Origin of the sequence: Arthrobacter sp. U41 (assembly GCF_007679325.1) — a bacterium.
Lineage (GTDB): Bacteria > Actinomycetota > Actinomycetes > Actinomycetales > Micrococcaceae > Arthrobacter.
The window spans coordinates 169,992-282,492 of record NZ_VEGI01000001.1 but is presented as its reverse complement, the minus strand read 5'-3'; the positions used below and the strand labels follow the sequence as shown (position 1 = coordinate 282,492).

At 67.9% G+C, this 112,501-nt stretch carries 107 protein-coding genes and 1 tRNA gene (2 of these 108 only partly in view); 44 read left to right on the top strand and 64 right to left on the bottom strand.

What is annotated here, in order from left to right:
- Positions 1-1,095, top strand: the 3' portion of a protein-coding gene (locus FS787_RS01310; RefSeq protein WP_144670359.1) for an NAD(P)/FAD-dependent oxidoreductase. 39 nt of this gene lie to the left of the window's left edge; 1,095 of the gene's 1,134 nt are visible here — the last part of the coding sequence; the start codon falls outside the window, past its left edge; the stop codon is at positions 1,093-1,095.
- 65 nt (positions 1,096-1,160) lie between these two features.
- Here FS787_RS01310 and FS787_RS01305 read toward each other — a convergent pair whose 3' ends face one another.
- Entirely contained in the window at positions 1,161-1,565 is a 405-nt protein-coding gene (locus FS787_RS01305; protein WP_144670357.1) for a nuclear transport factor 2 family protein, read from the bottom strand.
- Between the two features lie 71 nt (positions 1,566-1,636).
- Here FS787_RS01305 and FS787_RS01300 point away from each other — a divergent pair, with 71 nt between their 5' ends.
- Both FS787_RS01300 and FS787_RS01295 read left to right on the top strand, forming a co-directional pair.
- A complete protein-coding gene (locus tag FS787_RS01300) occupies positions 1,637-2,620 on the top strand; it encodes a hypothetical protein (protein ID WP_260982343.1) in 984 nt (327 codons plus the stop codon).
- Positions 2,621-2,629: 9 nt separating this feature from the next.
- Positions 2,630-3,292: a peptide deformylase gene (locus tag FS787_RS01295; RefSeq protein ID WP_144670355.1), complete on the top strand. Its 663-nt coding sequence runs from the start codon at positions 2,630-2,632 to the stop codon at positions 3,290-3,292.
- Positions 3,293-3,350: 58 nt separating this feature from the next.
- Here FS787_RS01295 and FS787_RS01290 read toward each other — a convergent pair whose 3' ends face one another.
- The gene (locus tag FS787_RS01290; protein WP_144670353.1) at positions 3,351-5,432 is read right to left on the bottom strand and encodes a S9 family peptidase; all 2,082 of its coding nucleotides are present in this window, start codon (positions 5,430-5,432) and stop codon (positions 3,351-3,353) included.
- A gap of 145 nt (positions 5,433-5,577) precedes the next feature.
- Here FS787_RS01290 and FS787_RS01285 point away from each other — a divergent pair, with 145 nt between their 5' ends.
- From FS787_RS01285 to FS787_RS01270, 4 genes are all read left to right on the top strand, one after another.
- Entirely contained in the window at positions 5,578-6,453 is an 876-nt protein-coding gene (locus FS787_RS01285; protein WP_144670351.1) for a methyltransferase domain-containing protein, read from the top strand.
- Positions 6,454-6,597: 144 nt separating this feature from the next.
- Positions 6,598-7,059: an NfeD family protein gene (locus FS787_RS01280; protein ID WP_144670349.1), complete on the top strand. Its 462-nt coding sequence runs from the start codon at positions 6,598-6,600 to the stop codon at positions 7,057-7,059.
- Positions 7,060-7,154: 95 nt separating this feature from the next.
- Entirely contained in the window at positions 7,155-8,168 is a 1,014-nt protein-coding gene (locus FS787_RS01275) for an SPFH domain-containing protein (RefSeq protein ID WP_260982342.1), read from the top strand.
- Positions 8,169-8,485: 317 nt separating this feature from the next.
- A complete protein-coding gene (locus FS787_RS01270) occupies positions 8,486-8,833 on the top strand; it encodes an RNA polymerase-binding protein RbpA (protein WP_056429445.1) in 348 nt (115 codons plus the stop codon).
- 86 nt (positions 8,834-8,919) lie between these two features.
- Here FS787_RS01270 and FS787_RS01265 read toward each other — a convergent pair whose 3' ends face one another.
- The 18 genes from FS787_RS01265 to FS787_RS01180 all read right to left on the bottom strand — a co-directional run bounded on the left by FS787_RS01265 (position 8,920) and on the right by FS787_RS01180 (position 30,002).
- Positions 8,920-9,702, bottom strand: coding sequence for a polyprenol monophosphomannose synthase (locus FS787_RS01265; protein WP_144670346.1), 783 nt, complete (start codon positions 9,700-9,702; stop codon positions 8,920-8,922).
- Between the two features lie 440 nt (positions 9,703-10,142).
- The gene (locus FS787_RS01260) at positions 10,143-11,795 is read right to left on the bottom strand and encodes an amidohydrolase (protein WP_144670344.1); all 1,653 of its coding nucleotides are present in this window, start codon (positions 11,793-11,795) and stop codon (positions 10,143-10,145) included.
- A 96-nt stretch (positions 11,796-11,891) separates the two neighbouring features.
- The gene (locus FS787_RS01255; protein WP_144670342.1) at positions 11,892-14,795 is read right to left on the bottom strand and encodes an RNA helicase; all 2,904 of its coding nucleotides are present in this window, start codon (positions 14,793-14,795) and stop codon (positions 11,892-11,894) included.
- A 24-nt stretch (positions 14,796-14,819) separates the two neighbouring features.
- Positions 14,820-15,614 (bottom strand): twin-arginine translocase subunit TatC, encoded by a 795-nt coding sequence (gene tatC, locus FS787_RS01250; protein WP_186329124.1) that lies wholly within the window; start codon positions 15,612-15,614, stop codon positions 14,820-14,822.
- A gap of 48 nt (positions 15,615-15,662) precedes the next feature.
- A complete protein-coding gene (gene tatA, locus FS787_RS01245) occupies positions 15,663-15,932 on the bottom strand; it encodes a Sec-independent protein translocase subunit TatA (RefSeq protein WP_144670338.1) in 270 nt (89 codons plus the stop codon).
- 41 nt (positions 15,933-15,973) lie between these two features.
- On the bottom strand, positions 15,974-16,351 hold the full coding sequence (locus FS787_RS01240; RefSeq protein ID WP_144670335.1) for a hypothetical protein: 378 nt from the start codon (positions 16,349-16,351) through the stop codon (positions 15,974-15,976).
- A 26-nt stretch (positions 16,352-16,377) separates the two neighbouring features.
- The gene (locus FS787_RS01235; RefSeq protein ID WP_144670333.1) at positions 16,378-18,396 is read right to left on the bottom strand and encodes a YafY family protein; all 2,019 of its coding nucleotides are present in this window, start codon (positions 18,394-18,396) and stop codon (positions 16,378-16,380) included.
- 138 nt (positions 18,397-18,534) lie between these two features.
- Positions 18,535-18,930 (bottom strand): FKBP-type peptidyl-prolyl cis-trans isomerase, encoded by a 396-nt coding sequence (locus FS787_RS01230; RefSeq protein ID WP_056429429.1) that lies wholly within the window; start codon positions 18,928-18,930, stop codon positions 18,535-18,537.
- A 39-nt stretch (positions 18,931-18,969) separates the two neighbouring features.
- The gene (locus FS787_RS01225) at positions 18,970-19,902 is read right to left on the bottom strand and encodes an FKBP-type peptidyl-prolyl cis-trans isomerase (RefSeq protein ID WP_144670331.1); all 933 of its coding nucleotides are present in this window, start codon (positions 19,900-19,902) and stop codon (positions 18,970-18,972) included.
- Positions 19,903-20,011: 109 nt separating this feature from the next.
- Positions 20,012-21,376, bottom strand: a complete 1,365-nt coding sequence (pafA, locus tag FS787_RS01220; RefSeq protein ID WP_144670329.1) for a Pup--protein ligase — start codon at positions 21,374-21,376, stop codon at positions 20,012-20,014.
- A gap of 1 nt (position 21,377) precedes the next feature.
- A complete protein-coding gene (gene prcA / locus FS787_RS01215) occupies positions 21,378-22,085 on the bottom strand; it encodes a proteasome subunit alpha (protein ID WP_144670327.1) in 708 nt (235 codons plus the stop codon).
- A gap of 1 nt (position 22,086) precedes the next feature.
- Positions 22,087-22,917 carry a proteasome subunit beta gene (prcB, locus tag FS787_RS01210; protein WP_144670325.1) on the bottom strand — a complete coding sequence of 277 codons (831 nt, stop codon included), beginning with the start codon at positions 22,915-22,917 and terminating at the stop codon, positions 22,087-22,089.
- A gap of 89 nt (positions 22,918-23,006) precedes the next feature.
- Positions 23,007-23,210: a ubiquitin-like protein Pup gene (locus FS787_RS01205; RefSeq protein ID WP_056429993.1), complete on the bottom strand. Its 204-nt coding sequence runs from the start codon at positions 23,208-23,210 to the stop codon at positions 23,007-23,009.
- A gap of 88 nt (positions 23,211-23,298) precedes the next feature.
- Positions 23,299-24,972, bottom strand: a complete 1,674-nt coding sequence (gene dop, locus FS787_RS01200) for a depupylase/deamidase Dop (RefSeq protein ID WP_144670323.1) — start codon at positions 24,970-24,972, stop codon at positions 23,299-23,301.
- A complete protein-coding gene (gene arc, locus FS787_RS01195) occupies positions 24,969-26,753 on the bottom strand; it encodes a proteasome ATPase (RefSeq protein WP_144670321.1) in 1,785 nt (594 codons plus the stop codon). Before arc ends, dop begins: the two co-directional genes overlap by 4 nt.
- Before the next feature lie 82 nt (positions 26,754-26,835).
- The gene (locus FS787_RS01190; RefSeq protein WP_144670319.1) at positions 26,836-27,933 is read right to left on the bottom strand and encodes a tRNA (adenine-N1)-methyltransferase; all 1,098 of its coding nucleotides are present in this window, start codon (positions 27,931-27,933) and stop codon (positions 26,836-26,838) included.
- A gap of 121 nt (positions 27,934-28,054) precedes the next feature.
- A complete protein-coding gene (locus tag FS787_RS01185) occupies positions 28,055-29,263 on the bottom strand; it encodes a site-2 protease family protein (RefSeq protein ID WP_144670317.1) in 1,209 nt (402 codons plus the stop codon).
- Complete coding sequence (locus FS787_RS01180) at positions 29,256-30,002, bottom strand: HAD family phosphatase (RefSeq protein ID WP_144670315.1); 747 nt, start codon at positions 30,000-30,002, stop codon at positions 29,256-29,258. The genes FS787_RS01185 and FS787_RS01180 overlap by 8 nt, the downstream gene beginning before the upstream one ends.
- Before the next feature lie 130 nt (positions 30,003-30,132).
- Between FS787_RS01180 and FS787_RS01175 the strand changes: the two genes are divergently transcribed.
- Complete coding sequence (locus tag FS787_RS01175; protein WP_144670313.1) at positions 30,133-31,038, top strand: PAC2 family protein; 906 nt, start codon at positions 30,133-30,135, stop codon at positions 31,036-31,038.
- 41 nt (positions 31,039-31,079) lie between these two features.
- Here FS787_RS01175 and mshC read toward each other — a convergent pair whose 3' ends face one another.
- On the bottom strand, positions 31,080-32,366 hold the full coding sequence (mshC, locus tag FS787_RS01170; RefSeq protein ID WP_144670311.1) for a cysteine--1-D-myo-inosityl 2-amino-2-deoxy-alpha-D-glucopyranoside ligase: 1,287 nt from the start codon (positions 32,364-32,366) through the stop codon (positions 31,080-31,082).
- Between the two features lie 15 nt (positions 32,367-32,381).
- A complete protein-coding gene (locus FS787_RS01165; protein WP_144670309.1) occupies positions 32,382-33,215 on the bottom strand; it encodes an undecaprenyl-diphosphate phosphatase in 834 nt (277 codons plus the stop codon).
- Between the two features lie 52 nt (positions 33,216-33,267).
- Here FS787_RS01165 and FS787_RS01160 point away from each other — a divergent pair, with 52 nt between their 5' ends.
- Positions 33,268-34,203, top strand: a complete 936-nt coding sequence (locus tag FS787_RS01160; protein WP_144670306.1) for an aldo/keto reductase — start codon at positions 33,268-33,270, stop codon at positions 34,201-34,203.
- Between the two features lie 31 nt (positions 34,204-34,234).
- On the opposite strand, the gene FS787_RS01155 is transcribed toward FS787_RS01160, so the two are convergent.
- Positions 34,235-34,501 (bottom strand): hypothetical protein, encoded by a 267-nt coding sequence (locus tag FS787_RS01155; protein ID WP_056429402.1) that lies wholly within the window; start codon positions 34,499-34,501, stop codon positions 34,235-34,237.
- 39 nt (positions 34,502-34,540) lie between these two features.
- Here FS787_RS01155 and FS787_RS01150 point away from each other — a divergent pair, with 39 nt between their 5' ends.
- Positions 34,541-34,774, top strand: coding sequence for a DUF5703 family protein (locus FS787_RS01150; RefSeq protein ID WP_024366712.1), 234 nt, complete (start codon positions 34,541-34,543; stop codon positions 34,772-34,774).
- A gap of 77 nt (positions 34,775-34,851) precedes the next feature.
- Here FS787_RS01150 and FS787_RS01145 read toward each other — a convergent pair whose 3' ends face one another.
- Positions 34,852-36,039, bottom strand: coding sequence for an acyl-CoA dehydrogenase family protein (locus FS787_RS01145; RefSeq protein WP_144670304.1), 1,188 nt, complete (start codon positions 36,037-36,039; stop codon positions 34,852-34,854).
- Between the two features lie 19 nt (positions 36,040-36,058).
- Positions 36,059-37,363 carry a M20/M25/M40 family metallo-hydrolase gene (locus tag FS787_RS01140; protein WP_056429397.1) on the bottom strand — a complete coding sequence of 435 codons (1,305 nt, stop codon included), beginning with the start codon at positions 37,361-37,363 and terminating at the stop codon, positions 36,059-36,061.
- 164 nt (positions 37,364-37,527) lie between these two features.
- Here FS787_RS01140 and FS787_RS01135 point away from each other — a divergent pair.
- Positions 37,528-37,610, top strand: a tRNA-Leu gene (locus tag FS787_RS01135).
- Between the two features lie 197 nt (positions 37,611-37,807).
- On the opposite strand, the gene malQ is transcribed toward FS787_RS01135, so the two are convergent.
- Both malQ and FS787_RS01125 read right to left on the bottom strand, forming a co-directional pair.
- Positions 37,808-39,979, bottom strand: coding sequence for a 4-alpha-glucanotransferase (gene malQ / locus FS787_RS01130; protein WP_186329061.1), 2,172 nt, complete (start codon positions 39,977-39,979; stop codon positions 37,808-37,810).
- A gap of 9 nt (positions 39,980-39,988) precedes the next feature.
- Entirely contained in the window at positions 39,989-40,528 is a 540-nt protein-coding gene (locus FS787_RS01125; RefSeq protein ID WP_144670302.1) for a hemerythrin domain-containing protein, read from the bottom strand.
- A gap of 195 nt (positions 40,529-40,723) precedes the next feature.
- Here FS787_RS01125 and FS787_RS01120 point away from each other — a divergent pair, with 195 nt between their 5' ends.
- The 4 genes from FS787_RS01120 (at position 40,724) to FS787_RS01105 (ending at position 44,204) form a co-directional block, all read left to right on the top strand.
- Positions 40,724-41,101, top strand: coding sequence for a TraR/DksA C4-type zinc finger protein (locus FS787_RS01120; protein ID WP_144670300.1), 378 nt, complete (start codon positions 40,724-40,726; stop codon positions 41,099-41,101).
- The gene (locus tag FS787_RS01115; RefSeq protein WP_144670298.1) at positions 41,098-41,892 is read left to right on the top strand and encodes a M50 family metallopeptidase; all 795 of its coding nucleotides are present in this window, start codon (positions 41,098-41,100) and stop codon (positions 41,890-41,892) included. The genes FS787_RS01120 and FS787_RS01115 overlap by 4 nt, the downstream gene beginning before the upstream one ends.
- 9 nt (positions 41,893-41,901) lie before the next feature.
- A complete protein-coding gene (locus FS787_RS01110; protein WP_144670296.1) occupies positions 41,902-42,966 on the top strand; it encodes a glutathione S-transferase family protein in 1,065 nt (354 codons plus the stop codon).
- 161 nt (positions 42,967-43,127) lie between these two features.
- Positions 43,128-44,204, top strand: coding sequence for an aromatic acid exporter family protein (locus FS787_RS01105; protein ID WP_144671814.1), 1,077 nt, complete (start codon positions 43,128-43,130; stop codon positions 44,202-44,204).
- Between the two features lie 102 nt (positions 44,205-44,306).
- Here FS787_RS01105 and FS787_RS01100 read toward each other — a convergent pair whose 3' ends face one another.
- Genes FS787_RS01100 through FS787_RS01090 form a run of 3 tightly spaced genes read right to left on the bottom strand, consistent with a single transcriptional unit; the run spans position 44,307 to position 48,013 of the window.
- Positions 44,307-45,218, bottom strand: a complete 912-nt coding sequence (locus tag FS787_RS01100; RefSeq protein ID WP_144670294.1) for a MaoC/PaaZ C-terminal domain-containing protein — start codon at positions 45,216-45,218, stop codon at positions 44,307-44,309.
- Positions 45,215-46,555, bottom strand: a complete 1,341-nt coding sequence (locus FS787_RS01095) for a 3-oxoacyl-ACP reductase (RefSeq protein ID WP_144670292.1) — start codon at positions 46,553-46,555, stop codon at positions 45,215-45,217. The genes FS787_RS01100 and FS787_RS01095 overlap by 4 nt, the downstream gene beginning before the upstream one ends.
- Before the next feature lie 9 nt (positions 46,556-46,564).
- Positions 46,565-48,013, bottom strand: coding sequence for an acetyl-CoA C-acetyltransferase (locus FS787_RS01090; RefSeq protein WP_144670290.1), 1,449 nt, complete (start codon positions 48,011-48,013; stop codon positions 46,565-46,567).
- A gap of 62 nt (positions 48,014-48,075) precedes the next feature.
- On the opposite strand from FS787_RS01090, the gene FS787_RS01085 reads away from it, so the two are divergent.
- Together FS787_RS01085 and FS787_RS01080 are read left to right on the top strand one after the other, a co-directional pair.
- Positions 48,076-48,849 (top strand): TetR/AcrR family transcriptional regulator, encoded by a 774-nt coding sequence (locus tag FS787_RS01085; RefSeq protein WP_186329060.1) that lies wholly within the window; start codon positions 48,076-48,078, stop codon positions 48,847-48,849.
- Positions 48,846-51,029, top strand: a complete 2,184-nt coding sequence (locus FS787_RS01080; protein ID WP_144670288.1) for an acyl-CoA dehydrogenase — start codon at positions 48,846-48,848, stop codon at positions 51,027-51,029. Before FS787_RS01085 ends, FS787_RS01080 begins: the two co-directional genes overlap by 4 nt.
- Before the next feature lie 77 nt (positions 51,030-51,106).
- Here the strand turns inward: FS787_RS01080 and glgA are convergent, their stop codons facing one another.
- Positions 51,107-52,312 carry a glycogen synthase gene (gene glgA / locus FS787_RS01075; RefSeq protein ID WP_144670286.1) on the bottom strand — a complete coding sequence of 402 codons (1,206 nt, stop codon included), beginning with the start codon at positions 52,310-52,312 and terminating at the stop codon, positions 51,107-51,109.
- A gap of 96 nt (positions 52,313-52,408) precedes the next feature.
- Here glgA and glgC point away from each other — a divergent pair, with 96 nt between their 5' ends.
- From glgC to FS787_RS01060, 3 genes are all read left to right on the top strand, one after another.
- Entirely contained in the window at positions 52,409-53,824 is a 1,416-nt protein-coding gene (gene glgC / locus FS787_RS01070; protein WP_186329121.1) for a glucose-1-phosphate adenylyltransferase, read from the top strand.
- Positions 53,825-53,909: 85 nt separating this feature from the next.
- Entirely contained in the window at positions 53,910-55,373 is a 1,464-nt protein-coding gene (locus tag FS787_RS01065; protein ID WP_144670282.1) for an SDR family NAD(P)-dependent oxidoreductase, read from the top strand.
- Positions 55,374-55,484: 111 nt separating this feature from the next.
- Positions 55,485-55,955 carry a pyridoxamine 5'-phosphate oxidase family protein gene (locus FS787_RS01060; protein ID WP_144670280.1) on the top strand — a complete coding sequence of 157 codons (471 nt, stop codon included), beginning with the start codon at positions 55,485-55,487 and terminating at the stop codon, positions 55,953-55,955.
- Positions 55,956-56,018: 63 nt separating this feature from the next.
- Here the strand turns inward: FS787_RS01060 and FS787_RS01055 are convergent, their stop codons facing one another.
- Complete coding sequence (locus FS787_RS01055) at positions 56,019-56,480, bottom strand: universal stress protein (RefSeq protein ID WP_144670278.1); 462 nt, start codon at positions 56,478-56,480, stop codon at positions 56,019-56,021.
- 347 nt (positions 56,481-56,827) lie between these two features.
- Between FS787_RS01055 and FS787_RS01050 the strand changes: the two genes are divergently transcribed.
- A complete protein-coding gene (locus tag FS787_RS01050; protein WP_144670276.1) occupies positions 56,828-57,559 on the top strand; it encodes a response regulator transcription factor in 732 nt (243 codons plus the stop codon).
- A gap of 92 nt (positions 57,560-57,651) precedes the next feature.
- Here FS787_RS01050 and FS787_RS01045 read toward each other — a convergent pair whose 3' ends face one another.
- On the bottom strand, positions 57,652-59,352 hold the full coding sequence (locus FS787_RS01045) for a GAF domain-containing protein (protein WP_260982462.1): 1,701 nt from the start codon (positions 59,350-59,352) through the stop codon (positions 57,652-57,654).
- A gap of 170 nt (positions 59,353-59,522) precedes the next feature.
- Between FS787_RS01045 and FS787_RS01040 the strand changes: the two genes are divergently transcribed.
- Together FS787_RS01040 and FS787_RS01035 are read left to right on the top strand one after the other, a co-directional pair.
- On the top strand, positions 59,523-60,011 hold the full coding sequence (locus FS787_RS01040; RefSeq protein ID WP_144670274.1) for a pyridoxamine 5'-phosphate oxidase family protein: 489 nt from the start codon (positions 59,523-59,525) through the stop codon (positions 60,009-60,011).
- 11 nt (positions 60,012-60,022) lie between these two features.
- On the top strand, positions 60,023-60,724 hold the full coding sequence (locus FS787_RS01035) for a hypothetical protein (RefSeq protein WP_144670272.1): 702 nt from the start codon (positions 60,023-60,025) through the stop codon (positions 60,722-60,724).
- A gap of 84 nt (positions 60,725-60,808) precedes the next feature.
- Here the strand turns inward: FS787_RS01035 and FS787_RS01030 are convergent, their stop codons facing one another.
- From FS787_RS01030 to FS787_RS01010, 5 genes are all read right to left on the bottom strand, one after another.
- Positions 60,809-61,759: a DUF1254 domain-containing protein gene (locus FS787_RS01030; RefSeq protein WP_260982341.1), complete on the bottom strand. Its 951-nt coding sequence runs from the start codon at positions 61,757-61,759 to the stop codon at positions 60,809-60,811.
- 5 nt (positions 61,760-61,764) lie between these two features.
- Complete coding sequence (locus FS787_RS01025) at positions 61,765-62,430, bottom strand: hypothetical protein (RefSeq protein WP_144670270.1); 666 nt, start codon at positions 62,428-62,430, stop codon at positions 61,765-61,767.
- 123 nt (positions 62,431-62,553) lie between these two features.
- Positions 62,554-63,405: a transglutaminase family protein gene (locus FS787_RS01020; RefSeq protein ID WP_144670267.1), complete on the bottom strand. Its 852-nt coding sequence runs from the start codon at positions 63,403-63,405 to the stop codon at positions 62,554-62,556.
- Positions 63,402-64,328 (bottom strand): alpha-E domain-containing protein, encoded by a 927-nt coding sequence (locus FS787_RS01015; protein WP_024366688.1) that lies wholly within the window; start codon positions 64,326-64,328, stop codon positions 63,402-63,404. The genes FS787_RS01020 and FS787_RS01015 overlap by 4 nt, the downstream gene beginning before the upstream one ends.
- Before the next feature lie 75 nt (positions 64,329-64,403).
- A complete protein-coding gene (locus FS787_RS01010) occupies positions 64,404-65,960 on the bottom strand; it encodes a circularly permuted type 2 ATP-grasp protein (RefSeq protein ID WP_144670265.1) in 1,557 nt (518 codons plus the stop codon).
- Between the two features lie 177 nt (positions 65,961-66,137).
- Between FS787_RS01010 and FS787_RS01005 the strand changes: the two genes are divergently transcribed.
- Positions 66,138-67,169, top strand: coding sequence for a YeiH family protein (locus tag FS787_RS01005; RefSeq protein ID WP_260982340.1), 1,032 nt, complete (start codon positions 66,138-66,140; stop codon positions 67,167-67,169).
- A gap of 4 nt (positions 67,170-67,173) precedes the next feature.
- Positions 67,174-69,777: an aminopeptidase N gene (pepN, locus tag FS787_RS01000; protein WP_144670263.1), complete on the top strand. Its 2,604-nt coding sequence runs from the start codon at positions 67,174-67,176 to the stop codon at positions 69,775-69,777.
- Between the two features lie 82 nt (positions 69,778-69,859).
- Here pepN and FS787_RS00995 read toward each other — a convergent pair whose 3' ends face one another.
- From FS787_RS00995 to FS787_RS00975, 5 genes are all read right to left on the bottom strand, one after another.
- Positions 69,860-70,966, bottom strand: a complete 1,107-nt coding sequence (locus tag FS787_RS00995) for a biotin/lipoate A/B protein ligase family protein (protein WP_144670260.1) — start codon at positions 70,964-70,966, stop codon at positions 69,860-69,862.
- Between the two features lie 109 nt (positions 70,967-71,075).
- Positions 71,076-71,333: a type B 50S ribosomal protein L31 gene (locus FS787_RS00990; RefSeq protein WP_011691973.1), complete on the bottom strand. Its 258-nt coding sequence runs from the start codon at positions 71,331-71,333 to the stop codon at positions 71,076-71,078.
- Positions 71,334-71,542: 209 nt separating this feature from the next.
- Complete coding sequence (locus tag FS787_RS00985; RefSeq protein WP_144670258.1) at positions 71,543-72,352, bottom strand: RNA methyltransferase; 810 nt, start codon at positions 72,350-72,352, stop codon at positions 71,543-71,545.
- 67 nt (positions 72,353-72,419) lie between these two features.
- A complete protein-coding gene (locus FS787_RS00980; protein WP_144670256.1) occupies positions 72,420-73,205 on the bottom strand; it encodes a sulfite exporter TauE/SafE family protein in 786 nt (261 codons plus the stop codon).
- An 18-nt stretch (positions 73,206-73,223) separates the two neighbouring features.
- Positions 73,224-74,009, bottom strand: coding sequence for an ABC transporter ATP-binding protein (locus FS787_RS00975; RefSeq protein ID WP_144670254.1), 786 nt, complete (start codon positions 74,007-74,009; stop codon positions 73,224-73,226).
- Positions 74,010-74,164: 155 nt separating this feature from the next.
- Here FS787_RS00975 and serB point away from each other — a divergent pair, with 155 nt between their 5' ends.
- Positions 74,165-75,073, top strand: coding sequence for a phosphoserine phosphatase SerB (gene serB, locus FS787_RS00970; RefSeq protein WP_144670251.1), 909 nt, complete (start codon positions 74,165-74,167; stop codon positions 75,071-75,073).
- Positions 75,074-75,174: 101 nt separating this feature from the next.
- Here the strand turns inward: serB and FS787_RS00965 are convergent, their stop codons facing one another.
- Positions 75,175-75,927, bottom strand: a complete 753-nt coding sequence (locus FS787_RS00965) for an SDR family oxidoreductase (protein WP_144670249.1) — start codon at positions 75,925-75,927, stop codon at positions 75,175-75,177.
- A gap of 179 nt (positions 75,928-76,106) precedes the next feature.
- Here FS787_RS00965 and FS787_RS00960 point away from each other — a divergent pair, with 179 nt between their 5' ends.
- Complete coding sequence (locus tag FS787_RS00960) at positions 76,107-76,484, top strand: DUF5655 domain-containing protein (protein ID WP_260982339.1); 378 nt, start codon at positions 76,107-76,109, stop codon at positions 76,482-76,484.
- Here the strand turns inward: FS787_RS00960 and FS787_RS00955 are convergent.
- Together FS787_RS00955 and FS787_RS00950 are read right to left on the bottom strand one after the other, a co-directional pair.
- Positions 76,481-76,900, bottom strand: coding sequence for an Hsp20/alpha crystallin family protein (locus tag FS787_RS00955; protein ID WP_144670247.1), 420 nt, complete (start codon positions 76,898-76,900; stop codon positions 76,481-76,483). The genes FS787_RS00960 and FS787_RS00955 overlap by 4 nt on opposite strands.
- A gap of 140 nt (positions 76,901-77,040) precedes the next feature.
- On the bottom strand, positions 77,041-77,766 hold the full coding sequence (locus FS787_RS00950) for a beta-ketoacyl-ACP reductase (protein WP_144670245.1): 726 nt from the start codon (positions 77,764-77,766) through the stop codon (positions 77,041-77,043).
- 151 nt (positions 77,767-77,917) lie between these two features.
- Between FS787_RS00950 and FS787_RS00945 the strand changes: the two genes are divergently transcribed.
- From FS787_RS00945 to FS787_RS00930, 4 genes are read left to right on the top strand one after another with little or no spacing between them, the layout of a single operon-like run.
- Positions 77,918-78,403, top strand: a complete 486-nt coding sequence (locus tag FS787_RS00945) for a DUF3099 domain-containing protein (RefSeq protein WP_144670243.1) — start codon at positions 77,918-77,920, stop codon at positions 78,401-78,403.
- On the top strand, positions 78,400-78,648 hold the full coding sequence (locus FS787_RS00940; protein WP_144670241.1) for a hypothetical protein: 249 nt from the start codon (positions 78,400-78,402) through the stop codon (positions 78,646-78,648). Before FS787_RS00945 ends, FS787_RS00940 begins: the two co-directional genes overlap by 4 nt.
- The gene (locus FS787_RS00935) at positions 78,649-79,539 is read left to right on the top strand and encodes an SURF1 family protein (protein ID WP_144670239.1); all 891 of its coding nucleotides are present in this window, start codon (positions 78,649-78,651) and stop codon (positions 79,537-79,539) included.
- Positions 79,540-79,542: 3 nt separating this feature from the next.
- On the top strand, positions 79,543-80,019 hold the full coding sequence (locus tag FS787_RS00930) for a YbaK/EbsC family protein (protein ID WP_144670237.1): 477 nt from the start codon (positions 79,543-79,545) through the stop codon (positions 80,017-80,019).
- A gap of 176 nt (positions 80,020-80,195) precedes the next feature.
- On the opposite strand, the gene FS787_RS00925 is transcribed toward FS787_RS00930, so the two are convergent.
- Positions 80,196-81,794: an ABC-F family ATP-binding cassette domain-containing protein gene (locus FS787_RS00925; protein WP_056429341.1), complete on the bottom strand. Its 1,599-nt coding sequence runs from the start codon at positions 81,792-81,794 to the stop codon at positions 80,196-80,198.
- 279 nt (positions 81,795-82,073) lie between these two features.
- Here FS787_RS00925 and FS787_RS00920 point away from each other — a divergent pair, with 279 nt between their 5' ends.
- From FS787_RS00920 to FS787_RS00910, 3 genes are read left to right on the top strand one after another with little or no spacing between them, the layout of a single operon-like run.
- Positions 82,074-82,769 (top strand): biotin transporter BioY, encoded by a 696-nt coding sequence (locus tag FS787_RS00920; RefSeq protein WP_144670235.1) that lies wholly within the window; start codon positions 82,074-82,076, stop codon positions 82,767-82,769.
- On the top strand, positions 82,766-83,548 hold the full coding sequence (locus tag FS787_RS00915; protein WP_144670233.1) for an energy-coupling factor ABC transporter ATP-binding protein: 783 nt from the start codon (positions 82,766-82,768) through the stop codon (positions 83,546-83,548). Before FS787_RS00920 ends, FS787_RS00915 begins: the two co-directional genes overlap by 4 nt.
- Complete coding sequence (locus FS787_RS00910) at positions 83,545-84,180, top strand: energy-coupling factor transporter transmembrane protein EcfT (protein ID WP_144670231.1); 636 nt, start codon at positions 83,545-83,547, stop codon at positions 84,178-84,180. Before FS787_RS00915 ends, FS787_RS00910 begins: the two co-directional genes overlap by 4 nt.
- A 149-nt stretch (positions 84,181-84,329) precedes the next feature.
- On the opposite strand, the gene FS787_RS00905 is transcribed toward FS787_RS00910, so the two are convergent.
- Both FS787_RS00905 and FS787_RS00900 read right to left on the bottom strand, forming a co-directional pair.
- Positions 84,330-85,577, bottom strand: a complete 1,248-nt coding sequence (locus FS787_RS00905) for a thiolase family protein (RefSeq protein WP_260982337.1) — start codon at positions 85,575-85,577, stop codon at positions 84,330-84,332.
- Positions 85,570-86,985 (bottom strand): class I adenylate-forming enzyme family protein, encoded by a 1,416-nt coding sequence (locus tag FS787_RS00900; RefSeq protein WP_144670229.1) that lies wholly within the window; start codon positions 86,983-86,985, stop codon positions 85,570-85,572. The genes FS787_RS00905 and FS787_RS00900 overlap by 8 nt, the downstream gene beginning before the upstream one ends.
- 58 nt (positions 86,986-87,043) lie before the next feature.
- On the opposite strand from FS787_RS00900, the gene FS787_RS00895 reads away from it, so the two are divergent.
- A complete protein-coding gene (locus FS787_RS00895; RefSeq protein ID WP_144670228.1) occupies positions 87,044-87,931 on the top strand; it encodes a neutral zinc metallopeptidase in 888 nt (295 codons plus the stop codon).
- A 181-nt stretch (positions 87,932-88,112) separates the two neighbouring features.
- Here FS787_RS00895 and FS787_RS00890 read toward each other — a convergent pair whose 3' ends face one another.
- The 6 genes from FS787_RS00890 to FS787_RS00865 form a co-directional block, all read right to left on the bottom strand.
- Positions 88,113-88,445, bottom strand: coding sequence for a metal-sulfur cluster assembly factor (locus tag FS787_RS00890; RefSeq protein ID WP_056434018.1), 333 nt, complete (start codon positions 88,443-88,445; stop codon positions 88,113-88,115).
- Positions 88,446-88,458: 13 nt separating this feature from the next.
- The gene (gene sufC, locus FS787_RS00885; RefSeq protein ID WP_144670226.1) at positions 88,459-89,256 is read right to left on the bottom strand and encodes a Fe-S cluster assembly ATPase SufC; all 798 of its coding nucleotides are present in this window, start codon (positions 89,254-89,256) and stop codon (positions 88,459-88,461) included.
- Positions 89,257-89,347: 91 nt separating this feature from the next.
- Complete coding sequence (locus FS787_RS00880) at positions 89,348-89,707, bottom strand: non-heme iron oxygenase ferredoxin subunit (protein WP_056434013.1); 360 nt, start codon at positions 89,705-89,707, stop codon at positions 89,348-89,350.
- Positions 89,708-89,753: 46 nt separating this feature from the next.
- Positions 89,754-91,040, bottom strand: coding sequence for a Fe-S cluster assembly protein SufD (gene sufD, locus FS787_RS00875; protein WP_144670224.1), 1,287 nt, complete (start codon positions 91,038-91,040; stop codon positions 89,754-89,756).
- Complete coding sequence (sufB, locus tag FS787_RS00870) at positions 91,040-92,503, bottom strand: Fe-S cluster assembly protein SufB (RefSeq protein WP_144670222.1); 1,464 nt, start codon at positions 92,501-92,503, stop codon at positions 91,040-91,042. Before sufB ends, sufD begins: the two co-directional genes overlap by 1 nt.
- On the bottom strand, positions 92,503-93,402 hold the full coding sequence (locus FS787_RS00865) for a helix-turn-helix transcriptional regulator (protein ID WP_395940303.1): 900 nt from the start codon (positions 93,400-93,402) through the stop codon (positions 92,503-92,505). The genes sufB and FS787_RS00865 overlap by 1 nt, the downstream gene beginning before the upstream one ends.
- 140 nt (positions 93,403-93,542) lie before the next feature.
- Between FS787_RS00865 and FS787_RS00860 the strand changes: the two genes are divergently transcribed.
- From FS787_RS00860 to FS787_RS00850, 3 genes are all read left to right on the top strand, one after another.
- Complete coding sequence (locus FS787_RS00860) at positions 93,543-94,511, top strand: ABC transporter ATP-binding protein (RefSeq protein ID WP_144670218.1); 969 nt, start codon at positions 93,543-93,545, stop codon at positions 94,509-94,511.
- A 95-nt stretch (positions 94,512-94,606) separates the two neighbouring features.
- Positions 94,607-95,317: an ABC transporter permease gene (locus FS787_RS00855; RefSeq protein ID WP_260982461.1), complete on the top strand. Its 711-nt coding sequence runs from the start codon at positions 94,607-94,609 to the stop codon at positions 95,315-95,317.
- 7 nt (positions 95,318-95,324) lie between these two features.
- Positions 95,325-96,269 carry a heme A synthase gene (locus tag FS787_RS00850; protein WP_144670214.1) on the top strand — a complete coding sequence of 315 codons (945 nt, stop codon included), beginning with the start codon at positions 95,325-95,327 and terminating at the stop codon, positions 96,267-96,269.
- A gap of 163 nt (positions 96,270-96,432) precedes the next feature.
- On the opposite strand, the gene FS787_RS00845 is transcribed toward FS787_RS00850, so the two are convergent.
- Positions 96,433-97,395, bottom strand: coding sequence for a heme o synthase (locus FS787_RS00845; RefSeq protein ID WP_144670212.1), 963 nt, complete (start codon positions 97,393-97,395; stop codon positions 96,433-96,435).
- A gap of 502 nt (positions 97,396-97,897) precedes the next feature.
- Between FS787_RS00845 and tkt the strand changes: the two genes are divergently transcribed.
- The 6 genes from tkt (at position 97,898) to pgl (ending at position 106,163) form a co-directional block, all read left to right on the top strand.
- A complete protein-coding gene (gene tkt / locus FS787_RS00840; protein WP_144670210.1) occupies positions 97,898-100,015 on the top strand; it encodes a transketolase in 2,118 nt (705 codons plus the stop codon).
- 65 nt (positions 100,016-100,080) lie between these two features.
- On the top strand, positions 100,081-101,211 hold the full coding sequence (gene tal / locus FS787_RS00835) for a transaldolase (protein WP_144670208.1): 1,131 nt from the start codon (positions 100,081-100,083) through the stop codon (positions 101,209-101,211).
- 5 nt (positions 101,212-101,216) lie between these two features.
- Positions 101,217-102,851, top strand: a complete 1,635-nt coding sequence (locus tag FS787_RS00830) for a glucose-6-phosphate isomerase (RefSeq protein ID WP_144670206.1) — start codon at positions 101,217-101,219, stop codon at positions 102,849-102,851.
- A 15-nt stretch (positions 102,852-102,866) separates the two neighbouring features.
- Positions 102,867-104,429, top strand: a complete 1,563-nt coding sequence (zwf, locus tag FS787_RS00825) for a glucose-6-phosphate dehydrogenase (RefSeq protein WP_144670204.1) — start codon at positions 102,867-102,869, stop codon at positions 104,427-104,429.
- On the top strand, positions 104,426-105,367 hold the full coding sequence (locus tag FS787_RS00820; protein ID WP_144670202.1) for a glucose-6-phosphate dehydrogenase assembly protein OpcA: 942 nt from the start codon (positions 104,426-104,428) through the stop codon (positions 105,365-105,367). Before zwf ends, FS787_RS00820 begins: the two co-directional genes overlap by 4 nt.
- Positions 105,357-106,163, top strand: coding sequence for a 6-phosphogluconolactonase (pgl, locus tag FS787_RS00815; protein WP_144670200.1), 807 nt, complete (start codon positions 105,357-105,359; stop codon positions 106,161-106,163). The genes FS787_RS00820 and pgl overlap by 11 nt, the downstream gene beginning before the upstream one ends.
- A gap of 82 nt (positions 106,164-106,245) precedes the next feature.
- On the opposite strand, the gene FS787_RS00810 is transcribed toward pgl, so the two are convergent.
- The 8 genes from FS787_RS00810 to yvcK form a co-directional block, all read right to left on the bottom strand.
- Positions 106,246-106,626, bottom strand: a complete 381-nt coding sequence (locus FS787_RS00810; protein ID WP_144670198.1) for an RNA polymerase-binding protein RbpA — start codon at positions 106,624-106,626, stop codon at positions 106,246-106,248.
- A 121-nt stretch (positions 106,627-106,747) separates the two neighbouring features.
- Positions 106,748-107,005 (bottom strand): preprotein translocase subunit SecG, encoded by a 258-nt coding sequence (secG, locus tag FS787_RS00805; protein ID WP_144670196.1) that lies wholly within the window; start codon positions 107,003-107,005, stop codon positions 106,748-106,750.
- Between the two features lie 49 nt (positions 107,006-107,054).
- Positions 107,055-107,870, bottom strand: coding sequence for a triose-phosphate isomerase (gene tpiA / locus FS787_RS00800; RefSeq protein WP_144670194.1), 816 nt, complete (start codon positions 107,868-107,870; stop codon positions 107,055-107,057).
- An 82-nt stretch (positions 107,871-107,952) separates the two neighbouring features.
- Positions 107,953-109,179: a phosphoglycerate kinase gene (locus FS787_RS00795; protein ID WP_144670192.1), complete on the bottom strand. Its 1,227-nt coding sequence runs from the start codon at positions 109,177-109,179 to the stop codon at positions 107,953-107,955.
- Positions 109,180-109,189: 10 nt separating this feature from the next.
- Positions 109,190-110,200 (bottom strand): type I glyceraldehyde-3-phosphate dehydrogenase, encoded by a 1,011-nt coding sequence (gene gap / locus FS787_RS00790; RefSeq protein WP_144670190.1) that lies wholly within the window; start codon positions 110,198-110,200, stop codon positions 109,190-109,192.
- Positions 110,201-110,488: 288 nt separating this feature from the next.
- Complete coding sequence (locus tag FS787_RS00785) at positions 110,489-111,112, bottom strand: superoxide dismutase (protein ID WP_144670182.1); 624 nt, start codon at positions 111,110-111,112, stop codon at positions 110,489-110,491.
- A 172-nt stretch (positions 111,113-111,284) separates the two neighbouring features.
- On the bottom strand, positions 111,285-112,265 hold the full coding sequence (whiA, locus tag FS787_RS00780; RefSeq protein ID WP_066438143.1) for a DNA-binding protein WhiA: 981 nt from the start codon (positions 112,263-112,265) through the stop codon (positions 111,285-111,287).
- A 10-nt stretch (positions 112,266-112,275) separates the two neighbouring features.
- Positions 112,276-112,501, bottom strand: partial view of a uridine diphosphate-N-acetylglucosamine-binding protein YvcK gene (yvcK, locus tag FS787_RS00775; RefSeq protein WP_144670180.1) — the 3' end only. It continues 794 nt past the right edge of the window; 226 of the gene's 1,020 nt are visible here — the last part of the coding sequence; the start codon falls outside the window, past its right edge; the stop codon is at positions 112,276-112,278.

The window sequence follows — 112,501 nt, the reverse complement described above, 5'->3', positions numbered from 1 at the left end:
CTGTTCATGGCTGCGTTACTGCTCCAACAAGGTGTGAGCGTCCGGATCCTGGAGCAGCGGACCGGCGCCGAACCGCACTCCCGGGCGATCGGCATCCATCCCCCGTCGCTGGATGCGCTCCAGGGAATCGGCGTGGCGCCGGCGCTGGTGGCGGAGGGGGTCCCGATCAGGCGAGGCCTCGCCGTCGGCGGCGGCAGGACGCTCGCGGAGATGTCCTTTGCAGGCGTCTCCGACAGGTTCCCGTATGTCCTGTCGCTGCCGCAGGCACGGACGGCGGCCATTCTGGAAGACCGTGTCCGGCAGCTTGACCCCGCAGCCCTGCACCGCGGTGTCCGGGTCACACGGCTGCACGACGACGGCGGCCAGGTCATCGTGGACGCCACGACGGGAGGCGGGGAGGTCCGGTACACGGCGGCCTTCGCCGTCGCCGCCGACGGAGTCCGCTCCACCATCCGCCCGCAGCTGGGTGTTCCGGTCCGCGCGAAGGACTATCCGGACCGCTACCTGATGGGCGACTTCGCCGACACCACCGGGTACGGTCCCGACGCAGCCCTGTTCCTGGAATCCGAGGGGATCGTAGAGTCCTTTCCGCTGCCGGGAAACTTGCGCCGCTGGGTGGTCCGCCTCGCGGCGTCCGACGGTGCCGGAGACGCCCGCTGGCTCGGGCACAGAATCCGGGAACGGACCCGGATCGACGTCGACCCCGCCAGCAACAGCATGCTGAGCAGCTTCGGCGTACGCTCACGGCTGGCCGGCCGGATGGTGACCGGCCGCACGGTCCTGATCGGGGACGCCGCCCACGAGATCAGCCCCATCGGAGGCCAGGGCATGAACCTGGGCTGGCTCGACGCCGCCGCCCTGGCCCCGGTGGTGGTCGCCTCGCTGCACGGGGCGCACGTGGGGACGGCACTCCGGGCCGTTGAAGGCGACCGGATGATTGCGGCCGCCCGGGCGGCCCGGCAGGCCGAAATCAACATGGCGCTGGGGCGGCCCCTGCCGGCCGGACCATTGTCAGTGCGGAACCGGGCCCTGGCTGCGGCAGCTTCGGTACCTGCTGTCAACGGATTCGTGGCCCGCCGGTTCACCATGCAGTGACAGGCCATGCAGCGACAGGACATGCAGTGACAGGCCCGGGCAGTGACGGGCCCGGGCACGAAGGCTCAGGCGGGCGTGAAGTAGCAGTCGTAGCTGTCCTGGCTGACGATCTGCCCGTCCCGGACCTCGAAGACGGACGCGATCCGGGCGCGGATGACCTCTCCGGCGTCCCAGTGCGGCAGGTCCATCAGCACGGTGGCCGTCCACTCGGCTTCCACCACCACCCGGGTGCCTTCACATGTGGTGCGCCGTACGTCGAAGCGCTGCCCCGAGATCACGTCGTGCGCCGCAGCCGCGCCGGCGAGGGCCTCGTCGCGGTTCCGTGTCGCACCGGCCGGGGCCAGCAGGTGGGGCGCCTCGGTCAGGGTGTAGTCCGCGGCCAGGAACGGAGCGATGTCCTGTGCCCCGCTGCCGCGTTCAAGAGCGTGCAACAGGCCGAGGACGCATGCCAAGGGGGTGGGTGACGTCATGGCTCGAGACTAACGGAATTCCCCCGTCCGGGGCCGGACGCACGGCTCCGCGCCGGGAATACACTGACCCCATGGGCTGTATACCTACACCCCGGGTCCACCCGCTCCGACGTCCGGCCGGCGGATCCGGAGTCTTCAGGTTGTTCATCGCTGCGGCGGCCGCGGCGGCCATCGCAGCGACTGTGTCGTGCAGCGCGGGGACATCCGTTCCCGGAGAACCTTCCGCGACGCCCCCCGCAGCGGCAGGCCCGGCGGGAACAGACGTCCCGGTCACAGCCGAGATCAACCAGCTGCGCGACAACTACAGCCGCCGGATCATCTCCATCCGGCTGACCAACACCACCGCCCGCCCCGTGACCGTGCTCGGCGCACGTGCATCCAGCCCGCTGTTCTCCGGCACCCTCGACTGGCCGGCGTCACCCGGCGGAATCGAACTGCCCCCGGGCCAGACGAAGATCCTGCCCGCACCATTGAGCGCCCCCGACTGCGGGCCTCCCGCGACCGGACCGAATGGGGACGCCACGGTGACACTGCAGCTGGCCGAAACCAACGCAACCCGGCCCGCAGCGACGGTGCCGGCCACCGACCCCCATGGCGTGCTGAGCCGGAACAACGCGGAAATGTGCCTCGCCCTGGCGGTCTCCGCCGTCGCCGGGATCCGGCTGGATCCGGAACTGGAAGTGTCGGCTGACGGGCAACGTGCCGTGCTGGGGCTCGCCATCACCCCGCGGAGCACCCCCGGTTCCGCGCATCCCGGTCTGTCGGGAACCCTGACACTTCACCGGGTGGGCGGGACCACCCTGATTGGGGAAGACCCGGCGGTTCCCTGGCCGCGTTCCGTCGCGATCCGCGCAGGCGGGTCCACCCAGCACTTCCGGCTGGGGATCCGGCCCGCACGCTGCGATCCGCACGCCATTGCGGAGGACAAGGTGGGGACCCTGCTGCCACTCAGGGTGTCCGCCGGCGGACGCGACGGTGTTGTGAAGCTCGACGCTGGTGCGATGCTCCGTGCACGGATCCATGACTTTGTTTCAACCGCTTGCGGACGCCAGTAGTCTGTTGGCATGTCACCTGACGCCAAGCCGACTGACTACAGCGCCGCCCGCATCCATGAAACCGTCCAGCAGATCCTGACCGCCGGGCTACTCCCCACCATTGTCCAGGCGGGACATCCGGTGCTCCGGCAGCTCGCAGCGCCGTTTGACGGCCAACTGAACGACGCCGAACTCGGCCAGCTGATCGACCTCATGCGCAGCGTCATGCACAAGGCTCCCGGCGTCGGCCTTGCGGCACCACAGCTCGGCATTCCGTTGCAGATCGCGGTCCTGGAGGACCAGTTCGACGTCGATCCCGAGGTCGCCGCTGCCCGCGGCCGGGAGCCGCTGCCGTTCTTCGCCATGCTCAACCCGTCCTTTGCGCCGCAAGGCGCTTCCGCCGTGGCGTTCTACGAAGGGTGCCTGTCCGTGAACGGACTTCAGGCCGCCGTGGTCCGGCCCGAGGCGGTGGGGCTCGACTTCACGGCCCCGGACGGAAGCGCGCAGCAGCGGGAATTCAGCGGCTGGCAGGCGCGGATTGTCCAGCACGAGACCGACCACCTGCACGGCATCCTGTATCTGGACCGGGCCGAGCTGCGGTCCATCAGCAACAACGCCGAGTACTCCGCACGCTGGTCCCAGCCCGATATCAGCCTCGCCCGGGAAGAACTGGGGTTCCTCCCGGGCGCCTGATCCGCCGGATGGGCCCGGGCAGGTGCCGACCGCCGCCGCCTCTGGGTTGTGTGTTGCCTTAGGGCCGCGCCGCAGGCGCCGGGTTCTCCGCCGTCGGAAGGTAACGGGCCCACCACTGCAGGATGTGGTCGAAACGCTGCTTGCGGTGGTGCGGCGTCCCGGAGCGGGAAAGTTCGTGGTTCTCCCCCGGGAAGACCAGGAACGCGGCCTCCACGCCCAGCTGTTTGAGCGCGGTGAAATACCGCTGGCCCTGCTCCACCGGGCACCGGAGGTCCTCTTCGCTGTGGATGACCAGGGCCGGCGTGCGGACCTGTTCCACCCGGGCCATCGGGCTTTGCGCGGCCATCTGTTCGGCGGTGCGGCCGGTGTACTCCCCGCCGAAGAACCAGCCGATGTCGGAGGAACCGGTGAAACTTACGGGATCCAGGAAACCACGTTCCACAATGGCAGCCTTGAAACGGTGGTCGTGGCTGATGGTCCAGGCGGTGAGGTAGCCGCCGTAGGAGCCTCCCATGATGCCGAGCGAACCCTCGTCAAGATCCTCGAATTTTCCGAGCGCACCGTCGAGGAAGGCCAGGACGTCCTGCATGTCCAAGGTGCCCATCTTCTCCTTGATGGCCCGCCCGTGGGCCTGGCCGTAGCCGGCGGAACCGCGCGGGTTGCACATCAGGACGGCGTAGCCGGCCGCGGCGTAGACCTGGGCCTCGTCGAAGAGGGCCCCGGTGAACTGGGCAAACGGGCCGCCGTGGATGTTCAGCAGGACCGGGTGGGGTCCCCGGCCCGGCGGCCGCACCAGCCAGCCGTGGACGGGGTAGCCGTCGGCTGAAGGGAACGTCAGCTCCACCGGCTCAACGATTCCGGCGTCCGAGCGGAGCTGTGCGGAGAAATCCGTCAGCACGCGGAGCTGCCCGCCGTCGAACACCGCCACGTCCCCGGAGGTTCCCGCGTCGGCGAAACTGACCACAAGCGATCCGCCGCGGGCCGCGGCGCCGCTGACGGTACGTTCGCCCTGGACCAGGGCCTGGTGGTTCCCGGAGGCCCGGAACTCGTGCAGCTCCACCGTGCCGCGGGCATTGTTCAGCAAAAGCACGGAATCGGGCCCGCGCAGTTCGATCTTGCCGTTGCAGCCGAGGTCCATGGTCTCGACGTCGCTGAGGCGTGTGGCGTCCCCACCGCCTGACGGCATCACGTAGAGCGCGGTGTTGCGCGCCACGAAGTCCTGCCCCGACTCGCCGAGGTCCTGGGCGAGGAAGAAGATCCACTGCCCGTCCTCCGACTGGCGGACGGCGTGGATGGACTGCCGGCCGGTATTGTCCGCGACGACGGGCTCCGGCTCCGCTCCCCCGGCGCCGTCGCCTACCGTGAGGCGGTAGATGCCGGTGGCGAGATCGGCGTCGCTGCCTTCATGCAGGGCGGCCGTGAAGTAAATGGTTTGTCCGTCGGCGCCGAAGCATGCGCCGTTGTGGTCTGTTGCGGCAGAGGTCAGCTGCTGCGCGACCGGCAGCAGCCCGGCTGATTCGGCGTTGCCGCGGCCGGGTGATCCCCCGCCCTCTGCGGCGGCCTTCAACGCCCGGCCCTTGGGTGCCACCTTGGGTTCGGCCCCGGGGTCCGGAACCTCCACGAGGAACAGCTGAACCGGTTTGTCCGCGGTGTACCCGACGCCGTTCATCCGGTACTGGTAGTCCGTGATCAGCCGGGCATCCTCACCGCCGGCGGAGATCCCGTCGGTGCTGCCGTAGCGGCCGTCGTCCGGCACCCGGGCACCATAGACAATGCGCCGGGAATCGGGTGACCATGCGAACGCCGACACGCCCAGCGGTGCGTCGGTGACGGGCTGCGGCTCGCCGCCGTCGGCCTCCACGATGTGGAGCTGGGGCTTGCCGGCCTCGGCGGCCCGCAGGAACGCCAGCACGCGGCCGTCCGGCGAGAAGTCCGGCGCGGTGTCGCGGAATCCGCGGGTCAGGCGGCGCGGGGCGCGGCCGGGGTTCGGTGGGGAGTCCAGCGGCACCGTCCACAACTGGCCGACGTAAGCGTCGGCGTCGAAGTCGGGCCGCAGCACCGACACGACGGCGCGGCCGCCGTCCGGATGCACGGCGGGGGCGGAGACGGACTTGAGCAGCGGCAGATGTTCGGATTTCACGTGAGCGAGCCTAGCCGCAGTTTTCCCGGTAGTGAAATAGCTCACGTCGGCGGGTCCGGACCTGTGGCGGCGCGGCGGCATCCGCCCGCTGTGCAGGTCCGGCCGGAGGCCCCGCCCGGACGTTACCGCCCCTAGGATGGACAGTATGCCCGCCGATCCCGCCACGTCCTTGCTGTGCCCGGTCTGCCGGGACCCCCTGGGATTCAGCGACGCCGCGGGCCGTTCACTGGTGTGCCCGGCCGGGCACAGCTTCGACGCGGCCAAACAGGGATACTTCAACTTCCTCGTCGGCAAAGGCACCGTTTTCGAGGCGGACGCCGCCGACATGGTGGCGGCACGCTTCGACTTCCTCTCCGCCGGCCACTACCGGCCGCTTGCCGATGCCGTGGCGGAGCGGGCGGCCGCGGCCCTCGCCGGCGACGCGGCGGGAAGCCCGGGGACGGTCCTGGACGCCGGAACCGGGACCGGTCACTACCTCCGGGCGGTCCTGGACCGGCTGGCGCACGACGGCGTAAGCGCCGGAGCCATCGGCCTGGACATTTCAAAGTTCGCGCTCCGCCGGGCGGCCCGGCTGAACCCGGACGCCGTCAACGTCGTCGGCGACGTGTGGCAGCCGCTGCCGCTGGCCGACCACGCCGTCGACGTCGTCACCGTGGTGTTCGCTCCGCGCAACGCCCCGGAGTTCGCCCGCGTGCTGCGCCCGGGCGGGAGGCTCATTGTCGTGACACCGCGGCCGGGCCACCTTGCGGAGGTTGCCGGCCAGGCCGGCATGCTCGGCATCGACCCGGCCAAGGACGAACGGCTTGCTGCCTCGCTCGGAGGACACTTCGCCGCGCTCTCCACCGACCACCTGGACGTACCCCTCTCGCTGTCCCCCGACGACGTCGCCCGGCTGGCCCTCATGGGCCCGGCCGGGCATCACCTGGACCGCGGCGCCCTGGCGTCCCTCGCGGCGACGCTCCCCCCTCTTACGGCCGTGTCCGCCCGGTTCCGGATCAGCGTTTTCGAGCCCCGCCACTGACTCCCGGCATACCCGGAGGTAACGACTTGGCCACGTTCGCCACCTGATTTCCGCTGCCCTCCGCTGGCGTTGCCGTTCGGCTTAGTATGGAAAGACAGTTACTGAGGGTCTGCGCCTGCAGCCCCCGTGGCGAAGGGGGAAACGATGTTCGAATGGCTACCCGAAAACTGGTGGGCCCTGTGGCTCACGGTCTTCCTGGTTTTTGCCGTGGTTGAAATGATCACCCTGGACCTGTTCTTCATCATGCTCGGCGGCGGCGCCCTCGCCGGGCTGGTCGCTTCGCTGGCCGGAGCCGACCTTGGCCTGCAGATCGTGGCTTTCTGCGTGGTTTCGCTGCTGATGATCGGCTTCGTGCGGCCCGTCGCCCTCAAACACCTCCACAAGGGCCCGGCCGACCGCCGGAGCAATGTGGAACGCCTCATCGGCGAATCCGCCCTGGTGATGGAGCCGGTCAGCGCCAGCGGAGGCCTGGTCAAGATCGGCGGCGACGTCTGGAGCGCCCGCTCGGAAACCGGAGTCCTGGCGCCCGGACAGCATGCGGTCGTCAGTGCGATCGACGGCGCCACAGCGGTCGTCGCGCCGCAGCCGGAAACCGCAACTCAATAGCGCCACAAGTATTCCGGCGGCCGACACCGGCGCCGGGCATGCGGCGGCACACCGCCGCAGACCATAGCAAGACCAATCTGGGGAATAGGTGATGTATGGATATCGCAGTCGCAATCGTGCTGCTGGTTCTCGTTGCGTTCGTAATAATCGTGCTGGTCCGGTCGGTGCGGATCGTTCCGCAGGCCCGGGCCGGCGTCGTCGAACGGCTGGGCAAGTACCAGCGCACGCTGAACCCCGGCCTCACGATCCTGATCCCGTTCGTGGACCGGCTGCTGCCGCTGCTTGACCTGCGTGAACAGGTGGTCTCCTTCCCGCCGCAGCCCGTGATCACCGAGGACAACCTGGTCGTCTCGATCGACACGGTGGTCTACTTCCAGGTGACCGACGCGCGTGCGGCCACGTACGAGATCGCCAACTATATCCAGGCGGTGGAGCAGCTCACCACCACAACGCTGCGAAACGTCGTCGGCGGCCTGAACCTCGAAGAGGCCCTGACCTCGCGTGACCAGATCAACGGGCAGCTGCGCGGCGTGCTGGACGAAGCAACCGGCCGCTGGGGCATCCGTGTCTCCAGGGTGGAGCTCAAGGCGATCGATCCGCCCCACTCCATCCAGGACTCCATGGAGAAGCAGATGCGCGCCGAACGTGACCGCCGCGCCGCCATCCTTACAGCGGAAGGTACCAAGCAGTCCGCCATCCTGACCGCCGAGGGCCAGCGTCAGTCATCCATCCTGAAAGCCGAGGGCGACGCGAAGGCGGCGATCCTCCGTGCCGACGGCGAGGCACAAGCCATCCAGAAGGTGTTCGACGCCATCCACAAGGGCAACCCGGATCAGAAGCTCCTGGCCTACCAGTACCTGCAGACCCTCCCGAAAATCGCCGAGGGCTCCGCGAACAAGCTGTGGATCATCCCCAGCGAGGTCGGCGAAGCCCTCAAGGGCATCGGCAGCGCGCTGGGCGGCAGCAAGGACGGCCAGCCCAACGACAGCCTGTTCGGTCCGGATTCCGACGCCGCGGCGGAACCCGCGCCGGCCCGGGCGGCTTCGCCGGCACCGGCAGTAGGATCCGCCACCGGCACCGCTGGCATCCCGGCCACGCCGGAGGCATAAGTAACGCGCAGGAACGGGGTGGCATCCGCACGGCGGGTGCCTCCCCGTTCTGCTGCCCAAAACATCCGACGCCGGGGCGCAGGCTTTACCGGGGGTGTCTTCTACCCGTATAGTTGAGTATTTGTCCGGCTGGTTCACTCCGGTGGAACAATTTAGCTTCTCTAAGCGTTGAATCCTGTGACGACTTTTCACGTGCGGGTCTGTGGTATCCGGTGATATCCGGTGATTCAGCGCAATGCAAACAGCAGTCCGGTGCGGCCTCGCGGCCCCCGGCGAACGCAGGGCATGACCCTGCGAACCGAATAGAGGGAGAAAAGATGAGCGATCGCAGCCTGCGGGGTATGCGCCTTGGCGCACAGAGCATGGAAACCGAATCCGGTGTCGAGCCGGCTCCGCGCCAGCGCGTTGAGTACCGTTGCGAGGACGGCGAACAGGTGTTCGTGACCTTCTCTTCCGAAGCGGAAATCCCCCCGGTCTGGGTATCGAAGACAGGCAAGGAAGCCCTGCTCGTCGACGGCGAACGCCCCGTCAACCTCAACGAGAAGGCAGTCCGCACACACTGGGACATGCTCCTGGAACGCCGCTCATTGCCTGAACTCGAGCAGATCCTTGAGGACCGCCTCACGATCCTGCGCGAACGGCGCGGCGAACGCCGCTCCGCCTAGGCAGCCCGCGCACCAGCCACAAGGGCCGGGCCCGCACCGTCATGACTGACGGTGCGGGCCCGGCCCTTGGTTTATGCCGGCAGCGCCTAGGCTTTGGTGCTGGTGGACTTGCCCGTGAACCTGTCGGTCACCTTGTTGCGGGGCAGCTTCCCGGTAAGGGTGTTCCAGCGGGCCGTCAGGCCCCACTTGGTGACATTGATCATGGCCTCGACCACGATGTTTCCGCTCATCTTCGAGGCGCCCAGCTCCCGCTCGACGAAGGTGATGGGGCGTTCGACGATGGTCAGCCCGAGCTTGGCCACTCGCCAGGCCAGGTCCACCTGGAACCCATACCCCACCGAGTCGACGGTGTCCAGGTTCAGTTTCTCCAGCGTGCTCCGGCGGAACGCACGGAAACCGCCGGTGACGTCCTTGATCTTTACGCCCAGCATGATCCGCGCGTAGGTGCTGCCCACCCGCGAAATCGCCTGCCGGTACAGCGGCCAGTTGACCACGCTTCCGCCCGGGACCCAGCGGGAGCCCATGGCGAGGTCCGCGCCCTGTTCCACGGCTTCGAGCAGCTGGGGAAGTTGCTCCGGCTGGTGCGAACCGTCGGCGTCCATTTCGACGAGGATGTCGTAACCGGCGTCAAGGCCCCATTTGAACCCGGCGATGTAGGCGGCACCCAGGCCGGCCTTGCCGGCGCGGTGCAGGACATGGACCTGGCTGTCCTCTGCGGCCAAGCGGTCCGCCAGCTGCCCGGTACCGTCGGGGCTGTTGTCGTCGACAACCAGGACGTCGGAGCCCGGCACGGCAGTGCGGAGGCGCCCGAGCGTCTTGGGCAACGATTCCAGCTCGTTGTAGGTCGGGATGATGGTGAGGACACGCACAGCGGGCCTTTCCTTGAAGGGAGCGGTCAAGCGCCGGGCGGTCTGCGGATAGCGGACACACGGCGCAACTTTCCATTATAGGGAGTCGCCGGGCCCGCGCGGGCCGAAGCCGGATTCCGGGGCAGGTCCACCCGCTTCGGGCCAGTACCGGCGGGACGCGAAACACGCCGCCGAACCGTTTTCTGCTGCGAAGTGGACCCGCCCCCTGGGAATACCCATGGCCACAACCAGGGAAGCTACCGCGCGGGCGGCAACCTGGAACTGACCGGGGGACGTCCGGAGGCTGCGGCCTGCACAACCCTCCGTTGCCCCTCAATGCTACGGGGACGCCCGGATCTGTCAACCGCTCCGTGACCTGCCGTTTCATCCATCGCCGCAGGTCAGGGGTGTATTGCGGCGGGCCAAGTTTCGGTGCCGGCCCCTAGGTCCGGCGCCGGGCGTCAGCTCCGGAGCGAGCCGGCGGAGTACAGTTCCAGGCCGTCCCTCACGGTCTGCAGGCACACCGGTTCGGTGCCCGTGTCCAGCGCCGGCAGCAGCGGTGTCCGCGCGCGGGGATCCGTGCTCCAGGACTGGACCCTGCCGTCCGCCACCTGGACCATCAGTTCCTCGACCTCCCACACAGCGAAACTGGCCGGAGCGCCTGGAACCAGCTGGCCGGCCATCGGGTTCCGGTACCGGGCCGCCCGCCAGCCGGCCCGGGTGTGTCCGAGGAAGGCGGCGCGGGCGGAGATCTGTTCGGCGGGGTTGTTGTGCTGCAGGCAGGCCCGCACGCTGGCCCAGGGCCGCAACGGGGTCACCGGGCTGTCACTGCCGAAGCAGACCGGCACGCCGGCGGCGTAGAGCGAGGCAAAGGGGTTCATGCCGTGCCGCCGGGGTCCGAGTCGCTGCCCGTAGAGACCGGCGTCTCCGCCCCAGGCCGCATCGAAGCCGGGCTGTGCGCTGACCGTCACGGAGTATTTGGCCAGCCGGCTGATGGATTCCGCGTCGGCGAGCTCGACGTGTTCGAGGCGGTGGCCCGCCGCCCGGACTTTTTGTTCGCCGACTTCCGCGGCCGCCAGATCCAGTGCCTCCAGGGCGGCGTCGAGGCCTGCGTCCCCGATGACGTGGAACCCGGCCTGGATGCCCAGCAGCGAGCACGCCGCGAGGTGGGCTCCGGCCTCGGCGGCGGAGAGGTACAGGCTGCCGCGCTCCCCCGGCGCGTCGCTGTAGTCCGCGCGCAGCGCCGCGGTCCGCGACCCGATGGAACCGTCGATGTTCAGGTCCCCCGCCAGCCCGAGCACCGGCACGCCCAGTCCGTCGAGGATGGACCGGGCATGGTCGGCCGAGTCGGCCAGCTGGCCCCAGTAGGGCAGGATCTCCGGAACGGCGTCCGGCCCGGCGTTCCATCCGGCGGCGAGCTGCAAGTCCTCGATGCTGCCGATGTGCGGGGCCGCCATCTCGGCCAGTGCCACGTAGCCGTTGGCCGCTGCCTCGGCGAGGGCCTGCTGCTGGTAGCCGCGGAGTGCCTCGGCGGGCAGCCGGCGTGCCTCCAGCCGGGCGGCCGTGTGCGCGGCGCGCTTGACCTGGCCGCCGGGGCCGGAGCCGTCCATCCCGTCGAGGCCGGCGGCCGCCGCCAGCGTGGACGAGACGAGCGCTGAGTGCACATCAACGCGGGAGAGGTAGACGGTCCGCCCGCCGGCGGCGCGTTCGAGTTCTTCCCGGGAGGGCAGGGCCGGGTCCGCCCACTGCGTCTCGTCCCAGCCATGCCCCAGCACGGCGCCGCCCGCGCCGGACGCGGTGAACCCGGCGACGGCGTCGAGCAGTTCCCGGGCGGAGCGGACATCACCGAGCTGGAGCGAGTCCAGGGCGATGCCCGTCTCGGTGAGATGGACGTGGGAATCGACGAAGCCGGGTGCCAGCAGGGCGCCGCGCAGATCAATGACCTCCATGGCCGAATCTGCAATCGAGGCTGCTGCCTGCTCGGAGCCGACCCAGGCAACCGTGTCGCCGTCGACCAGCATCGCCGTCGCGAAGGGATCGGCGGCGGTGTAGACGGAACCGTTGCGGTACATCGTCAGCTTGCGCGGTGCGGCGGTGGCCGGTGACTCGGTCATGGGTCGGGGACTCCTTAATAACGGGCGGCAGTACTTGGCGGCCCGTGCGGGCCGGGTATCGACGTCGTGGGGCGGCCGGCGGAACGGCCGCGGTGGTCAGGCCACGGAGGAATACGCGACGACGCCGCGTTTGATGAGCTTGATCGCTTCCCCGCACAGCCGGGCGACCCGCGGGTCCAGGGACGGGATTTTCGCCAGCTGGTCCAACAGGTCGATGACCTGCTTCACCCAGCGGACGAAGTCGCCGGCGGCCAGGTCCGTCCCGCTGAGGACGTCCTGCAGGTGCCGGCCCTTGGCCCACTTGAATATCGGCCAGACCAGGCCCAGTTCGGGTTCACCGGTCAGGGGGAGCTTGTTCGCTTCCTCGATGTCCTCCAGGGCGGACCATTCATGCACCACAACGTCGACGGCGGACTCCAGGGAGATGCTGGGCATCTTGGGCCGGAGCCCGCGGTCCTCGCGTTTGGCCTGGTAGACCAGGACGCTGGCCAGCGCGGCGACTTCGACGGCGTCGAGGTCGTTAAAGGCGCCCAGCCGCAGGGACTGGGATATCAGCAGGTCCTTCTCGCCGTAGATCCGGCGCAGCCGTTGCCCGTCGGGGCTGATGGTGAGCACACCGGCGTCCGAGGTTTCCAGGTAACCGTAGGTGGACAACACACCGCACACCCGGTCGAAAGTCTTGGCGATGGTGTTGGTGCGCCCCTGGATCTGGCGGACCAGCCCGTCGGTCTCCTGGCGGAGCTTCCAGTAGCGCTCCGACCAGCGCGCGTGATCCTCGCGTTCACTGCAGCCATGGCACGGGTGCGCGCGGAGCTCCCGGCGCAGTTCCGTGATTTTCCGCTCCTGGTCCGGGAGCGCCGCGGCGCGGCCGAAGTCGTCGTTCCGGTTCGGCGGGGCGGGCGGCCGGTTCTCCCGCAGGGCGTTGCGGACCGAGGATGCAAGGTCCCGCCGCGACTTGGGCACCTTGGCGTTGAAGGATTTAGGGATCCGGACCCTGGTGATCGGGGCCAGGGGGCCTTCGACGTCCTGCGTACTGATCCGCCGCAGCTGGTTGTCCAGGGTCATAACCGCGGGCCGCGGTTCGCGGGAGTGGTGGTCTGAGCTGAGGACCACGGCGAGCCCGGGCGCCCGGCCGGTGGGGACATCCACCACGTCGCCGGGGAGCAGCCGGCTCAGGGAGTCCTCGGTGACGGACTTCCGGGCCCGGGAGCTGGTCTTGGACGCGTTCTTCTCCGTGTCTGAAAGGGCCCGCCGGATCCGGGAGTACTCGGTGAAGTCGCCGAGATGGCACGTCATGGCCTTGCTGAAGCCAGCCAGGGACTCCTCGCGGCTGCGCACCTGCTTCGCCAGCCCAACGACCGAGCGGTCGGCCTGGAACTGGGCGAAGGAGGACTCCAGGATCTCCCGCGCCCGGGGCCGGCCGAACTGTGCCAGTAGGTTGATGGACATGTTGTACGTGGGCCGGAAGCTGGAATTGAGCGGGTAGGTGCGCCGCGAAGCGAGGCCGGCCACCGCGGCAGGGTCCGTACCGGGCTGCCAGAGAACCACCGCGTGGCCCTCGACGTCGATCCCCCGCCGTCCGGCGCGGCCGGTCAGCTGGGTGTATTCCCCCGCGGTGATGTTGACGTGCGCCTCGCCGTTGAACTTGTCAAGCTTCTCCAGCACAACGGAGCGGGCCGGCATGTTCACGCCGAGCGCCAGGGTCTCGGTCGCGAAGACGGCCTTGACCAGCCCGTCAACAAAGAGTTTCTCGACGACTTCCTTGAAGGTGGGCAGCATGCCGGCGTGGTGGGCGGCCAGTCCGCGGAGCAGCCCGTCGCGCCAGCTCCAGAAGCCCAGGACGTCCAGGTCGTCGGAGGGAATGTCCTGCGCCGCCTCGTCGACGCGGCGGGCAATGATGAGCTGTTCCTGCTCGGTGGTCAGCCACAGCCCGGCGGCGACGCACTGGGCCACGGCGGCGTCGCAGCCCGCGCGGGAGAAGATGAAGGTGATGGCGGGCAGCAGGTCCTGCCGGTCGAGGCTGGCGATGACCTGGGGGCGGCTGGCCTTCCGGACCGGGCTGCGCTGGCCGGCCTGCTGGGCGTCGTCGCGCTGGTTCCGCTGGCGCCGCTGGTTGCGGCCGCCGTGCCCGAACCGTCCGCGGAAGTTCATCTGGCTCTCGGCGCGTGCCATCGACAGCAGCTCAGGATTGACCTCAAAGCCGGGCCGGTCGCTGAGGTCCGCTGTCTTCACGGTGGCTGAAACGGTGGCTGATGTTCCGGCCCCGGTCCCGGCGGCCGGGGCGATTTCGTCGAACGTGGTGTCGCCGGCGAAAAGGTCCACGATTTTCCGGCCCACCATCACGTGCTGCCAGAGCGGCACCGGCCGGTGCTCGGACACGATGACGTCGGTCTGGCCGCGCACTGTGTCCAGCCACGCGCCGAACTCCTCGGCGTTGGAGACGGTGGCGCTGAGCGAGGCCACCTGGACTTCGCTGGGCAGATGGATGATGACCTCTTCCCAGACGGCGCCGCGGAAGCGGTCCGCCAGGTAGTGGACCTCATCCATGACCACAAAGCCGAGGTCGGCCAGCGTGCTGGAATCGGCGTAGAGCATGTTGCGGAGCACCTCGGTGGTCATCACCACCACCGGGGCGTCGCCGTTGATGCTGGTATCGCCGGTCAGGAGACCCACCCGGTCCGCGCCGTACTTGTCCGCCAGTTCAGAGTACTTCTGGTTGCTCAGGGCCTTGATGGGGGTGGTGTAGAACGCCTTGAGGCCGCGCTGCAGGGCCAGGTAGATGGCGAACTCCCCCACGATCGTCTTGCCGGCCCCCGTGGGGGCGGCCACCAGGACACCCCGGCCGGCCTGCAATGACAGGCAGGCCTCGCGCTGGAAGTCGTCGAGTTCGAAGGCGAGCGAACGGATGAAACCGCCCAGATAGGTTTTGGCTTCAGCGGCCCGCTCGGCACTGGCTCGGTAGCGTTCAGACGGCGATTCCGGCCCGGTTATAGAGGACATGGTTCCAGCCTAGTGCGCCGCGGGCTACAGATTCTCCAGCTCGGAGCTGGGAGTCGCCTGGCCCGCGGTCGCTTCGGTCTCGGCGGCGCGTTTGACGGCGCGCCGTTCGCGGCGGCGGTCGTTGAGCAAGCAGAGGCCGATGGCGGCGAAGAAGAGAAGCAGCATGGGCCCGGCGAGGTAGAACATGCTCATCGCATCGGCTCCGGGGGCGGCCATGGCCGCGAAGAGGCAGACCAGGAAGACGGTGATGCGCCAGCTCTTGACGAGCTGCTTGCCTTTGATGATGCCCGCGAGGTTGAGCCCCACGAGGACCACCGGCAGCAGGAAGGCGATGCCGAAGGCCAGCAGGAGCCGCAGCACGAAGGAGAGGTACACCTGGGCGCTGATGAAGTTGGAGCCGCCTGAAGGCGTGAAGTCGGTCAGTACCCGGACAGCGTTTGGAAGCACCAGCCAGGCCAGCAGGACGCCGCCCACAAACAACGGGACGGCGGCAGCCACGAAGGACAGCGCGAGGCGCCGTTCCTTTTTGTGCAGGCCGGGGACGATGAAAGCCCACAGCTGATACAGCCAGACCGGACTGGCGATGATCAGGCCAAGAAAGACCGAGACCTGGATCATCAGGTCAAAGGAGCTCGCCACGCCGTCGAAGTTGAGCGTTGCCTGACGGCCCTCGTGTTCGTTGAGGTCCCTGATCGGCTTGATCAGCGCCTCAAGCATCGGCTGGTAGACAAGGAACCCGACGACGGTACCGAGGACGACGGCGATCGCGGACTTGAAGAGGCGGTTCCGCAGTTCCTTCAGGTGGTCGAGGAGCGCCATCCTCCCCTCGGGGTTCGACCGGCGGCTCATGGTTACTGCCACGCGGTGTTAGGCGCGGTTCGGCGGCGGAACGTCGGTTCCGTCTCCGGCGCGGTGTTCCGTGCCGGCGGACTTCGGGTGGTTCACGACTCTGCCTTCGACCGGCTCGGAACCGTCAGTGGCGTCCGCGGCGCCGTCCTTCTTCATTTCCCGGACCTCTGACTTGAAAATGCGCATCGACTGGCCAAGGCTCCGGGCCATGCCGGGCAGCTTCGGTGCAGCAAAAAGCACCAATGCCAGAACGATGATGATGATGAGATGCCAGCCTTCAAGCCTCATAACAAGAGGTCCTTTCGTTGAAATACATCCTACGTCTATGTCTATCTGAATTCGATGTCGCGCAGCCGCTGGGGCTGGCCGCGGTCCGCCTTGCGCTGGATGCGCCGCTGGCGGCGGGCTTCCTGACGGGCGTGCTTGGATGCGCGATAATCATGCCCCATCTGGACCGGCGAGGCGAAAACGGCGGATCCGGGTTCCGGCAGCGAACCGCTGTCCGCAGGTCCGTCGCTGCCGCCGGTTCCCGGGTTTTCGGCGTGGCCGGGTGCCGACGGGAAAGCGGAGAACCGCTCCCCCGCAGCATCAAGTTCCTTGACCGTGGCCATGAACTGCCGGAACAACCGGGCTCCGAGCACAACGAAGAACAACAGCGATAGCGCGACGAGCGCTATCCAGATCACGATCCAGGACCACCAAGGCATGCTGAGTAGTCTAGCCGCCGTCGCGGCTAGTCTTCATATTGGGCCAGGGCGGCGGACAGCCATTCGCGGGAGGCTTCCGCCAGCTCTTCGGGGTGCAGGATCCGCGCCGCCCCACCGTGCTGGGCCACGAACATGGGCAGCCAGTCGGTGCTGCCGAAGCGGATTTCGGCCAGCAGCCCGCCGTCAGGCAGCGGGGCCGTCCGCTCCGCGTAGTACTCATCGGCGAGGCCCGCTCCGCGCCGGGTGAGTTCAACCACCACCACCGCGTCGTCGTCGTTGGGGGTGAAGAGCTTCACGGGGAAACTGTCACCGGGCTTCGCCGATTCCGAGACGGGCAGCCCCGTGGATTCCAAGGCCTCGATCCGGTCCAACCGGAAGTTGCGCAGGCCCTGCGCGGAATGGCAGTACGCCTCGAGGTACCACGTGTTGTCCAGCGAATAGAGCCGCAGCGGGTCAATGTTCCGTTCGGAGACGGAATCCCGGAGCGGAGAGAAGTAGCGCAGCCGCAGCCGGGTGCCGCTCCGGATGGCTTCCCGCGCGGTTTCCAGGGCCGCGGCGTTGCCCGGCCCCACCTCCGGTGCGGAAAGGGCCGCCGCCTTGAGTCCTTCCTCCCCCGCGGCCGCCATGAGCTTGAGCGTGACGGATTCCAGCGTGCCTCCTTCTGCCAGTTCCGGCAGGCCGTTGAGGGTCTCCAGCCCGGTCAGCAGGGCGCAGGCCTCCTCGACCGTGAAGCGGACCGGCCGCTTCAGGTCGAGATCCTCGGTGATGGTGACGTGGTCGTCGTCCCACTGGATGTCCAGCAGGTCGTCCGGGTAGCCCTCGGGCAGCCCGGAACAGATCAGGATCCGCAGGTCCGCTTCCAGCTCCTGGCGGGTGATGCCGAATTTCGCCGCCACTTCGCTGATGTGGAGGCCCTGGTTGTGGACCAGGAACGGTACCAGCTGCAGCATCCGGGCCAGCTGGTCCTCCGAGGTGCGTTTGCGGCCACGCCGGGGTGCGGCCCCGGCAGGCAACGACGGCTGCGGGGAGCCCGCGGTGAAAGCGACCGGCGGGGCGGGTGCCGAGGCGAAGTCTGCGGCGGCCGCCAGGCGGCGGCGCACGGAGGTGAGGAGTTCAGGCGGGGACACTACGCGGACCCGGGGTCCGTAGGAGGCGAGTTCCTCGGCGAGGGTCTCGGCGTCGCGGTACGGCACGCTGAGGCGGTCGCGGCCGGCTTCGGGTAGCCCGGCGCCCGCTTCCGGTACGGGGTCGGGCAGGGCGCGTCTGCGGAGCCCGTGCAGCCTGCCGGACTGGACGTCGACGACGGCGGTCCTGACCGGCAGCTCTGCCAGTCCGGCCAGCTCGGCGCGCATGTTGAAGTCCACCGGCGGGGTGAAGCTCTCCTTCTCGAGGACGGTCACGGCGGACGTGAGGCGGGAGAGGCGGAAGAAGCGCTTGTCCCCGCGGTTCCTGTCCCTGGCCACGAGGTACCACTGGCCGAAGCGGCTGCCGAGGCCCCACGGTTCCACCAGCCGCTCCTCTTCCTTGCCGGTACTGCCGGCGAGGTAGGAGAAAGTAACGGGGTGCTGCGCGTGCATGGCGGCCACAAGGTCCTCGAAGGCCTGGCCGGCGGGACGGATCCGCGGCTGGACTCCGGGAGGGAGTTCGGCGTCGACGAGTTCCCCGGAGGCCTGCAGCTTGCGGACAGCATTGACGGCCGCCGATCCGAGCGCCGCGTGCTCCCACAGTTGGGCCGCGAGGATGAGCACGGTGCATTCGGCCGGGGTGAGGCTCACGTCCGGAAGCCGGTTGGATTCCTTGCCGATGCGGTAGCGCGTGGTTGCGGGGTCATCCGATCCCCAGCCTTTGTCCGTGACGGTCTCGACGTCGAAGCCGAAGTGCCGCAGTTCGCCCTTGTCGCGTTCGAACATCCGGCCGAAGGCCACGTCCGTGCTGGTGGTGTCGTGGTAGACCTTGTCCCGCAGCTCGCTGCGGCGCAGGCCGTAGGTGGTGTTGAGCAGGGCGATGAGCAGGTTCAGGAGGCGTTCTGTACGTGAGGCTGACACCCCGCAAGGGTACTAAAGTCCCTGCCCCAAACTGACAAAAGCGCGGTAACAGCCGGAAGAACTTTTCCGATTGTTACCGCGCTTGCGCATGTCAGCAGCTTATTCAGCCTGCTGATTCAGTCGACCGATGCCAACTGTTTAGCGGACGGCGACGAGGTCGACGACGAAGATCAGGGCCTCGTTGGGGCCGATTGCCCCGCCCGCGCCGCGGGAGCCGTAGGCGAGCTCGGACGGGATTTCGAGCCGGCGGCGGCCGCCGACCTTCATGCCCAGCAGGCCCTGGTCCCAGCCCTGGATGACCTGGCCGACGCCGACCCGGAAGTCGAGCGGTGCGCCGCGGCCCCAGGAGGCGTCGAACTCTTCGCCGGTGGACCAGGCCACGCCGACGTAGTGGGTGGAGACGGTGTCGCCTGCCTTGGCTTCGGCGCCGTCGCCCTCGATGAGGTCGGTGATGACCAGTTCGGTGGGCACGTCGCCTTCGGGGAAATCGATTTCCGGCTTCTGGCGGTCCAGGTTGCGCTGTCCAAATGACATGGTTACTCCTTCTAGCGTGGCTTGTGGTGAGGTGTGGTGTTACTTGACGCCGAGGATGTCGACGACGAAGACGAGGTCGCCCTTAGCCTCGCCCTGGCCCTTCGCGCCGTAGGCGAGGTCCTGGGGAATGACCAGGAGGACGCGGGAGCCGACCGTCTTTCCGGTCAGGCCCTGGGTCCAGCCCTTGATGACGCCGGTGAGCGGGAATGAGGTCTTCTCGCCGCGGTCGAAGCTGGAGTCGAAGACCTTGCCGCTGGACAGTGCCACACCGACGTAGTTCACGGTGAGGGTGTCGGTCGCCTTGACCTCAGGGCCGGTGCCCTTGATGAGGTCCTGGGAGACCAGGGCCTTCGGGGCGGCTACGCCCTTGACGGAGATCTCCGGGACGCCCTTGTCGTTTTCCTTGACGGTCGGCAGGCCTGCCGGCGGCGTCACGGTTTCGCCCTCGGGCTTGTCCAGCACCTTGGGAGCGTCCTTGGCCGAGATGACCTTGACGACGAGGAGCTGCGTGGGCTGGGTCTCGGCGCCCTCAGCCGCTGCCTGGCCGGGAACGGCCAGGGCGAGGTGGGAACCGATCTTCGAGCCGACGAAGGCGTTGTAGATGACGGGGCTCTCGGTCTTGAGTGCCTCGTTGAGTTCGAGATCCTGCGGGTCCTCAGGGAACGTGTCCTCCAGGGTGGAGCCGTCCTTGCCGCTCAGGGCGACAATGGAAATCCCGGCGATCTGGTTGGCCTTGACCCGGTCTCCGTCGCCCTCGGTGACCACCTTGACGGTGGGTTCCTTGACGTCGAGGGGCTTGGTGAATTCAACACCGGGGGCCTTCTTGTCGCCGTTCTCCGTCAGCTTGAGGGAGTCCAGCTTGGCGGTCTCGCCGGCGGACTGGCTGGTGGGTTCCGGGGCGGCTGGTTCGCCGCCGCCGCAGGCGGTCAGCAGCAGCAGTCCGGGAAGAAGAATTGCTAGTAGTCGGCGCACTTAAGAACTTTCGTCGGGGCAGGATGGACGCCTCGCCGGGCATGTGCCAGCGGCAAAGCAAGCGTGGCCGCGAACGGCACCCTTTCAGAATAACGCGGAAAGCTGGGTATCAGCCCATAGAGTTCAGCAGGGCATCCACACGATCGTCGACGCTGCGGAACGGATCCTTGCACAACAGGGTCTGGTGGGCGCGGTCGTTGAGCTTCAGATGCACCCAGTCCACGGTGTAGTCCCGCCCGAGTTCCTGCGCCCGGCGGACGAAGTCGCCGCGGAGCTTGGCCCGGGTGGTCTGCGGCGGGGCGTCCACCGCGTCCTTGACCGCGGTGTCGTCCACCACGCGGCGCACGGCACCGCGGGACTGCAGCAGGTAGTACAGGCCTCGGGTCCGCGAGATGTCGTGGTACGTCAGGTCCAGTTGCGCGATCCGGGGCGCGTCGAGGCCAAGGTTGTGCCGGGCGCGGTAGTTGTCCATGAGCTTCTTCTTGATGGCCCAGTCCACTTCGGTGTCGATCTTGCTGGTGTCACCGCTTTCGATCGCGTCGAGCGTGCGTTCCCACAGGTCCAGGATGAGCGGCACGTGGGCGTTGTGGGCGCCCTGCTCCGCGACGAAGGCCGTGACCTTGCCCAGGTATTCGCGCTGGATTTCCAGGGCGGTGAGCTGCCGGCCGTTGGCGAGCCGCACCAGGGCGCGTCCGCTGAGGTCATGGGAGATTTCGCGGATGCTGCGGATGGGGTTCTCCATCCGCATGTCGCGCATGATGACCCCGGCCTCAATCATCCGCAGGATCAGGTCAACGGTCCCCACCTTGAGCAGCGCCGTGGTCTCGGACATGTTGGAGTCGCCCACGATCACGTGCAGCCGACGGTAGAACTCGGCGTCGGCGTGCGGCTCGTCACGGGTGTTGATGATCGGGCGGGACCTCGTCGTGGCGGACGAGACGCCTTCCCAGATGTGGTCGGCGCGCTGGGAGAACGCGAACGTGGCCCCGTGGGGGGTCTTGAGGATCTTGCCGGCGCCCGCGATCAGCTGCCGCGTCACGAGGAACGGGATCAGGATCTCGGCAAGCCGGGAGAATTCCCCGCGCCGCGGGATGAGGTAGTTCTCATGGCTGCCGTAGGAGTTCCCGGCGGAGTCGGTGTTGTTCTTGAACAGGTAGACGGTGCCGTTGAAGCCCTCCGCCGCGAGCCGTTCCTGCGCCTCGTCGACGAGGTCGTCCAGGATCAGCTCCCCGGCACGGTCGTGCGCGATCAGCTGGGCCAGGTCGTCACACTCCGCGGTGGCGTACTCCGGGTGGGACCCGACGTCGAGGTACAGCCTCGACCCGTTGGTCAGGAACACGTTCGAGGACCTCCCCCAGCTCACCACCTTGCGGAACAGGTAGCGGGCCACCTCTTCGGGGGCCAGCGGACGGGACTCCGGGCTTGAATAGGAAATCCCGAACTCGGTCTCGATGCCGAAAATGCGCTTGTCCATCTCAGTTCTCCTCAGCCAGCAATGCCGTGATGTCTGCGTCCTCAAGCCTGCGGAAGGCGCGGCGGGTGCCGCGGCTGCTTTCCGAGCCGCGGTCCAGGACGGCCACCTCCACTGCCGACGCCGGCAGCGTGGTGGTTTCCTTGTCCGCGACGAGACCGGCCAGGGCCAGCCTGATGGCGCCGGCGAAGTCGAGTTCGCCCTGCCAGCCTGCTGCGACGGCCTCGGAGACCTTGTCCGCCTGGCCGCCCATCACGATGAAGCCGTTCTCGTCGGCAATCGACCCGTCGAAAGTCAGCCGGTAGAGGTGATCCTCTTCCGGGGAGGCCCCCACCTCGGCCACGGCCAGTTCCACTTCGAAGGGCTTCTGTTCCGCTGTGAACACCGCCCCCAGGCTTTGCGCGTAAACGCTGGCGAGGCCCCTCGCCGTGACGTCCTCCCGGTCGTAGGAATAGCCGCGCACGTCGGCGTAGCGCACCCCGGCCTGGCGGAGGCTCTCGAATTCGTTGTACTTGCCCACGGCCGCGAACGCGATCTTGTCGTAGATCTCGCCGATTTTATGCAGCGAGGGTGACGGGTTCTCGGCCACGAGGGCGATCCCGTCGCGGCAGCTGATGACCACCACGGAGCGCCCGCGCGCGATCCCCTTCCGCGCGAAATCCGCGCGGTCCTTCATCAGTTGTTCGGGCGATACGTAGAACTGCTGGGTCATCTCAGGCCTCCCGCTGGGCCAGGGCCCTGGACTCGATGATGGTGCCGGCCAGTGCCGCGAGCTCGCGCTCCGGAACCCGGAAGGCACCGGTTCGGTTAACGATGTAAACCACCGGCCAGAGCTGCCGGATCGGGTCGGGACCGCCCGTGGCGGAGTCGTCGTCGGCGGCGTCGTAGAGCGCCTCGACGGCGACGGCGACGGCGTCCTGCTCGGAGAGGTTGGGCCGCCAGAGTTTCTTGAGCGCGCCGCGGGCGAACATGGAGCCGGACCCGACGGTGTGGTGCTCCTGCTCCTCGTACCGGCCGCCGGTCACGTCGTAGGAGAAGAGCCGCCCGACACCGGCGGGACGGTCGAAGCCTGCGAACAGCGGGACCACCGCGAGGCCCTGCATCGCCATCGGCAGGTTGCTGCGGATCATGGCGCCGAGCCGGTTGGCCTTGCCGTCAAGGCTCAGGAGCGTCCCTTCGATCTTCTCGTAGTGTTCGAGTTCGACCTGGAACAGCCGGGTGATATCCAACGCGATGCCCGCCGTGCCGGCGATGCCGAGCACCGAATACTGGTCCGCCGGGAAGACTTTCTCGATGTGCCGGCTGGCGATGACGTTGCCCATGGTGGCGCGCCGGTCCCCCGCCATCAGGACCCCGCCGGCATAGCTCAGGGCGACGATCGTGGTCCCGTGCGGCGCCTGCAGCGGCTGTGCTGCGCCCGCAGCCGGGGTGCCCGCCGGAAGCTGCCGTCCGAACGGCAGCAGGTCGGGGCGCTGGCGTTGCAGGTGTTCAGTGAAGGAGGACGTGGCGTTGGCTGCTACCTGGTTGGCTGTGGTTTCCTGCACTGGTGCACTCCCTCAACGTAGTGAATCAACGACTTCCGGCCCTCAGCCCTGTCCCGGCGCAACCCGTGGGCCGCCGTGCCCGGGCCGTTCTACTGGCCGCCCTTTTGGACGAACGCGCGAACGAATTCTTCGGCATTGGACTCCAGCACTCCGTCGATCTCATCGAGGAGATCATCGACGCCCTGGGTGGCGGCCGACGCCTGTCCCTCCGCGGGGGCCGGCGGGGCGGCGGGGACGTCCTCGTCGACCTCGGTGTCCCGCGACTTCGGCTGCTGCTGCTCCTGGCCTGCCATTGTTTTCTCCTTCTGTCCGTCCCTCGTGGCGAGGGACTTCCTGTAAGCCATATTGCCACGCCAGGGGGCTCTGCGGGGCGCTTTGTTCCTAGGAACCGGGTGGGAGTCCCAGCAGCTCGGAGAGGAACGGTCCGGCCTCCCGGTGGCGGGCGAAGAGCCCGCCGGTGAGGGCCTCGGTTCCGCGCAGCGGCTCCCGGGTGGGGACCCTTTGCAGCCTGCCGCGGCCGGGCACATCGAAGATGACGGAGTCCCAGCTGGCGCCGACCACGTCGGCTCCGAAGCGGCTGATGCAGCGGCCGCGGAAGAACGCCCGGGTGTCCGACGGCGGTTCGGTGACCGCCCGCTGGATCGTGGCGTCGTCAACCAGCCGCTGCATGCGGTCCCGTGCCAGCATGCGGTAGTAGAGCCCCTTTTCGGGCCTGATGTCCGCCCACTGCAGGTCCACAAGGCCCAGCCGTGCGTGGCCCCAGTCCAGCCCGTCACGGTCCCGGTAGCCCTCCAGCAGGGAGAGCTTCGCGAGCCACTCCACGGAGGACGCGGCGGCGGCGCGGTCGCTGCCCAGTTCCGTCAGCGTCGCCGACCAGCGCTCCAGCACCTGATGGGTGTGCCCGTCCCCGTCCACGGCGTCCGCGACACCGGTGTCCTGGGCATGCTTTGCGGCCGCTTCGTAATAGATCCATTGGAGGTCCAGGGCGGTGATCCGCCGCCCGTCGAGCAGCCGCAGGGTGGCGGTCAGTGAGGTGTCATGGCTGACGGCCTGCAGTGCGGCGACCGGCTCGTGGACTTCAAGCTTGGGGGCCAGGCCGGCCTCGATCAGGCTCAGCACCATGGCGGTGGCGCCGAATTTGAGGTAGTTGGAGGCCTGGCTGAGATTGGCGTCGCCGATGATGACGTGCAGCCGCCGGTACTTGTCCGCCGTCGCATGGGGTTCGTCGCGGGTGTTGATGATGGGGCGCCGGATGGTGGTCTCGAGGCCGACCTCGGTCTCAAAAAAGTCCGCCCGCTGGCTGATCTGGTACCCGGGGCGTGACCCGTCCTGTTTCATGCCCACCCGGCCCGCGCCGCAGATAATCTGCCGGGTGACGAAGAACGGTGTCAGCCCGCGGACGATGTCCCCGAAGGGGACGTTCCGCGGCATCAGGTAGTTCTCGTGGGAGCCGTAGGAGACCGACTTGTTGTCGGTGTTGTTCTTGTAAAGATTGATGGGCGGCAGTTCAGGGTCGGCCGCCAGCCGGCGCACCGCGGCCAGGGCCACGAGGTCGCCGGCGGCATCCCAGGCGACCGCGTCGAGCGGGCTGGTCACTTCCGGGCTGGAGTACTCGGGGTGGGCATGGTCGACGTACAGCCGGGCGCCGTTGCCGAGGACCATGTTCATCAGGAGGGTCCCGGACTCGTCCTCGCCGTCGGCCTCAAGTTCCTGCCGACCATAGGCGAGGGCGACAGCCTCGGCGTCAAGGACTGGAGGCTGGTCGGTCAGCTGGTCGGGGTCGGCCTGACTGCGTTCCAGCGTCCAGCCGCGGGCGTCGTGCAGCGGCTCCTCGTCGGTGTAGTCCCAGCGGGTTTCGGCTCCGCCGGCCGCGCGCTGCCTCGTCACCTGGGCGTAGGCCTGGATCACCCGGGCGGACATCATGGTGGCGTTGGCCCCGGGTGCGGAGGGTGCATGAATGCCGTACTCCGTCTCAGAGCCCATGACCCGCATGGCGCCGCCGACCGGCAGCCCGCCGGACACGCCGGCCGGCTTGCCGGACACACCAGCCGTCACAGGTACTGGCCCGTGTTCGGCATCGTCTCGATGGACTTGCCGGGTTCCTGCCCGGCCTTGCCCTGCACGATGGTGCGGATGTAGGTGATGCGTTCGCCCTTCTTGCCCGAGATCCGTGCCCAGTCGTCCGGGTTGGTGGTGTTGGGCATGTCCTCGTGCTCGCGGAACTCGTCGACGACCGCGCGCAGCAGGTGGTCGATCCGGATGCCCTTCTGGCCCACCGTCAGCAGGTCCTTGATGGCGTATTTCTTGGCCCGGTCCACGACGTTCTGGACCACGGCGCCGGAGTTGAAGTCCTTGAAGTAGAGCATTTCGGTGTCGCCGTTGGCGTAGGTGACCTCGAGGTATTCGTTGGACTTGTCGGTGGAGTACATGGCCTCCACGGTGCGCTGGACCATCGCATCCACCGTGGCCTGGACATCGCCCTGGTGCTCGGCGAGGTCGGACTCGTGGAAGGGCAGGTCGGCCGTGATGTATTTGTTGAAGATGTCAGCGGCGGCTTCCGCGTCGGGGCGGTGGATCTTGACCTTGACGTCCAGCCGGCCCGGCCGGAGGATCGCCGGGTCGATCATGTCCTCGCGGTTGGACGCGCCGATCACGATCACGTTGTCGAGCCGCTCCACGCCGTCGATCTCGCTGAGGAGCTGCGGGACGATGGTCGTTTCGACGTCGGAGGAGATGCCGGTGCCACGGGTGCGGAACAGCGAGTCCATTTCGTCGAAGAACACCACCACGGGGCTGCCCTCGGAGGCCTTCTCCCGGGCGCGGGCAAAGATCAGCCGGATGTGGCGTTCGGTCTCGCCGACGTATTTGTCCAGCAGTTCCGGGCCCTTGATGTTCAGGAAGTAGCTCTTCATGTCCGTTTTGCCGGTGCGTTCGGCGGCCCGGGCGGCGAGGGAGTTGGCGACGGCCTTGGCGATGAGCGTTTTGCCGCAGCCCGGCGGGCCGTAGAGCAGGATGCCCTTGGGCGCTTTGAGGCCGTGTTCGCGGTACAGGTCCGGGTGCAGGAACGGCAGTTCCACGGCGTCGCGGATCTGTTCGATCTGCGGTCCCAGCCCGCCGATGTCCTGGTACGTGATGTCCGGCACTTCTTCGAGGACCAGGTTTTCCACCTCGGAGCGCGGGATCTTCTCGAGGGCGTAGCCGGTGCGGGAATCGATCGAGAGGGCGTCCCCGACCCGGAGCTTCTGCGCGAGCAGGGCGCCGGAGAGCCGGACCACCCGTTCCTCGTCCGCGCGGCCCACCACCAGTGCACGGTCCCCGCCCAGCATTTCCTTCAGCGTGACCAGGTCCCCGGCCCGTTCGTAGCCGAGTCCGGCCACCACCAGCAGCGCCTCGTTGAGGAGGACCTCCTGGCCGACAGCCAGCTGGTTCATGTTGACCAGCGGGCTGATGCCGACGCGCATTTTGCGGCCGGCGTTGAAGATGTCCACCGATTCCTCGGTGGCGGCCTGCCCGCCGTTGCCGGCGGAGGGATGGCGTTTCGGGTTCAGCTGCAGTACCGTGCCGAAGCTGTACGGCGGCTGGCCCTCCTGGTCGAGGGCGTTCTTCAGCCGGAGGATTTCCTGCTTGGCGGCCTCCAGCATGGTGACCAGCTTGGAGTTGTTCTGCGTGGCGGCGGCGAGCTGGCGGTCAATATGGCGGAGTTTATCCCGGAGGATATTGACCTGCCGCTCGGCCACGGACAGTTCACCGGCGCCCTGGCGGTCGCCCCCGGCCTGTGCCTGTCCCGCCGCGTCCTCTGCCGGTGTCCGGCCCGGATCGGTATTCGGAGTCTCCATCGTGCATCAGCCCCTTCCTACGCTTCTATTAAGACATTAGCCCCAAGAAGCCGGGTGCCGCTGAAGACTTCCGAAATGCGGACTACTTCGTAATATCCGGATCGTCCTTGACGTTGGTCCCGGCGATGGCGTCCCGGGCGGCCCGGCGGAGCTTCTTGTCGGACACGGCGCGCTCCCCCACGGCCCCCGGCGTCCAGGCATTAACGTCCTCTTCGTTGAAGTCGGTCTTGGACGGGCGGCGCTTGACTGAGATGCCGGTGACGCCGTCGGCGAGCCGCCGGGTGACCAGCAGGAAGCCGGTGTGCGCGACCATCCGGTGGTCCGGGCGCACGGCGAGGCCTTCGAGGTGCCAGCCGCGGACCATGGATTCCCAGGCGTCGGGTTCGGTGAAGCGGCCGTCGGCGCGGATGGCCTCCGCCGTCCGGGACAGCTGGGTCACGGTGGCCACGTAGTTGATCCACACGCCGCCCGGGGCCAGTACGGTGGCGACAGCGTCCAGGCATTCCCACGGTGCCAGCATGTCCAGCACCACACGGTCCACGGAGCCGGGCTCTTCGGTGCGGACCACTTCCTCCTGGAAGTCGCCGAGGGAGATCTGCCAGGCCGGGTGCGGGCCGCCGAAGATCGTTTCGACGTTGCCGCGGGCGATGTCGGCGAATTCCTCCCGCCGCTCGAAGGAGTGCAGGTAGCCGTTGTCCCCCACCGCGCGGAGCAGCGAGATGGACAGTGCGCCGGAGCCGACGCCGGCTTCCACGACGCGTGCGCCGGGGAAGATGTCCGCCATGGTGACGATCTGGCCGGCGTCCTTGGGGTAGACGACGGCTGCGCCGCGGGGCATCGAGAGGACGAAGTCCGAGAGCAGGGGGCGCAGCGTCTGGTACTGCTGGCCGACGTTGTTGACCACCACGGAGCCGTCCGGCTTGCCGATGATTTCGTCGTGGTTCAGGAAACCGCGGTGCGTGTGGAAGGCCCCGCCGGCCTCGAGGCTGATCGTGTTCATACGGCCGCGCTCATCGGTCAGCTGCACCCGCTCGCCTTCCCGGAACGGTCCGCGGCGGCGCGCCGCGCCGACCGGGGCGGAGGCATTCGCGGTGCCGGCCGCCGGGGCGGTGGTGGTTGCTGCGCTGCCGGCTGTACCGGCGTCGTCCGGGCTGATGCCGGCGGCGGTGTCGCTGCTCATGAAAATGTTCCTCAATCCTGTGAAGCTGTGTGGCCGCGGATGGTGCCGGCGGTCCTGCGGCTCGTGCCCGGCGGTCCGTGTCCGGGGCTCGAACCCGGAAATACACGACCGGCAGGTAACTCTACCGGCTTTGGCCGTCCGTCCGCTTGCCGCCGCCGGAACCCTTGCCCGTGAGGGCGCCCAGGACAGCGGATTGCCGGAGCAGCCCGGTGACGGTTCCGGCGCGGTCCACGACGGCGTATTCCAGGCCCTCGAGCTGGGCCAGGTACTGGATCAGCTCCTGTCCCCTGGACCACTCGGGCACGTAAGCGCCCGCGCCGAGGGCGTAGGACACGGCGGTCAGGGGCGTGGCGGCGGTGGCTGCCGCGGGAACCGTGGCGACCGCGCCGGCGTCGACCACGGCGGCCGGCCGCCCGTCCGGGCGGTACAGCACGACGGCGGGCACCGCACCGGTGGCAGGGACCGGCGCAAGGGCCAGCATGTCGGCCACGGTGGCCGACTCCGGCAGGCCCACCGCGGGCTCGGCGAGGGCACCGGCCTCCACGAGCGGCAGCCGGCTCCGCAGCCGGGCCTGCCGGATCGACGCGCTGGCCCCCATCCACAGGAAGCCGCAGACGAGGATTGTGATGAGCACCAGTGACGTGTCCGGCTCACGGCCGCTGAGCAGGGGCAGGACAACAAACCAGCCCACGAGGCCAATCACGATGATCCGGCCGCCCCAGCCCGCCGCCACGGTGCCCTTCTCCTGGCTGCCGGTCAGTTTCCAGACGGCGGACTCCACCAGGCGTCCGCCGTCCAGCGGCAGCCCCGGGAGCACGTTGAAGAGGCCGATCAGCAGGTTGGCCCAGAGGAAGATGTTCGTCAGGATCCCGGCAACGCCCGTGAGGTCGCCGGCGGTCAGCAGCAGCCAGCCCCCGGCGGCCAGGACGAAGTTCGCCGCCGGACCGGCCATCGCGACGATGACGGAGCGGCCCGGTGAGGCGGTGAAGCTCTCGAACTGGGTGTGCCCGCCCCAGAGGTTGAGGACGATCTTTTCGCTGGGCCAGCGGTAGATTTTGGCGGTCAGCGCGTGCGCGAGCTCATGAGCGAGGACCGAAACCAGCAGCAGGAGGGCGTAGGCGAACGCCACGGCGTAGGCGCCGGGGCCCAGCTCAGGGTTGTTGGCCCGCAGCACCGGGCCGTAGACGATCACCGTGAACGCCGCAATGATGAACCACGAGTAGGCCAGGATCACCGGAATGCCGGCGATGCGGCCTAGCGGGATGCCCTCCCGCCGGCTCTGTTTCTGGGGGTCCTGACCGCTGCGGCCGCGGGTGTCGGTGTCAGTCATGGACGGGGCCCTGCCCGGCGCGGGCCAGGCCGAAGGTTGCGTCCGGGAACTCGTGGCGCAGGGCGACGAGCTCCTCAAGGTCGGCCACTGTCCGCCCTTCCAGGGTGTCCCACATGGCGCGGCGCGGGTCGTGCGGCAGCGGCACGATGTGCGGAATGGCGACGGTCAGCACGCCGGAGGCGACGGCGGCGGCCACACCCGGTTCGGAGTCCTCCAGGGCGACGCAGTGGTGGAGGCCGAGTTCCGGGTCCTGCTCCTGCAGCAGTTCCACGGCCGTCAGGTAGGCCTCGGGGTGCGGCTTGCCCTGGGTGACGGTGTCGCCGGTGACCAGGAAATCGAAGTAGGGCTTGGGCAGGCTGGCGACGATTTCCCGCGCCAGCGGCGCCTCGGACATGGTCACGAGGACACAGCGGATACCCGCAGTGTGGAGTTCCTCCAGCAGTTCACGGGCGCCGGGCCGCCACGGCACGGACGTGCGGACCTGGCTGATGACATGGGCGGTCAGGATATCGATGATCTCGCGGCGCTCGAGCCGGACGCCGGCGTCCTGCAGGATGCCCGCGGAGAAGACAAGGGACTGGCCCACCAGCTGCATGGCCTTCTCATGGGACCACTGCCCGCCGTGCGCGGTGACGAGGGCGTGTTCGGCCTCAATCCAGTACGGCTCCGTGTCGACGATGGTGCCATCCATGTCCCAGAGAGCGGCTTTGAGGAGGGGCTGGGCAGCTGAGGATTGCATGCTTTCCAGTCTACGGGGCGGCCCTGAGAGGGGCCTGTGACTACGCCCACGGCGAATATCGCCAGTGCGTCTGCGATTCCCGGCGCTTCATTCCATGCGTGGCCCGGGTCCTTGGACGTAGGGTGAAGGGATGAATAGCTTCGAGGTAGACCCCGCGGAAACGGGCGACGTGCCCGAGCCGGAACGGCTGCTGCAGCCCGTACCCGAGGGCCAGCGCGTCACGGTGCTGCTCGCGGCCTTCGAAGGATGGAACGACGCCGGGGAAGCGGCGAGTGATGCCCTGCGCTATTTGAACAAGCTCTGGGGCGGCAAGAAGGTCGGGTCCATTGATGCCGACGAATACTACGATTTCCAGTTCACCCGGCCCACGATCCGCCGCACGGCGGCCGGTGACCGGAAGATCAAATGGCCCTCAACCCGGATCTTCAAAGCCAGTGTTCCCGATTCCAACGTGGACGTCATTTTCGTCCAGGGCACCGAGCCGTCCTATAAGTGGCGGGCCTACACCGCCGAGCTGCTGGTCCATGCCGAGGCGCTCCACGTGGACTACGTGATCCTGGTCGGTGCCCTCCTGGCCGACGTGCCGCACAGCCGGCCCATTCCGGTGAGTTCCTCCACCGATGACCCTGCGCTGCGTGAGCGGATGGACCTTGAAGCATCGCAGTACGAGGGCCCCGTGGGGATCGTCGGGGTGCTCGCCGAAGTTGCGCTGCTGGCCGGGCTGCCCACCGTCTCGCTCTGGGCCGCCGTGCCGCATTACGTCGCCCAGGCGCCCTCCCCCAAGGCGCAGCTGGCGCTGCTGCACCGGATCGAGGAGTTGCTGCAGCTTCCGCTCGACACGCAGGAACTCGTCGAGGAAGCGGACGCGTGGGAGCGCGGCGTTGATGAGCTGGCCACCGAAGACCCTGAAATCGCGGCCTACGTCCGCCAGCTGGAGGAAGCGAAGGACACCGCTGACCTCCCGGAGGCAAGCGGTGAGTCAATCGCCCGGGAATTCGAGCGCTACCTCAAGCGCCGCGGCAAGGACAAGCCTTAGAGGTCAACCCCCTGGAGGCCAACCCTCTCGAGTTCGACCCTCTAGAGGTCAACCCCGAGCAGCGCGTTGACGGCGTCGCTCACCAGCGCGGCGTCTGATGCGTCGGCCGCCGCGGCGCGGCCGTCCGCGAGGGCAGTCCGGGCCCATTCATCGACGGCGGCGACGGCCCCGGGCGCGTTCAGGTCGTTGGACAGCTCCGCCCGCATCCGGGACACCAGCCCGGCAGCCGAGCCGGCGGGGGCCACGGCGAGGGCTGCCCGCCAGGTGCGGAGCCGTTCTTTGGCCTCGGCGAACCCGGCCTCGGTCCACGACCAGTCACTGCGGTAGTGGTGGGCCAGGATGGCCAGCCGGATCGCTGCCGGTTCCTCGCCCGCGGCGCGGAGTCTGGAGACGAGGACCAGGTTTCCCTTGGACTTGCTCATTTTTTCCCCGTCGAGCCCCACCATCCCGGCGTGCGCGAAGTGCTGGGCCAGGGGCACGCCGGACAGCGAGTAGGCGTGCCCGGCGCCCATCTCGTGGTGCGGGAAAATGAGGTCCGAGCCGCCGCCCTGCACCGTGAACGGGGCGGGCAGGTACTGCTGGGCAATGACGGTGCATTCGATGTGCCAGCCGGGCCGGCCCTCCCCCAGGTCGCCGCCGGGCCAGCTGGGTTCGCCCGCGCGGGCCACCCGCCAGAGCAGGGGATCCAGCGCCTGGCGTTTGCCGGCGCGGCCGGGGTCTCCTCCGCGCTCGGCGAAGAGCTCCAGCATCTCTGCGTCGGACAGTCCGGAGATGGCGCCGAGGGTCCAGGCGTCGGTGGCCTCGGCGGAGTGCTTGCCGGCGGCCTCGACGTCGTAATAGACGTCGCCGTCGGGCTCACCGTCGCTGCCGGCCACCCGGTACGCGAGGCCGCGTTCCACGAGCTGCTCGATCGCGGGCACAATCAGCGGTACCGCTTCGACGGCGCCCACATAGTGGTCCGGGGCGAGGACGTTGAGGGCTTCCATGTCCGTCTGGAAGAGTTCGATCTGACTGGCGGCGAGGTCGCGCCAGTCCACGCCGGTCGCCGTCGCGCGCTCCAGCAGGGGGTCATCGACGTCGGTGACGTTCTGCACGTAGGAGACCTGCTGCCGGCCATCCCGCCAGGCGCGGTTGAGCAGGTCGAAGGCGACGTAGCTGGCCGCGTGGCCCATATGGGTGGCGTCATACGGGGTGATTCCGCAGACGTACATGGATTGTTCGCCCGTTGCGCCGAGGGTGACCACTCTGCCCTTGGTGGTGTCGAAGAGGCGGAGGGCAGGCATGCTGCCGGGGAGCTGGGGAACGGGGCGGGAGATCCAGGACTTCACAACCCAAGCCTAGTGCTAGGCGCTGATGACGTTGAAACCGAGGAGCACGTACAGGGCCAGGCCCAGGAGAATCCGGTACCAGACAAAAAGCCGGTAGCTGTGGGTGGAGACGTACTTCAGGAACCACCCGATGATGATGTATCCCACCACGAAGGCAACGGCCGTAGCGAGGGCCGTTTCCGGAAGGCTGTACGGTCCGGTGACGCCATCCTGGGAGACCACCTTGTAGAGCTGGTACAGGCCGCTGCCGAACACGGCCGGGATCGCGAGCAGGAAGGAGTAGCGGGCGGCGGCTTCGCGGGTGTAGCCCATCAGCAGCCCTGCGGTGATGGTGCCGCCGGAGCGGGAGACCCCCGGGATGAGGGCCAGGGCCTGCGCGAATCCGTACAGGATGCCGTGCTTGTAGGTCAGCTGGGTCAGGTCGCGGTCCTGGCGTCCGACGGCGTCGGCGATGGCGAGGATCATGCCGAAGACGATCAGCATGGTGGCGACGATCCAGAGGCTGCGGAGCACGGATTCGATCTGGTCCTGGAACAGCAGCCCCAGGACGATGATCGGCAGGCTGCCCAGGATTACCAGCCACCCCATCCGGGCGTCCGGGTGCTGCCGGGAGACTTTGCCGGTCAGTGAACCGGCCCACGCTTTGACGATCCGCACAATGTCGCGCCAGAAGTACACCACGACGGCGGTTTCCGTGCCGAGCTGGGTGATGGCGGTAAACGCGGCCCCGGGATCTGCCGCGTTGGGGAGGAAGGAGCCAACAATCCGCAGATGGGCGCTAGAGGAAATCGGGAGGAATTCTGTCAGTCCCTGCACAAGGCCCAGAAAGGCCGCTTCAAACCAGTTCACGTAGATAGACCCTACGTCATGAAGCATTCCGAATCCCCGTAAGCTTGCTGACATGCAGCAGCGTTATGTCGGCAACAGTGGGTTGCGTGTGTCCTCCGTTTCCCTTGGCACCATGTCCTGGGCCCGGGAAACCGATGAGCAGGATGCCTCGGCACTGCTCCGGACCTTTGTGGACGGCGGCGGAACCCTGATCGACACGGCCGCGTCCTACGGCGACGGCCAGGCGGAGGCGATGCTCGGCGGAATGCTCGGAGACGTCGTCGCCCGTTCCGAGGTGGTCATCTCCACCAAAGCGGGACTCGCGACGTCGGATGGCCGGCGCAGCGTCGACACCTCCCGGAACGGGATGCTCTCCGGCCTGGACGCGAGCCTGGCCCGGCTCGGCACCGACTACGTGGACCTCTGGTTCGCGCACGCCTGGGACCCCAATGTCCCGCTGGAGGAGACCCTGTCCGCGCTCGAGTTCGCCGTGCGTTCAGGCCGCGCCCGCTACGCGGGGGTATCCAACTTTAACGGCTGGCAGACGGCGAAGGCCGCCGCCGTCGCGGGTTTCCCGCTGGTCGCGAACCAGTCGGAGTACTCCCTCCTGCACCGCTCCCCCGAAACTGAGCTGGTCCCGGCCGTGGAGGACGCCGGCCTGGGCCTGATGGCATGGGGGCCGCTGGGGCGCGGGGTCTTGAGCGGCAAGTACCGCGGCCATATCCCGGCGGATTCGCGGGCGGCGCAGGCGCGGATGGCCGGCTATGTGGAACCGTACCTCGAGGGTGCGGCGTCCAGTGTGGTGGAGGCCGTGGCGATGGCGGCAAAAGGCCTGGGACGGACGTCTTTGGACGTTTCGCTGAGCTGGCTGCTGTCGCAGCCGGGGGTCGCGACGGCGATCGTGGGGGCGCGCACGCCGGTGCAGCTCAAGGAAATCATGGATGCAACACTGGCGCCGCTCCCGCCGCAGATCGCGCAGGCCCTGGAGGACGTCTCCAACCCCGCCTGAGCGGGAGTATTGGCCGGCCTCACGGCCGGACTCAGTCCTGGAGGATTTCGAGGTCTTCCTCGTCGTCGACGTCTTCGTCCTCATCCTCGTCGCTGTCGTCATCGATCACTTCAAGCGGCGTCACTTCGCCGTACGCTTCGTAGAGCGAGTCGTCGTAGACTTCAAAGGCATCAGCAACGGCGAAGAACGCTGCCTCGACCGCCGGATCCCCGGCCCCCCGGCGCGCGGACGCGGCGGCGAGGTGTTCTTCCAGGGCAGACGTCAGGGACTGAAGCGCGACACGCGGATCGATGCTCATGACTTCACGTTAGCCGGAAAAGGAAGAAAATGGAGAGCAATGAAGGAACATTTTCTCAGCAGCTCAGTCCGGCGGGAACGGGACTATGTGAGGCAGTACGAGTACCTCGTACTGACGGTAAGTCCTGAGGATTCCCTGCCCGAGGCGCGCCGCCGCCTGGTGGAGCACTCCGAGTATGGCAAGTGGGAACTGGAACGCAGTGTGCTGTATTTGGGCGGCGGACGCCGCTTCTGGCTGCGCCGCCGGGTGACCCAGGTCCAAAGGACCGTTTAGGGTTCTGGAGGCCAGAGGACCATTTAGGGATCTGGAGGCCAAAGGACCGTTTAGGGGTCTGGAGGCCAGAGGACCGTCTAGCTCCGCTCGAGGGGTCCCAGCCACGCGTTGGCCACTGTGTTGTGCGCTGATTCGTCGTCCGAGGGGTGGAACATTCCCGCAAGCACGTCGCGGTACAGCCGTTCCAGTTCCGAGCCGCGGAAGTAGCTGGAGCCCCCGGACACCCGAATGGCAAGGTCCACGACGGTGCGGGCCGTCTCCGTCGCACTGACCTTCAGTCCCACCAGCTTCGGGAACCACTGGGCGCCGTGTTCGGCCAGTGCGTCGACGTCGGAGGCGACGCTCGACAGCTGCGGATACAGCGCGTCCATCGCCATCGCCGCGTCGGCCACCTTCCAGCGGATGTCCGGATCCTGGGCATAGCTGCGCCCGTCGTTCTTGAATGAAGTCCGGCCCTTCACGGCCTCTACGCCAAGGGTCAAGGCCCGTTCGCCGATCCCCGTGTACACGGCGGCCAGCAGCGTCTCGAAGCAGGCAAAGATGGCGAAGATCAACGGATCCGCGTTCGGTCCGACCGGCAGCTTCCGGAAAATCCGCGCGGCCGGGACCACTGCGCCGTCCAGAACGGTGGTGTTCGACTGGCTGGCGCGCATGCCTAGGGTGTCCCAGTCGGCCAGGATCTCGTAGCCGGGGGTGTCCCTGGTGATGAAGCCGTGGACCAGCTGCCCTTCGCCGTCGCCGGCCGAGGTGTCTTTGCCGAAAATCCCCAGCCGGGTCCACGCCGGCGAGAGGCTCGTGAAAATCTTGCGGCCGGTGAACGCGTAGCCGCCGCCGGCGTCCGGAACGGCCGTGGTGCGGGAGTCGAAGAGCACCGAGTCGTTCCCCGCCTCAGAGTTGCCGAACGCGAAGATTTCGCCCTGCGCGGCGTCCTTGAGGACGAAATCCAGCGAGGCGTCGCCGCGGGCGGCCAGGACATGCGCGACGCCGGTCCACACGAGGTGCATGTTGATCGCCAGCGCGGTGGCCGGGGCCGCCGTCGCCAGCCGGCGCTGCAGCTGCGCTGCCGCCGCGAGCCCGAGTCCCAGTCCGCCGTCGGACGCCGGCACGAAGATCTTCAGATAGCCGGCCGCGGCCAGCTCCTCAAGATCCTCCTGGAAGAAGGCGTTGTCCCGGTCGTAGCCGGCCGCGCGCCCCCGGATCCGAGCGAGCAGGTCATCCGGCAGGACATCGGACAAGAGATCGGGCTGGGCATTTTTGGGGCGCATCAATGGTGTCTTTCGGGCGTTAGTAGTTGGTGAGCAGGGTGTCCAGCACGCGTGCACCGAATTTCAGGGATTCGGTGGGGACGCGTTCGTCCACGCCGTGGAACATCCCGGTGAAGTCGAGTTCGTCCGGGAGCTGGAGCGGGGCGAAGCCGTAGCCGGTGATGCCCAGGCGGCTCAGGGACTTGTTGTCCGTGCCGCCGGAGAGTGTGTAGGGCAGGACCTTGGCTCCCGGGTCCTCGGCGTGCAGGGCGTCGATCATGGAGTCCACGAGGTTTCCGGCGAACGGAACCTCGAGGGAGACGTCGTTGTGGACGTAGCTGACGTCCACGCCCGTGCCGGCGAGTTCGCGGACGATCTCGAGGACGTGCTCCTCCTGGCCGGGCAGGGTCCGGCAGTCGATGAGGGCCTCCGCCGATTCGGGGATGACGTTGTGCTTGTAGCCGCCCTTAAGCAGGGTGGGGTTGGTGGTGTTCTGCAGGGTGGCGCCGACGAAGCGGGCCACCGTGCCGAGCTCTTTGAGGATTTTGTCGGGATCGTCGGGATCGAATTCCACCCCCGTGAGTTCCGTCACGCCGTCGAGGAACTGCCGGGTGGTGGGGGTCAGCTCCACCGGCCAGCGGTATTCCCCGATGCGGGATACTGCACTGGCCAGTCGTGTGACGGCGTTGTCGGTGTTGATCTGGGAGCCGTGCCCGGCGCGGCCGTGGGCGACCAGCCGGAGCCAGGACAGGCCTTTCTCGGCGGTCTGCAGCAGGTAGGTGCGCTGGCCCCCGATGGTGGCGGAGAAGCCGCCCACCTCGGAGATGGCCTCGGTGGCGCCGTCGAAGAGCTCAGGGCGTTTCTCGATCGCGTAGCGGGCGCCGTAGGTGCCGCCGGCTTCCTCATCGGCGAAGAAGGCGAAGATCAGGTCCCGTTTGGGCTTGCGTCCGGTGCGGGCAAAGTTCCTGAGGACGGCGAGGATCATGGCGTCCATGTCCTTCATGTCCACGGCGCCGCGGCCCCAGATCATACCGTCCTTGAGTTCGGCGCCGAAGGGATCCACCGACCACTGGTCGCGGAGTGCGGGGACGACATCCAGGTGACCGTGGACTACCAAGGCGCTGGCAGACGGGTCCTCGCCGGCCAGCCGGGTCACCACGCTGGCGCGGCCCGGGGCGGACTCGAAGATTTCGGCGTCCAGTCCCACCTCCGTCATCAGGCCCGCAGTGTATTCGGCAGCCGCCCGCTCCCCCGGGCCGGAGCCGTCTCCATAGTTGGAGGTGTCGATCCGGATCAGTTCCTGGCAGATTCTGACGACTTCGTCCTCGGGCCTGATGTCAGTCATGTGTAACTCCTCGTGGCGTCGGCTCTGTTGCTGGCTTCAGCCTACCCACACCTCCCCTCCGGGCCCCGATTATTTGTTTGCCGAAAAGTCGTGCTAGAGTCTTTCTCGCTGCTTCGGAGAAATCCAAAACGCTGAAAGGCGAAATGGTTCACCGAATACCACCTGCGCGGGTGGCGGAATGGCAGACGCGCTAGCTTGAGGTGCTAGTCCTCGAAAGGGGGTGGGGGTTCAAGTCCCCCTCCGCGCACAACAGGAAAAGGCCCTGGAATCGTATCGATTCCAGGGCCTTTTTCGCGTGCCCGGCAACCCGGGTTTGCGGCCAAAGACGGCTTATCGGGAAATAGACAAACATGTGTAAGTCCCGGCTTGCCAGGGGTCGTCCAGCCGGGGTGCCGGGTCGCGGAACTCGTGCGCCCCGGGTCTCGCCGGGCGGCTGCGTCGCTTCTAGGCGTCCTGGTGCAACGCGGTCCGGATAATGCCGACAAGTGAGCGGAACCCGGGATCGGCCTGCAGGCCATCCAGCAGGACGGGTCCGCCGGGACCCGCGAGGGGTATGCGCCAGTTGGGGTATTCCGTGCTGGTACCGGGCTGGTTCTGCGTCCGGGTTTCGCCCACCGCATCCACCAGCGCGACACCCAGCAGCGATGAGGGCGTCAGGGTGGTGAAGGCGTAGAGCGCCTCCACGGTGCGCTGCACGTCCCGGTGTCCCGGCTCCGGCAGCAGGCCGCGGTCGCGCAGGAGACGCAACACGGCTTCCTGCTCCGCGGCGGCTTCGGCGCGTTCCTCGTGGACCGGTCGCTGCAGCAGCCCCAGGGATTCGCGGAGGGTGACATGCTCGCCGGCCAGGTACCCTGCCGTCGGGGGCAGGTCATGGGTGTTGACGCTGGTCAGGCACTGCTGCCGGTAACGCTCCGGCGGGATCGGACCGTCGCCGTCGTGCTCGAACCAAAGAATGGAGGTGCCGAAGATCCCGCGCTCGGCGAGGTAGTCCCGGACCCATGGCTCGAACACGCCCAGGTCCTCGCCGATCACGATCGCCCCCGCCCGCTGCGCTTCCAGCGCGAGGATGCCGATGAGTGCCTCGTGGTCGTAATAGACGTACGTGCCCTCCCCCGGCTCCGCCCCCTCTGGAATCCACCACAGGCGGAACAGCCCCAGAATGTGGTCCACCCGGATCCCGCCGGCGTGCCGCAACACCGTGCGGAGCATGTCCCGGTAGGCGGCATAGCCCGATTCAGCGAGCCGGCCGGGGTGCCAGGGCGGCTGGGTCCAGTTCTGGCCCTGCTGGTTGAACATGTCCGGCGGTGCGCCCACCGAGACGTTCCGGGCCAGGACTCCGGCCAGCGACCAGTCGTCCGCGCCCCCCGGCTTCACCCCAACGGCAAGGTCGTGGATGACACCGATTTCCATGCCCGCCCTCCGGGCCGAACGCTGGGCGGCCTCGAGCTGCTCGTCGCAGAGCCACTGCAGCCAGCGGTGGAACTCGATCCGGCCTGCCAGCAGCGCCCGCTGCTCCCGGCAATAGGCGGTCTCCGGCGAGGAGGCTTCCGCCGCCCACTGGGCGGCGTCGGGGGCCAGCTTCTCGGCCAGGGCGCACCACAGGGCGAAGTCGTCGAGTCCCTTCCCCTCCCGGGCACAGAAGTCAGCGAACGCGAGTGAACGGGCGGGGTCGCGCTGAACGCCGAACAGCAGCTCCAGGGCAGCCAGTTTGGCCCCATAGCTGGCGTTCCGGTCCAGCAGCCCGGTGGAGTGGTTGGCGGGGTGCTGTTGACCGGCCAACCGCTCCACCTTGGCCCGGCCGGCCGGTTCGAGGTAGCCGTACTCGGGGATCTCCTCCACCCGGAGGTAGAGCGGGTTGAAGTACCGCCTGGTGGTGGGCAGGTAGGGCGAGTCCTCGACCGGAGGCCGGGGCTCGGCGGCGTGCAGGGGGTTGACCAGCAGGAAGCCGGCGCCTTCCTGCCCGGTCATCGCGGCGAGATCGGCCAGGTCGGTGAAGTCGCCGATGCCCCAGGACCGGGAAGACCTCACGGAGTAGAGCTGCGCGGTCAGGCCCCAGTTCCGCCGTCCCGACCCGCCCGATGAAATGAGCGCCTCGGTGGTGTGGAGCCGCCGGGGTGTGACGATGAGCGGGCATTGGGCCACCGCTCCCCCGTTGTCCGCCAAAAGTGTGTGCCACCCCAGGGGCACCCGGTCCGGCACCGCGAAGGTCGCCCGGCCTGTAAGGACGCCGTCGACGTCCACCGGCGCATCCCAGTTGTCCCGCTGCGTTGCCTCGAACCTGGTGCCGTCCTCGGCGACGATCCAGACGCTCACGGCGCTTCCGTGCGGCACATGGACATTGACGAGCAGTCCCTGTCCCTCCCGCGCGACGGCGACCGGCGGCAGCAGGCGCCGCCACGGCGCCAGCCTGGCCTCGGCCAGGGACCGCTCCGTCTCCTCCGTGTCCCCCGCCGGGACACCCAGCGCGGTGAGCACTGCGCGCAAGGTACTTTCCGGGACGGACCGTTCGACGCCGTCCCACCCCCAGTACGTGGTCCCCACTCCGTGGGCCGCCGCGAGCTCCCTCAGCAGCAGGGGTGCGCCGGAACCGTTGGTATGGTGCATGCCATCAGCCATGGGGCAACTCTAAACGCTGCCCCCGTGCCCCGTCCCGTGCCGGTGGACGTGGGTTTCACCGACCAGTTCCTGCAGCCCCTCGACGGTGCGCGCCAGCGAGAGCTCCGGGGAGGCTACGATGAACGGCAGCAGGAGCCGGTTCTCCTTCTCCAGGTGCAGGGCGAAGATGTTCCGGAGGGAGCCTGCGGCCACGGCCGCGTCCACCCCGGCGGATCCCCGCAGGTCCACGACCAGGCCGACGATCACCTGATGCTCGGCCAGCATCCCCTCCACAAGCAGCCGGCCCTGCGGCAGCTTCCCTGCTCCTGTGTACAGCGGTCCCTCTTCGGCGAGCGCATGCGGGACGAGTTCGGTCTCGCACCACTCCACCAGCACCTCGTGGGCGTCGTGCTCCGCCACAGTGTCGCCGGTCCTGACGGCGCGGACCAGTGTCGCCGCCAGCGCGCTGAGGCGCTTGAGCATGCCCGCATGGTGCTGTTCAACCGCCGCGAAGGCCGCGGCGTCGTCATCGGCGCTCTTGTTGACGGTGCCGGCCGCTGGCTGGTCCATGACGTCTCCTGGGGCTGTGGAATAGGGCTTCCCCGCTCTTTTCCCCACTGTACGGCGGGAATTCCCCGGGCACCGGGGCCTTTCGGCCCAACCAGGTGGTGCCTGCCCGCCGCGGGTTCCGCCGCCGGTTTCCGGCTCGGGATTTCGACGCCGGGTTTCGACGCGGGACACCGCGCCGCGCTAGCCTTGCAGCCTATGGTCGACGTCGAACGGTTCCGGACTCTCCTTCAGGAGGAGCGCCGCCGCAAACTTGAACTCCTTCCCGCGCTGCGCCGGGACATCACGGCGGTGAACGCCGCCCGGCAGGATTCAAACGTCGATGACGAACACGACCCCGAGGGCTCAACCATCGCTTTTGAGCTCTCCCAGGCCTCCGCCCTGATGGACCAGAGCCGGCAGGGCCTGGCGCACATTGAGGCAGCCCTGGCACGGATCGACGCCGGCACCTACGGAATCTGCTCCGTGTGCGGCGAAGCGATCGCCGAGGGACGGCTGGAAGCCAGGCCCTGGACACCGTATTGCATCCGGCACAGTGCCGGCCCGGCCGGGCCTACCCCAAGGGGCAGGGCTTGACCGACGCGGCCGGGACCTGGTGGGACCGGATTGCCGCCGGTTTCACCCAATCCCCCGTCCCCCACGTCACCGGCACCGAGCTCGCCCTGGTGGTCCTGCTCGCCGTCGTTCTCTCCCTGCCGCGGGTGACCTGGCGGTACTTCGGGTTGCTGGCCACCGTGACGCACGAGCTCGGCCACGCCTTCGCGGCACTGATGACGGGACAGCGTGTGGGCGGCATCCGCCTGGGCCTGGACCATTCGGGCACCACCACCACCTACAGCCGGCGCCCCTTGGCGGCCGTCTGGTCCACCTTCTGGGGCTACCCGGTGCCGGCCGTCGTCGGGGCCGCTATGGTCTGGAGCGGCTTCAACGGATGGGGCCCGGCAGCCATGTCGGTGGGGACCCTCATCCTGCTGGCCTCGTTCCTGTTCATCCGCAACGGCATCGGTCTGCTCATTACCGCGGCTGCGGTCCTGGCCGCCGCCATGCTGGTGCTGTTTGTCCCTCCCGAATTCACCGGCCATGTCATGATCGTGCTCGGCCTGGCACTCCTGGTCGCCGCCGTCAGGGACCTTGGCAAGGTGGCCACCGTTCACCTGCGGCACCGGGACCGGCTGGCGTCGTCGGACGCGTATCTGCTGTCCCGGGCCACCCGCATCCCCGCGGCCGTGTGGATCGTCCTGTTCGCCGTGGTGGTCGGCGCGGCCTGGTGGTTCGCCTGGCAGCCAATGTCCCAGGTCCTCGCGGCCGGACTGCCTCCACAGTGGCAGGGAGCAGCATTGCACGCCTTTGGCAGTGCCCCGGCATAGGCTGGGACCATGAGCCAAACACACACCGACGATCCGGGATTCAGCACCAAGGGCGCCTATGTCACCGGCGGCGAGGAGTTTACCCGGGACACCAACTACATCGAGGACCGGATCACCCGCGACGGCACCCCGGGCCCGAACGGTGAGCCCGGCTGGCCGGTGGAGCCGGGGCGGTACCGGCTGATCGCGGCCCGCGCCTGCCCGTGGGCCAACAGGACCGTGATCGTGCGGCGGCTGCTGGGCCTCGAGGACGCCATTTCCCTCGGCCAGCCCGGCCCCACGCACGATGCGCGCTCATGGACCTTTGACCTGGATCCTGACGGCAGGGATCCGGTGCTCGGTATCGAACGGATCCAGGAGGCGTATTTCCGCCGGTTCCCGGACTATCCCCGCGGCATCACCGTCCCGGCCATTGTCGACGTCGGCAGCGGCCAGGTGGTGACCAACAACTTCCCGCAAATCACGCTGGACTTCTCCACCGAGTGGACCGGGTACCACCGGCCGGGCGCGCCGGACCTGTACCCGGAGGCGCTGCGCGGGGAGATCGACGCGGTCAACAAGAGGGTCTTCACGGAAGTGAACAACGGCGTGTACCGCTGCGGCTTCGCCGGTTCGCAGGAAGCGTACGACGCAGCCTACAACCGGCTCTGGACCGCCCTGGACTGGCTGGAGGAGCGCCTCACGGGCCAGCGCTACCTCGTGGGCGAGACGATCACCGAAGCCGACGTCCGCCTTTTCACCACGCTGGCCCGGTTCGACGCCGTGTACCACGGGCACTTCAAGTGCAACCGGCAGAAGCTCAGTGAGATGCCGGCGCTGTGGGCCTACGCCCGCGACCTGTTCCAGACCCCCGGATTCGGCGACACCACCGACTTCGTCCAGATCAAGCAGCACTATTACATCGTCCACGAGGACATCAACCCCACCGGGATCGTTCCCGCGGGGCCGGAGCTCGGCGGCTGGCTGACCGGCCACGGCCGCGAAGCCCTCGGCGGGCGTCCCTTCGGCGACGGAACACCGCCCGGCCCGGTCCGGGCCGGGGAAGAATTGGCCCCCGGACACGGCGCGGGCTAAGCCGCAGGAGGGCCCCGGACGGGTTCGTCCAGTTGTCGCAGCAATATCCCCGCCCTAGGGTGAACCGGGTGACAACTACAGACGAGGCCGCCCGCACCGGCGGCCCCTCCCTGCCCCGGCGGCTCTGGCGGATCGCGTCCGGCAACGTACGTTCGGCACTGCTGTGGCCCCGGCTGCAGCTGGCCTTCAAAGCGGGACTAGCCGCGGGCATCGCCTTCGCCATCGCCCCGTTTATGCCGGGCTCCGCGGCCGACTACCCCTACTACGCTCCGCTGGGCGCCCTGGTGGCGATGTACGAGAACGTCGCCGGCTCCATGAAACAGGGGATCCAGACTCTCGCGGGCCTGGCAATCGGCGTCGGCCTGGCCTTTGTGCTGTTCATCCTTGGCAGTCCCACGCCGCTGACGGTCGGTGTGGTGATGGCTTTCGGCGTCATCCTCGCCGGACTCCCGAAGATCGGCGCGGGCCGGGACTGGATCCCGACGGCGGCGCTCCTGGTGCTGCTGGTCGGCGGCCACGATCCGGACCAGTTCTCCTTCGGCTACCTCCTCCAGATGGGGGCCGGGGTCACGGTGGGCATCCTGGTGAACCTGCTGGTGTTCCCGCCGCTGCACTTCCGCGCCGCCGAACTCAGCATCGCCGAACTGCGCCTGGCGCTCGCCCAGCAGCTCTGGGACATGGCCAAGGCGCTGAAGGAGAGCTGGCCCCCGGAGCACGAAGACTGGTCAAAACGCTCCGACGCGCTTGAAGCGTCCGCACGGTCCGTCCGCCTGGCGGTGGAGAAAGCGGACGCCAGCCGGCGGGCGAACCCCCGGCGCCGGCTCCATCCCCGCGACATCGACCAGGACTACCGCAACCTGCGGGACCTGGAACGGGTGACCTTCCACGTCCAGGACGTGACCCAGGTGCTCTCGGACGTCATCTGGGCCAAGGACACCCCCTTTGTGGTGCCGGACGAATACGCCGCGCCGCTCGCCGACGCCATGGCGGCCGTCGGCGACGTCCTCCGGGCGGTCGAGGAGGAGGAAAGCCCGGAGCGGCGGGCGGAGCTGAGCGCAGAGGCCGACGACATCGTCAAGGCCCTGACGGCAAGGGTCGGCAGCGAGGAAACGGCCACGGGTGCTCCCAGCGCCGTCGAATCGATCCTGCTGAGCCTGCACCGGATGCTGCGTGTGGTGAAGGAGTCAGCAGACAGGGACCAGCGCGGTTCCGGCGACGAACAATCAATAGCCGAATAGACGGGACAACGACGGCGGCGCCTTCCCCTTCCGGGGAGGGCGCCGCCGTCGGCCTTGTGTCTGCCGTCCTTCTGCCGGCTGTCCCTCTGTCTGCCGTCGCGGCTAGAGCGCGGCAACCGATCCGCTGAAATGCCGGCGTCCGGAACGCGCGTTCCAGGCGACATAGCCCGAGCGCTGCCACGCCCCCGCGGTGTCCTGGACGGAACTGATGTCCAGTGCCACCCGGGCCGGCAGGAACACCGGCGCCTCGAAGGCCACGTCCCAGCTGAAAGCTTCACCCTTCACGGCGCCCACGTCCGCCAGCGCCCTCGACGCGAGATACATGCCGTGCGCAATGGACCGCCGCATGCCCAGCGCCTTGGCCGAAAGGACACTCAGGTGGATCGGGTTGAAATCGCCGGACACGGCGGCGTAGGCCCGCCCGGTATCGACGCCCAGCTGCCACAACGCAGTGGGATCCGGCGCCGAAAAGTCCGCCGCCGCCGAAGCAGCCGTGGTCTTGTCGAGGCCGGGCAGGAAAACGCCCTTCGCCAGGTAAGTCGAAACACCGCGCCAGCTCACGGCGTCCTCCCCCGTACAACCCACCTCGGTGACGACATCAAGCTGGGTGCCGGACCGGTGGCCCCGCAGGTTCTCCGTCCACGCCCGGACGTCCAGGGCCTGCGTAAACCGCAGCGGCGCGGACTGCACCACGTGGTTTTGCAGGTGGATCATCCCCAGCAGCGGCAGCGGGAAGTCATCCCGGTTCATCACACTCATGGCCAGCGGGAACGCCAGCGCGTGGATGAAGCCGGCCGGCAGCACATCGCTGGCCGTCTCCCCGATCAGGTGCTGGTAAGCGGTGAGGTTCTCCACCGCCGCCTTCACCCCGCGGACCTCGTGCCGTGCCTCCGGAAGCCCGTTCCCCGCATGGGTGCCCAACACCCGGCGGCGGGCGGCGGTGGCGGCCGCGTTCACGTACAGCTTCGACAGCGACGGCATCTCACCGAGGATGACGGGCCCGGATGGGCTCATGCTCCCACCAGGTTCTGGCCGCAGACGCGCAGGACCTCGCCGGAGACGCCGCCGGCAGCGTCACTGGCCAGGAACACGATGGCTTCAGCCACATCGCCCGGCTTGCCGCCCTGCTGCAGGCTGTTGAGCCTGCGGGCGATCTCGCGGGTGGCGAAGGGGATCTTCGCGGTCATCTCGGTCTCGATGAAGCCCGGGGCGACGGCGTTGATGGAACCGCCGTGCACCCCGAGCAGTGGAGCCGTGGCCCGGACCATACCCATCACACCGCCCTTGGAGGCGGCATAGTTGGTCTGGCCGCGGTTGCCGGCAATTCCGCTGGTGGAGGCCACGGAGACGATCCGCGGTGAGTTCCGGAAATGCTCCGAGGCCAGCAGCGCCTCGTTGATCCGCAGCTGCGCGGCGATGTTGACCGCGATCACGGAGTCCCAGCGGCTCTGGTCCATATTGGCCAGCAGCTTGTCCCGGGTAATGCCGGCGTTGTGGATCACAATGTCCAGGCGTCCGTGGCGTTCCACAGCGTGCTCGATGATCCGCTCTCCGGCGTCCTCCCGGGTGATGTCCAGTTGCAGGGCGGTGCCGTGCACCTCGTTGGCCACCGCGGCGAGGTGGTCCCCTGCCGCCGGGATATCGACGACGACCACCGTGGCGCCGTCGCGGCGCAGGGTGCGCGCAATCGCGGCGCCGATTCCCCGCGCGGCCCCGGTCACGACGGCGACCTTGCCCGCCAGCGGCTTCTCGGCGTCGGCCGGCAGCTGTCCTTCCGCGGAGCTGACGGTGAGGAACTGGCCGTCGACGAACGCGGAACGGCCGGACAGGAAGAACCGGAGGGCCCCGAGGGTACTGGGGCTGGTGGTGCCGGCCCCGCCTGCGAGCAGGATGCCGTTGGCGGTGGCACCGGCGCGGAGTTCCTTGGCCAGCGAGCGGACGAGCCCGTCCACTCCCTGACGTGCCGCGGCAGCGGCTGGATCTGCAGAGTCGGATGCGGCACGCGAGACGGTGATGACGCGGGCATTGGGTGCCAGGTCGCGGAGGGACGTGGCCGCGGTGAGCACGGGCCGGGCCAGGTCCTCGGGGCGGGCCAGTTCGTCGAGCACAAGGATGATGGCGCCGAGCTTCTCTTTGGGCACGGCATGCCGGCGCACATCGAGATCCCAGGCCAGCAGGGTGGCGGCCAGCTCGTCGGCTCCCGTGCCGGTCCCCTGGACCAGAACGGGCTCGGTGATGAGCGGCTGGCCCGGCTTGTGGCGCCTCAACACCACGGGCTGGGGCAGTCCGAGTTTCCGGGCAATGTCCCGGCCCGGGGCGCGGCTCACGAATTGGGTGTATTTGTCGGTCATCGGATCCCCCTAGTGTGCTTCAAGAATGGCGACGACGCCCTGGCCGCCGGCGGCGCAGATGGAGATGAGGCCGCGGGCCGGACGGCCGTCCACGCGGTCCTTGGCGTGGAGCATCTTCGCCAGCGAAGCGACGATCCGCCCGCCGGTGGCCGCGAAGGGGTGGCCCGCCGCGAGGGAGGACCCGTGGACGTTGAGCCTGGTGCGGTCGATGCTGCCGAAGGCCCCGTCCAGCCCCAGCCTGGTGCGGCCGAATTCCTCGTCCTCCCACGCTGCCAGGGTGCTGAGCACGGTGCCGGCGAATGCCTCGTGGATTTCGAAGAAGTCGATGTCCTCGAGGCTGAGTCCGTTGCGGGCCAGCAGGCGCGGCACGGCGAAGGCGGGTGCCATCAGGAGGCCGTCCTTGCCGTGGACAAAGTCGACGGCTGCCGCCTCGCCGTCCACCACCGTGGCCAGCTTCGGCAGGTCGTGGGCGTCGGCCCACTCCTCCGAGGCGAGCAGCACGGTGGACGCGCCGTCAGTCAGCGGGGTGGAGTTGCCCGCCGTCATGGTGGCCGCGGAACCCAGGCTCTTGCCAAAAACGGGCTTCAGGGTGGCCAGCTTTTCGAGGCTGGTGTCGGCGCGCAGGTTGGAGTCCCGGGTCAGGCCGCGGTAAGGGGTGAGCAGGTCATCGAAGAAGCCGGCGTCGTAGGCGGCGGCGAGGTTGCGGTGGCTGTTGAAGGCCAGCTCATCCTGGGCCTCCCGGGTGATCTTCCACTGCGCCGTGGTGAGGGCCTGGTGCTCTCCCATGGAGAGCCCGGTGCGCGGTTCGCCGGTGTTGGGGGCATCCGGCGTGAGGTCCTTGGGCCGGAGCCGGCTGAGGACCTGGAGACGCTGCGGCAGTGTCTTGGCACGGTTGAGGTCAAGGAGCACTTCGCGCAGGCCCTCGCTCACAGCGATGGGAGCATCGGAGGCGGAGTCCACGCCGCCGGCGATGGCTGAGTCGATCTGGCCGAGCTTGATTTTGTTGGCGAGGCCGAGGACTGTCTCCAGCCCGGTGGCGCAGGCCTGCTGCAGATCGTAGGCGGGCGTCTCCGCGGAGAGTGCGGAGCCGAGCACGGCTTCACGCGTCAGGTTGAAGTCACGGGAGTGTTTGAGCACGGCGCCGGCGGCAACTTCCCCGATGCGCTCATCCTGCAGCCCGAAACGGGCGATGAGTCCGTCCAGGGCTGCTGTCAGCATGTCCTGGTTGGAGGACTTGGTGTAGGCGCCCCCGGTCCGGGCAAAGGGAATGCGGTTGCCGCCCACGATGACCGCTCTGCGAACCTGCGGGAGCTGGGAAGCGGCGGGTCCGGCTGCTGCGCCGGCTGCAAGGTCCGTGCCCGATCCTGCCGCCGGTGTGCCAGTGCCTTTGGCTGCCGGGGGCGTCGCTGCGCGGGTCGGTTCCTTTGGTCCGGGTGCGGACTGTCCGTTGACGGACATGGGCTGTCTCCTTTGATCAAAGCGGGTTACCGATACCCAGCGTACCTGATACGCTGGGTATCGTGAACATCCCCCAGTCAGACCTTCCAGGCGGAAGCGCCGCCGGCTCCCCCGCTGCCGGCGGTGGCAGTGTGGACGGCCGAGCCTCGCGCTGGCAGTCGCACCGCGAAGAGCGCCGCCGGGAGCTCATCAAGTCAGCCCGCAGGGCCGTGCACGCGCTCGGCAGCGATGCGTCCATGGAGGACATCGCCGCCGCGGCGAGCACCTCCAAATCCGTGTTCTACCGGTACTTCGGGGACAAGGCCGGGCTGCAGCAGGCCGTGGGTGAAGTGGTGCTGAGCCAGATGCAGCGCCGGATACAGGAGGCCGCGCAGAGCGCGCAGACTCCCCGCGAGGGACTGTTCGCGATGGTCTCCGCGTACCTTCAGATGGCTGAGACCAGCCCGAACGTGTACGCCTTCGTGACGCGTTACACCCCAGGCGACACCGGAGCCACCAACGGCACCATCGCCACCGCCGGCGCTCTGGGCCACTTCTTCGCGGCGATCAGCGATATGATCGCCCGCCCCATGCGCGACCACCTGGGCGACTCGGCGGGGCGGGAGGCCGTGATCGGCTACTGGCCGAACGCGGCGATCGGCCTGGTCCGGAACGCCGGCGAACAATGGCTCGCCAGCCCGGAGTCCCCGTCCAAACCCGGCCAGGAAGCGATGGCACGCCAGATTACCGACTGGCTGTGCCTCGGCCTTGCCCCAGAGCTGCGCGCAGCCGCCCCGAGCCCGCCAGCGCCAACTTCAGCACCGCCCTTGTCAGAACCAAAGAAGGAATCGACATGACCGAACTCGCAGACCGCCCGTCGGGCGCAGCCCCCAACAAGTCAGCCCCCAACAACACAGCCCGCAACGCCGCTGTCCGCAACACGTCAGCGCCGGCCGCCGCGTGGAACTCCTCCGGGGCGCCGGCCCCCGTCGTCGACGTCGCGGCCCTGGGCGAGCTGCTCCTGGGCAAGTGGGCCGAGACCCGCCGTGCCGCCCGGAACCTCGCAGGCCGGCCGGAGCTGTACAAAACAGAGGGCCTGACCCACACCGAGCACCGCGGGCGTGTCTTCGGCCAGCTCAAGATCCTGGTGGAAAACGGCGCGGTGCACCGTGCTTTCCCCGTGTCCGTCGGGGGCGCCGACGAGCACGGCGGCAACGTGGCAGGCTTCCAGGAGCTCGTCATCGCCGATCCCTCACTCCAGATCAAGGCCGGCGTCCAGTGGGGCCTGTTCGGTTCCGCCGTGAACCACCTCGGTTCCGCGGAACACCACGAGAAATGGCTCCCCGGCATCATGAGCCTGGACATTCCCGGCTGCTTTGCCATGACGGAGACCGGGCACGGCTCGGACGTTGCCAGCATCGCCACCACCGCCACGTACGATCCGGCCACGGAGGAATTTGTGGTGCATACGCCGTTCCGTGCCGCGTGGAAGGACTACATTGGCAACGCCGCCATGGACGGCCTCGCCGCGGTGGTCTTCGCCCAGCTGGTGACGCAGGGAGTAAACCACGGCGTCCACGCCTTCTACATGGACCTCCGCGACCCTGAAACCAAGGAGTTCCTGCCCGGAATCGGCGGCGAGGACGACGGCGTCAAGGGCGGCCTCAACGGCATCGACAACGGCCGGCTGCACTTCACGCACGTCCGGATCCCGCGCACCAACCTGCTGAACCGCTACGGCAACGTCGACGCCGACGGCACCTACAGCTCCCCCATCACCAGCCCTGGCCGCCGCTTCTTCACCATGCTCGGCACCCTGGTCCAGGGCCGCGTCTCTCTCGACGGCGCCGCCGTCACCGCGTCAAAGCTCGCCTTGAAGACTGCCATCCAGTACGCCACGGAGCGCCGCCAGTTCAACGCCTCCTCCCAGACCGACGAGGAAGTGCTGCTGGACTACCAGCGGCACCAGCGCCGGCTGTTCACGCGCCTCGCCACCACCTACGCCGCGGGCTTCGCCAGCGAACAGCTCCTGCAGAAGTTCGACGACGTCTTCTCCGGCCGCACCGACACGGACGAGGACCGCCAGGACCTGGAAACCCTCGCGGCAGCGCTCAAGCCGCTCAGCACCTGGCATGCCCTCGACACCCTGCAGGAATGCCGCGAGGCCTGCGGCGGCGCCGGCTTCCTGATCGAGAACCGCTTCGCCTCGCTCCGTGCTGACCTGGACGTCTATGCCACCTTCGAGGGCGACAACACCGTCCTGCTGCAGCTTGTTGCCAAGCGGCTGCTTGCCGACTACGCCAAGGAATTCCGCAGTGTGGACTTCGGGGTGCTGGCCCGCTACGTCGTCGGCCAGGCCACCGACGCCGCCATCCACCGGACCGGCCTGCGCGGGGTGGCACAGTTCATGGCGGACACCGGGTCTGTGCAGAGAGCGGCCATCGCGCTCAAGGACGAAGCGAGCCAGCGCGCGCTGCTGACCGACCGGGTCCAGACCATGGTCGCCGAAGTCGGCTCGGCCCTGAAGGGCGCCGGCAAGCTGCCGCAGCAGCAGGGCGCCGCGCTGTTCAACAGCCACCAGAACGAGCTCATCGAAGCCGCCCAGGCACACGCCGAACTGCTGCAGTGGGAAGCCTTCACCGAAGCGCTGGGGAAGGTCACGGACCCGGGAACCAAAAAGGTCCTGACCTGGCTGCGCGATCTGTTCGGCCTGTCCCTGATCGAGGAGAACCTGTCCTGGTACCTGATGAACGGCCGGCTCTCGATGCAGCGCGCCCGGACCGTGGGCGATTACATCAACCGGCTGCTGGTGAAGATCCGCCCGCACGCCCTGGACCTGGTGGACGCTTTCGGCTTCGGCCCTGAACATCTCCGCGCCGAGATCGCCACGGGCGCCGAAAAGGTCCGCCAGGACGAGGCACGCGAGTACTTCCGCCGGCAGCGCGCCAGCGGCGACGCTCCGGTGGACGAGAAAATCCTGCTGGCCCGAAAGACCCGCGGGCAAAAGACCCAGGGAATCGACAAGCGCCGCGCCTGACCCGGCCGGAAAACGACGACGGCGCCGCCCCCATTCCGGGGCGGCGCCGTCGTCGTCTGTTCTCTGGAGACAGCGGGTCAGGAACCCTTGGGGAGCACCGAGCGGTACACCTCAAGCGTGGTTTCCGTGATCGATTCCCAGGAGAAGTGCTCCTCCGCCCGGCGGCGTCCGGCCTGGCCCATGGCCCGGGCCCGTTCGGGATCGGACACCACCTCGGTCAGGGCGGCGGCGAATTCGGTGACAAACTTCTCCGGGTCCAGCGGAGTGCCGGTCCCGTCCGTGACCTGCTCGACGTCCACCAGCAGGCCGGTTTCGCCGTGCTGGACCACCTCGGGGATTCCGCCGGTGGCGCTGGCCACAACGGCGGCGCCGCAGGCCATGGCCTCAAGATTGACGATGCCGAGCGGCTCGTAGATCGACGGGCAGGCGAACGCTGTGGCGTGGCTGAGGACCTGGATGAGTTCGTTCCGCGGCAGCATCCGCTCCACCAGGATCACACCGCTGCGCTGGGTCTGCAGCTCCTCGATCAGGCGGGCGGTTTCGGCCGCGAGCTCGGGGGTATCCGCGGCGCCGAGGCACAGCACCAGCTGCACGTTGGCGGGCAGCTTGGCGGCCGCGCGGAGCAGGTAGGGCACGCCCTTCTGGCGTGTATTGCGGCCTACGAAAACCACGCTCGGCCGGGCGGGATCGATCCCCAGGGCGCGGACGACGTCGTCGTCCTCGTCCCGGTTCCAGAGGCTCACGTCGATCCCGTTGTGGACAACCTTGACCTTGGCGGGGTCTACCTCGGGGTAGCTGCGGAGGATGTCCTGGCGCATGCCCTCGGAGACGGCGATGATCGCGGAGGCGGCCTCGTAGGCGGTTTTTTCCACCCAGGAGGACAGCGCGTAGCCGCCGCCGAGCTGCTCAGCCTTCCACGGACGCAGCGGCTCGAGGCTGTGCGCACTGAGCACGTGCGGAATGCCGTGCAGCAGCGAAGCGATGTGCCCGGCCATGTTGGCGTACCAGGTGTGCGAGTGCACCAGGTCCGCTCCCGCGATGTCCGGGACGATCCGCAGGTCCACGCCCAGGGTCTGCACCGCGGCGTTCGCCCCGGTGAGGTCCTCGGGCACGGCGTAGGACGTGACCGTCGCTCCGTGGTACCCCGGTTCACGGGGCGCGCCAAAGGCGCGCACCTGCAGATCCACGTGCTGGGCGAGCACCCGGCTGAGTTCGGCCACGTGGACCCCGGCGCCGCCATAGATTTCGGGCGGGAATTCTTTGGTCACAATGTCTATACGCACAAACCCCAAGGTAGTCGTTACGGTGGAACTGATCTAGTGTGAAGACGTTCGGGCGTGCCGGACTGTTTTGGGGAAGTACAAAGGCGTTCAGGAGCGATCACCATGCCGAATAAGAAAGTTCTGGCTATTGTCCTTGCAGGCGGCGAGGGAAACCGGCTCATGCCACTGACGGCGGACCGGGCCAAACCCGGCGTGCCGTTCGCGGGAAGCTACCGGCTCATTGACTTTGCGTTGTCCAATTTGGTCAATTCCCGCTACCTGCAGATCGTTGTGCTGACGCAATACAAGTCGCACAGCCTGGACCGCCATATTTCCGAGACCTGGCGGATGTCCACCCAGCTGGGCAACTACATCGCCTCGGTCCCGGCGCAGCAGCGCGTGGGCAAGAGCTGGTTCCTCGGCAGCGCCAACGCCATCTACCAGTCACTGAACCTGATTCATGACGCCAACCCGGACATCGTGGTGGTTGTGGGCGCAGACCACGTCTACCGGATGGACTTTGCGCAGATGGTGGACCAGCACGTCGCCAGCGGCGCCAAGGCCACCGTTGCCGCCGTCCGCCAGCCGCTGCACATGGCCGACCAGTTCGGTGTCATCGAAGTGGACCAGGAGAACCCGGAGAAGATCGCGGCCTTCGTCGAGAAGCCCTCCTCCACGCCGGGCCTGGCCGCCGATCCCAGCCAGTTCCTCGCCTCGATGGGCAACTACGTCTTCGACGCCGATGCCCTGGTCGAAGCGCTGCACGTCGACGCCGAGCGCCTGGACACCAAGCACGACATGGGCGGCGACATCATTCCCTACTTCGTGGACAAGGGAGAAGCCGGCGTCTACGACTTCACGCTGAACGAGATCCCCGGCTCCACCGAACGCGACCGCACGTACTGGCGCGACGTCGGCACCATCGACTCGTTCTACGACGCGCACATGGACCTCATTTCGCCCGTGCCGGTCTTCAACCTGTACAACTCGGAATGGCCCATCTACACGCGCCAGAGCATCTCCCCGCCGGCCAAGTTCGTGCGCGGCCAGAAGAACACCGTGGGCACCGCATTGGATTCGATCGTCGCCAGCGGTGTCGTGATCTCCGGCGGCATCGTGGAAGGCTCCGTCCTGTCCAACGACGTCTACGTCGGGACCGCCAGCCGGGTCCTGGACTCCGTCCTCATGGACAAGGTCAACATCGGTGAGGGGGCTGTGGTCAAGCGCGCCATCATTGACAAGAACGTCAAGGTCCCGGCGGGCGCCGCAATCGGCCTCGACGCCGACCTGGACCGGTCCCGCGGCTTCAAGGTCACCGAATCGGGCATCACCGTCCTGTCGAAGGGGCAGTTCGTGCCCGAACCCGGAGAGGCCGAACGTGCCCTGTCCGCCGCCAACCTTATCCTGGTGCCCGACGCCGTCCGTGCCGCCACGGAGAACTGGCCCGCCATGAGGGAATCCGTGGACAAGGTCGCCGAGGTCCAGGCCGCCGCAGTGGGCGTCCAAGGCGCGGGGTCCCCGAAGGACCACTGAGCCTTCCCTTAGCGGGGATTCATGAAGTGCGGGAGCCCGGCGCCGGCGTCGGTCCGGGCCCCGCGCAGGCTGTAAAATTGGGGGAATGAGCTCCCCCGATCTGCAGTCCGATCTGACCCCCGAGGAAATCCAGGCCTGCCTCAAGGTCCTGAACAGCATCCACGTCTACGACGAGGAGCACCCGGACTATATTTCGGTGCGCCGGGCCACCGGCAAAATGTTCAAGGCCGTTAAGCGTCACCGCCGGGTCAGCAAGCGGGACCTGATCGCCGAGGCCGACCGTGCCGTGATCGCCCAGACGGCGACAGCCGCCCCGGACCGGATCGACGACGAAACCCGCGGCAACAAGCTCGCCCCGTCCACAACGGGGAGCATCGCCGGACACCTCATCAGGTCCCGGCCCTGCTACATCTGCAAGCAGCACTACACCCAGGTGGATGCGTTCTACCACCAGCTGTGCCCGGAATGCGCGCTCTTCAGCCACAGCAAGCGGGACGCGCGGACGGACCTGTCGGGACGCCGTGCGCTGCTCACCGGCGGCCGGGCGAAAATCGGCATGTACATCGCGCTGCGCCTGCTCCGCGACGGCGCCCACACCACCATCACCACCCGCTTCCCCAAGGATGCCGCCAGGCGCTTCGCCGCCATGGAGGACAGCGGCGATTGGCTGCACCGGCTGCGGATCGTCGGCATCGACCTGCGCGACCCCGCCCAGGTGATGGCGCTGACAGATTCCCTGGACGCCGCCGGTCCTCTCGACATCATCATCAACAACGCGGCCCAGACCGTGCGACGCTCCGGCAACGCGTACAAGCCGCTGGTCGACGCCGAGGACGAGCCGCTGCCCGAGGCCCTGCAGGCCGCCAACGGCGGCCCTGAACTCGTGACCTTCGGCCACGCCCACGACAAGCACCCGCTGGCCCTGGCCAGCACCGTCCTGGAACACCCGGTGCTGGCCGGGGACGCCATCACCTCGCTGGCGCTCTCCACCGGCTCCGCATCGCTGGAGCGGATCGCCGCCGGCACCGCCATCGACGCCGGCGGCCTGGTCCCGGACCTGGCCGCCATCAACAGCTGGACCCAGGTGGTGGATGAAGTCGACCCCCTCGAAATGCTCGAAGTCCAGCTCTGCAACGTCACCGCGCCCTTCCTCCTCGTCAGCCGGCTCCGCGGGGCGATGAAACGCTCCACCGCGAAGCGGAAGTACATCGTGAACGTCAGCGCCATGGAAGGCCAGTTCTCCCGCGCCTACAAGGGCCCGGGCCACCCGCACACCAACATGGCCAAAGCCGCGCTGAACATGATGACCCGGACCAGTGCCCAGGAGATGCTGGACTCAGACGGTATCCTCATGACCGCCGTCGATACCGGCTGGATCACCGACGAGCGCCCGCACTACACCAAGGTCCGCCTCATGGAGGAGGGCTTCCACGCCCCTCTCGACCTCGTTGACGGGGCCGCCCGGGTCTACGATCCGATCGTGATGGGCGAGTCAGGCGAAGACCAGTACGGCGTCTTCCTCAAGGACTACAAGCCGAGCCCCTGGTAGGCGCTGGCGCCCGGCGACGTCGGGCGGCGTCCGGCGTCGTTGGGTATGGGGGCCCGGGGCGGGCCTTATGGCCCTAATGGGGTGCCGGGGCAGAACGTAACGTGGGTCCACATGAACACAGAGACCACGCCTGCGCCCGATTTCGGACTGTCCCTTGACCAGTGCTGGACGCTGCTGGAAACAGAAGTGGTGGGGCGGATCGCCCTGATCGTGGACGGCCATCCGGAGATCTTTCCCGTGAACTTCGCGCTGGAGCGCCGCTCCATTGTGTTCCGCACCGCCGGCGGGTCCAAACTGTGGGCAGCGATGACGGCCAAGCCGGTCGCTTTCGAGATTGACGGCTACGACGCCCACGAGCAGCAGGCCTGGAGCGTTGTGGCCCGCGGCGAGGCGCAGTTGATCGAAAGCCAGAAGGAAAAGGACGCCGTGGACGAACAGCTGCTTGAGCCGTGGCAGCCGGGCGACAAGGACTACTACGTGCGTCTTGCGCCCAAGGCCATGACCGGGCGCCGGTTCAAAGTCAACCGGCCTGACCTGTGGACCACCCGGCTCTCCGATCCCCGACGGGCCTCGTTCGAATAAGGCGCCGTTCGAACAGGGCGCCGTTCTAAGAAGGCCCGGTTCAATCAGCGGGCCGGGCCCTGCCTACTTGGCGGCCTTTGCCGCCTTCGACTCCGGTGAATGGACCACCAGGACGGGGCAATGGGCGTGTGCCACCAGTGCAGAACTCACGGACCCGATCAGCATTCCGCCAAACCCGCCGTGCCCGCGGCGGCCCACCACCACCAGGTCGGCGTCCCGGCTTGCCTCGATCAGGGTGTACCGCGGGTGACCCTGCACCAGCCGCGTTTCGACGTTGACAGGCCTCTCCGCCCCGAACGCCTTGTCCACTGTCTCCTGCAGGATTTCGCCGGCCCTGACGTCGAAGTCGTCGATCCCCATCGCGACGTAACCGTCGTACACGGGAGGAACATCCCAACTGGCCACGGCGACCAGCGTGGCCGAGAGAGGTCCGGCGAGGCTTTGTGCCTGGCGCAGCGCCTCCACCGAGGCATCGGAACCGTCAACCCCCACCACGATGGTCCGGATGTCCCTGGCTTCGGTCATTGCTGGTCCTTTCGTCGTGCGGTTGACGCGTCCAGCCTACAATGGCGGACCAGCCGCGACGACGGCTAGGGTCGTATGTCCTGTGGGCGGTCTGCAGGACCCAACCCGGCGGGACCTAGGACCCTTGTCGGGGTTGCCGGCAGGGGGAAGAATTGCATTGGTCGGGATCGTATACCACTCGCGGGGGCAGCCCGCAGGGACCGTCAGTTCGCGCGAGGTCCGGGCGACCGGCGACAGCGGCGCCCGGGTCGGCGACAATGGAGTCAGCGGACACGCAGGTATGATCTGCGGACAGGCTGGGGACCACCGCACCACACATGGCAGCGCAAGCCGCCGGAGGGAGAATCATGATTGCCTGGGCAGACGCAGGTCTCACTGCACCCGACGGGGCGCGGGCTGTCATACGAGTCTTCATCCTGGATGACCACGAACTAGTCCGACGCGGCCTTCAGGAACTCCTTGAAGGTGAAGGCTTTCAGGTGGTGGGAAGTTCAGGCTCCGCCGTCGAGGCAACCCGCCGGATCCCCGCCCTGCATCCTGACGTATGTGTGCTCGATGCCAGGCTTCCGGACGGGACCGGCATTGAAGTCTGCCGCGACGTGCGTTCGGTGGATCCGTCGCTGAACTGCATCATCCTGACCAGTTTCGACGACGAACAAGCGCTGCGCGGCGCCGTCCTGGCGGGGGCGCGCGGCTATGTGCTGAAAGAAATCGGCGGCACCGACCTGATCGGAGCACTGCGCCGGGCGGCCGCCGGCGAGTCGCTCTTCGAGGAGGGCGTGGCCGCCGGCGTCGTGGACAGCCTGGTGGAGGCTGAAGAAGTGGATCCCCGGACGTCTTCCCTCACACCCCAGGAGCGCCGGGTGCTGGAGCTGGTGGGCGGCGGACTCACGAACCGCCAGATTGCCGCGGAGATGTTCCTCGCGGAGAAGACGGTCAAGAACTACGTTTCATCGCTGCTTGCCAAGCTGGGCTTCGAACGGAGGACCCAGGCCGCCGTGTTCATTGCCGGTCCCGCGTCGCCGGTGCAACCCTCAGGCCAGCCCGAGGGCAACCGTGCCCACAGCGCCAGCCGGTAGCCGGCAGCTGATGGCCGGCAGCCGCCGCTCGCGGCGGTACCTGAGGGCGCCCGCTCAGGACGCGCGAGGGTACGGCGGCTCAGGAAGCGATGCTACAGCGGCACTGACCACTCAAGGCTCGTGCCGGCATCCGGAGCGCTGACGATCGTGCATTCGCCGTCCAGCATCTTGGCGCGGTCTTCCAGGTTGGCGAGTCCCCTGCGCTTTTCCGGTTCCGCGAAGCCTGCGCCGTTGTCCGTGATGACAACCGTGACCCGGCCCTTGACGACGCCTACCGACACAGAGATGGCGTCCGCCCCGGAATGCCTGATGGCATTGCTGAGGCCCTCCGAGACCACGGCCACAACGTTGTCGGCCTTATCCGGTGTGACGGCGTCCACCGGGCCCGTCAGGGTCAGCCGCGGGGTGAACGGCATGGACTTCGCCGAGCTGCGGGTCACCCGCCGGATCCGGCCGCTGAGCAGCTCCGTTTCCCCGCTGCTGCTCTTGAGCGAGTAGATGGTGTCCCTCAGGCTCCGGATCGCCTCGTCAAGCTCTCCGGTGATGGTGCGGATCCGCTCCGTGGCGAGCTCGTCCTTGGTGAAGCGGGTCAGGCTCTGGACACTGAGCCCCGCCGCGAACAGACGCTGGATCACAAGGTCATGGAGGTCGCGGGCTATTCGGTCCCGGTCGGTGAACACCAGCAGTTCCTCGCGGAGCCGGTGGACACGGGCAAGCTCAAGGGCGAGGGCCACATGGGAACCGAAGACGGCACCCATCTCGATGTCCGTGCGGGCGAAGTGGAGTGCGTCCGGGTCCCGGACCAGCACCAGGAGCCCGTGATGCGCTCCCTGCGTGCTCAGCGCCACCGCCAGCAGCGGCCCGGTGATCCCGCCGTCGATCTCTCCGAAGAGCGCGGAGGCGTCGTCCAGAACAACAGGTTCCCCGCCTTCGAGGACACTTTCCAGCAACGGTGAATCCAGTCGCAGCGACCGGCCCGAGAACTGTGAACCGCGCTTTCCGGCGACGCCGGCGACGATATGGCCCGAGGCGTCCCCGGCGGCCGCCACCAGCAGCGCCAGTTGCGAGCCGGATTCCTGCAATGCCCGGCTGGCGATGGGATCCAGTCCCCCGGAGGTGTAATCACGGTCGCTGCTGAGCATAAGCCCGGAAACGTCCATACAGGCTTCCAGCCAGCGGGCCCGGCGCCGGGAGTCGTCATAAAGACGGGCGTTCTCAATGGCCACGCCCGCGGCGGCGGCCAACGCCACGGCGAGGCCCTCGTCCTCGGCCGTGAAGTCGCTGCCGTCCTCCTTTTCCGTCAGGTAGAGGTTGCCGAAGACCACATCCCTGACACGCACAGGAACGCCGAGGAAAGACTTCATGGGGGGATGGTTCGCCGGGAAACCGTAGGATTCCGGATGCTGGCGCAGGTCGTGGAGCCGGAGGGGCCGTGGGTCGGAAATCAACAGCCCCAGGACTCCGTGGCCGGTAGGCAGCGGCCCGATCCGGTGGGCGAGTTCCTCGTCAATGCCTACCGTGATGAAGTGGCTCAGCGCGCGGTCATCGCCGATGACGCCCAAGGCGCCATAGCGGGCATGAAGAAGCCGGCAGGCGGACTCCACCACGCGCTCCAGCACGGCATCCAGGCTGAGGTCCTCGGCAACGGCGACCACTGCTTCCAGCAGTCCGGCCATCCGTTCCTGGGACTGGAGGAGCTCCTCGGCCCGGGAGACGAACCCCCGGAGGACACCGTCAACCATGGGTTGCGGCTCCGTGGCGGTCTGGTCCTGGCGGTCCCCCATTGAATGCATGCTCATGGCCCCAATTCAATAAAAACGAACGCGACGCTCGTCAACGCTGACGATTGTGAAGCCAGAATACCCCGTGGCAGGTGCAAAGACCCGAGTAGTCGGACGATCAGCCCGGGATTGTGACCTTTTCCCCTACCCCGCTCCGGCCGGGCTGGCGTAGGCTCGGCGCCATGAGTACTGATCCCAACCCGGGCAAAAACCAGCAGGCACACGAAGTTGAGAATCTTGACAACCACGAATGCTGGCGTCTGTTACGCGGCGTCAGCGTGGGCCGGCTGGCGGTGTGGGTGGATGACCATCCCGATATCTTCCCAATCAACTACAAGGTGGACCACGGCACCCTGGTGTTCCGCACGGCGGACGGCACCAAACTGCAGGCAGCCACGGCAGACACTCCGGTGGCACTGGAGGCCGACGGCATTGACGCTGACACCGGCATCGCCTGGAGTGTGGTGATCAAGGGACAGGCCGCGCCGGTGAAGAACCAGCAGGAGGTCCTCGACACCGTGGGCTTGTTGCTGTTTCCGTGGCAGGCTGGCAAGAAGGAACACTTCGTCAGGATCACGCCGGACACTCTTACCGGCCGCCGCTTCAAGGTGGTCCCCCCGCTGACCTGGTGGACGCCGCTGGATGACGCCACCCGGTCCGGCCTCGAGTAGCGGAGTTCACCATGGCGACAAGCCAGGACAAGGAAGAGCAATCCGTTCTCGTCTCGAGTGACAACGCGCGCGGGAAGCACCACGCCGAGGTCCTCATCATGAACAGGGATGCAGACGGGCCCGGAGGATCGGGCCACTACTATAACTCCCTTGGGGTGGACGATGACGTCTCCGACAAGGACTTCGACGCGCGGTTCCGGGCACTCGATCCGGAGAAGCTGAGGAAGGAACACGGCGGAGACGGGGTCCGCTTCAACGGTCCGCGCCGATTCCTGGCCGACCGGTTCGAAGGTCAGGCCTTCGATGGGGGCAAGCTGAGCATGTTCGGCCCCCTGCCCATGTATTTGTATGGCACCTTCGTCGTTCCGGATTTCGACGCATTCATCGCTGGAAAGCAGACTCCCTACCGGGAGACGGTCTCCAAGCGCACCACCACATGGTTCTTCGAGGCCGGCTCAGAGGTTTACGAGCTGGTTTCCCCTGAGGAAATCGTGTTCGTCATGCAAAGCGCCTCGTTGAGAGTGGACCCCGACAACACTGTCGACAAGCTGCCGACACTCGACGAACGCCTGGCGTTGCCGGAGGGATGGACCTACCGGACCCGGACGCTCGAGAACGAACTTGTCATGCCGGCCATCTATGACAGTGACCCGCCAAACACGATTGTCCTCGACGAGCTCGAGAACAACTACCAGCGCCTCCGGACCGGATAGGCCGCGGACTGCGGCGCGAGCATAGATGATGTGGGCCCCGGGCTGTCTTGTGCCTGCGTCGTCCTGCGGCGTCAGCGCGGGACCTTAGACAGCGGGTTCGACGGGCGGGAACGTCCAGGATCCGTCGAGGACCTCGGGTCGTGGCTGATACAAACGCACGGTGTAGTTCCAGCCGTCCATCAGGTGCAGGCAGTTCGGCCGGCCATCGGAGCACGCTCCGAGGTGGACGACAACTGAACCGTCCGTCTCCTTCCGGGCCGTGAGCTGGTTGACGCTGCAGCGACCCTCGTTGCTTTCTTCGAAGAAGCCTTCTGCGTTGTAGAGCGAGATCGACCAGAATGCGTCAACCGGCACGTCACGGACAACGATGCGGTACCGGCCCACCGGGAGGCCAGGCTCGACGATCTGGTAGAACGTTTCCTGTTCGGGCAGACCTCCCCAGCCCACGGCCGTGCCGATGAGGTGCAGGACCGGATCGACGGTATCGCGGGAGCCGAACATCCCTTCCGTTCCGGACAGGGTTCGACCGAGTTCGGTGAGCGCGTCGCGGACCGTGTTGAACGACTCCTTGTCGTAGTCGGGGATTCTCAGCGGCTCGGCCGAGCCGGCGGTCACCTCCAAGCCGTCCTGGATGGCGTTCGCCTCAGCCACGTCGCTGGGGTCGGCCGGGTCGGCCAGCACGCGCATAACCAGGAGCACGTAGCGGGTACCGAAGTCGGCGGCCGTGAGCTTGTGGTCCCCTGGCGAGTGGATGACGCGGTTGATGAAGTGGTCCTGATTGACAACCGTTAGCGAGGCGTAGCGGCCGCTGCTGTCAGGCATGGTGACGGTGGCACCATCGGCGAGGTCGACCACGGCGAAGCTATAGAGTGTGTCGCGGTTCATCCGCACCACGGTCTGCTGATCGAGCGGCGTCGGCACCCGAATGTGCTGCCATCGGTTGACCCCACCGGCACCCACCATGATCGCCGCCATCATGCGGTTGGATTCGGCCCGCACGAACGTCTCGACGGTGACCCGGACCGTGTCGCCCACGCGGTTCAGTCCCAGGGGTCGAAGTTGGCGACGTCCCCGGTGCAACCCTGATACATGTTCTCCAGGTCGTCGGCGACGATGTGCGCCATCCCGTTGGTATCCAGGATCAGGTCCCGGTCGAGCGTCTTCGCCTTGAACTGCCATCCCCCGGCCAGCTCCAGCCGGTCACCGAGCGTCGGCAGATCGGCCTCAGTGAGGTCCGAAGCCTTGTGGTTGGTGTAGGTCTGCAAAACCCAGGTGACGCCTTCGGGTGAGCGGAGCAAAAAAACGGGCCGCCCGGCCAGGAATTCGTATGTGGAGACCCGGCTGATCTGACCGGGACGATAGGCGAGGGCAGCCTGGCCGGCTCCGGGGGTGAAGTTGACCGGCATCTGCATCCTGGCCACAAAGTTGAACTTGAGACCTTGAAGGTCGCGGGGTTCGCCGACCAGGGCGATGGTCAAGTGATCCATCATCCAGAACCGGCGCGGGTTCTTCCACACCGTATCCGACCCCGTCTCGCCGGCCAGCGCGTCGACATCGATTGCGTCGAACAGCTCCGGCGGGCACTGGTTGAGCCCGGTGGTGTTGAACACCTGGGCATCGAGACTCGCCGGTTGGCCTTTCATCAAGAAAATCTCACCTTGCGCGTACCCACGGGCATCGTTAACGTATGCGGATTTCTCGGTCACGATTCACACCTTTCGCCTCGCGGTCCACTGACAGCCTGCTACGGCTGAATCGACGGCAGTAGTGCCGAAGGTCACTGGATCCTTTGGCCCGGTGATGCCGAAACCTGGGATGCGAAAGGGGAATCAGGCCAGGCGCGTGATCTCCACCGTCACGCTGAGGGCGGAGCCGCCGCCGCCGGACAGGATTCCCTTGAGCGGGGGCACGTCGCGGTAATCCCGGCCACGGGCCACGGTCACGTGGAAGTCGCCGGCCGGTTTGTGGTTGGTGGGGTCCCAGCTGCGCCATTCGCCGTCCCACCATTCCAGCCAGGCGTGCGACTGTCCCGCGACCGTCTCGCCGAGGTCCGCCGTCGACCGCGGGTGCAGGTAGCCGGACACATACCGGGCCGGAATGCCCCGGCTCCGCAGCGCGCCGATGGCCAGGTGCGCCAGGTCCTGACAGACACCCTGGCGCTGGTTCCAGGCCTGCTCGGCGTTTGTGGTGACGCCGGTGGAGCCCTTCATATAGGTCATTTCGCCGCGCATCCATTCGAAGACCGCCATGGCGGCCTCGTGCGGGTTGCGGTCCCCGACGACGCCGGGAATGATCCCGAGCACTTCGGTGCCCGGCCCGGTGAGCTGCGACTGCGGGATCCAGTCGCTGAACTTGTTGAGGGTGTCCGGGGAGACGAGGACGTCCCAGCCGACGATGTCCGCCTCGGCCGGGATCCGCTCCACCCGGTGCACCTCGACCGTGGTGGTGGACAGGACTTCCAGGTGCTCGTGCGGCATCTGCATGTCGAATGCGGTGACCCGGGTGCCCCAGTAGTCGCGGTAGCTGCTCAGCGACGCCTGGGACGGTGAGACCTTCAGCGAGGACTCCAGCACCACCTGCTGGGGATCGGTCAGCGGGGTCATGCGGGCCTCGTTGTAGGAGAGCGTGACCCGCTTGTTGTACTTGTACGCCGTCTTGTGGATGATGCTCAGCCGGGTCATGAAACTTCTCCCACCCAGGCCAGTTCGTCTGCCTGATTGAAGTACTTACGGGAAATGGCGTCCGACGCCTGCGAGACAGCCTTCTGGACACGTTCCATGTGCTCCGGCAACTCCGACATCAGGTCGTCGGTGCGGTGGAACTCGAGGAAGGTGCGGGCCTGGCCCACGATCCGCCGGGCGTCGTTGATGAAGCCGACGCGCTGGGCCGAGGGGTCCAGCTTCGCGAGGCATTCGTCGGCGTCACGCAGCGCGTACACGATGGAGCGCGGGAACAGGCGGTCCAGGAGCAGGAACTCGGCGGCGTGCTGGTCGCCAAAGGCTGCCCGGCGGGTCCGCAGGAACGATTCGTAGGCGCCGGCGCAGCGGAGCATGTTCACCCACGACATCCCGGCGGAGAGCACGTCCCGGGTGGAGAGCATCCGGGCGGTCATGTCGGCGCGTTCCAGCGAGCGGCCCAGGACCAGGAACTGCCAGCTTTCGTCGTGGCTGACCGTGGTGTCCGCCAGGCCGCTGACCATGGCCGTTCGTTCCAGCACCCAGTTGCAGAAGCGGTAGGTGCCCACCACGTCCTTGCGGTGCTGGTTGAGCCCGTAATACGTGGTGTTCAGGCTCTCCCAGAGCCCGGACGACACGGTTTCCCGGGCTCGGCGGGCGTTCTCCCGCGCCGCGCCGAGGGAACCTGCGATCGACGTGGCGCTCTGCTTGTCGTAGGCGAGGGCGTTGAGCAGTTCGGGCAGGCCGAAGTCCTCGCTCTGCGCCCGGGCGCCCATCACGGCCAGGAGCTCCTGCGCCACGCTGCGCTGTTCCTCCATGGGCAGGTGGTTGAGCCGCTCAAGGTGGACATCGAGGATCCGGGCGGTGCCGTCGGCCCGTTCCACGTAGCGGCCGATCCAAAACAGTGACTCGGCGATACGGCTAAGCATTCGCGGTTACCTCCAGCGCATCGGAAATCTGAAAAGGGCAGGGCAGCGGAAAAGCGGGTGGCACGGTGCCGGGGATCATTGCTGCTGCTCCTTCTGGCTGTCGCGCCAGTTGCTCTCGACGGGCCAGACGGAGACCCGTTCGCGGACCGTGATGGCCGGGCGGGGCAGGGTCTCCACGGGCACCTCAGGGGAATCCGCCAACACCCAGGTGTCCTTGGAACCGCCGCCCTGGCTGGAGTTCACGATCAGGGACCCTTCCTTGAGCGCCACCCGGGTCAGGCCGCCGGGGAGGACCCAGACGTCGTCGCCGTCGTTGACCGCGAAGGGGCGCAGGTCCACGTGCCGTGGGCCGAATTTGTCGCCGCTGAGCGTGGGCACCGTGGACAGCTGCAGGACCGGCTGCGCGATCCAGCCGCGGGGGTCCGCGACGACGCGCTTGCGCAGGGCGGCCAGTTCCTCCTTGGAGGCGTCCGGGCCGATCACCAGGCCCTTGCCGCCGGAACCGTCCACGGGCTTGACCACCAGTTCGTCCAGCCGGTCCAGGACCTCTTCCCGGGCTTCCTTCTCTTCCAGCCGGAACGTGTCCACGTTGGCGATCACGGGCTCTTCGTTGAGGTAGTAGCGGATCAGGTCCGGGACGTAGCTGTAGACCAGCTTGTCGTCGGCGACGCCGTTGCCCACGGCGTTGGCGATGGTGACGCCGCCGGCGCGGGCCGCGTTGACCAGGCCCGGGCAGCCGAGCATGGAGTCGGCCCGGAACTGCAGCGGGTCCAGGAATTCGTCGTCGATGCGCTTGTAGATCACGTCGACGCGCTGCTCTCCGGCGGTGGTGCGCATGTAGACGCGGTTGCCGCGGCAGATGAGGTCGCGTCCCTCGACGAGTTCCACGCCCATGAGGCCGGCGAGAAGGGTGTGTTCGAAGTAGGCGCTGTTGAAGACGCCGGGGGTCAGGACCACCACGGTGGGGTCGTCTACGCCGGACGGTGCCGTTTTGCGCAAGGCGGAGAGGAGCCGGCGCGGGTATTCCTCGACCGGCCGGATGAGCTGCTGGCCGAACGCCTCGGGCAGGCCCTTGGCCATGGCGCGGCGGTTCTCCAGGACGTAGCTGACACCGGAGGGGACGCGGACGTTGTCCTCGAGGACACGGAAGGTCCCGGCGGCGTCGCGGACGACGTCGATCCCGGAAATGTGCACGCGGACGCCGCCGGCCGGCTCGAAGCCGTGCACCTGGCGGTGGAAGTGGGCGCTGGTGGTGACGAGCTGGCGCGGGATGACGCCGTCGGTCACCACGGCCATTTTGTCGTAGACGTCGTTGAGGAACGCCTCGAGCGCCCGCACGCGCTGCGCGACGCCCTGCTCCAGCACGGTCCACTCATCGGCCGGGATAACACGCGGCACGATGTCGAGCGGGAAGGGCCGCTCCTCCCCCGCGAAGTCGAACGTGACGCCGCGGTCCAGGAAGGTCCGTGCCATGGAATCCGCGCGGGCGGTGACATCAGCGAGCGAGAGTTCACGCAGGGCCCCGGCAACCTGCCCGTACGACTTCCTGGGCTCCTGCCCGGGGGTGAACATCTCGTCGTAGGCGCCGGTGCGTTCGGCGGCCACGGAGTAATCCTGAAATAGGTCAGACATGCTCACTAGACAATCACCTTTTTGTTGCGAAATCATTTCCATGCCCGCTGGAGCGTGGCGCCGGGCAGCGGGAACCGACCGGGCGTGGCGTCGAGTCGGCGGGAAACCCGGGTTGACCGCTGGGCGGCCGCCGTGGCGCGTGCGGGCTTTTCCGAGCGGTTGGGGCAAAGTTGGTGCGTGCCACTGTTAACTCTCCGCCCGCTTCTGAGGGCCCGGCCGCTGCCCGGCCTGGTTCCCGGACTGCTGGCCGCGGCAGCCGCCGTCGTGCTGTCCCTTGCCGTCCACACCCTGGTTCCCGTGCTCCCGGCGATGACCCTGGCCGTGGCGTTCGGGCTCTTCGCCGCCAACATACCGGGGCTGTCCGGCTGGACGGCGGGCCCGGGCCGGCCGGGCCTGGACTTCGCCGGCAAACACCTGATGCGCGCCGGGATCGTGGTCCTGGGCCTGAAGGTCAGCCTCGTGGACGTGCTGGGCCTGGGCTGGAGCGCACTTCTGCTGATCACGGGCGTGGTGCTGGCCGCGTTCGCCGGAACCTACGCCATCAGCAGGCTGTTCCGGCTGCCGCCGCACGTGTCGCTGCTGATCGCCACCGGCTTCTCCATTTGCGGGGCTTCGGCCATTGGCGCGATGGCCGCGGTGCGCCGGATCCGGCAGCACGACACCGTGCTCCCGGTGGCCCTGGTGACCCTGTGCGGCACCCTGGCGATCGGTGTGCTGCCGCTGCTCATCCGGCCGCTGGGCCTCTCCCCGGAGGTTTTCGGGGCCTGGGCCGGGGCGTCCGTGCACGACGTCGGACAGGTGGTGGCCACCGCGCAGACCGCCGGGGCCACGGCGCTGGCGGTCGCCGTCGTCGTCAAACTCACCCGCGTGATCCTCCTGGCCCCCATGGTCGCCGCCGCCGGCCTCCACCACCGCAGCACCGCCGACGCCGGCACCGGCCTGAAGCGGCCGCCCATCGTCCCGCTGTTCGTCCTCGGTTTCGTCGCCCTCGCGGCCCTGCGCACCACCGGATGGCTCTCCCCCGCCGTGCTCGACGCCGCCGCGGTTCTTCAGGACATCCTGCTGGGGATGGCGCTGTTCGGCCTCGGATCGGCGGTGCGGGTAGGCCAGCTGATCCACACCGGGGCGCGGGCATTGCTGGCCGCCTTGGCGTCCTGGTTGCTGATTGCCGCGCTGGGGCTGGGCGCCGCGTTCCTCATGATTAGATAGCTGGGTGTCGAACCAGAACCTGCGCCGCGATGAAGCCGCAACCCGCTCAGCCCTGATCACCACCCACAGCTACGACGTCTCCCTGGACGTCCGCCAGGCTGCGGATCCGGAGGTCGCCGGGTACACGAGCCGCAGCGTCATCAACTTCTCCGCTGACGAACCCGGGTCCTCCACGTTCCTGGACTTCATTAGCAGCCAGGTGCACAGCGTCTTCCTCAACGGCAAGGGACTCCCGGGCGCCGACGTCGTGGACGGCTCCCGGATCCGGCTGGACAACCTCCAGGCGGAGAACCAGGTCACGGTCACGGGCACCGCGCTGTACAGCACCTCCGGAGAAGGCATGCACCGCTTCTTCGACCCCGCGGACGGCCAGTGCTACCTCTACACCCAGTACGAGCCGGCCGACGCCCGCCGGGTCTTCGCCAACTTTGAGCAGCCCGACCTGAAGGCGGAATTCACGTTCCACGTCATGGCGCCCTCCGCCTGGCAGGTATCCTCCAACGGCGTTGAAACCCTGCGCACGCAGCTCACCAGCGATCCGGACACCAGCCGCTGGGACTTCGCCCCCACGAAGGCGATGTCCACCTACATCACCACGGTGCTGGCCGGCCCGTACTTCAAGGCCGAGGACTCCTGGCGCGGGACGCTCACGGACGGGTCCGTCCTGGACGTTCCGCTGGCCCTGTACTGCCGCGCCTCGATGGCGCCGTCCTTCGACCCCGGGGCACTCTTCACCCTCACCAAAAACGGCCTGGACTTCTTCAACGAGCTCTTCGACTTCCCGTACCCGTGGGGCAAGTACGACCAGGCCTTCGTGCCCGAATACAACCTCGGCGCCATGGAGAACCCGGGCCTGGTGACGTTCACGGAAAACTACGTCTTCACCTCGCGGGCGGCCGATTCGCAGTACCAGGCCCGCGCCAACACCCTGCTGCACGAGATGGCCCACATGTGGTTCGGCGACCTCGTCACGATGCAGTGGTGGAACGACCTGTGGCTCAAGGAGTCCTTCGCGGACTACATGGGCACCCTCGGCGTGGACCGCACCACGGACTGGGACACAGCCTGGGTGAACTTCGCCAACAACCGCAAGGCGTGGGCGTACGTGCAGGACCAGCTGCCGACGACGCACCCGATCGTCGCCGACATCCCCGACCTTGAGGCAGCCAAGCAGAACTTCGACGGCATCACCTACGCCAAGGGCGCCTCGGTGCTCAAGCAGCTGGTTGCCTATGTGGGGTTCGAGGCTTTCGTCGAGGGGTCGCGCCGGTACTTCAAGGACCACGCCTACGGGAACACCACCCTGGCGGACCTGCTGGCCGCGCTCAGCGCCGCCTCCGGCCGGGACCTCGCGGACTGGGCGCGCCAGTGGCTGCAGACCTCGGGCATCTCGACCCTCACCGCCGGGATCGAAGAGTACGACGGCGTCCTCCGTGCCGTCACGCTCCACCAGGACGCCCAAGACCCGACGACGGGCCGGCAGGAGCCGCGGCCGCACCGGTTGCGGATCGGCCTGTACGAGATGGACGACGCCGGCGCCCTGGTCCGCACGGACAGCGTCGAGACCGACGTGACCGGCGCCCGGACGGACGTGCCCGCCCTTGCCGGCAAGCCGCGGCCGGCCCTGCTGCTGGTCAACGACGACGACCTCAGCTACGCCAAGGTGCGGCTGGACCCGCGCTCCGAAGCCACGGTCCGGAGCTCGCTCAGTTCACTCACCGATCCGATGGCCCGGGCCCTGTGCTGGACCGCGCTGTGGGATTCGGCGCGTGACGCCGTCACGCCGTCGGCCCTGTATGTGGACGCCGTGCAGCGCTTCGGCCCCGCGGAGACCGGCATCGGTGTGCTGCTGAACGTCCTGGGCAACGCGTCCACGGCGATCGAACGCTACGTCCCGGAGGCGAAGCGGGCCGGTGTCCGCGGCGGTTTCCTCTCCGTGGCGGCCGACGAGCTCCAGCGCGCCGCGCCGGGGTCCGACCAGCAGCTGGCGTGGGCACGCACCGTTGCCGCGACCAGCCGGTTCGACGGCAGCCGGCTGGACCTGGTCCGCGGGATTCTCGACGGCAGCACGGTTATCGACGGCCTGTCCGTGGATGCGGAACTCCGCTGGAACCTCTGGCACGCCCTCGCCGCCAACGGGCAGGCCACCACGGAACAGCTCGACGGGGAACTGGCCGGGGACAACACCGCCGCCGGCAAGTCCGGGCACGCCACCGCCCTCGCAGCCCGCCCGGATGCGGCGGTCAAGGAGGCAGCCTGGACTGAGGCGGTGCATGGCACCTCCCTGTCCAACCAGCTCCTCAGCGCGACCATCGCCGGCTTCAACACCGGCCCCGCGGCGCTGCTGCAGGGCTTCATCGACCGCTATTTCGCATGCCTGGAGGACGTGTGGGCCGGGCGCAGCATCGAGATCGCCAGCCGGATTGTCCGCGGGCTCTACCCGGCAGGGCAGGACCTCGACGGCGGCACCCCGGACTCGCACCCGGTGATCATCCGGACGAATGAGTGGCTTGCCGGGCATCAGGACGCCCCGCGGGCCCTGCGCCGCATCATTATCGAACAGCGCAGCCACCTTCACCGCTCGCTCACGGCGCAGGCCCTGAGCTAACCCACCGCGTCCGCTGCTCCGTAACTGCCCTTTTGACGGCTCATAAGGGCCGTTGCGGAGCAATCGACGGGACATCGAGGTCTTAGGGGACCCGGTGCAGCCACTCTTCGGTGCCGAATTTGGCCTCGACCCGCTGCCGGGCCGCGGCGATTTCTCCGTCAGTGAGCTCCGACGGCGTCGCCGCGTAGCGTTCCGCGAAGACGTCCATCATGGCCGCGACGATCTCGGCCCGCGCCAGGCCCGTCTGCCGGCGCAGCGGATCCACCCGCTTCTTCGCGCTCCGAGTGCCCTTGTCGGAGAGCTTCTCCTTGCCGATCCGCAGGACCTCCACCATCTTGTCGGCGTCGATGTCGTAGCTCATGGTGACGTGGTGCAGCATGCCGCCGTTCGCGAGCCGCTTTTGCGCGGCTCCGCCGATCTTCCCCTGTTCGGTGGCGATGTCGTTCAAGGGAACGTAGAAGGCGTTGATGCCCATTTTCTCGAGGGCCGCCATCACCCAGGCATCCAGGAAGCCGTAGGAATCGGCGAAGCTGACGCCGTCCACCAGGGTCTGCGGCACGTACAGGGAGTACGTGATGCAGTTACCGGCTTCCATGAACATCGCTCCCCCGCCGCTGATCCGGCGGACCACGCTGATGCCGTGGCGTTCGACGCCGGCGGGATCCAGTTCGTTGCGGACGGACTGGAAGCTGCCGATCACCACGGACGGTTCTTCCCAGTCCCAGAACCGCAGCGTCGGGTTGCGGCGGCCCGCGCCGACCTCTTCGGTGAGGACCTCGTCGAGGGCCACGTTGACGTGGGTGGGCAGCACGGAGGGCCCGATGATGTTCCAGTGATGGTCCGCCCAGCCGGTGGCCTTGACCAGGGCGCGGCGGACGGTGACCGCCACGGCGTCGGCGGAAAAGCCGAACAGGACCGCGTCGGCGGGCAGGGCCGCTGCCACGGCGGCGGAGATGTCCGCCGCGCTGGCATCCGCCGGGAGGCCGGTGAGTGCCCGGTTGATCTCCAGCAGCGCCTCGTCGGGCTCCAGGAAGAAGTCGCCGCTGAGCGAGACGTTCGTCAGGACGCCGTCGACGACGTCGAAGTCGGCCACCACCAGTTTGCCGCCGGGGACCTTGTACTCCCCGTGGCGGCGGGTGCCGCCGTCGTCAGCGTTGCTGGGACCTGGAACGGGGCGAAGGGTCGTCATGACCTTAATCCTGCCACGCCCGGGCGTTCTGGAGGCACAGTGGCGCCGGACGCAAAAAGCCCGCACCGTCACCGGTGCGGGCTTTCCAAAAGACCTTGGGGAGAAGAAGTTACTTCTTGCCGCCGAAGCCCTTGAAGCGAGCGTTGAAGCGCTCGACGCGGCCTGCAGAGTCCATGATGCGCTGCTTGCCCGTGTAGAACGGGTGGGACTCGGAGGAGATTTCGACGTCGATGACCGGGTAGGTGTTTCCGTCTTCCCACTCGATGGTCTTCTTGGAAGACACGGTGGACTTGGTCAGGAACTTGACGCCGGAAGCCAGGTCGTTGAAAACAACAGCTTCGTACTTCGGGTGAGTATTAGACTTCATAATTGGACCTTTGTTCGCACAACTGGATTTTGCCAGTTGCCAGGTATGAATGGGATGGCCGGCGGAATGGACCGGACGGCCAGCTATCCATCATAGCGGAAAGTCAGCGCCTTCGCCGCCTGACCAGCGCTCCAGCCCAACAGTTCAGCCCAACAGTTCAGCCCAACAGTTCAGCCCAACAGTTCAGCCCAACGGTTCAGCCCTGCCGTTCAGTCCCTGGGACGCAACTCCCAGAACGCGACGGCGGACGCCGCCGCGACGTTGAGCGAGTCAACGCCCGCGCGCATGGGGATTTTCACGGCGAGGTCGACGGCGGCGAGGGTGCCCGCGCTCATCCCGGCGCCCTCGGTGCCAAGGACCAGCGCGAGTCTCTCCGGCTGGCGGGCGGCCAGCTCATCGAGGTCCACGGCGTCGCCGGTGAGTTCCATGGCGGCCACGGTAAAGCCCTGGTCCCGGAGCGCCTGCAGGTCCCCCGGCCAGTTCTCCAACCGGGCCCACGGCACCTGGAACACCGTTCCCATGCTGACCCGGACGCTGCGGCGGTACAGCGGATCCCCGCAGCGCGGCGAGACCAGGACGGCGTCGACGCCCAGCGCCGCGGCGGAGCGGAAGATCGCTCCGACGTTGGTGTGGTCCACAATGTCCTCCAGCACAGCGACCCGGCGCGCCCCGGCCAGGAGCTCGGGCAGCGGCACCGGGTCGGGGCGCTGCATGGCCGCCATCGCGCCGCGGTGGAGGTGGAAGCCGGTGATGTCCTCCAGGAGCGCGGCAGAGCCGATATAGACCGGAACGTCAGGGTGCTGCTCGAAGACGTCCGCGAGGTCCTCGAGCCACTTCTCGGCGAGGAAGAATGACCGCGGCCGGTGCCCCGCGGCCAGGGCGCGGCGGAGCACCCGGGAGGACTCGGCGATGTACATGCCCTCGGCGGGCTCCCGGAGTTTGCGCAGGTGCACATCGGTGAGCCGGGTGTAGTCGGAGACCCGCGGGTCGTCGGCGGAGTCAAGGTGGTGGAAAGTCACTGGCGGGCCATTTCAGCGGGAGGTATCAGCGGAAGTTTGGGGGCGGTTCAGGAGTCAAGGGACCGGGTCACGTGAACAGGTTGGCAACCATGAAACCCAGGGCGACCAGGCCGAGGACGAAGATGACCCCGCGCAGAACCACCGGGGACAGCCGGCGGCCCACTTTGGAGCCGATCACACCGCCGATCAGCGAGCTCACGGCGATCAGTCCTACGACGGTCCAGTCGATCCGGCCGAACGCGAAGAGGAGGTAGGAGATTGCGGCGACGATGTTCACGCCGAGGACCAGGATGTTCTTCATGGCGTTGGCGTTCTGCATGGTCCCGGTCATAAAGACGCCCAGGATCCCGACCAGCAAGATGCCCTGGGCTGCGACGAAGTATCCGCCGTACACGCCGGCGAGGTAGACGAGGACCAACAGGAGGACGCCGTGGCCGCGGTCCCGGATGGCGTGCTCGGGGTTCTGTTCCCGGTTCCGGACCCACTGCTGCAGCCGGGGCTGGAAGGCCACCATCAGCAGGGCGAGCACGATCAGGACGGGGGCTGCGTAGTGGAAGACTTCCTCGGGCAGGTGCAGCAGCAGGTAGGCCCCGGTGATGCCGCCGAGGAGCGAGGCGGGCAGCAGTTTAAGCAGCTGCTTTCCGCGTCCGGTGAGCTCCTTCCGGTAGCCCCACGCGCCGGTGGCGTTCCCGGCCACGAGGCCCATCGCGTTGCTGATGGACGCGGTGACGGGCGCGTAGCCGAGGGCGATCAGCACCGGGAAGGTCACCAGGGTGCCGGAACCGACGACGCTGTTGATGGTGCCGGCCCACAGCCCGGCAAAGAAAATGAAGACGCTACTGAGGAACTCCACGCGCGGTCAGCGGCGCGCTCAGCGGCGGGCGGTGGCCGTGTACCGGCCGGCGGTGACACTGACGTCCAGCGGCAGCCCGAAGGTCTCGCTCAGGTTCTCCGCGGTGAGGACGCCTTCGATCGGGCCCTGGGCCACCACACGGCCGTCGCGCAGCAGCATGGCGTGCGTGAAACCGGGCGGGACCTCTTCGAGGTGGTGGGTGACCAGGACGATCGCCGGGGCGGCCTCGTCGCGGGCCAGTTCACTGAGCCGGTAGACGAGGTCCTCGCGGCCGGCCAGGTCCAGTCCGGCGGCGGGTTCGTCGAGGAGCAGCAGTTCAGGGTCGGTCATAAGGGCGCGGGCGATCTGCACGCGTTTGCGCTCACCCTCGGAGAGCGAGGCGAAGGGCCGGTTGAGCAGCGGGCCCATGCCCCACTCGTTCAGCAGGGAGAAGGCGCGGCGTTCGTCGTCCTTTTCGTAGCCCTCGCGCCAGCGTCCGGTGACCCCGTAGGCGGCCGTCACGACGACGTTGAGGACCTTCTCGTGTTCCGGGATCTGGTTGGCCAGGGCTGCCGAGGACAGGCCGATGCGGGGCCGGAGCTCGAACACGTCGACGGCGCCGAGAATCTCCTCGAGGATGCCGGCCATCCCGGTGGTGGGGTGGAGCCGCGCTGCGGCAATCTGCAGCAGAGTGGTCTTGCCGGCGCCGTTGGGGCCCAGGATCACCCAGCGCTCCCCTTCCCGGACCTGCCAGTCGACCTTGTCCAGGAGGGTTTTTGCCCCACGCACAACGCTGACGGCGGCCAATTCAAGAACATCACTCATAGGAGTAGACACTAGGACATAAAAGCGGGCGACTGATAACCGGAACGCCGGGCCCGCCCCGGGTGCGGGCCCGGCACCCTGGGCCGGGCCGCGGAGGTGTCACCGGAGCGCAACGAATTCGGATCCCGATCCGCCTGATCGCTAGGATTGTAGCCATGACCCTCAACGTGACCGCAGTGAGCTATGCCCCGAAACTGACCCTTCCCGAGGTGCAGCGGCTCCGGTCACTGCTCACCGCGTCGGGACTGACCCTCGGCGCCGAAACGCGCACCGGCGACTCCCGCTACGAGGTGTACACGGCAGACGGCAGCGTTGACCCGGCCGCCGGGGCGGATGACGGTGAGGCAGCACTCGCAGGACTCCGCGGCGCGGCGGCCGTAAACCTCCCCGCCGGAGTGGACACGGCAATTGTCCCCACCTCGCTCCGGAATGCGCAGCGGAAGTTCCTCATCTTGGATGTGGATTCCACCCTGATCCAGGAGGAGGTGATCGAACTCCTGGCCGCCTACGCCGGCAAGCGTGAAGAAGTGACTGAGGTGACGGAGGCCGCGATGCGCGGCGAGCTGGATTTCGCCGAGAGCCTGCACGCACGGGTGGCGGTGCTCGCCGGGCTGCCCGCCGACGTCGTCGATTCCGTCCGTGCCGAAGTGACCCTGAGCCACGGCGCGGCGGAACTCGTGGCCGCTTTCCAGGCCGCGGGCCACGTGGTGGCCGTGATCTCCGGTGGCTTCAACCAGATCCTGCAGCCGATTGCCGAGGAACTGGGGCTCGACTACTGGGTGGCCAATGAACTCGAAATCGCCGACGGCGCCCTGACCGGGAAAGTGATCGGCGAGGTGATTGACCGGGCGGCGAAGGAGAAATACCTGCGCGAATGGGCCGCCCGGGAAGGCATCCCAATGGCCCACACGATTGCCGTGGGCGACGGCGCCAACGATCTGGACATGCTCGGTGCCGCGGGGATCGGCGTCGCATTCAACGCGAAGCCGGCCGTCCGCGCTGTGGCGGACGCCGCCGTGAACCTGCCGTACCTCGACGTCGTCCGGCACATCGCCGGCGTCTGAGGGATACTGCCCAATAGCGGGTCGCTGACCAACAAGGAAGGCCGGGGCGGTTTGCCCCGGCCTTCCTTTATTGCCATTTGTTCGGCCTGTACGGCCGGTCCTTAGCTGTTGCTCTTGTCGAAGTAGTCGGACCCGCCGACGTACTCGGTGTGGCCGGACTCGACGTCAGCGGTGACCATCTTGGCGACCTCGGCGGCGAACTCCGTGACCGAGTACAGTTTCCCGGCCTCGGCGCGGCGGGCTTCGATGGCGCCCGGGTTGGAGCGGTCCAGCAGGGTTGCCGTGACGGTCCCCTCGATCATGTCTCCGGAGACGACAACCAGGGAGATGCCCTTCTCGGCCAGGTTCGGAACCAGGGCGCGGAGTGCGTCCTCGCCTGCGCGCTTGCTGCGTGCCACCGGCTCGTAGTCCGGCATGGTGGGTACGGTGTTGATGAAGTGGGCCTGGTGGCTGGTCACGAAGACCACCCGGGACCCCTCGGGCATCAGCGGCACGGCGGCGTTGAGCATGTTCACCTGGGCGTCGCGGTTGAGCTTGAGGGCGTAGCCCTCCTCCATGCCGGATTCCATGCCCCCGGAGGCGTTCAGGACCAGGACGTCGAGGGAACCGAAGTTCTCCATCGCGGCGCTGGCCAGGGCCTGGACGCCTTCCTGGGTGGTGAGGTCGGCGCCCACGGCAGCGGCTCGGCCGCCGGCCGCCTCGATCTCGGCAACCACCTTGTTGGCACGCGGAGCCTTTTGGCGGTAATTCACGACGACGGCGGCGCCCTCGTCGGCGAGGATCTTGGCCACTTCAGCGCCGATGCCGCGCGATGAACCGGTCACAATCGCAGTCTTGTTCTCCAGCAGTCCCATACGAGCTCCTTTGTTCCAAACGTCCAAAAACGGTGGGTCTGCAGTCCATCATGCCAGCGGCGCCGGCCATTTCGGTTGTTCGGGTCCCACAAAGAAGCTACCGCAGGCTAGTTGCGGCACCGCCGCGGGCGTAGGCTCGCGGGCATGACATGGCCGAGTGAGCGGCAGCGGGAGGCACCGTGCCCCGGGGCCTGAGCGAGGAATCGACGCCGGAAGAGCTGTTCAGCGGATCGCCGCGCGGCTTGGAGCTGTTCCGCGCCGTGGAGCAGCTGCTTTCCACGCCTTCGCCGGCCGGAATCCGGGCAACGAGAAGCCAGGTGGCGTTCCGGGCGCGGCGGGGCTTCGCCTATGTGTGGTGGCCCGGCCGGTACGTGCATTCCGATGTCCCGGCCGTGCTGTCAATCGCGCTCCCGCGGCACGTGGAATCCCCGAGGTTCAAAGAGGTGGCCCACCCCTCCCCCGGAGTGTGGATGCATCACTTGGAGCTTCATGCGGTGGACGACCTGGACGGGGAGGTCCTGGACTGGCTGCGGGAGGCGAGGGCCAACGCCGGCTAGGTGTGGTCGATCCGGATTTTCTTCGCCGTGGTGTCCGGCGGCGTGGCCGGGGCGGGCGCACGGACTTCGAGGACACCGTCCTTGTAGGTGGCGGTGATGTCTTCTTCCTTGGCCCCCGGAGGCAGGGCGACGCTGCGCATGAACGAGCCGTAGCGGAACTCGGAACGGTACCCGTCCTTGCTCTTGTGCTCGATCTTCTCCTCGCGCTCGGCCCGGATGTGCAGCATGCCCTCGCTTACGGAGACATCGACGTCCCTGTCCGGATCGATTCCGGGAACTTCCGCCCGCACCACCAGGGTGTCGCCGTCCTGGAACTGCTCCACCTTGATGGACGGGGACATGGTGAGGTCGCCGTCCAGGAAACGCTTGATCGGCTCCAGCACGTCCGACGGCACCCACTTGTTAAGTTCAGCCATGATTGTCCTCCCGGATCCATGCCCCTGCCCGGTGCGGTGAGGGGCTGTAGCCCCATTACACACCCGGGAGGGCACACGGCAAAGGGCAAAAAGTCCTGACGTGGCTGCCCCGGCAGGTGCCGTCCGGGCCGGTGATCCGGCTAGTGCCCCATGCCCAGACCGCCGTCGACGGGGATGACCGCGCCGGAGATGTAGGAGGCCTCGTCGCTGGCGATCCAGCGCACCACGTTGGCAACCTCGGAGGCCTCGGCGAAGCGTCCGGCAGGCACCTTGGACAGGTAGTCCTTCTGGGTTGCCTCGGGCAGTTCCGCCGTCATGTCCGTGTTGATGAAGCCCGGCGCCACCACGTTCGCGGTGATCCCGCGGCCGCCCAGCTCGCGGGTGAGGGAGCGGGCGACGCCGACCAGGCCGGCCTTGGACGCCGAGTAGTTGATCTGGCCGGGCGCGCCGTAGAGGCCCGAGACAGAGGAAATCAGGACCACGCGGCCTTTGCGCGCCCGGATCATGCCCTTGGAGGCCCGTTTGACCACACGGAAGGCGCCGGTGAGGTTGGTGTCGATGACTGAGGTGAAATCGTCCTCGCTCATCCGCATCAGGAGGGTGTCCTTGGTGATGCCGGCGTTCGCCACGAGTACTTCGACGGGACCGTGGGCCGCTTCCACTTCGGCGAACGCGGCGTCCACCGAGGCTTCGTCCGTGACGTCGGCCTTGACGCCGAGAATGCCGTCGGGGAGCGCGGATTCGCTGCGGTAGGTGACGGCCACCTTGTCTCCGTTGGCGAGGAAGGCTTCGGCGATGGCGAGGCCGATTCCGCGGTTTCCGCCGGTGATCAGGACGCTGCGGCCGGCGGTTGCTGTTTCAGACATGGTGGGGCTCCGGAATTCTGCGGCGGACGGCGCCGCGGTGGGGGCGGGATTTTCCTGCCTCCGATCTTAGCGCCCGGCAGGGCCGCGTTTGGGCGGCCCTGCCGTTGGTGAGAGAATTGGAGTAAGCCTTTGGGAGCGTGATCTGACAGCCTTGACACTCAAAAACCAGCACGGTGGACCTGTGCCCGGGAACCCGGACGTCCCATCCGGTGATTCCGAGGTTCACAGCATCACGGACGCCTCCGCGGCGCACTCTGAAGAAATGCGCCAGCGGATGATCAAGTACGCCGTGGCGATGGGCATCCGCATGGTGTGCCTGATCCTGATTTTTGTGGTGGACGGCTGGCTCAAGATCCTCCCGGTCATCGGGGCCGTGTTCCTGCCCTGGTTTGCCGTCATCATTGCCAACGGCAGTGACAAGGCGGAGGTCCATGCCGACTCGCTGCTGGACTACGCGCCGCTGGCCCAGCTCGACGCGCCGGCCGCCACGATAAAGGACGGCCCGGAGGGCGACCCCTCGATGACGCTGCTGCAGGGCGAGCTCGTCGACGACGAGGACTCCCCGACAGAGAACTTCCCGAAGCGCGGCGCGGGAGACGCCGGGGACGACGCCGGCCAGGGGCGGGCGGCGTCGTGAACCTTTTTGACCTGGCCGGGAACGGCGGGGCGGCCGGCCCGGCCGATGCCGTCTGTTCCCGCAAAGCGTGCCGGAGCGGCGCAGAATGGCAGCTGCTCTGGAACAACCCGAAGATCCACACCCCGGAGCGGCGCAAGATCTGGCTGGCCTGCGGAGAGCATCGGGCATGGCTCGAGGATTACCTGCAGACCCGCGGGCTTTGGAAGGAAACTGTGGCACTGAACCCGGCAGGTAGGGCAAGCTGAATGTACCGTTTTCTCTTTTCCAGCAAGTGGCTGGGATACCTGCTGCTTGCCGCGATCTTTGCCGCTGCCTGCGTCGGACTGGGCCGCTGGCAGATGGACCGCCGCGCCGAGACCCTCGCCGAGATCAGCCGTGTCACCTCTAACTACTCCGCTGCGCCGGTCCCCTTCGCCGAGGTCAAGGAGCAGTTCAGCTCCCTCGCGCCGGAACGCGAGTGGACCCAGGTGGAGCTGAAGGGCAGTTACGACGTCGCCGGACAGCGCATTGTCCGCAACCGTCCGCTCAACGGCCAGCCCGGCTACGAGGTGGTGGTCCCCTTCCGGGTGGAAACCGGCGAGACCGTCGTCATCGACCGCGGGTGGCTGCCGATCGGGAACAACAATCCTGGCCAGCCGGACACGGTACCCGCACCCCCGCAGGGCACCGTGACCGTCGTCGCCCGCCTGAAACCGGCCGAGCCCGATCTTAAGCGCGGCGCCCCGGACGGGCAGCTGGCCTCCATTGACCTCACCGCCTATGCGGCCGAGCTGGGTTACCCCGTGCTGACGGGCGCGTACGGGCAGCTGGCGTCAGAGAACCCGGCCGTGGCGGAAATGCCCTTCCCGTTCCCCAAGCCGTCCACCGAGGAGGGCACACACCTCTCCTACTCCCTGCAGTGGTTTGCCTTCGGTGTGCTGATGTTCATCGGGTTCGGGTACGCCGCCCGCCAGCAGGCCCGCAATGCCGCCATCGACGCCGAAGACGCCGAAGCGCAGGCCGGCGGCGTAGGCCCGGCGGGCGGTGTGATGCACTCCAGCGGTCCGGTGGCCCGCCGCCGCCCCGTCCCCCGGAAGCGGAAGAACGCGACCGCGGAGGAAGAGGAAGACGCCATCCTGGACGCCCAGGGGTTCTGAGGGATGGACATCGTGGTTCCGGAGCCGGTGGCCCGGGTGAAGCGCGCGTTGACCGTTCTGGGCGCGGAGGACACCGTGACGGTGTTCGATTCGACAGTCCCGACGGCGGCTGCCGCGGCCACCGCCTTGGGCTGCGACGTCGCCGCCATCACCAACAGCCTGGTGTTCGACCTCGACGGTGCTCCCCTGCTGATCCTGGCCAGCGGGGCCGCCCGGGTGGATGTCCGGAAGGTCGCGGCGCAGCTGGGCACCGGCAGCATCCGCCGCGCCTCCCCCGGGTTCGTGCTGGAACACACCGGCCAGGAAGTCGGCGGCATAGCACCCATCGGCCACCCCCAAAGGATCAAAACCCTGCTGGACGAGTCCCTGTCAGCCCACCCCGTGCTCTGGGCCGGAGCAGGCGACCACCACTCGATGTTCTCCATCAGCTACCGAGAACTCCAGCGCATCACCGAAGCCAAGGAAATGCCCGTCCGCTAGCGACGGCGAAAAGGTGACGCCCGCAGGAGCGCCGAACGCGGCGGTGCCCAAAGCACGAGCGCAGCGGCGCGGCTGATTTGTGTAGCGTGCGTCTAAGCGAGGTACGAGCGAGCACGCGGCAAATCGGGCGCGGTGCGAAGCGGAAGGCAGGGCGCGCACCAGCCCACCCGGGAGGCCTACGCCAGCGTAATCAAGTCCAGGTAGTCCGCGTTCCACAGGTCCTCGACGCCGTCGGGCAGCAGCACCACGCGCTCCGGATTGAGCGCCTCAACGGCACCTTCGTCGTGGCTCACCAGCACCACGGCACCGGTGTAGTTGCTCAACGCTCCGAGGATTTCGGCGCGGCTGGCCGGGTCAAGGTTGTTGGTGGGCTCATCGAGGAGCAGCACGTTCGCGCTCGAGGCGACGATGGTCGCCAGCGCCAGGCGGGTCTTCTCGCCGCCGGACAGCACACCGGCGGGCTTGTCGACGTCGTCACCCGAAAACAGGAACGAGCCCAGGATGTTGCGCACTTCCGCGTCGTTCATGTCAGGTGCGGAGGAGCGCATGTTCTGCAGGACCGTCCGGTCGACGTCGAGCGTCTCGTGTTCCTGGGCATAGTAGCCCACCTTCAGGCCGTGACCCGCGACGACCTCGCCGGTATCCGGCTTGTCGACGCCGGCGAGCATCCGCAGCAGGGTGGTCTTGCCCGCGCCGTTGAGGCCCAGGATGACCACCTTGGAGCCGCGGTCGATCGCGAGGTCCACATCGGTGAAGATCTCCAGCGAGCCGAAGGACTTGCTGAGGCCGTCCGCGGTGAGCGGGGTCTTGCCGCAGGGCGACGGATCCGGGAAGCGCAGGGCGGCCACGCGGTCGGTTGCGCGCACGGCTTCCAGTCCGCCCAGCAGACGCTCGGCGCGCTTGGCCATGTTCTGCGCGGCCACGGCCTTGGTGGCCTTGGCGCGCATCTTGTTGGCCTGGTCGAAGAGGACCTGGGCTTTCTTCTCCGCGTTGGCGCGCTCCCGCTTGCGGGCCCGCTCGTCCGTTTCGCGCTGCTGCAGGTAGCGCTTCCAGTCCATGTTGTAGAAATCGATCTGCGCGCGGTTCGGATCCAGCAGGAAGACCTTGTTCACGGTGGCTTCGAGCAGTTCCGTGTCGTGGCTGATCACGATCAGGCCGCCCTGGTGGTTCTTCAGGAACTCACGGAGCCAGGCGATGGAATCGGCGTCGAGGTGGTTGGTGGGCTCATCGAGGAGCATCGTTTCGGCATCCGAATACAGGATGCGGGCCAGCTCCACACGGCGGCGCTGGCCGCCGGACAGGGTCTTCAGGGGCTGGTTCAGCAGGCGGTCCGGGAGCGCCAGGTTGGAACAGATCGCGGCGGCCTCGGCCTCGGCCGCGTAGCCGCCGGCGGCCAGGAACTCGGATTCCAGCCGGTCATAGCGGTTCATCGCCTTGCGCTGGACGTCGGCGTCGTCACTGGCCATCTCCTCGTGCGCCACGCGGAGCTTCCCGACGGCGATGTCCAGGCCGCGGGCGGACAGGATCCGGTCACGGGCCAGCTGCTCCATGTCCGGCGTGCGCGGGTCCTGCGGCAGGTAGCCGATCTCGCCGGTGCGGGTCACCTTGCCCCCGGCCGGCAGGCCTTCACCGGCGAGCACCCGGGTCAGTGTGGTCTTGCCTGCACCGTTACGGCCCACAAGGCCGATTTTGTCTCCCTTGTCGATCCGGAAGCTCACCTGGTCCATAAGGAGGCGGGCGCCGGCGCGCAGTTCGAGATCCTGGACGGTAATCAATGCAGCTAAGGCCTTTCACAACAGGGAACGCCGCGGCACAACGATGGTATCTGGAAGGGGCCGGGGCAGTGCGGCCGAGAGGACGGCCTCTCCAAGTCTACCGGCCCCGCCTGCGCCCCATGACAAGAGAGCCTCTGCGGAGCACCCGGGAGCCTTTGGTGCCGCCCTCCAGCAACGGGGCCGCCGGTTAGTGGAGCACCTACAAAAAACGCTCCCCGCCATGCTCGTAGAGTCAAAATGAGAAGCAGGTCCCCCGATACACTCGCGATAGGAACTCCCATGACGACAACCGACGGCACCGCAGCCGCCACCCCCGCCCGGGGCCGGAACCGCTGGAACGCCACCGACCTGGGACTGATCGCTGTGTTCGCCGCGCTGGTGGCAGCATCCGCCCTGATCGCCGCCATTCCGGTAGGCGGCCTCGGCGTGCCCATCACCCTGCAGACGCTCGCTGTGATGCTCACCGGCCTGGCACTGGGCCCCGCCAGGGCGTTCGCCGCCGTCGGACTTTACGTCCTCCTCGGGCTCGCCGGGCTGCCGATCTTCAGCGGCGGTCGCAGCGGCCTCGGGGTCCTCGCCGGCCCGTCCGCGGGCTACATCATCGGCTTTGTGTTCGCGGCCACGGCGGTGGGCTGGCTGACCGTCGTCGTGCTCCGCCGCACGGCCGGCCGTCCCGGCAGGTTCCGTGCCGTCCTGCTGTTCGCCTCCGCGATGGTGAGCAGCATCATCTTTGTCCACGGCCTCGGCATCCTCGGAATGATGGTCAACGCGAAGCTGGACTTCTCCAAGGCGTTCCTCGCCGACGTGGTCTTCTACCCCGGGGATGTGATCAAGAACGCACTGGCCGTGACCATTGCGCTTGCGCTGCACAAGGCCTTCCCGGACCTGCTGATCCGCCGGATCCGGACCGCCGCGACCCCCGGCCCCGTATCAGCGGCCCCCGTTGCCGGCGCCGAGGCGGACAGCCGGCCGTGAGCACCATCGTGCTGGACCGGGCCGCGGTGCGGGTGGCCGTGGACGGTCGCCCCGCACCCAAGACCCTGCTTGAGGAGCTGAGCCTGCGGCTGACGGAGCGGCGGATCGGCGTGATCGGCGCCAACGGTTCCGGCAAGTCCACCCTGCTGCGGCTCCTGAACGGACTCGTAGCGCCGAGCAGCGGCACCGTCACGGTGGACGGCTCGGACACGGTCCGCGCGGTGCGGGAGGTACGCCGGCGCGTTGGTTTCGTGTTCACCGATCCGCTGTCCCAGCTGGTGATGCCGACGGGCCGGGAGGATGTTGAGCTCTCCCTCCGTCGTTCGGTCCGCAACGCGCGGGAACGCAGCAGCCAGGCGGAGGCGACCTTGGACCGTTTCGGGTTGCTGCCGCTGGCCGACCAAAGCATCTACGAGCTTTCCGGCGGGGAGCGGCAGCTCCTGGCCCTCGCTGCCGTCCTCGCCGTGGACCCGCAGGTGCTGGTCCTGGACGAGCCCTCCACCCTGCTGGACCTGCGCAACCGGGAACTGCTGCGGCGGACCCTGGCGGGGCTCAGCCAGCAGGTCATCCTCTCCACCCACGACCTGGACCTCGCGCTGGACCTCGACCGGGTCCTCGTCGTCGACGCCGGGGCGGTGGTGTTCGACGGCGGTCCGGCCGCCGCCGTCGCCCATTACCGGGCCATCTGCGCGGAGGCTCTGCCGGCTCCCGGCGCGGGGCCGGACCGGCCGCACGTCAATCAGCCGCAGGCCAACCAGCCGCGCCTGGAGCAGTTGTGAGCGGGCACGGATTCCTGTTCGCCAACTATGTGCCGGGGAACTCGCTGCTGCACCGCGCGCCGCTGTGGCTGAAGTTTCTCCTGGTCCTCGGCTGCGGCATGGCATCGTTCCTGATCGTGGACTGGGTGGTGGCCGCCGCAGCCCTGGTGCTGATGTGTGCCCTGTTCCTGCTCAGCGGGGCCGGGTTCCGGCGGCTGTTCCGGGCGGTCCGTCCCGTGCTGCCGGTCCTCGCGGCCATCGGGCTGTTCCAGTGGTGGCAGCTTGGCGGGCCCACGGCGGCACGGATTGTGCTCAATGTGCTGGTCTGTATTGTGGCGGCGTCGATCCTGACCGCCACCACTCCGGTGCAGCGGCTGCTGGACGGGGTAGCTTCCCTGGCGCAGCCGTTCCGGCGGTTCGGTTCGGATCCGGAGCGCTTTGCCCTGACCATCGCCATCATGCTGCGGAGTATCCCGTTCATCGCGGGCGCGTACAGCGACGTCCGAGACTCCGCCCGGGCCCGCGGCCTGGAACGCAACCCCCGGGCCCTGATCCTCCCGGTGTTTATCACCACTGTGGCCTTCGCCCGGCAGACCGGCGACGCCCTCGCGGCCCGGGGACTGGGCGAAGCGGGCGACGACCACGCGGGATAGGATGCGGACTATCACGCCGACGGGCCGCCCGGGACCGTCATCCCCGGCGGGACATGCCCTCCCCATGCGCGGAGCACTGGACATAAGCCCAGTATGTCCATTGCCCGGGCCCAAGACTGAGCATGTCCCATGGAAGCCTGACGCTGCAGCTAGGAAAAGCTCCGGTACTCCAGCAGTGCGGCGGTGCCCATTCCCCCGGCGATGCTGATCATGGCCAGCGCCAGTTGCCCCTCGACCGGGCTGCGCCGGGCCTGCGCCAGCAGCCTGGTCACCAGCACCGCGCCGGACGCTCCGTAGGCGTGCCCCAGGGCCAGCGCGCCGCCGTCGAGGTTGGCGCGTTCCGCCGGGATGCCGAGCTGGTCCAGACACGCCAGGGTCTGGGAGGCGAAGGCCTCGTTGAACTCCACCAGGCCCAGCTCCGCGGCGCGGACGCCGCACCGTTCCAGAAGCCGTTCGGCAGCCGCGGCCGCCCCGATGCCCAGCAGCCTCGGGTCCACGCCCGCGGTGTCCGTGCCCAGCACCAGCAGGCCATCGCGGGCTCCCAGTTCGCGGGCTCGTTCCACCGAGGTGATGACGACGCCGGCAGCACCGTCCGCGTCGAAGCAGGAGTTCCCCGCCGTGACAGTGCCGCCCTCGGCGAACACCGGCGGGAAGCGTGCCAGCACGGCCTCCGTAAGTCCCCGGCGCGGCCCGTCGTCGGCAGTCACGGTGCCGCCGCCGGAACCAACAGCGCCGTCGGAGACAACAGCGCCGTCCGCAACGCCGGGGAGCTGCACAATCTCGGCGTCGAACGCCCCCGCGTCGGCGGACGCCAGGGCCCGCCGGTGGCTGCGCAGCGCCAGCTCGTCCTGCCGCTCCCGGCTGATGCCGAAGTGTGCGGCAACATTCTCGGCGGCCACTCCCATGTCCGGGTCGCCCAGGCCCAAGGGAACAAACTGCGCCCGGGCGAAGAAGTCGGGAACACCCCCGGCACCCCGGTGTGCACGAAGCGGCGCAGTGCTGATGCTCTCCACGCCGCCGGCCAGGTACAGTCCGCTGCCGCCGGCGGCCACCTGACGGGCGGCCAGCACGATCGCGTCCAGTCCGGAGCCGCATTGACGGTCCACCGTGACGCCGGGGACGCTGACCGGGAGCCCGGCTTCGAGGGCCGCCAGCCGGGCCAGGTTTCCGCCCCCGCCCACGGCGTTACCGATCACGACGTCGGCAACCGACTCCGGAGCCGCGCCGGCATCGGCCAGCAGGGCACGGAGCACGGGGGCCAGCAGTTGGTGGGCGGGGACCGCTTTGAGTGCGCCGTTCGCCCGGCAGATCGGCGTGCGGCGCGCGGCAATGATCACCGGCTGCCGTTCCTCCGGGAGGGGGGCATCCGCGGCGGATTGCGGCTGCCGCTCAGCCAAGGCGCCGGATTCTGGGGTCGTTGCGCGCAATCCATTCGAGCAGCAGTTCCCGGCTGAGCTTCCCGCGGTCCGTCAGGGGCAGTTCGGCCAGGACAAAATACTCCAGCGGCCGTTTGTTCCGTGCCAGCACGTCCTCCACGCCCGCCTTCAGCTGCGTGGCGGTCACTCCGCCGTGCGACGGCACAATGCCGGCCACCACCTTCTGGCCGCGGAGATCGTCCGCGAAACCGGCGGCGACGGCGGCGGCCACCCCGGGGACGGAGGCCAGCGCCAGCTCCACCTCGTGCGGATAGACGTTGGTGCCGGCCGTGATGATCATGTCCGAGCGGCGGCCCAGCATGTGCAGGGTCCCGCCGTCGAGGTAGCCCTGGTCCCCCACGGTGTGCCAGCCATCGAAGCTCTGCAGGGCCTGGCCGTCATCGCCCCAGAGGTAGCCGTCGCTGACCATCCCGCTGCGGACGCAGATGTTGCCGTCGGTGCCGTCCGGCAGTTCGGCGCCGTTGTCGTCAAGGATGCGGATCGCGACGCCGGGAAAGGGGTTCCCGATTCCCGTTCCGCGCTGCTCGGCCCGCTGCCCGGGCCGCAGCCCGGCCCCGGAGACGAAGCTGAGTTCGGAGGCGCCGTAGTACTCGAAAATGGTGGCGTTGGGCGCCCAGCGGCGGGCAGCTTCGAGGGTCCGCGCGTCCAGTTTGGAGCCGGCGCAGATGATGCTGCGGATGCCTGAGGCGTCCACACCGCCGCTGAGTCCCCGCTCGCTGAGGAGCCGGAGCATGGTGGGAACAAGCACCAGGCGCGTGATGCCGTCATGGCTGACCGCCGCGTGGGCGTCGCCGACGTCGAACCGCGAAAGGGTGTGGAACTCCGAACCGGCGTACAGGCATTCAGCCAGGGCGTAGAGATTCAGGCTCGCCGCGAGGGGCCCGGGCGCCAGGGTTTTGTCCTCCGCGGCGAGGCCGAAGAACTCCACCGAGGCGTCGAAGGACAGCTGCCAAGACCGCCGCGTGCGGGTGAAGGCTTTGGGGACGGACGTGGTGCCGGACGTCAGGCCGATCAGGAATGTCGTGTCCGGGCGCCCGTCGGCGAGCTCCGGACCGTCGGCGGGTTCTGAAGAGGGGCCCGTGGCCGGCACAGTGTTGCGGATCCGGTCCCTGATCCCGTCCTGGAGCTGCTGCGGCCACAACGGGTCCAGCACGGCGCATCGCCGCTCCCCCGCAACCGCGGCGGCAAACGCAGCGGCGAAATGCAGCGAGTTCTCCTCCGACAGCACGGTCACGGCGGGTGTGTCCGGCACCAGGCCGGCGGCCGCGTCCCGCAGCTGCTCCCAGCTCAGGCGCTGCCCGTCCACGACGACGGCGGTGCCGTCGGGGCGCTCGTCGGCCCAGCGCTGGAGTCTGTTGAGAAAAGGCATCAGGCCAACTTTACCGGGCTGGAACCACCGCCCGGCAGGGACGCGATATTGTGACAGCATGAGTTTCAATGACAATGTCCAGCTGGACCCCTCGCAGGTCCAGGACCGCCGTGGCATGGGCCGCGGCGTCAAAGTCGGCGGCGGGATCGGTGGCGGCATCGTCCTGCTGATCGCGGTCCTGCTCGGCATCAATCCGAGCATGCTGGAAGGCCTGGGCGGCACCTCGCAGGACTCCGGGGCGCAGGGCCAGGGCACCGCGCCGGCCTGCGTCACCGGCGCCGACGCCGACGCCCGGCTCGACTGCCGCATCACGGGCACGGTCAACAGCCTGAACGCCTTCTGGCCGGCCTACCTGGCCCAGTACAACAAGCGGTACCCGCGGCCGGACACGGTGATTTTCGACCAGGCGACCAACACCGGCTGCGGCGCCGCCACCTCGGATGTGGGCCCGTTCTACTGCCCGGCTGACACCACCGCGTACTTCGACCCGGGGTTCTTCCAGGACCTTGTGGACCGCTTCGGATCTTCCGGCGGGCCGCTTGCGCAGGAGTACGTCGTTGCCCACGAGTTCGGGCACCACGTGCAGAACGTGCTGGGCAGCCTGGACCGCGCCCAGCAGGACCCGAAGGGACCGGAATCCGGAGCCGTCCGCGTGGAGCTGCAAGCCGACTGCTATGCCGGACTGTGGGTCCGTTACGCCACCACCACGGAGGACCCCGCCACGGGCCAGCCGTTCCTGGATCCGCTGACGGAACGGGACCTGCAGGACGCCCTCTCGGCCGCCTCGGCCGTGGGCGACGACCGGATCCAGGAAGCCGCGACGGGCCGGGTGTCCCCGGAAGCCTGGACCCACGGCTCCAGCGCCCAGCGGCAGAAGTGGTTCTACCAGGGGTACACCACGGGTGACATCACCAAGTGCGACACGTTCGCCGTCGCCACTCCCTAGCCCGTCCGCTGCTCCTTAACTGCCGTTTTGGGCTGTCATCAGGGCGGTTGTGGAGCACTCGATAAAACGACGAGGGGGGGGCGGGGGGGGGGGCCGCGTCGGGGACGTGGGCGGCGCGGCGCCCCCGCAGGGGGGGGGGCCCCGCCCGCCGTCGTTTGCCTGCCTGCGGGGCAGGGCGGTTCTAGATGTTGAAGCCGAGGGCGCGCATCTGGTCGCGGCCGTCCTCGGTGATCCGTTCCGGACCCCATGGCGGCATCCACACCCAGTTGAGGCGCCATTCGTCGACCACACCGTCCAGGGCCTTGCCGACCTGCTCCTCGATGACATCGGTGAGCGGGCAGGCGGCCGTGGTGAGCGTCATGTCGATCAGGAGGGCGCCGTCGTCGTCGGAGTACTTCAGGCCGTACAGCAGGCCCAGGTCCACGATGTTCACACCCAGTTCAGGGTCGATCACATCCTTGAGTGCCTCTTCGACATCCTCGAGGCCCGTGCGGGCCACATTGAGTTCGGTCATTGTGAAGTCCTAACTAGGCCTGTGCTGCAGCGTCAGCGGCAGCGATGGTGGCTGCCCCGGCGCCGGTGGCGTAGCGGTCGTAGCCTTCTTCTTCAAGGCGGTCGGCAAGCTCCGGGCCGCCCTCTTCGACAACCTGGCCGTCAACGAACACGTGCACGAAGTCCGGCTTGATGTAGCGCAGGATCCGGGTGTAGTGCGTGATGAGCAGGGTGCCCATGTTGCCTTCGGCGTGGGCGCGGTTGACGCCCTCGGAGACAACCTTGAGCGCGTCAACGTCCAGGCCGGAGTCGGTCTCGTCCAGGACGGCGAACTTCGGCTTGAACAGTTCCAGCTGGAGGATCTCAACGCGCTTCTTCTCGCCGCCGGAGAAGCCCTCGTTGACGTTGCGCTGCGTGAAGTCCGCGTCGATGCGCAGCTGCGCCATGGCGGCCTTGACGTCCTTGGTCCAGGTACGCAGCTTGGGGGCTTCGCCGTCGATGGCCGTTTTGGCGGTGCGCAGGAAGTTGGTCATGCTGACACCCGGAACCTCCACTGGGTACTGCATGGCCAGGAACAGGCCGGCGCGGGCTCGCTCGTCGACGCTCATCGCGAGGACATCGTCGCCGTCCAGCGTGATGGTGCCGGCGGTGACGTTGTAGCGCGGGTGGCCGGCAATGGTGGACGCCAGGGTGGACTTGCCGGAACCGTTCGGGCCCATAATGGCGTGGGTCTCGCCGGTCCGGATAGTCAGGCTGACGCCCTTCAGGATTTCCTTCGTGCCCTGCTCGGTGTCAATGCTGACGTGCAGGTCCTTGATCTCAAGAGTAGACATGTGCCTTGTTCTCCTCTGCACCGTGCCCTCCGGCACCGTGCGGTTTCTTGTCGATAAGTGTTCTAAAACTGACTGCTGACGACAACGGCCGTCAGCTGAAGTTCGGGGCCTCGGCGCCGTTCAGGACGTTGGTGAAGTCCACATAGACTTCGTCGTCCAAGACGGTCACGGCGAAGACGGGAACCGGATCGTAGGCCGGCAGCTGGAGCGGCTCGCCGCTGCGCAGATCGAACTGGGAGCCGTGGCCCCAGCACTCGATCATGCAGCCCTCCACCTCGCCCTCGGACAGGGAGATGTCCGCGTGCGAGCAGGTGTCCCCGATGGCGTGGATTTCGCCCATCGAGTCCTTCACGATCGCGACGGGGTAGTCGTCGACCAGGATCCGCAACGCCTGCTTGAGTTGGATCTCACTGGCGTTGCAGACGAGCTCGCCTCTTGGCTGTTCAGTCATTGATGGTTTCCGTATTCTCCAGTGCTGCGTCCTACAGTGCTTCGCACTAGTTGTCCGTTGCCGCGAGTTCGCGCTCGACGGCGGCCGTGAGGCGCTCCTCGATGGCAGGAACCTTGATCTTCTGGATGATCTCGTTCAGGAAGCCGCGGACCACCAGTCGGCGGGCCACCTCTTCCGGAATGCCGCGGGCCATCAGGTAGAACAGGTGCTCGTCGTCGAAACGTCCGGTGGCGCTGGCGTGGCCGGCGCCGGCGATCAGTCCGGTCTCGATTTCCAGGTTCGGCACGGAGTCGGCGCGGGCGCCGTCGGTGAGGACCAGGTTGCGGTTGGCCTCGTACGTGTCGGTGCCTTCTGCTTCCTTGCGGATCAGGACGTCACCCACCCAGACGGTGTGCGCGTTCCGGCCCTGCAGCGCGCCCTTGTACAGGACGTTGGACTTGCAGTTGGCAACGGCGTGGTCCACGAAGAGGCGCTGCTCCAGGTGCTGGCCGGCGTCGGCGAAGTACAGGCCGAACATTTCCGCTTCGGCGCCGGGGGCGGTGAAGCGGGCCGACGGCGTGACGCGCACGAGGTCGCCGCCGAGGCTGACGACAATGTGCTTGAACTTGGCGTCCCGGCCGAGCTTGGCCTGCTGGGAGGAGGCGTGCACGGCGTCGTCGTTCCATTCCTGGAGCGAGATGACGGTGAGCTGAGCGCCGTCCTCCACGAGGATTTCGATGTTCTCCGAGACGACGGCGGTGCCCTGGTGGTCCAGGACAACGACGGACTTGGAGAACTTCTCCGCGACGATCACAACGTGCTGCGCGGCAGCCCCGGTGCCCTGGCCGGTCAGCAGGACGCTGACTTCGCCTTCGGCCTGAACCTCGGCCGGAACCGTGATCACGGTGGCTTCGGTGAAGTTCTCCCAGGCGTTTGCGGAGACGCGGTCCTCGGGGATAGCGGCGGAGCCGATCCGGCGGTCGTCGCGGCCGACGGTTTCCACGATGACGTTGTCCGGCGCGGTGACGCTTACGGACGGCGCGGCGCCGCCCAGGACCTCGGTGTGCAGGCCGCGGAGGCGCTTGAGCGGGGTGAACCGCCAGTCCTCTTCCATGCCGGTGAGCGGCTTGAAGTCAGCCAGCTTGTAGGAGGTCAGGCGGCCGGCGCGTGAGCTGTCCGGGACGCCGACGCCGCCGCCGTGCGAGTGCCGTTTAACGGCCTCGCCGGCCAGCGGGGACTTGGACTCCGCGGCGTTCAGCGGTGACAGGCTCTCGCCTTCCTCGGTGAAACCGTTGATGAACGGCTGGGCTGACGGCGCGCCGATGCGGGCCTTTTCAGTAGTGATGTCAGTCATTAACCGACCGATCCTTCCATCTGCAGTTCAATCAGGCGGTTCAGCTCAAGCGCGTATTCCATCGGCAGCTCGCGGGCAATCGGTTCGATGAAGCCGCGGACGATCATCGCCATGGCCTCGTCTTCGCGCATGCCGCGGGACATCAGGTAGAACAGCTGCTCTTCGCTGACCCGCGAGACCGTGGCCTCGTGTCCCATGGTGACGTCATCCTCGCGGATGTCGATGTACGGGTACGTGTCCGAACGGCTGATGGTGTCCACCAGGAGCGCGTCGCAGCGGACCGTGTTGGCCGAGTGCTTGGCGCCTTCGCGGACCTGGACCAGGCCGCGGTAAGCGGCACGGCCGCCGCCGCGGGCCACGGACTTGGACACGATCGAACTCTTGGTGTTCGGCGCGATGTGGACCATCTTGGAGCCGGTGTCCTGGTGCTGGCCTTCGCCGGCGAACGCGATGGACAGGGTCTCGCCCTTGGCGCCCTCACCCACGAGGTAGACGGCCGGGTACTTCATGGTGACCTTGGAGCCGATGTTGCCGTCGACCCACTCCATGGTGGCGCCCTCTTCGCAGATGGCGCGCTTGGTCACCAGGTTGTACACGTTGGTGGACCAGTTCTGGATGGTGGTGTAGCGGACGCGGGCGCCCTTCTTCACAATGATTTCCACGACGGCGGAGTGCAGCGAGTCCGAGGTGTAGATCGGCGCGGTGCAGCCCTCGATGTAGTGGACGTAGGAGTCCTCGTCGGCGATGATCAGCGTCCGCTCGAACTGGCCCATGTTTTCCGTGTTGATGCGGAAGTATGCCTGCAGGGGAATGTCGACGTGGACACCCTTGGGCACGTACACAAAGGAGCCGCCGGACCAGACGGCCGTGTTCAGCGACGCGAACTTGTTGTCGCCCACCGGAATGATGGTGCCGAAGTACTCCTGGAAGATCTCCGGGTGTTCCCGCAGCGCGGTGTCGGTGTCCAGGAAGATGACGCCCTGGGCTTCAAGGTCCTCGCGGATCTGGTGGTAGACCACCTCGGACTCGTACTGCGCGGCGACGCCGGAGACCAGGCGGCTGCGCTCGGCTTCCGGGATTCCCAGCTTCTCGTAGGTGTTCCGGATGTCCTCCGGGAGGTCCTCCCAGGTGGCGGCCTGCTTTTCCGTGGACCGCACAAAGTACTTGATGTTGTCGAAGTCGATGCCGGAGAGGTCTGCACCCCAGGTGGGCATGGGCTTGCGGTCGAAGTACTTCAGGCCCTTGAGGCGCAGGTCCAGCATCCACTCCGGCTCGCTCTTTTTGGCCGAAATGTCGCGGACAACGTCTTCATCGATGCCGCGTCGGGCGTTGGCGCCGACGTCGTTCTTGTCGGACCAGCCGTACTCATAGGTTCCGATTCCGTGGAGCTCGGGATTCTTTTCCAGAATCTCCGAAATCACAGTGGATTCAGCAACCTTCTTCTCTGATAGTTGGTCCGTCATCACGGCCTTTCTTGCAGATGGTTGGATACTTCGTCCAGGTCGCCCGGGGTGGCTGCGGGGCTGTGAGGCCCCCTGGCCGCCGGACGGCCTGTAGGTATGTGGGTGGTGCAGACATGGCCGCCGCGCGCCAGCGTGGAAAGCCGGCGGACGTCGACGCCGACGAGCCGGGCGAACACCTCGGTCTCCACGTCGCAGAACACGGGGAACTGCGCGGCCAGCTGCTGGATGGGGCAGTGCCCCTGGCACAGCTGGACGCTGGAGAGCGCCGCCGGCAGGGGTGCCTTGGCTTCGATCGACGCCGTGGACGCCACGAACCCGTCGCGGCTCAGCGCCTCCGACAGTGCCTGCGCCCGGGCGGTGATGTCCGGGCCGGCGGCGTTGATCTCCGGCGCGTAGCGGCGTTCCATGTCACCGAAGCGTTCGACGGCGAACTGCCGCACGGCGTCGGGACCGGCCGCTTCGCCGAGGCGCTGCAGTGCCAGGGTGGCGATGTCCAGGTAGTCGTTGCCAAGCGACGACTGACCCTGGGAACTGAGCACGTAGCGGCGTGCCGGGCGTCCGGCTCCGGCGCCCGCGCGGGAGGCGCGCTTGACCTCGATCACCCCGTCGCGTGAGAGGTGGTCCAGGTGGCGGCGGACCGCGGCGGGGGTGAACCCAAGCAGGTCACCCAGTTCGGCGGCGCTGATGGGGCCGTGTTCCAGGACGGCGTTCAGGACGCGGTCCCGGGTGCGCTCTTCCGGGTCGGCTGCCGGGAACGCGGCCGCAACCTGCGCCGCCACAACCTGCGCGGCAGCGGACTCCACGGAACCGACTGCCCCCGCCTCCGGCGGCACGGCTGATGCCGGGCGCTGGCGAACGCGCCCGGAAGCGACAGACGTGGAGGTGCTCATGGAATACACAACACAATCATGTCGTAATTTAGTCCCCCGTTCCAGTAAGGCATGGCTATCCCCGGCTGCATCCCCGGGCTGTCTCCCCGCCACGGGCCGGTGCGGCCGACCGCCGGAGCGCCACGTACTACATCCCGTAGAATGCTGTGGTGCGATCCCCCGAATCCCCCGTCCTGTCCATCAGCGGGCTAGTCAAGGATGTTGGTCCACTGCCCACGCTCGACGGCAAGATGCTGCGGGTGGTCAGTGGCGTTTCCCTCGTGGCCGAACGCGGCCAGGTCACTGCCCTGCTGGGGGCCAACGGCGCCGGCAAAACCACCACCATCGAGTGCGCCCAGGGACTGCAGAAGCGCACGCACGGCAGCATCAGCCTCCTGGGTGAGGACCCGGACACGGCCGGCGCCGGACTGCGGGCCCGGGTGGGCGTGATGCTGCAGGACGGCGGGTTGCCGCCGTCGGCCCGCCCCATCCCGCTCCTTAAGCATATTGCCGGCATGTACCAGGACCCGTGGCCGGTCGGGGAACTGATCGACCGTCTTGGCATCGACGCCTTCAGCCGGACCTCCGTGCGGCGCCTCTCCGGCGGGCAGAAGCAACGGCTGGCCCTCGCAGCCGCGCTCGTGGGCAACCCCGAAGTGCTTTTTCTTGACGAGCCCAGCGCCGGCCTGGACCCGCAGTCGCGCCAGCTCGTGTTCGGGCTCATCTCCGAACTCCGGAACCGCGGGATGGGAATCGTCCTGACCACCCACCTTATGGACGACGCCCAGCGCCTCGCCGATTACGTCTACATCATCGACGCCGGCCGCAACGTCGCCGAGGGAACAGTCGCGCAGCTCCTGCAGCACCCCCTCCCGCCCGACGCCGGGGAGCAGCACATCCGCACCCTGCTGTTCGAGGCCGACCCGGGCCTGGATTTCACCGGCGTGCTGCCCGACGGCGTGGACGTCACCGAAGCACGGGCCGGCAGCTACGCCGCCACCGGCGCCCTCACCCCCGCCGACCTCGCCGCGATCACCGCCTGGTGGGCGGCCCGGGGCATCATGCCCCGCTCGCTGAGCCTTGAAGCCCGCAGCCTGGAGGACGTTTTCCTCGACATCTCCGGAAGGGAGATCCGATGACCCGCGACAGTGCCGCACTGGGCAGCGCGCCATCGGGCAGCGCCGTACCCGCCCCGACCCTGGGCGGTGCGCCCGCCCCGCTGCTGCGGCGCATCATGCTGCAGGGCCGGTACGAGACCGTCACCATGCTCCGGAACGGCGAACAGCTGATCCTGGCCGTTGTGCTGCCGCTGCTGGCCATGGTGGGACTGACGGTCACGCCCCTGCTGGACGGATACGGTGCGAGCCGGATCAACGTCGCCGTGCCGGGCATCCTGGCCCTGTGCGCCATGTCCACAGCCTTCACCGGCCAGGGCATCTCCACCGGCTTCGACCGCCGCTACGGGGTCCTGCGCTTCCTCTCCACCACCCCCCTGGGCCGCACCGGGCTGATCGCCGGGAAGGTGCTGGCGGTCCTCGCGGTGCTGTCCCTGCAGGTGCTGGTAGTCACCGCCGTCGCCCTGACCCTGGGCTGGCAGCCGGATCCGCAGGGCTGGGCTCCGGCCCTGGCCCTGCTGGTGCTGGGTGCGGCCGCGTTCACGGCGCTGGGCCTGCTGGTGGCGGGCACCGTCCGGCCGGAGGCGACCCTGGCCATCACCAACCTGCTGTGGATCCTGCTGGGAGCCCTGGGCGGGATCGTGATCCCGGCGGAGAAGCTGCCCGCCCTGCTGCAGTCGATCGTGCAGTTCCTTCCCTCCGGCGCCCTGGGAGAGGGGATGCGGGACGCGTTCCTGTCCGGCAGCGTCAACCCTGTTTCCGTCCTTGTCCTGCTGCTCTGGACGGCGATTGCCGGCGGCGCAGCAACCCGTTGGTTCAAATGGAATTGAGAAAACTGTGAGCACGGCCTCCCGCCCTCCCCGGACCGCTACCCGGACCATCGCCTGGCTGCCCGTCACCGTCGACAAAACGGTGAAGCGGCTGGCGGTGCTGTCCCTGATCGGCCAGACGATCCTGATCGTGACCGGCGGCGCCGTCCGCCTCACCGCCTCCGGCCTGGGCTGCCCCACGTGGCCGCGGTGCACCGACGCCTCGCTGGTGAACACCCCGGAAATGGGGATTCACGGCATCATCGAATTCGGCAACCGCCTGCTGACCTTCGCCCTGGCGGCGATCGCCGTGACGATGCTGGTGTACCTGTGGAACCTGCGCAAGGAACGCCGCGACCTCTTCCTGCTGGCCCTGGCGCTGCTCGCCAGCATCCCGGCGCAGGCCGTCATCGGCGGCATCACGGTACTGACCCAGCTGAACCCCTGGGTGGTGGGGCTGCACTTCCTGGTTTCGATGGCCCTTGTGGTCGTGGCCACCCTGCTGGTCAACCGCGCCTACGGGCGGACCGGAAAGTTCCGGGTGGCCGAACTGGCGGCCCTGCCGGGCGTCGCGCGTCCGCTCATGACGGCCGTCGCGCTGTTCTCTGCCCTGGCCGTCTGCCTCGGCGTTGTGGTCACCGGTGCCGGCCCGCACGCCGGCGACGCCGACGCACCGCGCAACAACCTGGACTGGGACCTCTTTTCCCACATCCACGCCGTCCCGGCGTACCTGGTGACGGCAGGGGCGTTGTTCGCGCTGTACCTCGTCCTCCGGGATGGGATCACCGGCCCGTTCCGGACCGCCGTCTTTATGCTCCTGGGCGTCACGGTGCTGCAGGCCGTCATCGGCTTCACGCAGTACTACAACGGCATCCCGGCGCTCCTGGTGGGGGCCCACATGCTGGGGGCCGCCCTGCTGATGAGCGCGGCAACGAACGCCGCCGACCTTGCCCGCAGCAGCCCGGTCAAGTAGCTGGGGCACGCAGGCCGGTCAAGACGGCCGGTCAGGTTGGCCGGACCCCTTGGGCCGGTCACTGATCCCTGGTTGAGTCACCGCACAGTCCACAGACAGAAGCACCCCGGTCCGATTGGGCCGGGGTGCTTCCGTCTCGCCTGGTAGCGTGCGTGCCGCCTGGCTAGCCGCCCATGACGGCGGAGCCGACGAACGGGTCGACGGCGAGGGCGATGAAGAGCAGGGTGAGGTAGCTGATGGAGCCGTGGAAGACCTTCATGGCGCCCTTGTTGGACACGTCGCCGGCCTGCGCGCGGTTGTACAGCGCGTGCGATTCGTAGAGGAACCAGGCGCCGGCGAGCACGGCGGTCACGGTGTAGACCCAGCCGGCGCCGCCGGCCGGTACCAGCAGCAGCGAGCACGCCACCATGGCCCAGGCGTACAGGACAACCTGGACCGAGACCACCTTGGCGCCGGCGATCGCGCCGAGCATGGGCACGTTGGCGTTGCGGTAGTCCTCGCCGTACCGCATGGACAGCGGCCAGTAGTGCGGCGGGGTCCACAGGAAGATGACCATAAACAGGACGATGGCGGGCCACTCGACCGTGTTGGTCACGGCGGCCCAGGCAATGAGCACGGGGAAGCATCCGGCCGCCCCGCCCCAGACGATGTTCTGGGCCGTGCGGCGCTTGAGGATCATCGTGTAAATGACCACGTAGAAGACGATCGCTCCGAGGCCAAGCCACGCGGCCAGCGGGTTCGCCCCGAACCACAGGATCGCGATGGCCGCCGCGCCCAGGAGCCAGGAGAAGACCAGCGCTTCGCGGGGCGTGACCTCGCCCGTGACCAGCGGACGGTTCTCCGTGCGGTGCATCAGCTTGTCGATGTCGCGGTCGAGGTAGCAGTTGAATGCGCCGGCGCTGCCGGCTGCGAAGGCTCCGCCCACGAGGGTCGCCAGGATCAGGCCGATCGACGGGAAGCCGCGCTCCGCGTAGATCATGGTGGGCAGGGTACTGACCAGCAGGAGTTCGATGACACGGGGTTTGGTGAGCGCCAGGTAGGCCTTGGCTTTGCGGCCGAAGCCGATTTTTCCGCGGATGGGCGAAGCGGTCAGCGGCGTATCTGTTGTGCTCACGGTGGCAGTCACTCTGTTCTGTCTGGCTGTTCAGTCCGGCTGGTTCAGCAACGCGGGTTGCATAATCGGAGGGGTCCGCGCGCAGCGGACGGGCGTGTCCCTCGCCCCGTTGGTAGCCACGAACCATCATACCGTGCGGGCGCGCGAAGGCACGTCCCGTGAGCCCCGCTGAGGCGCCGGCATGATTCGCGCAGGTTAACGCGGGCTCACGGACGCCTCGGACGCCGGTGATTCATATAAGCGTAAAACCCGTCCATTTGGTGAGATATACAGCACCAGGCGGGGGGAATGGGGCTAAGCTGTCACCAGATCAGCGTGTTCAGCCACGGCCAAAAACGGCCGCCCTGCCTCTGCATTATCCGCAGAGGTGCGTTTGGACACGCGACTGAATGATAGATCAACGTTTCGATGGTGAACGGCTGGTACGTACCGCAGCGGGCACCTAACTGTGCTCCGGCGGGACTGACCAGACTCTGCCGTCAGCACAGAGAGGGGCCCGGTTTTCGTGCCACATTTGGAAGAGCAAGAACTGTCATGGACCAGCTTGGACCAGCGCGCCGTGGACACCATCCGTGTCCTGGCCGCCGACGCTGTCGAGAAGGTCGGTAATGGCCACCCCGGCACCGCGATGAGCCTGGCTCCGGCCGCCTACCTGCTCTTCCAGAAGCTGATGCGGCACGACCCGCAGAACCCTGACTGGCTGGGACGCGACCGGTTCGTCCTCTCCCCCGGCCATACCTCCCTGACGCTGTACATCCAGCTGTTCCTCTCCGGCTACGGCCTGGAACTGAAGGACCTTGAGGCACTGCGCACCTGGGGCTCGCTGACCCCGGGACACCCGGAGTACAAGCACACCAAGGGCGTCGAAATCACCACCGGCCCGCTGGGCCAGGGCCTCGCGTCCGCCGTCGGCTTCGCGTACTCCCAGCGCCGCCAGCGCGGATTGTTCGACGCCGACGCCGCCGAGGGCACCAGCCCGTTCGACCACACCGTCTGGGTCATCGCGTCCGACGGCGACCTGCAGGAAGGTGTCACGTCCGAAGCGTCCTCGCTCGCCGGACACCAGGAGCTCGGCAACCTCGTGGTGATCTACGACGAGAACCACATCTCCATCGAGGACGACACCGACATCGCCTTCACCGAGGATGTCCTGAAGCGCTACGAGGCCTACGGCTGGCACGTCCAGCGCGTCGACTGGACCCGCACCGGGGAGTACAAGGAGGACGTGCAGGAACTGCACGCCGCCCTGCTGGCTGCCAAGGCCGAGACGGGCAAGCCCTCCATCGTGTCGCTGCGCACCATCATCGGCTACCCGGCCCCGAAGAAGCAGAACACCGGCAAAATCCACGGTTCCGCCCTCGGGTCCGAGGAAGTCGCCGCGCTGAAGAAGGTCCTCGGTTTCGACCCCGAGCGTTCCTTCCAGGTGGACGACGAGGTCCTGGCCCACGCCCGTGCGGCCGTGGACCGCGGCGCGGCAGCCCGCAGCGAATGGCAGGAGGCCTTCGAGGCCTGGCAGTCCCGCAACCCTGAGGGCGCCGCCCTGCTGGAGCGCGTGGAGGCCCGCAAGCTCCCGGCCGAGCTCGAATCCGCCCTCCCGGTCTTCGAAGCCGGCAAGGACGTCTCCACCCGGGCCGCCTCCGGCAAGGTCCTGAATGCGATCGGCCCGGTCATGCCGGAGCTGTGGGGCGGCTCGGCCGACCTCGCCGAGTCGAACAACACCACAATCGAGGGTTCGCCGTCGTTCATCCCGGTCTCCCGCTCCACGGACGCCTGGAAGGGCAACCCCTATGGCCGCGTGCTGCACTTCGGCATCCGCGAACACGCCGCCGCGTCGATCGTCAACGGCATCAGTCTGCACGGCCGCACCCGCGCCTTCTCGGGCACCTTCCTGATCTTCAGCGACTACCAGCGCCCCGCGATCCGGCTCGGCGCGCTCATGGGAGTCCCGTCGCTGTATGTCTGGACGCACGACTCGATCGGCCTCGGCGAAGACGGACCCACCCACCAGCCCGTAGAGCAGCTCGCCTCGCTCCGCGCCATCCCGGGCCTGGACGTCGTCCGCCCGGGCGACGCCAACGAGGTCGCCGCCGCATGGAAGGTCATGCTCGAGAACCACGAAAACCCGGCCGGCATCGTGCTGACCCGCCAGAACATCCCCACCTATGCCCGCGGAACGGGGGACGCCGACGGCGACACGTTCGGCTCCACCGCCGGCGTCGCCAAGGGCGGCTACGTCCTGGCCGAAGCCTCGGCCAACGGCAAGACCGCCGAGGCCCGGGTCATCCTCATCGGCACCGGCTCGGAGGTCCAGCTGGCCGTCCACGCCCGCGAAGCCCTCCAGGCCGAAGGAATCCCCACCCGCGTCGTCTCCATGCCGTGCGTGGAGTGGTTCAACAAGCAGGACGCCGCCTACCGCGAAGCGGTGCTCCCGGCTGCAGTCAAGGCGCGCGTATCGGTCGAAGCCGGGCTCTCGCTGGGCTGGAGGGAATTCGTCGGCGACGCCGGCCGTTCCGTCTCCCTCGAGCACTACGGCGCTTCGGCGGACTACAAGCGCCTGTTCCAGGAATTTGGCATCACTGCGGAGGCCGTTGCCGCCGCGGCCAAGGAATCCCTCGCCGGCCTCCCGGCCTGACCCAAACCCATCGCCTTCCGGGCCGCCGCCGCTGCCGGCGGCGGCCCCAGACTTCAGGAGTGACCATGACCACCACCCCCAGCGCCACCCCCACGCAGCAGCTCTCCGACGCCGGCGTCTCCATCTGGCTCGATGACCTGTCCCGCGGCCGGCTCAACACCGGCACGCTGCGCAAGCTGATTGAAGAGAAGAACGTTGTGGGTGTCACCACGAACCCCAGCATCTTCCACGCCGCCATCACCACGGGCCACGACTACGACGGGATCATCGCCGCCAAGGCCGCCGCCGGCGCCAGCGTCGAGGAGACCGTCTTCGCGATCACCACGTCCGACGTCGCCGACGCCTGCGACCTCTTCGCTCCTGTCGCCGCCGCGACCAAGGGCGTCGACGGCCGCGTCTCAATCGAAGTCGACCCGCGCCTGGCCTGGGACACCGCCGGAACGACCATCGAGGCGAAGGAACTTTACGCCCAGGTCAACAAGGACAACGTCCTGATCAAGATTCCCGCGACCCTCGAGGGCCTCGAAGCCATCACCGCCACCCTCGCCGCCGGCATCAGCGTCAACGTCACGCTGATCTTCTCGCTGGAGCGCTACCGCGCCGTCATCAACGCCTTCCAGTCCGGCCTGGAGCAGGCCAAGGACAACGGCCACGACCTCTCCCGGATCCACTCCGTGGCCTCCTTCTTCGTCTCCCGCGTGGACTCCGAAATCGACAAGCGCCTCGACGCGATCGGCACCGACGAGGCCCGCGCCCTCAAGGGCAAGGCCGGGCTGGCCAACGCCCGCCTCGCCTACCAGGTTTACGAGGAGCTCTTCTCCACCGAACGCTGGGCCCTTCTGGCCGACGCCGGCGCACTCCCCCAGCGTCCGCTGTGGGCCTCCACCGGTGTCAAGGACCCGGCGTACCCGGACACGCTGTACGTCACGGAGCTCGTCGCCCCCGGCCTGGTCAACACCATGCCGGAGAAGACCCTCGACGCCACGTTCGATCACGGCACCGTCACGGGCAACACCATCACCCGCGGTTACGACGACGCCAACGCCACGCTGAACGCCCTCGATGCCCTCGGCATCTCCTACAACGAGGTCGTCGCGGTGCTCGAGTCCGAAGGCCTCGACAAGTTCGTGGCAAGCTGGAAGGAACTGCTGGCCGACGTCGAGGGCGCCCTCGCCGCTGCACGGAAGGACGCATAGTCCCCATGACCACTCTCAGCTACGACGCCACGGGCGCCGCCCGTCTGGCCCACGAACAGCACCTGCCCGCCCTGCTGGAGGACAAGGTCGCCACCCGGATCTTCGCCAAGGACCCCACCCTGTGGGGTGCCGACGCCGAGGCCGAAGCGTCCGTCCGGCTCGGCTGGGTCGAGGCGGCCACCGTCTCCCAGCCGCTCGTGGCGGACATCCTGGCCCTCCGTGACGCCCTGCGGGCCGAAGGAGTCAGCCGGATCGTCCTCTGCGGAATGGGCGGATCCTCGCTGGCCCCCGAGGTCATCGCCGGAACCGCCGGCGTCGAGCTGACCGTGCTGGACAGCACGGACCCGGAACAGGTCGCCGCCGCCCTCGCGGACCGGCTGGCCGAAACGGCGATCGTGGTCTCCTCGAAGTCCGGCTCCACCCTGGAGACGGACTCGCAGCGCCGGATCTTCGAGCACGCCTTCACCGAGGCCGGTATCGACGCGAAGAGCCGGATCATTATTGTCACCGATCCGGGCTCACCGCTGGACAAGTCCGCACGCGACGCGGGCTACCGTGCGGTCTTCAACGCCGATCCCCATGTCGGCGGCCGGTACTCGGCGCTCACCGCATTCGGGATGGTGCCCTGCGGCCTGGCTGGCGTGGACATCCAGGCGTTCCTGGACGAAGCGGAGGAAGCTGCCGAGGTCCTCAACGAGGACGGCGAGGAGAACATCGGCCTCGCCCTCGGTGCGGCGCTGGGCGGCACGAATCCGCTGCGCGACAAAATCGTCATCGCCGAGGACGGCTCCGGCATCAAGGGCTTCGCCGACTGGGCCGAACAGCTTATCGCGGAATCCACCGGCAAGCTCGGCACCGGCGTGCTCCCGGTCGTTGCGGGGCCGGCGTCGCCGGAAACCACGCTGGGCGCCCCCGATGTCCTGGTGGTCCGGCTCGTCGCCGCGGACGCCGACGTCGAGCTCGGCGAGAACGAGGTCGCGATTGCCGGCGGCCTGCCCACCCAGATGATGACATGGGAGTTCGCCACGGCTGTGGCCGGGCGCCTGCTGGGCATCAACCCCTACGACCAGCCCGACGTCGAGGCCGCCAAGGTGGCCGCCCGCGGCCTGCTGGACGCCCAGCCGGAACCGACGCCGGCAGCCTTCACCGACGGCGCCATCGAGGTCCGCGGCGGCGACTGGCTCGGCTCGGCCACCACTGCGGCCGGGGCAGTCAGCGCCCTGCTCGGCGAGCTCGGACCGGACAGCTACCTGAGTGTCCAGGCCTACTTCGACCGGCTCGCGTACGCCCCGCTGGAAGGCGTCCGGGACCAGCTGGCAGCCGTCAGCGGCCGTCCCGTGACGTTCGGGTGGGGACCGCGCTTCCTGCACTCCACCGGGCAGTTCCACAAGGGCGGACCCGCGATCGGCGTCTTCCTGCAGGTGACGGCCGCGGCCGCCACCGACCTGGCCATCCCGGACCGGCCCTTCAGCTTCGGCGAGTTGATCTCGGCACAGGCCGCCGGCGACGCCCAGGTCCTGTCCGATCACGGCCGTCCGGTCCTCCGCCTGCACCTCACGGACCGGGCTGCCGGCGTCCGCCAGCTGCAGGACCTCGTCGCCACGCTGGCCGGCCAGGCTGTTCCCTCCACCGAAAGCTAAGGCACCAACGCAACCATGCCAGAAACCTACAACGGCGGCAGGAACACGGCCGGCCGGGGGCGCAATCCGCTCCGGGACCCCCGTGACCGACGCCTGAACCGTATTGCCGGACCGTCGTCACTGGTCCTGTTCGGGGTCACGGGGGACCTCGCCCGCAAGAAGCTCATGCCAGCCGTGTACGACCTCGCCAACCGCGGGCTGCTGCCGCCGAGCTTCGCCCTGGTGGGCTTCGCCCGTCGGGAGTGGGACAACGAGGACTTCGCCGCGGAGGTGAAGGACGCCGTCAAGGACTACGCCCGCACCCCGTTTGATGAGACGGTGTGGGAGCAGCTCGCGAAGGGCGTCCGGTTCGTGCAGGGCGAGTTCGACGACGACGACGCCTTCAAGCGGCTCAGCGAAACGATCGACGAACTCGATGAGCAGCGGGGAACACGCGGCAACCACGCGTTCTACCTCTCCATTCCGCCGAACGCGTTTGAACTGGTCTGCCGGCAGCTGTCCAAGCACGGCCTGGCCCAGGCCGAGGGCGACAAGTGGCGGCGTGTGGTCATTGAGAAGCCCTTCGGCCACGACCTCGAGTCGGCGCGCCAGCTCAACGACATCGTGGAATCGGTCTTCCCGCAGGACGCGGTGTTCCGGATCGACCACTATCTGGGCAAAGAAACGGTGCAGAACATCCTGGCGCTGCGCTTCGCCAACCAGCTCTTTGAGCCGCTGTGGAACGCGAACTACGTGGACCACGTCCAGATCACCATGGCCGAGGACATCGGCACCGGCGGCCGGGCGGGCTACTACGACGGCGTGGGCGCGGCCCGCGACGTGATCCAGAACCACCTGCTGCAGCTCCTGGCGCTGACCGCGATGGAGGAGCCGATTTCCTTTAACGCCGATGACCTCCGCGCCGAGAAGGAGAAAGTCCTCGCCGCCGTGCGGCTCCCCGATGACCTTTCCACGCACTCAGCCCGCGGACAGTTCACCGGCGGCTGGCAGGGCGGTGAGAAGGTGGTGGGCTACCTCGAGGAGGACGGCATCCCCGCCGACTCGGAGACGGAGACGTTCGCCGCGATCCGGGTAGACATCAACACCCGCCGCTGGTCCGGTGTGCCGTTCTACCTGCGCGCCGGCAAGCGGCTCGGGCGTCGGGTGACCGAAATTGCGGTCGTGCTCAAACGCGCCCCCAACCTGCTCTTCACCGACCACGGCGAGGACGACTTCGGCCAGAACGCCGTGGTGATCCGGGTCCAGCCCGACGAAGGCGCCACCATCCGCTTCGGGTCCAAGGTTCCCGGCACGCAGATGGAAGTCCGTGACGTCACCATGGACTTCGGGTACGGGCACTCCTTTACGGAGTCCAGCCCGGAGGCCTACGAGCGGCTTATCCTCGACGTGCTGCTGGGCGAGCCGCCGCTGTTCCCCCGGCATGCCGAGGTGGAGCTGTCGTGGAAGATCCTGGATCCGTTCGAGGAGTACTGGGCGAGCCTTAATGAACAGCCCGAGCCATACGCACCGGGAAGCTGGGGGCCCGCCTCCGCCGACGAACTGCTTGCCCGTGACGGACGAACCTGGAGAAGGCCATGATCGTAGATCTTCCCGATACCACCACCTCCAAGGTCTCCAAGAAGATCATGGCGCTGCGCGAGCAGGGCGGAGTGATTGCCCTGGGACGGGTGCTGACCCTCGTGGTCGTCACCAAGTCCGGCCTCGAAGAGGAAGCCATCGAGGCCGCCAACGAGGCCAGCCGCGAGCACCCCTGCCGGATCATCGTCCTCGCCGACGCCGGGGCCAGCGCCCCAACCCGGCTCGACGCGCAGATCCGGGTTGGCGGTGACGCGGGGGCGTCCGAGGTGATCCTGCTCCGCGGCTACGGTGAACTCGCGGAGGAAAGCGAATCCCTCGTCGCGGCCCTGCTGCTGCCTGACGCCCCCATCGTGGCCTGGTGGCCGCACGGCGCCCCCAAGAACGCCTGCGAGACGTCGATCGGGCGGATCGCGCACCGGCGGATCACCGACTCGGCCAACGAGTCCGACCCGCAAGCGGCACTGGAAAACATCCGGCGCACCTACAAGGCCGGCGACACTGACCTCGCCTGGACCCGCCTGACCAACTGGCGGATCCAGCTGGCAGCGGTCCTGGACCAGGTGGACGGCTCGCCCGTCACCGCCGTCGCCGTCGAAGGCGCCTCGGACTCCCCCAGCACCATCCTGCTCGCGGCCTGGCTCACGCTGGCGCTGGACGCGCCGGTCACGATCGTTGCTGACCCCGCAGGGACCGGGATCCGGCGCGTGCGGCTCACCCGGGCGGCCGGCGACGTCCAGCTGTTCCGGCCCGGCCTCACCGTGGCGGAGCTGACCCAGCCCGGCCAGCCCGTCCAGCGCATCTCGCTACCGCGCCGCAGCCTGAAGGACTGCCTCGCCGAGGAACTCCGCCGGCTCGATCCGGACGAAGTGTTCGGTGAAGTGATTACTATTGGACTGCCACGTACCAATCTAAGGAGTGTCCGTCCCAGTGAGCGCTGACCCCAGAGTAAGCATCCATCCCGACTCGACGGTCCTCATGGCCGCCATCGCGGCACGCCTGATCACCAAGCTGGTGGACATCCAGGACAAACACGGCGAGGCGACGGTGGTGCTTACCGGCGGGTCGATGGGCATCGGTTCGCTTAAAGCCGTGGCCGAATCACCGGCGGCCTCCGCCGTCGACTGGTCCAAAGTCAACTTCTGGTGGGGCGATGAGCGCTTCGTCGCCGGCGAGGACCCGGAACGCAACGCCCGCCAGGCCCACGAGGCTCTCCTCTCGCATATTCCGGCCGATCCCGCGCGGATTCATGTGCCCGGATCCACTGACGAGTTCGGCACTCCCGAGGAAGCGGCCGCGGACTACGCCGCCAGGCTACGCGACGCGGCGGCCGCGGAACACGCCGCGGACATGTCCGATGACCGCCCGGAGCAACCGGCCGCCCTGCCCCGCTTCGACATCGTCCTGCTCGGCGTCGGACCGGACGCCCACGTTGCGTCACTCTTCCCCGAACAGGCCGGGATCCGGGAGAAGGAACTCTCCGTGGTGGGGGTCCGAAACTCCCCCAAGCCGCCGCCGCTGCGGATTTCCCTCACGCTGCCGGCCATTAACACGGCGTCGGAAATCTGGATGGTTGTGGCCGGCGAGGACAAGGCAGGGGCCGTCGGATTGGCCCTCGCGGGAGCGAACCCGGTGCAGGTGCCGGCCGCCGGCCCGCGGGGCCGGAATGAGACGCTGTGGTTGATCGACGAAAACGCCGCTGCCCGGGTGCCGGAACAACTGGTCCGGAAGGGCTGACCGGGAAGGCCTGCCCGCTTCTAGCCCTCCGCGCGATCCCCTGCACTATTCCCTGCCCTGTCCCTCCGGCTATCCCCCTGCGCTATCCCTCCGGGAACATCCGGCGGGCCCGCAGCCTCTCAAGCGCTCCGGCCAGCACGTCTTCGGCGTCCTGGCTGGAGCGCCGTTCTTTAACATATTCGAGGTGGCTCTTGAAGCCGTCCGCCGGGGCTTCCTCAAGGGCGAACTGGGCCTCGTCCCGGGTAGCCGTCCCGCCGCAGCGGCGGCAGTCCCACACACCGGGGATCTGGTCGTCGGGCAGTTGGGCAAAAACCAGCGGGGTCTCGTGGCCTTTGGCGCAGAGGTAGGTGATGCGGATACGCGGGGTGCGGACAGCGGCGCCGTCGAGCGGTTCGTGGCGCGGCGCGGCCCCTTCGGTGGCCCCTACTCGGATACCCCGGAAACCGGAGGCGGAATGCAGCATCGGGAACTCCTGGCTACTTGGCGGACGGATTGAGCGTGCAATCAGCCACAGTGTAGTTCGGAGTTCCCGATGCCGGGAGGGCCACAAGGACCCGATATGAAGTTTTTGAAAGACCGAACAGCTAGGAGTCTCCGCCGCCGCTGAACCGCATGATCAGGCCGAGGCCAATGATCACAAGGCCCCACGTGACGCCCAGGATGACCGTGAAGCGGTTCAGGTTGCGCTCGGCCACACCCGAGGAGCTGAGGCCGGAGCTCATGCCGCCGCCGAACATGTCGGACAGTCCGCCACCACGGCCCTTGTGGAGCAGGATGAGCAAGGTCAGCAGGAGGCTGGTGATTCCAAGGAGAACCTGCAGAATGACATGAAGAACGTCCACGACGGCCTTTCAGAAGATTTGGATTGCGGGGGCCACGACAGTGTCCGGACTAATCCGTCAGCAGGTGACTCTCGAACCTGACAATATTAGCAAACTCGGCGGCGTCAAGGCTGGCACCGCCGACGAGCAATCCGTCCACGTCGCGCTCCTTGAGGATCGAGGCGGCGTTGTTGGCCTTGACCGAACCGCCGTAGAGGAGGCGGGTCTTGCCGGCGACGTCCGCGCCGAAGAGGGTGGAGAGCTCGGCGCGGATGGCGGCGCACATTTCCTGGGCGTCCTCCGGGCCGGCAACTTCGCCGGTGCCGATGGCCCACACGGGCTCGTAGGCGACGACAAGTTCGGCAGCCTGCTCAGGGGTAAGGCCCTCGACGCCGGCGCGCAGCTGGGCGAGCGTGTGGTCCACATGGGTGCCGGCCTGGCGGATTTCCAGGCCTTCTCCGACGCAGAGCACGGGCGTGATCCCGTGCCGGAAGGCTGCCTTGGTCTTGGCGTTCAGCACCTCGTCCGACTCGTGGTGGATGGTGCGGCGTTCGCTGTGGCCCACCAGGACGTAGCTGCAGCCGAGCTTGGCGAGGAACTGACCGGAGATGTCGCCGGTGTAAGCGCCGGAATCGAACTGGGAGAGGTCCTGGCCGCCGTAGACGACCTTCAGCTCATCGCCCTGAACCAGGGTCTGGACGCCGCGGAGATCGGTGAACGGCGGGAAGACGGCGACCTCCGCCCGGCTGTAGTCGTGCTTGGCGTCGGACAGGGTCCAGGCCAGTTTCTGCAGGAGGGTGATGCCCTGGACGTGGTCCATGTTCATCTTCCAGTTGCCCGCGATGAAGGGTGTGCGGTCGAAGGTGCCGTTGGTTGACGTAGTCACGTGGTCTCCAAAAAGTTCGTAGCAGTGAAACAGCCGGCCGGGCGCCCGTCGTGGGACCGGGCGCCCGGCCGGCTGGAGGTTTCTACCGGTCCAGGACGCTCAGGCCGGGGAGTTCCTTGCCTTCGAGGTACTCGAGGCTGGCGCCGCCGCCGGTGGAAATGTGCCCGAACTGGTCGTCGGCGAAGCCGAGGGTCCGGACCGCTGCGGCGGAGTCGCCGCCGCCCACCACGGTGAACGCCGCTGTTTCGGTGAGCGCCTGGGCGATGGCCCGGGTGCCGGCGGCGAAGGCCGCGAACTCAAACACACCCATGGGGCCATTCCAGAACACCGTCTTGGCTCCCTTGATCCTGTCAGCGAAGGCAGCGGCCGATTCCGGACCGATGTCCAGGCCGATGCCCTGGGTTCCGAAGCTGCTGCCTTCAATCGCATCGGCGCGGACCGTTTCGTGGTCGGCGTCGGCGGCGAACTTGCTGGCCACGACGACGTCGGTGGGAACAACAAATTCGGTCCCGGCGTCTGCCGCACGCTTGAGGTAGTCCTGGACAACGGGGATCTGATCCTCTTCCAGCAGGCTGCCCGCCACCTTGTGGCCGGCTGCTGCGAGGAAAGTGAACAGCATGCCGCCGCCCACCAGGATGGTGTCGGCCTTGCCGATGAGGTTGTCTATAACCGCGAGCTTGTCGGAGACCTTGGAACCGCCCAGCACCACAACGTAGGGGCGCTGCGTGTCGGTGGTGAGCTTCCGCAGCACCTCGACCTCGGTGCGCACCAGATCGCCCTGGTAGGACGGCAGCCGCGTGGCGACGTCGTACACGCTGGCATGCTTGCGGTGCACGGCACCGAAGGCGTCATCCACGAAGGCGCCGTTGCTGCCGGTCAGGGACACCAGTTCATCCGCGAACGCGCCGCGCTCGGCGTCGTCCTTGGACGTTTCCCGGGCGTCGAAGCGGACGTTTTCGAGGACGAGGACTTCACCGTCCTGCAGGGCCGAGGCGGCCGCCGTCGCGCGGTCACCGACGGTGTCCTCGGCGAGGGAGACCTTGAACGAGGCAAGCTCCGCCAGCCGCGCCGCGGCGGGCTTGAGCGAGTACTTGTCCTCGGGGGCGCCCTTGGGGCGGCCAAGGTGTGCTGTGACCAGCACGCGGGCACCGGCGTCCGTGAGCTTTGCCAGCACTGGCAGGGAGGCCTTGATACGGCCGTCGTCAGTCACTGTAGAGCCGTCGAGCGGCACGTTCAGGTCACTTCTGACCAGAACGTACCGCCCGCGGACACCATCAGCGATCAGTTCGTTGAGGGTGTGGAATGTCATGAGTCTTACCCTAGCCCAGCTTGGCTGCGACGAGCTCCGTGAGGTCAACGAGGCGGTTGGAGTAGCCCCATTCGTTGTCATACCAGGAAACAACCTTGACCTGGTTGCCGATCACCTTGGTCAGGCCCGAGTCGAAGATGGACGACGCCGGGTCACCGACGATGTCCGAGGAGACAATCGGCTCGTCGGTGTAGGTCAGCAGGCCCTTGAGCTCGGCGGACTCGGAGGCGGCCTTGAGGGCTGCGTTGACTTCCTCAACGGTGGTCTCGCGGGAGACGGTGACCGTCAGGTCCGTCGCGGAACCGGTGGGGACGGGAACACGGATGGCGTAGCCGTCCAGCTTGCCCTTGAGCTCCGGCAGGACCAGGCCGATTGCCTTGGCCGCGCCGGTGGAGGTGGGCACCATGTTGATGGCGGCGGCGCGGGCGCGGCGGAGGTCCTTGTGCGGGCCGTCCTGCAGGTTCTGGTCGGCCGTGTACGCGTGGATGGTGGTCATCAGGCCGCGCTCGATGCCGAAGGCGTCGTTGACAACCTTGGCCAGCGGTCCGAGGCAGTTGGTGGTGCAGGAGGCGTTGGAGATGATGTGGTGCGCGGCGGGGTCGTAGAGCCCGTCGTTGACGCCCATCACGATCGTGATGTCCTCATCCGAGGCGGGGGCGGAGATCAGGACCTTCTTGGCGCCGGCATCGATGTGCTTCTGCGCGTCGGCGGCCTTCGTGAAGAAGCCGGTGGATTCGATGACGATGTCAACGCCGAGCTCGCCCCAGGGCAGCTTGGCCGGATCGCGCTCGGCGAGGACCTTGATGGTCTTGCCGTCGACGACGATGTTGCCGTCCTTGACCTCGATCGTCTCCTGCAGGCGGCCGCCCACGGAGTCGTACTTGAAGAGGTGGGCCAGAGCTTCCGGGCTGGTGAGGTCGTTTACGGCCACGATTTCGAGGTCCGCCCCCTGGGCAAGTGCGGCGCGGAAGTAGTTGCGGCCAATACGGCCAAAGCCGTTGATACCAATACGGGTGGTCACGTTTTCAGTCTCCTTGGTGCTCTTGCGAGCACGACTAGTTGAGAAGGCGCTCAAGCCAACTAACAGATCCCGCACGCCATTGGGCAGAGATGATTAACAGATCGGAGGGCGACCAGCCACATTGCTGAAGGCTAACCGCCTTCCGTGACCTATCTTACGTTTAACTTGGCCTGCCCCCGCAAGTGCGGGGGCAGGCCGTCCACTATTCGAGCCTTACGGCGGCAAATGTGAGCTTTGTTACGTTCCGGTTTCCGGCGGCGCATTCGAGACGCCGCCGCGCACGGGGCTTTAGAGCGTGATGAGGCCGGTGGCGTTCTTGCGGGCGGCATCGAAGCGCTTGGCGACGTCGGCCCAGTTGACGATGTTCCAGAACGCCTTGACGTAGTCAGCCTTGACGTTGACGTAGTCCAGGTAGAAGGCGTGCTCCCACATGTCCAGCATCAGCAGCGGGGTGGTGCCAACCGCGACGTTGCCCTGCTGATCGTAGAGCTGCTCGATCACGAGGTTGCCGCCGATGGGCTCGTAGGCCAGGAAGGCCCAGCCGGATCCCTGCAGGGCGAGGGCGGCTGCGCTGAAGTGGGCCCGGAACGCGTCGAAGGAACCGAACGCGTCGTCGATGGCTGCCGCGAGTTCGCCTTCGGGTTTGTCGCCGCCGTCCGGGGAGAGGTTGTTCCAGAACACCGAGTGGTTGACGTGGCCGCCGGTGTGGAAGGCCAGATCCTTGGAGAGGCGGTTGATGTTGGCGTAATCGCCCTTGTCGCGGGCTTCGGCCAGCTGCGCCAGCGCGTTGTTGGCGCCGGCGACGTACGCGGCGTGGTGCTTGCTGTGGTGCAGCTCCATGATCCGCGCGGAAATGTGCGGCTCCAGCGCTGCGTAGTCGTAGCTGAGATCGGGCAGTACGTACTCGGTCACAAAATCCTCCAATGTCGTGGACTGGTTGTCCGTTTGGTAACTCTCGGATTGTGCATCCGGATGTTGTGGCACCCGGAAGTCTCTGGATCGGAATCCAGTGGGAATAGCCTCCAGTCCCTCCGAGGTATTCCCGCCGGCCCGATCCGATTCTGCAGTTGTTTCCAGTGAGAGGCTACTCGTCCAGCATTTCCGGCGTCACATTGGCCTCCGTGCCGGGGATGCCGAGGTCCTGGGCGCGTTTGTCCGCCATGGCCAGCAGGCGGCGGATCCGGCCCGCGATGGCGTCCTTGGTCATCACCGGGTCCGCGAGGCGGCCGAGCTCGTCCAGGCTGGCCTGCTTGTGCGCCACACGCAGTTCACCGGCGTATTTCAGGTGGTCCGGGACGTCGTCGCCCAGGATCTCCAGGGCCCGGTCCACGCGGGCGCCGGCAGCGACGGCGGCCTGCGCCGAACGGCGCAGGTTGGCGTCGTCGAAGTTGGCCAGCCGGTTCGCGGTGGCGCGGACTTCCTTGCGCATCCGCCGCTCTTCCCACACCATGAGCGCGTCGTGGGCACCCATCCGGGTCAGCAGCGCGGCGATCGTGTCGCCGTCGCGGATGACAACACGGTCCACTCCCCTGACCTCGCGGGCCTTGGCCTGGATGCCGAGGCGGCGGGCCGCGCCGACGAGGGCCAGGGCCGACTCGGGGCCGGGGCACGTGACCTCCATGGCGGAGGACCGGCCGGGCTCGGTGAGGGAACCGTGGGCCAGGAAGGCGCCGCGCCAGACGGCTTCGGCGTCGGCGGCGGAGCCGTTCACCACCACCGAGGGCAGGCCGCGGACCGGGCGTCCGCGGGCGTCCAGCAGGCCGGTCTGGCGGGCGAGGGCCTCCCCGTCGCGCACCACCCGGACCACGTAGCGGCTGCCGCGGCGCAGTCCGCCGCCGGACACAACGATGATTTCACTCTGGTGGCCGTAGACCTCGGCGATGGCGGCGCGCAACCGCCGCGCGGTCGAGGCGAGGTCCACTTCGGCCTCGATTACGATCCGTCCGGAGATGATGTGCAGTCCCCCGGCGAAACGAAGCATGGCGGACACTTCAGCCTTGCGGACCGAGGACTTCTTGATGTCCAGCCGGGAAAGTTCTTCCTTGACTGATGCTGTCAGTGCCATGGCACCTTTCCTACCTGTTCCCGAAAATGTCGTGGTACGCCGTTGCCAGACGCAGCGGGTCGTGGATCGGCCGGCGGCTCGACGCCCCCACTTTACCCAACACCACCTCGGCACCGAGCATCCCGGCCGCCTGCTCGAAGTCGGCGAGGTCCGTCACGGACGCCGGATCGGCCAGGACGACGTCGATGGTGAAGTCCGGCGCATAGTCCCTGAGCACGCGAAGATGGTCCGCGGCG

Excerpts from the sequence above, each read along its gene's own strand:
- FS787_RS01305 (WP_144670357.1), bottom strand. The coding sequence starts at position 1,565 with ATGACGTCACCCACCCCCTTGGCATGCGTCCTCGGCCTGTTGCACGCT.
- FS787_RS01300 (WP_260982343.1), top strand. The coding sequence starts at position 1,637 with ATGGGCTGTATACCTACACCCCGGGTCCACCCGCTCCGACGTCCGGCC.
- FS787_RS01295 (WP_144670355.1), top strand. The coding sequence starts at position 2,630 with ATGTCACCTGACGCCAAGCCGACTGACTACAGCGCCGCCCGCATCCAT.
- FS787_RS01285 (WP_144670351.1), top strand. The coding sequence starts at position 5,578 with ATGCCCGCCGATCCCGCCACGTCCTTGCTGTGCCCGGTCTGCCGGGAC.
- FS787_RS01280 (WP_144670349.1), top strand. The coding sequence starts at position 6,598 with ATGTTCGAATGGCTACCCGAAAACTGGTGGGCCCTGTGGCTCACGGTC.
- FS787_RS01275 (WP_260982342.1), top strand. The coding sequence starts at position 7,155 with ATGGATATCGCAGTCGCAATCGTGCTGCTGGTTCTCGTTGCGTTCGTA.
- FS787_RS01270 (WP_056429445.1), top strand. The coding sequence starts at position 8,486 with ATGAGCGATCGCAGCCTGCGGGGTATGCGCCTTGGCGCACAGAGCATG.
- FS787_RS01260 (WP_144670344.1), bottom strand. The coding sequence starts at position 11,795 with ATGACCGAGTCACCGGCCACCGCCGCACCGCGCAAGCTGACGATGTAC.
- FS787_RS01255 (WP_144670342.1), bottom strand. The coding sequence starts at position 14,795 with ATGTCCTCTATAACCGGGCCGGAATCGCCGTCTGAACGCTACCGAGCC.
- tatC (WP_186329124.1), bottom strand. The coding sequence starts at position 15,614 with ATGGCGCTCCTCGACCACCTGAAGGAACTGCGGAACCGCCTCTTCAAG.
- tatA (WP_144670338.1), bottom strand. The coding sequence starts at position 15,932 with ATGAGGCTTGAAGGCTGGCATCTCATCATCATCATCGTTCTGGCATTG.
- FS787_RS01240 (WP_144670335.1), bottom strand. The coding sequence starts at position 16,351 with ATGCCTTGGTGGTCCTGGATCGTGATCTGGATAGCGCTCGTCGCGCTA.
- FS787_RS01230 (WP_056429429.1), bottom strand. The coding sequence starts at position 18,930 with ATGTCATTTGGACAGCGCAACCTGGACCGCCAGAAGCCGGAAATCGAT.
- pafA (WP_144670329.1), bottom strand. The coding sequence starts at position 21,376 with ATGGACAAGCGCATTTTCGGCATCGAGACCGAGTTCGGGATTTCCTAT.
- prcA (WP_144670327.1), bottom strand. The coding sequence starts at position 22,085 with ATGACCCAGCAGTTCTACGTATCGCCCGAACAACTGATGAAGGACCGC.
- FS787_RS01205 (WP_056429993.1), bottom strand. The coding sequence starts at position 23,210 with ATGGCAGGCCAGGAGCAGCAGCAGCCGAAGTCGCGGGACACCGAGGTC.
- arc (WP_144670321.1), bottom strand. The coding sequence starts at position 26,753 with ATGGAGACTCCGAATACCGATCCGGGCCGGACACCGGCAGAGGACGCG.
- FS787_RS01190 (WP_144670319.1), bottom strand. The coding sequence starts at position 27,933 with ATGAGCAGCGACACCGCCGCCGGCATCAGCCCGGACGACGCCGGTACA.
- FS787_RS01185 (WP_144670317.1), bottom strand. The coding sequence starts at position 29,263 with ATGACTGACACCGACACCCGCGGCCGCAGCGGTCAGGACCCCCAGAAA.
- FS787_RS01180 (WP_144670315.1), bottom strand. The coding sequence starts at position 30,002 with ATGCAATCCTCAGCTGCCCAGCCCCTCCTCAAAGCCGCTCTCTGGGAC.
- FS787_RS01175 (WP_144670313.1), top strand. The coding sequence starts at position 30,133 with ATGAATAGCTTCGAGGTAGACCCCGCGGAAACGGGCGACGTGCCCGAG.
- FS787_RS01160 (WP_144670306.1), top strand. The coding sequence starts at position 33,268 with ATGCAGCAGCGTTATGTCGGCAACAGTGGGTTGCGTGTGTCCTCCGTT.
- FS787_RS01155 (WP_056429402.1), bottom strand. The coding sequence starts at position 34,501 with ATGAGCATCGATCCGCGTGTCGCGCTTCAGTCCCTGACGTCTGCCCTG.
- FS787_RS01150 (WP_024366712.1), top strand. The coding sequence starts at position 34,541 with ATGAAGGAACATTTTCTCAGCAGCTCAGTCCGGCGGGAACGGGACTAT.
- FS787_RS01145 (WP_144670304.1), bottom strand. The coding sequence starts at position 36,039 with ATGCGCCCCAAAAATGCCCAGCCCGATCTCTTGTCCGATGTCCTGCCG.
- FS787_RS01140 (WP_056429397.1), bottom strand. The coding sequence starts at position 37,363 with ATGACTGACATCAGGCCCGAGGACGAAGTCGTCAGAATCTGCCAGGAA.
- malQ (WP_186329061.1), bottom strand. The coding sequence starts at position 39,979 with ATGGCTGATGGCATGCACCATACCAACGGTTCCGGCGCACCCCTGCTG.
- FS787_RS01125 (WP_144670302.1), bottom strand. The coding sequence starts at position 40,528 with ATGGACCAGCCAGCGGCCGGCACCGTCAACAAGAGCGCCGATGACGAC.
- FS787_RS01120 (WP_144670300.1), top strand. The coding sequence starts at position 40,724 with ATGGTCGACGTCGAACGGTTCCGGACTCTCCTTCAGGAGGAGCGCCGC.
- FS787_RS01110 (WP_144670296.1), top strand. The coding sequence starts at position 41,902 with ATGAGCCAAACACACACCGACGATCCGGGATTCAGCACCAAGGGCGCC.
- FS787_RS01100 (WP_144670294.1), bottom strand. The coding sequence starts at position 45,218 with ATGAGCCCATCCGGGCCCGTCATCCTCGGTGAGATGCCGTCGCTGTCG.
- FS787_RS01095 (WP_144670292.1), bottom strand. The coding sequence starts at position 46,555 with ATGACCGACAAATACACCCAATTCGTGAGCCGCGCCCCGGGCCGGGAC.
- FS787_RS01090 (WP_144670290.1), bottom strand. The coding sequence starts at position 48,013 with ATGTCCGTCAACGGACAGTCCGCACCCGGACCAAAGGAACCGACCCGC.
- FS787_RS01080 (WP_144670288.1), top strand. The coding sequence starts at position 48,846 with ATGACCGAACTCGCAGACCGCCCGTCGGGCGCAGCCCCCAACAAGTCA.
- FS787_RS01065 (WP_144670282.1), top strand. The coding sequence starts at position 53,910 with ATGAGCTCCCCCGATCTGCAGTCCGATCTGACCCCCGAGGAAATCCAG.
- FS787_RS01060 (WP_144670280.1), top strand. The coding sequence starts at position 55,485 with ATGAACACAGAGACCACGCCTGCGCCCGATTTCGGACTGTCCCTTGAC.
- FS787_RS01055 (WP_144670278.1), bottom strand. The coding sequence starts at position 56,480 with ATGACCGAAGCCAGGGACATCCGGACCATCGTGGTGGGGGTTGACGGT.
- FS787_RS01050 (WP_144670276.1), top strand. The coding sequence starts at position 56,828 with ATGATTGCCTGGGCAGACGCAGGTCTCACTGCACCCGACGGGGCGCGG.
- FS787_RS01045 (WP_260982462.1), bottom strand. The coding sequence starts at position 59,352 with ATGCATTCAATGGGGGACCGCCAGGACCAGACCGCCACGGAGCCGCAA.
- FS787_RS01040 (WP_144670274.1), top strand. The coding sequence starts at position 59,523 with ATGAGTACTGATCCCAACCCGGGCAAAAACCAGCAGGCACACGAAGTT.
- FS787_RS01035 (WP_144670272.1), top strand. The coding sequence starts at position 60,023 with ATGGCGACAAGCCAGGACAAGGAAGAGCAATCCGTTCTCGTCTCGAGT.
- FS787_RS01020 (WP_144670267.1), bottom strand. The coding sequence starts at position 63,405 with ATGACCCGGCTGAGCATCATCCACAAGACGGCGTACAAGTACAACAAG.
- FS787_RS01015 (WP_024366688.1), bottom strand. The coding sequence starts at position 64,328 with ATGCTTAGCCGTATCGCCGAGTCACTGTTTTGGATCGGCCGCTACGTG.
- FS787_RS01010 (WP_144670265.1), bottom strand. The coding sequence starts at position 65,960 with ATGTCTGACCTATTTCAGGATTACTCCGTGGCCGCCGAACGCACCGGC.
- FS787_RS00995 (WP_144670260.1), bottom strand. The coding sequence starts at position 70,966 with ATGACGACCCTTCGCCCCGTTCCAGGTCCCAGCAACGCTGACGACGGC.
- FS787_RS00990 (WP_011691973.1), bottom strand. The coding sequence starts at position 71,333 with ATGAAGTCTAATACTCACCCGAAGTACGAAGCTGTTGTTTTCAACGAC.
- FS787_RS00975 (WP_144670254.1), bottom strand. The coding sequence starts at position 74,009 with ATGAGTGATGTTCTTGAATTGGCCGCCGTCAGCGTTGTGCGTGGGGCA.
- serB (WP_144670251.1), top strand. The coding sequence starts at position 74,165 with ATGACCCTCAACGTGACCGCAGTGAGCTATGCCCCGAAACTGACCCTT.
- FS787_RS00965 (WP_144670249.1), bottom strand. The coding sequence starts at position 75,927 with ATGGGACTGCTGGAGAACAAGACTGCGATTGTGACCGGTTCATCGCGC.
- FS787_RS00955 (WP_144670247.1), bottom strand. The coding sequence starts at position 76,900 with ATGGCTGAACTTAACAAGTGGGTGCCGTCGGACGTGCTGGAGCCGATC.
- FS787_RS00950 (WP_144670245.1), bottom strand. The coding sequence starts at position 77,766 with ATGTCTGAAACAGCAACCGCCGGCCGCAGCGTCCTGATCACCGGCGGA.
- FS787_RS00935 (WP_144670239.1), top strand. The coding sequence starts at position 78,649 with ATGTACCGTTTTCTCTTTTCCAGCAAGTGGCTGGGATACCTGCTGCTT.
- FS787_RS00930 (WP_144670237.1), top strand. The coding sequence starts at position 79,543 with ATGGACATCGTGGTTCCGGAGCCGGTGGCCCGGGTGAAGCGCGCGTTG.
- FS787_RS00920 (WP_144670235.1), top strand. The coding sequence starts at position 82,074 with ATGACGACAACCGACGGCACCGCAGCCGCCACCCCCGCCCGGGGCCGG.
- FS787_RS00900 (WP_144670229.1), bottom strand. The coding sequence starts at position 86,985 with ATGCCTTTTCTCAACAGACTCCAGCGCTGGGCCGACGAGCGCCCCGAC.
- FS787_RS00895 (WP_144670228.1), top strand. The coding sequence starts at position 87,044 with ATGAGTTTCAATGACAATGTCCAGCTGGACCCCTCGCAGGTCCAGGAC.
- FS787_RS00890 (WP_056434018.1), bottom strand. The coding sequence starts at position 88,445 with ATGACCGAACTCAATGTGGCCCGCACGGGCCTCGAGGATGTCGAAGAG.
- sufC (WP_144670226.1), bottom strand. The coding sequence starts at position 89,256 with ATGTCTACTCTTGAGATCAAGGACCTGCACGTCAGCATTGACACCGAG.
- FS787_RS00880 (WP_056434013.1), bottom strand. The coding sequence starts at position 89,707 with ATGACTGAACAGCCAAGAGGCGAGCTCGTCTGCAACGCCAGTGAGATC.
- sufD (WP_144670224.1), bottom strand. The coding sequence starts at position 91,040 with ATGACTGACATCACTACTGAAAAGGCCCGCATCGGCGCGCCGTCAGCC.
- sufB (WP_144670222.1), bottom strand. The coding sequence starts at position 92,503 with ATGACGGACCAACTATCAGAGAAGAAGGTTGCTGAATCCACTGTGATT.
- FS787_RS00855 (WP_260982461.1), top strand. The coding sequence starts at position 94,607 with ATGCTGCAGGGCCGGTACGAGACCGTCACCATGCTCCGGAACGGCGAA.
- tal (WP_144670208.1), top strand. The coding sequence starts at position 100,081 with ATGACCACCACCCCCAGCGCCACCCCCACGCAGCAGCTCTCCGACGCC.
- FS787_RS00830 (WP_144670206.1), top strand. The coding sequence starts at position 101,217 with ATGACCACTCTCAGCTACGACGCCACGGGCGCCGCCCGTCTGGCCCAC.
- zwf (WP_144670204.1), top strand. The coding sequence starts at position 102,867 with ATGCCAGAAACCTACAACGGCGGCAGGAACACGGCCGGCCGGGGGCGC.
- FS787_RS00820 (WP_144670202.1), top strand. The coding sequence starts at position 104,426 with ATGATCGTAGATCTTCCCGATACCACCACCTCCAAGGTCTCCAAGAAG.
- FS787_RS00810 (WP_144670198.1), bottom strand. The coding sequence starts at position 106,626 with ATGCTGCATTCCGCCTCCGGTTTCCGGGGTATCCGAGTAGGGGCCACC.
- FS787_RS00795 (WP_144670192.1), bottom strand. The coding sequence starts at position 109,179 with ATGACATTCCACACCCTCAACGAACTGATCGCTGATGGTGTCCGCGGG.
- whiA (WP_066438143.1), bottom strand. The coding sequence starts at position 112,265 with ATGGCACTGACAGCATCAGTCAAGGAAGAACTTTCCCGGCTGGACATC.